100 protein-coding genes and 3 pseudogenes (1 of these 103 cut by a window edge) are annotated in these 113632 nt (G+C 72.3%); 60 read left to right on the top strand and 43 right to left on the bottom strand.

Annotation, left to right across the window (positions count from 1 at the left end; all coding sequences use genetic code 11):
* The 9 genes in view from ACZ5ON_RS17480 to ACZ5ON_RS17440 are tightly spaced (at most 2 nt apart) and all read left to right on the top strand, a layout consistent with a single transcriptional unit that may run on beyond the window.
* On the top strand, positions 1 to 271 hold the 3' portion of the coding sequence (locus tag ACZ5ON_RS17480; protein ID WP_465592663.1) for a hypothetical protein. It extends 167 nt beyond the left edge of the window; only the last 271 of its 438 coding nucleotides appear in the window; its start codon lies beyond the left edge, outside the window; it ends in the stop codon at positions 269 to 271.
* Positions 268 to 1191, top strand: coding sequence for a V-type ATPase subunit (locus ACZ5ON_RS17475; protein ID WP_465592660.1), 924 nt, complete (start codon positions 268 to 270; stop codon positions 1189 to 1191). The genes ACZ5ON_RS17480 and ACZ5ON_RS17475 overlap by 4 nt, the downstream gene beginning before the upstream one ends.
* Entirely contained in the window at positions 1178 to 2578 is a 1401-nt protein-coding gene (locus tag ACZ5ON_RS17470) for a V-type ATPase 116kDa subunit family protein (RefSeq protein WP_465592657.1), read from the top strand. The genes ACZ5ON_RS17475 and ACZ5ON_RS17470 overlap by 14 nt, the downstream gene beginning before the upstream one ends.
* Complete coding sequence (locus ACZ5ON_RS17465; protein WP_465592654.1) at positions 2575 to 2994, top strand: ATP synthase subunit C; 420 nt, start codon at positions 2575 to 2577, stop codon at positions 2992 to 2994. The genes ACZ5ON_RS17470 and ACZ5ON_RS17465 overlap by 4 nt, the downstream gene beginning before the upstream one ends.
* Before the next feature lie 2 nt (positions 2995 to 2996).
* Positions 2997 to 3218 (top strand): hypothetical protein, encoded by a 222-nt coding sequence (locus ACZ5ON_RS17460; protein ID WP_465592651.1) that lies wholly within the window; start codon positions 2997 to 2999, stop codon positions 3216 to 3218.
* On the top strand, positions 3215 to 3727 hold the full coding sequence (locus ACZ5ON_RS17455) for a hypothetical protein (protein WP_465592648.1): 513 nt from the start codon (positions 3215 to 3217) through the stop codon (positions 3725 to 3727). Before ACZ5ON_RS17460 ends, ACZ5ON_RS17455 begins: the two co-directional genes overlap by 4 nt.
* Complete coding sequence (locus tag ACZ5ON_RS17450) at positions 3715 to 5430, top strand: V-type ATP synthase subunit A (RefSeq protein WP_465592645.1); 1716 nt, start codon at positions 3715 to 3717, stop codon at positions 5428 to 5430. Before ACZ5ON_RS17455 ends, ACZ5ON_RS17450 begins: the two co-directional genes overlap by 13 nt.
* Positions 5427 to 6803: a V-type ATP synthase subunit B gene (locus ACZ5ON_RS17445; RefSeq protein ID WP_465592642.1), complete on the top strand. Its 1377-nt coding sequence runs from the start codon at positions 5427 to 5429 to the stop codon at positions 6801 to 6803. The genes ACZ5ON_RS17450 and ACZ5ON_RS17445 overlap by 4 nt, the downstream gene beginning before the upstream one ends.
* Complete coding sequence (locus tag ACZ5ON_RS17440; protein WP_465592639.1) at positions 6800 to 7426, top strand: V-type ATP synthase subunit D; 627 nt, start codon at positions 6800 to 6802, stop codon at positions 7424 to 7426. Before ACZ5ON_RS17445 ends, ACZ5ON_RS17440 begins: the two co-directional genes overlap by 4 nt.
* A gap of 71 nt (positions 7427 to 7497) precedes the next feature.
* Here ACZ5ON_RS17440 and ACZ5ON_RS17435 read toward each other — a convergent pair whose 3' ends face one another.
* Positions 7498 to 8853, bottom strand: a complete 1356-nt coding sequence (locus ACZ5ON_RS17435; RefSeq protein WP_465592636.1) for a nicotinate phosphoribosyltransferase — start codon at positions 8851 to 8853, stop codon at positions 7498 to 7500.
* 383 nt (positions 8854 to 9236) lie between these two features.
* Here ACZ5ON_RS17435 and ACZ5ON_RS17430 point away from each other — a divergent pair, with 383 nt between their 5' ends.
* A complete protein-coding gene (locus ACZ5ON_RS17430) occupies positions 9237 to 9872 on the top strand; it encodes a CBS domain-containing protein (protein ID WP_465592633.1) in 636 nt (211 codons plus the stop codon).
* Positions 9873 to 9965: 93 nt separating this feature from the next.
* On the opposite strand, the gene ACZ5ON_RS17425 is transcribed toward ACZ5ON_RS17430, so the two are convergent.
* The 4 genes from ACZ5ON_RS17425 to ACZ5ON_RS17410 form a co-directional block, all read right to left on the bottom strand.
* Entirely contained in the window at positions 9966 to 10214 is a 249-nt protein-coding gene (locus tag ACZ5ON_RS17425) for a DUF1918 domain-containing protein (protein ID WP_465592630.1), read from the bottom strand.
* Positions 10215 to 10447: 233 nt separating this feature from the next.
* A complete protein-coding gene (locus ACZ5ON_RS17420; protein ID WP_465592879.1) occupies positions 10448 to 12826 on the bottom strand; it encodes a glycoside hydrolase family 65 protein in 2379 nt (792 codons plus the stop codon).
* Between the two features lie 133 nt (positions 12827 to 12959).
* Positions 12960 to 13667 (bottom strand): helix-turn-helix domain-containing protein, encoded by a 708-nt coding sequence (locus tag ACZ5ON_RS17415; protein WP_465592627.1) that lies wholly within the window; start codon positions 13665 to 13667, stop codon positions 12960 to 12962.
* Between the two features lie 15 nt (positions 13668 to 13682).
* Positions 13683 to 14579: a universal stress protein gene (locus tag ACZ5ON_RS17410; RefSeq protein WP_465592624.1), complete on the bottom strand. Its 897-nt coding sequence runs from the start codon at positions 14577 to 14579 to the stop codon at positions 13683 to 13685.
* 225 nt (positions 14580 to 14804) lie between these two features.
* Between ACZ5ON_RS17410 and ACZ5ON_RS17405 the strand changes: the two genes are divergently transcribed.
* The 9 genes from ACZ5ON_RS17405 to ACZ5ON_RS17365 all read left to right on the top strand — a co-directional run bounded on the left by ACZ5ON_RS17405 (position 14805) and on the right by ACZ5ON_RS17365 (position 24434).
* Positions 14805 to 17543 (top strand): bifunctional acetate--CoA ligase family protein/GNAT family N-acetyltransferase, encoded by a 2739-nt coding sequence (locus tag ACZ5ON_RS17405; protein WP_465592621.1) that lies wholly within the window; start codon positions 14805 to 14807, stop codon positions 17541 to 17543.
* Positions 17544 to 17548: 5 nt separating this feature from the next.
* Positions 17549 to 18232: a CBS domain-containing protein gene (locus tag ACZ5ON_RS17400; RefSeq protein WP_465592618.1), complete on the top strand. Its 684-nt coding sequence runs from the start codon at positions 17549 to 17551 to the stop codon at positions 18230 to 18232.
* On the top strand, positions 18229 to 19020 hold the full coding sequence (locus tag ACZ5ON_RS17395) for an HAD family hydrolase (protein WP_465592615.1): 792 nt from the start codon (positions 18229 to 18231) through the stop codon (positions 19018 to 19020). The genes ACZ5ON_RS17400 and ACZ5ON_RS17395 overlap by 4 nt, the downstream gene beginning before the upstream one ends.
* Positions 19021 to 19295: 275 nt before the next feature.
* Complete coding sequence (locus ACZ5ON_RS17390) at positions 19296 to 20462, top strand: 4Fe-4S dicluster domain-containing protein (RefSeq protein WP_465592612.1); 1167 nt, start codon at positions 19296 to 19298, stop codon at positions 20460 to 20462.
* Positions 20459 to 20911 (top strand): Crp/Fnr family transcriptional regulator, encoded by a 453-nt coding sequence (locus tag ACZ5ON_RS17385; protein ID WP_465592609.1) that lies wholly within the window; start codon positions 20459 to 20461, stop codon positions 20909 to 20911. Before ACZ5ON_RS17390 ends, ACZ5ON_RS17385 begins: the two co-directional genes overlap by 4 nt.
* Positions 20908 to 21726: an FAD/NAD(P)-binding protein gene (locus ACZ5ON_RS17380; RefSeq protein ID WP_465592606.1), complete on the top strand. Its 819-nt coding sequence runs from the start codon at positions 20908 to 20910 to the stop codon at positions 21724 to 21726. Before ACZ5ON_RS17385 ends, ACZ5ON_RS17380 begins: the two co-directional genes overlap by 4 nt.
* Position 21727: 1 nt before the next feature.
* Positions 21728 to 22567, top strand: coding sequence for an NADH-quinone oxidoreductase subunit B family protein (locus ACZ5ON_RS17375; protein WP_465592603.1), 840 nt, complete (start codon positions 21728 to 21730; stop codon positions 22565 to 22567).
* A complete protein-coding gene (locus ACZ5ON_RS17370) occupies positions 22564 to 23925 on the top strand; it encodes a Ni/Fe hydrogenase subunit alpha (RefSeq protein ID WP_465592600.1) in 1362 nt (453 codons plus the stop codon). The genes ACZ5ON_RS17375 and ACZ5ON_RS17370 overlap by 4 nt, the downstream gene beginning before the upstream one ends.
* A 23-nt stretch (positions 23926 to 23948) precedes the next feature.
* Positions 23949 to 24434 carry a hydrogenase maturation protease gene (locus ACZ5ON_RS17365; RefSeq protein ID WP_465592597.1) on the top strand — a complete coding sequence of 162 codons (486 nt, stop codon included), beginning with the start codon at positions 23949 to 23951 and terminating at the stop codon, positions 24432 to 24434.
* A gap of 35 nt (positions 24435 to 24469) precedes the next feature.
* On the opposite strand, the gene ACZ5ON_RS17360 is transcribed toward ACZ5ON_RS17365, so the two are convergent.
* Positions 24470 to 24910: a universal stress protein gene (locus tag ACZ5ON_RS17360; RefSeq protein ID WP_465592594.1), complete on the bottom strand. Its 441-nt coding sequence runs from the start codon at positions 24908 to 24910 to the stop codon at positions 24470 to 24472.
* A 317-nt stretch (positions 24911 to 25227) separates the two neighbouring features.
* Between ACZ5ON_RS17360 and ACZ5ON_RS17355 the strand changes: the two genes are divergently transcribed.
* Positions 25228 to 25929, top strand: a complete 702-nt coding sequence (locus ACZ5ON_RS17355) for a CBS domain-containing protein (protein WP_465592591.1) — start codon at positions 25228 to 25230, stop codon at positions 25927 to 25929.
* Between the two features lie 209 nt (positions 25930 to 26138).
* Here ACZ5ON_RS17355 and ACZ5ON_RS17350 read toward each other — a convergent pair whose 3' ends face one another.
* From ACZ5ON_RS17350 to ACZ5ON_RS17340, 3 genes are all read right to left on the bottom strand, one after another.
* Positions 26139 to 27077: a ribose-phosphate diphosphokinase gene (locus tag ACZ5ON_RS17350; protein ID WP_465592588.1), complete on the bottom strand. Its 939-nt coding sequence runs from the start codon at positions 27075 to 27077 to the stop codon at positions 26139 to 26141.
* Positions 27078 to 27122: 45 nt separating this feature from the next.
* The gene (locus ACZ5ON_RS17345) at positions 27123 to 27416 is read right to left on the bottom strand and encodes a hypothetical protein (protein ID WP_465592585.1); all 294 of its coding nucleotides are present in this window, start codon (positions 27414 to 27416) and stop codon (positions 27123 to 27125) included.
* A gap of 142 nt (positions 27417 to 27558) precedes the next feature.
* Complete coding sequence (locus ACZ5ON_RS17340; protein ID WP_465592582.1) at positions 27559 to 27852, bottom strand: universal stress protein; 294 nt, start codon at positions 27850 to 27852, stop codon at positions 27559 to 27561.
* Between ACZ5ON_RS17340 and ACZ5ON_RS17335 the strand changes: the two genes are divergently transcribed.
* Both ACZ5ON_RS17335 and ACZ5ON_RS17330 read left to right on the top strand, forming a co-directional pair.
* The gene (locus ACZ5ON_RS17335; RefSeq protein ID WP_465592579.1) at positions 27749 to 27976 is read left to right on the top strand and encodes a DUF4193 family protein; all 228 of its coding nucleotides are present in this window, start codon (positions 27749 to 27751) and stop codon (positions 27974 to 27976) included. The genes ACZ5ON_RS17340 and ACZ5ON_RS17335 overlap by 104 nt on opposite strands.
* 212 nt (positions 27977 to 28188) lie before the next feature.
* Positions 28189 to 29613, top strand: a complete 1425-nt coding sequence (locus ACZ5ON_RS17330; RefSeq protein WP_465592576.1) for an MBL fold metallo-hydrolase RNA specificity domain-containing protein — start codon at positions 28189 to 28191, stop codon at positions 29611 to 29613.
* A gap of 175 nt (positions 29614 to 29788) precedes the next feature.
* Here the strand turns inward: ACZ5ON_RS17330 and ACZ5ON_RS17325 are convergent, their stop codons facing one another.
* On the bottom strand, positions 29789 to 30778 hold the full coding sequence (locus ACZ5ON_RS17325; protein ID WP_465592573.1) for a lysylphosphatidylglycerol synthase transmembrane domain-containing protein: 990 nt from the start codon (positions 30776 to 30778) through the stop codon (positions 29789 to 29791).
* 186 nt (positions 30779 to 30964) lie between these two features.
* Here ACZ5ON_RS17325 and ACZ5ON_RS17320 point away from each other — a divergent pair.
* A pseudogene (locus ACZ5ON_RS17320) lies at positions 30965 to 31339 on the top strand (hypothetical protein); the annotation flags it as partial.
* Positions 31340 to 31535: 196 nt separating this feature from the next.
* Here ACZ5ON_RS17320 and ACZ5ON_RS17315 read toward each other — a convergent pair.
* From ACZ5ON_RS17315 to ACZ5ON_RS17300, 4 genes are all read right to left on the bottom strand, one after another.
* Positions 31536 to 32366, bottom strand: coding sequence for an AMP-binding protein (locus ACZ5ON_RS17315; RefSeq protein WP_465592570.1), 831 nt, complete (start codon positions 32364 to 32366; stop codon positions 31536 to 31538).
* Positions 32367 to 32429: 63 nt separating this feature from the next.
* Positions 32430 to 33227: a sigma 54 modulation/S30EA ribosomal C-terminal domain-containing protein gene (locus ACZ5ON_RS17310; protein WP_465592567.1), complete on the bottom strand. Its 798-nt coding sequence runs from the start codon at positions 33225 to 33227 to the stop codon at positions 32430 to 32432.
* A 516-nt stretch (positions 33228 to 33743) separates the two neighbouring features.
* Positions 33744 to 34175 carry an Hsp20/alpha crystallin family protein gene (locus ACZ5ON_RS17305; protein ID WP_465592564.1) on the bottom strand — a complete coding sequence of 144 codons (432 nt, stop codon included), beginning with the start codon at positions 34173 to 34175 and terminating at the stop codon, positions 33744 to 33746.
* Positions 34176 to 34413: 238 nt separating this feature from the next.
* Complete coding sequence (locus tag ACZ5ON_RS17300) at positions 34414 to 35310, bottom strand: universal stress protein (RefSeq protein WP_465592561.1); 897 nt, start codon at positions 35308 to 35310, stop codon at positions 34414 to 34416.
* 170 nt (positions 35311 to 35480) lie between these two features.
* Between ACZ5ON_RS17300 and ACZ5ON_RS17295 the strand changes: the two genes are divergently transcribed.
* The 5 genes from ACZ5ON_RS17295 (at position 35481) to ACZ5ON_RS17275 (ending at position 39076) form a co-directional block, all read left to right on the top strand.
* Positions 35481 to 36182 carry a CBS domain-containing protein gene (locus ACZ5ON_RS17295; RefSeq protein ID WP_465592558.1) on the top strand — a complete coding sequence of 234 codons (702 nt, stop codon included), beginning with the start codon at positions 35481 to 35483 and terminating at the stop codon, positions 36180 to 36182.
* A 120-nt stretch (positions 36183 to 36302) separates the two neighbouring features.
* A complete protein-coding gene (locus ACZ5ON_RS17290; RefSeq protein WP_465592555.1) occupies positions 36303 to 36830 on the top strand; it encodes a hydrogenase maturation protease in 528 nt (175 codons plus the stop codon).
* 317 nt (positions 36831 to 37147) lie between these two features.
* Positions 37148 to 37603 (top strand): CBS domain-containing protein, encoded by a 456-nt coding sequence (locus tag ACZ5ON_RS17285; RefSeq protein WP_465592552.1) that lies wholly within the window; start codon positions 37148 to 37150, stop codon positions 37601 to 37603.
* A 10-nt stretch (positions 37604 to 37613) separates the two neighbouring features.
* The gene (locus tag ACZ5ON_RS17280; protein ID WP_465592549.1) at positions 37614 to 38240 is read left to right on the top strand and encodes a CBS domain-containing protein; all 627 of its coding nucleotides are present in this window, start codon (positions 37614 to 37616) and stop codon (positions 38238 to 38240) included.
* On the top strand, positions 38237 to 39076 hold the full coding sequence (locus tag ACZ5ON_RS17275; protein WP_465592546.1) for a universal stress protein: 840 nt from the start codon (positions 38237 to 38239) through the stop codon (positions 39074 to 39076). Before ACZ5ON_RS17280 ends, ACZ5ON_RS17275 begins: the two co-directional genes overlap by 4 nt.
* A gap of 204 nt (positions 39077 to 39280) precedes the next feature.
* Here the strand turns inward: ACZ5ON_RS17275 and ACZ5ON_RS17270 are convergent, their stop codons facing one another.
* The gene (locus tag ACZ5ON_RS17270) at positions 39281 to 40042 is read right to left on the bottom strand and encodes an MIP/aquaporin family protein (RefSeq protein ID WP_465592543.1); all 762 of its coding nucleotides are present in this window, start codon (positions 40040 to 40042) and stop codon (positions 39281 to 39283) included.
* Positions 40043 to 40218: 176 nt separating this feature from the next.
* On the opposite strand from ACZ5ON_RS17270, the gene ACZ5ON_RS17265 reads away from it, so the two are divergent.
* The 4 genes from ACZ5ON_RS17265 to ACZ5ON_RS17250 all read left to right on the top strand — a co-directional run bounded on the left by ACZ5ON_RS17265 (position 40219) and on the right by ACZ5ON_RS17250 (position 43485).
* The gene (locus ACZ5ON_RS17265; protein ID WP_465592540.1) at positions 40219 to 40980 is read left to right on the top strand and encodes a response regulator; all 762 of its coding nucleotides are present in this window, start codon (positions 40219 to 40221) and stop codon (positions 40978 to 40980) included.
* A 39-nt stretch (positions 40981 to 41019) separates the two neighbouring features.
* Entirely contained in the window at positions 41020 to 41313 is a 294-nt protein-coding gene (locus ACZ5ON_RS17260) for an SHOCT domain-containing protein (protein WP_465592537.1), read from the top strand.
* 22 nt (positions 41314 to 41335) lie between these two features.
* Entirely contained in the window at positions 41336 to 42322 is a 987-nt protein-coding gene (locus ACZ5ON_RS17255; protein WP_465592534.1) for an Acg family FMN-binding oxidoreductase, read from the top strand.
* Between the two features lie 482 nt (positions 42323 to 42804).
* The gene (locus ACZ5ON_RS17250; RefSeq protein WP_465592531.1) at positions 42805 to 43485 is read left to right on the top strand and encodes a helix-turn-helix domain-containing protein; all 681 of its coding nucleotides are present in this window, start codon (positions 42805 to 42807) and stop codon (positions 43483 to 43485) included.
* A 4-nt stretch (positions 43486 to 43489) separates the two neighbouring features.
* On the opposite strand, the gene ACZ5ON_RS17245 is transcribed toward ACZ5ON_RS17250, so the two are convergent.
* The 4 genes from ACZ5ON_RS17245 to ACZ5ON_RS17230 all read right to left on the bottom strand — a co-directional run bounded on the left by ACZ5ON_RS17245 (position 43490) and on the right by ACZ5ON_RS17230 (position 49352).
* Positions 43490 to 43615, bottom strand: coding sequence for a hypothetical protein (locus tag ACZ5ON_RS17245; protein ID WP_465592528.1), 126 nt, complete (start codon positions 43613 to 43615; stop codon positions 43490 to 43492).
* Positions 43616 to 43715: 100 nt separating this feature from the next.
* Positions 43716 to 44747, bottom strand: coding sequence for a 2-hydroxyacid dehydrogenase (locus ACZ5ON_RS17240; RefSeq protein ID WP_465592525.1), 1032 nt, complete (start codon positions 44745 to 44747; stop codon positions 43716 to 43718).
* Positions 44748 to 44762: 15 nt separating this feature from the next.
* Positions 44763 to 47123 (bottom strand): phosphoenolpyruvate synthase, encoded by a 2361-nt coding sequence (gene ppsA / locus ACZ5ON_RS17235; RefSeq protein WP_465592522.1) that lies wholly within the window; start codon positions 47121 to 47123, stop codon positions 44763 to 44765.
* Between the two features lie 468 nt (positions 47124 to 47591).
* Positions 47592 to 49352, bottom strand: coding sequence for a multicopper oxidase family protein (locus ACZ5ON_RS17230; protein WP_465592519.1), 1761 nt, complete (start codon positions 49350 to 49352; stop codon positions 47592 to 47594).
* A gap of 910 nt (positions 49353 to 50262) precedes the next feature.
* Here ACZ5ON_RS17230 and ACZ5ON_RS17225 point away from each other — a divergent pair.
* The gene (locus ACZ5ON_RS17225) at positions 50263 to 51045 is read left to right on the top strand and encodes a PspA/IM30 family protein (RefSeq protein WP_465592516.1); all 783 of its coding nucleotides are present in this window, start codon (positions 50263 to 50265) and stop codon (positions 51043 to 51045) included.
* Between the two features lie 76 nt (positions 51046 to 51121).
* A complete protein-coding gene (gene htpX / locus ACZ5ON_RS17220; protein WP_465592513.1) occupies positions 51122 to 52027 on the top strand; it encodes a zinc metalloprotease HtpX in 906 nt (301 codons plus the stop codon).
* 171 nt (positions 52028 to 52198) lie between these two features.
* On the opposite strand, the gene ACZ5ON_RS17215 is transcribed toward htpX, so the two are convergent.
* The 5 genes from ACZ5ON_RS17215 to ACZ5ON_RS17195 all read right to left on the bottom strand — a co-directional run bounded on the left by ACZ5ON_RS17215 (position 52199) and on the right by ACZ5ON_RS17195 (position 56598).
* The gene (locus ACZ5ON_RS17215; protein WP_465592510.1) at positions 52199 to 53206 is read right to left on the bottom strand and encodes an Acg family FMN-binding oxidoreductase; all 1008 of its coding nucleotides are present in this window, start codon (positions 53204 to 53206) and stop codon (positions 52199 to 52201) included.
* A gap of 406 nt (positions 53207 to 53612) precedes the next feature.
* Positions 53613 to 54545 (bottom strand): hypothetical protein, encoded by a 933-nt coding sequence (locus tag ACZ5ON_RS17210; RefSeq protein WP_465592507.1) that lies wholly within the window; start codon positions 54543 to 54545, stop codon positions 53613 to 53615.
* Positions 54542 to 55156 (bottom strand): cytochrome b N-terminal domain-containing protein, encoded by a 615-nt coding sequence (locus ACZ5ON_RS17205; RefSeq protein WP_465592504.1) that lies wholly within the window; start codon positions 55154 to 55156, stop codon positions 54542 to 54544. Before ACZ5ON_RS17205 ends, ACZ5ON_RS17210 begins: the two co-directional genes overlap by 4 nt.
* Positions 55146 to 55331, bottom strand: coding sequence for a hypothetical protein (locus ACZ5ON_RS17200; RefSeq protein ID WP_465592501.1), 186 nt, complete (start codon positions 55329 to 55331; stop codon positions 55146 to 55148). Before ACZ5ON_RS17200 ends, ACZ5ON_RS17205 begins: the two co-directional genes overlap by 11 nt.
* Before the next feature lie 310 nt (positions 55332 to 55641).
* On the bottom strand, positions 55642 to 56598 hold the full coding sequence (locus ACZ5ON_RS17195) for a ferritin family protein (RefSeq protein WP_465592498.1): 957 nt from the start codon (positions 56596 to 56598) through the stop codon (positions 55642 to 55644).
* Positions 56599 to 56895: 297 nt separating this feature from the next.
* On the opposite strand from ACZ5ON_RS17195, the gene ACZ5ON_RS17190 reads away from it, so the two are divergent.
* A complete protein-coding gene (locus tag ACZ5ON_RS17190; protein ID WP_465592495.1) occupies positions 56896 to 57063 on the top strand; it encodes a hypothetical protein in 168 nt (55 codons plus the stop codon).
* 298 nt (positions 57064 to 57361) lie between these two features.
* Here ACZ5ON_RS17190 and ACZ5ON_RS17185 read toward each other — a convergent pair whose 3' ends face one another.
* Complete coding sequence (locus tag ACZ5ON_RS17185; protein WP_465592492.1) at positions 57362 to 59077, bottom strand: sensor histidine kinase; 1716 nt, start codon at positions 59075 to 59077, stop codon at positions 57362 to 57364.
* Between the two features lie 434 nt (positions 59078 to 59511).
* On the bottom strand, positions 59512 to 60225 hold the full coding sequence (locus ACZ5ON_RS17180) for a VIT1/CCC1 transporter family protein (protein WP_465592490.1): 714 nt from the start codon (positions 60223 to 60225) through the stop codon (positions 59512 to 59514).
* A gap of 387 nt (positions 60226 to 60612) precedes the next feature.
* Between ACZ5ON_RS17180 and ACZ5ON_RS17175 the strand changes: the two genes are divergently transcribed.
* Entirely contained in the window at positions 60613 to 63387 is a 2775-nt protein-coding gene (locus tag ACZ5ON_RS17175) for a SpoIIE family protein phosphatase (RefSeq protein ID WP_465592487.1), read from the top strand.
* Positions 63388 to 63439: 52 nt separating this feature from the next.
* On the opposite strand, the pseudogene ACZ5ON_RS17170 reads toward ACZ5ON_RS17175, so the two are convergent.
* Positions 63440 to 63790, bottom strand: a pseudogene (locus tag ACZ5ON_RS17170) (short-chain dehydrogenase); the annotation flags it as partial.
* A 257-nt stretch (positions 63791 to 64047) separates the two neighbouring features.
* Between ACZ5ON_RS17170 and ACZ5ON_RS17165 the strand changes: the two are divergent.
* The gene (locus ACZ5ON_RS17165; RefSeq protein ID WP_465592484.1) at positions 64048 to 64617 is read left to right on the top strand and encodes a TetR/AcrR family transcriptional regulator; all 570 of its coding nucleotides are present in this window, start codon (positions 64048 to 64050) and stop codon (positions 64615 to 64617) included.
* Positions 64618 to 64711: 94 nt separating this feature from the next.
* On the opposite strand, the pseudogene ACZ5ON_RS17160 reads toward ACZ5ON_RS17165, so the two are convergent.
* Positions 64712 to 64807, bottom strand: a pseudogene (locus tag ACZ5ON_RS17160) (transposase); the annotation flags it as partial.
* Positions 64808 to 65505: 698 nt separating this feature from the next.
* The gene (locus ACZ5ON_RS17155; RefSeq protein ID WP_465592481.1) at positions 65506 to 66603 is read right to left on the bottom strand and encodes a hypothetical protein; all 1098 of its coding nucleotides are present in this window, start codon (positions 66601 to 66603) and stop codon (positions 65506 to 65508) included.
* A gap of 902 nt (positions 66604 to 67505) precedes the next feature.
* Here ACZ5ON_RS17155 and ACZ5ON_RS17150 point away from each other — a divergent pair.
* From ACZ5ON_RS17150 to ACZ5ON_RS17125, 6 genes are all read left to right on the top strand, one after another.
* Complete coding sequence (locus ACZ5ON_RS17150) at positions 67506 to 69314, top strand: alkaline phosphatase family protein (protein ID WP_465592478.1); 1809 nt, start codon at positions 67506 to 67508, stop codon at positions 69312 to 69314.
* Between the two features lie 683 nt (positions 69315 to 69997).
* Positions 69998 to 70957, top strand: coding sequence for a LysR family transcriptional regulator (locus tag ACZ5ON_RS17145; RefSeq protein ID WP_465592475.1), 960 nt, complete (start codon positions 69998 to 70000; stop codon positions 70955 to 70957).
* 244 nt (positions 70958 to 71201) lie between these two features.
* Positions 71202 to 73769: a collagenase gene (locus ACZ5ON_RS17140; protein WP_465592472.1), complete on the top strand. Its 2568-nt coding sequence runs from the start codon at positions 71202 to 71204 to the stop codon at positions 73767 to 73769.
* Positions 73770 to 74021: 252 nt separating this feature from the next.
* Positions 74022 to 75077, top strand: coding sequence for a magnesium and cobalt transport protein CorA (locus ACZ5ON_RS17135; protein WP_465592469.1), 1056 nt, complete (start codon positions 74022 to 74024; stop codon positions 75075 to 75077).
* Between the two features lie 267 nt (positions 75078 to 75344).
* On the top strand, positions 75345 to 75881 hold the full coding sequence (locus ACZ5ON_RS17130; protein WP_465592466.1) for a GNAT family N-acetyltransferase: 537 nt from the start codon (positions 75345 to 75347) through the stop codon (positions 75879 to 75881).
* 107 nt (positions 75882 to 75988) lie between these two features.
* Positions 75989 to 76828: a nucleotidyltransferase gene (locus ACZ5ON_RS17125; RefSeq protein WP_465592463.1), complete on the top strand. Its 840-nt coding sequence runs from the start codon at positions 75989 to 75991 to the stop codon at positions 76826 to 76828.
* A gap of 103 nt (positions 76829 to 76931) precedes the next feature.
* Here ACZ5ON_RS17125 and ACZ5ON_RS17120 read toward each other — a convergent pair whose 3' ends face one another.
* Positions 76932 to 77714 carry a hypothetical protein gene (locus ACZ5ON_RS17120; RefSeq protein ID WP_465592460.1) on the bottom strand — a complete coding sequence of 261 codons (783 nt, stop codon included), beginning with the start codon at positions 77712 to 77714 and terminating at the stop codon, positions 76932 to 76934.
* Positions 77715 to 77976: 262 nt separating this feature from the next.
* On the opposite strand from ACZ5ON_RS17120, the gene ACZ5ON_RS17115 reads away from it, so the two are divergent.
* The 6 genes from ACZ5ON_RS17115 to ACZ5ON_RS17090 all read left to right on the top strand — a co-directional run bounded on the left by ACZ5ON_RS17115 (position 77977) and on the right by ACZ5ON_RS17090 (position 86654).
* Complete coding sequence (locus ACZ5ON_RS17115) at positions 77977 to 78222, top strand: hypothetical protein (RefSeq protein WP_465592457.1); 246 nt, start codon at positions 77977 to 77979, stop codon at positions 78220 to 78222.
* A gap of 74 nt (positions 78223 to 78296) precedes the next feature.
* Positions 78297 to 79670 (top strand): ATP-grasp domain-containing protein, encoded by a 1374-nt coding sequence (locus ACZ5ON_RS17110; RefSeq protein WP_465592454.1) that lies wholly within the window; start codon positions 78297 to 78299, stop codon positions 79668 to 79670.
* A gap of 262 nt (positions 79671 to 79932) precedes the next feature.
* Complete coding sequence (locus tag ACZ5ON_RS17105; protein ID WP_465592451.1) at positions 79933 to 81093, top strand: macro domain-containing protein; 1161 nt, start codon at positions 79933 to 79935, stop codon at positions 81091 to 81093.
* Entirely contained in the window at positions 81090 to 81752 is a 663-nt protein-coding gene (locus ACZ5ON_RS17100; RefSeq protein WP_465592448.1) for a hypothetical protein, read from the top strand. The genes ACZ5ON_RS17105 and ACZ5ON_RS17100 overlap by 4 nt, the downstream gene beginning before the upstream one ends.
* 4 nt (positions 81753 to 81756) lie before the next feature.
* Entirely contained in the window at positions 81757 to 82410 is a 654-nt protein-coding gene (locus ACZ5ON_RS17095; RefSeq protein WP_465592445.1) for an RES family NAD+ phosphorylase, read from the top strand.
* Entirely contained in the window at positions 82407 to 86654 is a 4248-nt protein-coding gene (locus ACZ5ON_RS17090; RefSeq protein ID WP_465592442.1) for a CHAT domain-containing protein, read from the top strand. Before ACZ5ON_RS17095 ends, ACZ5ON_RS17090 begins: the two co-directional genes overlap by 4 nt.
* 122 nt (positions 86655 to 86776) lie before the next feature.
* Here ACZ5ON_RS17090 and ACZ5ON_RS17085 read toward each other — a convergent pair whose 3' ends face one another.
* Positions 86777 to 88747, bottom strand: coding sequence for a caspase family protein (locus ACZ5ON_RS17085; RefSeq protein WP_465592439.1), 1971 nt, complete (start codon positions 88745 to 88747; stop codon positions 86777 to 86779).
* Between the two features lie 434 nt (positions 88748 to 89181).
* Between ACZ5ON_RS17085 and ACZ5ON_RS17080 the strand changes: the two genes are divergently transcribed.
* From ACZ5ON_RS17080 to ACZ5ON_RS17055, 6 genes are all read left to right on the top strand, one after another.
* The gene (locus tag ACZ5ON_RS17080) at positions 89182 to 89676 is read left to right on the top strand and encodes a hypothetical protein (protein WP_465592436.1); all 495 of its coding nucleotides are present in this window, start codon (positions 89182 to 89184) and stop codon (positions 89674 to 89676) included.
* A gap of 151 nt (positions 89677 to 89827) precedes the next feature.
* A complete protein-coding gene (locus ACZ5ON_RS17075) occupies positions 89828 to 91618 on the top strand; it encodes a hypothetical protein (RefSeq protein WP_465592433.1) in 1791 nt (596 codons plus the stop codon).
* Positions 91615 to 91803 carry a hypothetical protein gene (locus tag ACZ5ON_RS17070; protein WP_465592430.1) on the top strand — a complete coding sequence of 63 codons (189 nt, stop codon included), beginning with the start codon at positions 91615 to 91617 and terminating at the stop codon, positions 91801 to 91803. The genes ACZ5ON_RS17075 and ACZ5ON_RS17070 overlap by 4 nt, the downstream gene beginning before the upstream one ends.
* On the top strand, positions 91800 to 92357 hold the full coding sequence (locus ACZ5ON_RS17065) for a hypothetical protein (RefSeq protein WP_465592427.1): 558 nt from the start codon (positions 91800 to 91802) through the stop codon (positions 92355 to 92357). The genes ACZ5ON_RS17070 and ACZ5ON_RS17065 overlap by 4 nt, the downstream gene beginning before the upstream one ends.
* Positions 92358 to 92393: 36 nt before the next feature.
* Positions 92394 to 93959, top strand: coding sequence for an AAA family ATPase (locus tag ACZ5ON_RS17060; protein WP_465592424.1), 1566 nt, complete (start codon positions 92394 to 92396; stop codon positions 93957 to 93959).
* Positions 93960 to 94169: 210 nt separating this feature from the next.
* Entirely contained in the window at positions 94170 to 94823 is a 654-nt protein-coding gene (locus ACZ5ON_RS17055; protein ID WP_465592421.1) for a DUF4232 domain-containing protein, read from the top strand.
* Between the two features lie 125 nt (positions 94824 to 94948).
* Here ACZ5ON_RS17055 and ACZ5ON_RS17050 read toward each other — a convergent pair whose 3' ends face one another.
* Positions 94949 to 95395, bottom strand: coding sequence for a universal stress protein (locus ACZ5ON_RS17050; RefSeq protein ID WP_465592418.1), 447 nt, complete (start codon positions 95393 to 95395; stop codon positions 94949 to 94951).
* Between the two features lie 214 nt (positions 95396 to 95609).
* Entirely contained in the window at positions 95610 to 96374 is a 765-nt protein-coding gene (locus ACZ5ON_RS17045) for a class I SAM-dependent methyltransferase (RefSeq protein WP_465592415.1), read from the bottom strand.
* A gap of 156 nt (positions 96375 to 96530) precedes the next feature.
* Here ACZ5ON_RS17045 and ACZ5ON_RS17040 point away from each other — a divergent pair, with 156 nt between their 5' ends.
* Positions 96531 to 97571 carry an aminoglycoside phosphotransferase family protein gene (locus tag ACZ5ON_RS17040; protein WP_465592412.1) on the top strand — a complete coding sequence of 347 codons (1041 nt, stop codon included), beginning with the start codon at positions 96531 to 96533 and terminating at the stop codon, positions 97569 to 97571.
* Positions 97572 to 97644: 73 nt separating this feature from the next.
* On the opposite strand, the gene ACZ5ON_RS17035 is transcribed toward ACZ5ON_RS17040, so the two are convergent.
* From ACZ5ON_RS17035 to ACZ5ON_RS17015, 5 genes are all read right to left on the bottom strand, one after another.
* Complete coding sequence (locus tag ACZ5ON_RS17035) at positions 97645 to 99873, bottom strand: amino acid adenylation domain-containing protein (RefSeq protein ID WP_465592409.1); 2229 nt, start codon at positions 99871 to 99873, stop codon at positions 97645 to 97647.
* Between the two features lie 527 nt (positions 99874 to 100400).
* Positions 100401 to 101198, bottom strand: a complete 798-nt coding sequence (locus ACZ5ON_RS17030; protein ID WP_465592406.1) for a putative protein N(5)-glutamine methyltransferase — start codon at positions 101196 to 101198, stop codon at positions 100401 to 100403.
* Positions 101199 to 101415: 217 nt separating this feature from the next.
* Positions 101416 to 101904, bottom strand: a complete 489-nt coding sequence (locus ACZ5ON_RS17025) for a glutathione peroxidase (RefSeq protein ID WP_465592403.1) — start codon at positions 101902 to 101904, stop codon at positions 101416 to 101418.
* A 264-nt stretch (positions 101905 to 102168) separates the two neighbouring features.
* Positions 102169 to 102948, bottom strand: a complete 780-nt coding sequence (locus tag ACZ5ON_RS17020) for a thioesterase II family protein (RefSeq protein WP_465592400.1) — start codon at positions 102946 to 102948, stop codon at positions 102169 to 102171.
* A gap of 189 nt (positions 102949 to 103137) precedes the next feature.
* Complete coding sequence (locus tag ACZ5ON_RS17015; protein WP_465592397.1) at positions 103138 to 104067, bottom strand: ketopantoate reductase family protein; 930 nt, start codon at positions 104065 to 104067, stop codon at positions 103138 to 103140.
* 315 nt (positions 104068 to 104382) lie between these two features.
* Between ACZ5ON_RS17015 and ACZ5ON_RS17010 the strand changes: the two genes are divergently transcribed.
* Positions 104383 to 105276 (top strand): LysR family transcriptional regulator, encoded by an 894-nt coding sequence (locus ACZ5ON_RS17010; RefSeq protein ID WP_465592394.1) that lies wholly within the window; start codon positions 104383 to 104385, stop codon positions 105274 to 105276.
* Between the two features lie 116 nt (positions 105277 to 105392).
* On the opposite strand, the gene snpA is transcribed toward ACZ5ON_RS17010, so the two are convergent.
* Positions 105393 to 106034, bottom strand: coding sequence for a snapalysin (gene snpA / locus ACZ5ON_RS17005; RefSeq protein ID WP_465592391.1), 642 nt, complete (start codon positions 106032 to 106034; stop codon positions 105393 to 105395).
* 234 nt (positions 106035 to 106268) lie between these two features.
* Between snpA and ACZ5ON_RS17000 the strand changes: the two genes are divergently transcribed.
* Together ACZ5ON_RS17000 and ACZ5ON_RS16995 are read left to right on the top strand one after the other, a co-directional pair.
* On the top strand, positions 106269 to 107285 hold the full coding sequence (locus ACZ5ON_RS17000) for a LysR family transcriptional regulator (protein ID WP_465592876.1): 1017 nt from the start codon (positions 106269 to 106271) through the stop codon (positions 107283 to 107285).
* 37 nt (positions 107286 to 107322) lie between these two features.
* Complete coding sequence (locus tag ACZ5ON_RS16995; protein WP_465592388.1) at positions 107323 to 107496, top strand: hypothetical protein; 174 nt, start codon at positions 107323 to 107325, stop codon at positions 107494 to 107496.
* A 75-nt stretch (positions 107497 to 107571) separates the two neighbouring features.
* Here ACZ5ON_RS16995 and ACZ5ON_RS16990 read toward each other — a convergent pair whose 3' ends face one another.
* The 3 genes from ACZ5ON_RS16990 to ACZ5ON_RS16980 all read right to left on the bottom strand — a co-directional run bounded on the left by ACZ5ON_RS16990 (position 107572) and on the right by ACZ5ON_RS16980 (position 110856).
* Complete coding sequence (locus ACZ5ON_RS16990) at positions 107572 to 108108, bottom strand: GNAT family N-acetyltransferase (protein WP_465592386.1); 537 nt, start codon at positions 108106 to 108108, stop codon at positions 107572 to 107574.
* Positions 108109 to 108185: 77 nt separating this feature from the next.
* On the bottom strand, positions 108186 to 109871 hold the full coding sequence (locus ACZ5ON_RS16985) for a sigma-70 family RNA polymerase sigma factor (RefSeq protein ID WP_465592383.1): 1686 nt from the start codon (positions 109869 to 109871) through the stop codon (positions 108186 to 108188).
* Positions 109872 to 110154: 283 nt separating this feature from the next.
* Positions 110155 to 110856, bottom strand: coding sequence for a pyridoxine/pyridoxamine 5'-phosphate oxidase (locus ACZ5ON_RS16980; RefSeq protein WP_465592380.1), 702 nt, complete (start codon positions 110854 to 110856; stop codon positions 110155 to 110157).
* 523 nt (positions 110857 to 111379) lie between these two features.
* Here ACZ5ON_RS16980 and ACZ5ON_RS16975 point away from each other — a divergent pair.
* Positions 111380 to 112714 carry an outer membrane protein assembly factor BamB family protein gene (locus tag ACZ5ON_RS16975; RefSeq protein WP_465592377.1) on the top strand — a complete coding sequence of 445 codons (1335 nt, stop codon included), beginning with the start codon at positions 111380 to 111382 and terminating at the stop codon, positions 112712 to 112714.
* 70 nt (positions 112715 to 112784) lie between these two features.
* On the opposite strand, the gene ACZ5ON_RS16970 is transcribed toward ACZ5ON_RS16975, so the two are convergent.
* Positions 112785 to 113081 carry a hypothetical protein gene (locus ACZ5ON_RS16970; RefSeq protein WP_465592374.1) on the bottom strand — a complete coding sequence of 99 codons (297 nt, stop codon included), beginning with the start codon at positions 113079 to 113081 and terminating at the stop codon, positions 112785 to 112787.
* Between the last annotated feature and the right edge of the window lie 551 nt (positions 113082 to 113632).

Raw genomic sequence — 113632 nt, 5'->3', positions numbered from 1 at the left:
CGCCGGGCAGGCCGAGCGGATGCGCCGGGACGGCGCCGAGCAGGCGGCGGAGCTGATCGCGCAGGCCCGGGCGCGGGCACCGAAGGTGCGGGAGGAGGCGGCCGCAGCGGCTCGGCGAACGGCTGATGCGGAGGTGGAGCAGTTGTCGAGCGCGGCCGAACGCGGGGCCGAGCAGACGCGCCGACGGGCCCGGGAGCGGATGCCCGCTCTGGTCGAGCGGATCGTGGAGGAGGCGTTCCGGATGCCGGCGGAGACGGAGGGACCCCGGTGAGCGCCGGGTGGGTCGGCGGCGCGACCCGGGCGAGAGGTCTGCTGTCCCGCTGCCTCGGGACCCAGGCAGCAGGACACCTCGCCGCCTGCGCGTCACTCGGTGAGGCCCTGCGGCAGCTGACGGCCACCCCGTACCGCCGGTTCCTGGCGGCCGACGCCACGGTGGCCGAGGCACAGCGGGCCGTCTCCGCGACGCTGCTGTGGCACCTGCGGGTGCTCGCCGGTTGGCTGCCGCGGTCCGGGGCGAACGCGGTGCGCGTGCTGGCGGCAGGGTTCGAGATCGCGAACACCGAGGACCGTCTGCGAGCCCTTGAGGGGATGCCGACGCCGCAGCCGTACCGGCTCGGCGCTCTGGCCACGACGTGGAACCGGTTGACGCGGGCCGGTAGCCCGGGTGAGGTCCGGGCCGTGCTGGCAGCCTCGGCCTGGGGTGACCCGGGTGGCGAGGACCTGGCGACCACGGGCACGGCGATGCGGATCGCGGCCACCGTCCGGGCCGCCGAAGCGGCACCTCCCGCGCAGCGGTGGGCGGCGGGCCGGGCCGCCCTGCTGGCGGCCCGTGGGCGGTTCGTCACCGGCCGGCCGCTGACGGGTCCGGCCGCCCGGCACGCGGCCCGGCTGCTCGGCCGCAGGGCCGTCGAGGCGGCCTCCTTCGAGGAGTTCCGGCGACAGCTGGCGCCGGCGGCACGCCGGGCGGTGGACGGCATCGAGAGCCCGGACGAACTGTGGCAGGCCGAGGCCCGCTGGTGGACGGCACTCGACCGGGACGGCCGGGAGCTGTTGCGCGGTGCCCGGTACGGCCTCGAACCGGTGGTGGGCGCCGTCGCCGTACTGTCCGCGGACGCATGGCGGGTACGCGCCGCCCTGGAACTGGCCGAGCGTGGCGGAGGCTCCCCGGAGGTACTCGATGCGCTGGTCTGAGACCGTGGCTCCGGTACGCATGCAGCGGGTGGCGATCGTCGCCCCGCAGGCGGTGCTGCGCGAGGTACTGGTACGGATCGCCGATGCCGGATGCGTGGAGATCGACCGGATCGAGGAGGCCGCCCCGGGGCCGGCGGGGCGGCGGCTCCAGCGGATGGCGGCCACCCGGTCCGGGCCGGCTGTCGTGGCCGGGGCGCCGCCGGATCTCGACGAGTTGGAGCGGGAAGGGCGTCTGGACCTGCTGGCGGGAGAGGCCCAGGTCGAGGAGCGCTCCGCGAGTGCGGTCCGCAACGGCGAGGCAGTAGCGCTCGGCGGCTGGTGCCCGGCGGCCGAAGTGCCGCGTGTGGCCGGGCGACTGGCCGCCGCCGGGGGAAGCCTGGTGCCGCTGCGGAGGCCGCGCGGCACCGATCCGCCGACGCTGCTGCGCAGCCGGGGCCCGGTGCGCCGGGCGTTCGCCCCGCTGGTGACGACCTACGGCACGGTGCCGTACGCGGACCTGGACCCCACCTGGCCGACCGGGATCGCGTACGTGGTGATGTTCGGCCTGATGTTCGGCGACGCCGGGCACGGGGCGCTGCTGCTCCTGGCCGCTCTGCTGCTTCGGCTGGGCCGCCCGCGTCGGCTGGCGTCGCTGCACGGCCTCTGGCCCTTCGTGGCGGGGGCCGGACTGGCGAGCACACTGGCCGGGACGGCCTACGGGGAGTTCTTCGGGCCGACGGGTGTGCTGCCGGTGCTGTGGCTGAACCCGCTGGATCAGCCCGAGCGGCTGCTCGCCGCAGCGGTGGGCCTCGGCGGAGTGCTCCTCTCGCTCGCCTACGCGGCCGGGACGGTGAACCGGTGGCGCGAGGGCGGTCCGGCCAGAGCCCTGTGCGCGACCTCCGGAGCCGCCGGGTTCGCGCTCTTCCTCGGCCTCGGTGTCACCGGCGCCGGGCTGTACCTGCACCAGCCACCGTGCACGATCGCGGGGCTGGTGCTCGCCCTGGGCGGACTGGCGCTCGCGGGCGCGGGTCTGTACGGAGACAGCGCAGGCGGCGCGGGCGGTGTGATGCAGACCGGGGTCGAGCTGCTCGACACGGTGGTACGGATCTTCGCGAACACCGTCTCGTTCGCCCGGATCGCGGCCTTCGGTCTCACCCATGCGGCTCTCGGCCAGGTGGTCTGGCGCGGTACGTCCGCCCTGGCCGGGCGAGGGGCGGGCGGGCTGGCCGGGGCGGTGCTGGTGTTCACCGTGGGCAACGCGCTCACCTTCGCGTTGGAGGCTCTGGTGGCCGGGGTCCAGGCACTGCGACTGGAGTTCTACGAGCTGTTCTCCCGGGTCTTCGAGAGTCTGGGCCGTCCCTTCCGTCCCTGGCACCCGCCCGTTCGGCACACGGAGGTCAACCGGTGATCACCTGGCTGATCGCGCTCCCGGCCCTGGTCGCCGCGCTCGGCGGCGCGCACCTGCTGACCCGTCGGCGCGGGTGGGCGGCGGTGCGCTGGTTGATCGGAGTGAACGCCGTGCTCCTGGCCGGCGCACTGGTGCTGCTGGTGGCAGCGCTCGACGGCCCCGCGCGGGCCGCTGCCACTCCCGTGGCCGCCGCGAGCACCGGGCTGGGTTCGGCCGCGCTGATCGGCGCCAGCATCGCGGTCGCCGGAGCGTCGATCGGTGCGGCGCTCGCCGTGGCGTACACCGGAGCTGCGGCCATCGCCGCGCTCAGCGAACGACCCGAGCTGTTCGGTCGGGCGATGGTCATCGTCGGCCTCGCCGAGGGCATCGCGGTCTACGGGCTGGTGGTGGCGATCCTGCTGATCGGGAAGGCCTGACGGTGGGCGCGGTCGTCGCCCTCGGGGAACGGACCAGGGTGGCCGGGTGGTCCCTGGCCGGAGTGACCGTGCTTGTCGCCGATCACCCGGAGGCGGTGCGGCGGGCCTGGGCGGACCTGCCCGAAGGAGTCGAGTTGGTGATCCTCACTCCGGCGGCGGGCCGGGCTCTCGGCTCCGCGCTGTCGGAGAGCGGTCGGCCGCTCTCCGTGGTGATGCCGTCGTGAGCGCCGCACCGGGCACGGATGCCCTGGAGCCGGTCCGGGCCGAGCTGCTACGGGCAGCCCGCGCGGACGCCGAAGCACTGCTCGCCTCGGCACGCCGGGACGCCGCCGAGGCCGTGGCGGCCGCTCGGGCGAAGGCTGAAGCGATCGTCGAATCCGCCCGGAGCGAGGGCACGGCGGACGGGGAGAAGGCCAGGTCCGAACAGCTCGCCCGGGCTCGCCGCCAGGTCGGAGCCGACGAACTCACCGCCCGGGGTGAGGCATACGCACAGCTGCGGCGCCGCGTCACCGAGCGCCTGCGCGAACTCTACGAGGCGGACCAGGCGATCGGTGAGGGACTGCGGGCGCGGGCCCGCCGACTGCTCGGACCGGACGCGCAGCTGAAGGAGCACCCGGAGGGCGGGGTGGTGGCCTCGGTTCCCGGCCGGCGCGTCGATCTCGGCCTGCCGGCGCTGGCCGCGCGGGCACTGGACCGGGTCGGCGTGGAGGCGGAGACGCTGTGGGTGCCGTGAGCCGGATCCTGCGGGTGGCCGGGCCCCTGGTCGAAGTCGTGTACGCCGGTGACACCGCGATGCACGACGTGGTGCTGCTCGGCCCGGACCGGCTGCCGGGGGAGGTGGTGGCGATCGGCGGCGAGGTGGCGACGGTGCAGGCGTACGAGTACACGGGCGGTCTGGCTCCGGGACACCCCGCCCTCCCGCAGGGCGGCCCGCTGCGGGCGGTGATGGGGCCCTGGCTGCTGGGCGGGGTCTTCGACGGTCTGCTGCGCCCGCTCGGCGGTGGTGGCGACTGGCTCGTTCCGGGCGGGGGCGTCCGCGGTGACGGCTGCACCTGGCGGTTCGTCCCGGGGGTGACGGTGGGCGAACACGTGGGGGAGGGAGGTGTGCTGGGTGAGGTCAGTACCGGTCCGGTGCCGTTCCGTCTCATGACACCACCGGGGCACGCCGGAACGGTGGAGCGGATCGCCCCCGAAGGCCGGTACTCCGCAACGGCGGTGCTCGGCGTGGTGGGCGGTACCGAGGCCCGGATGGCGGTCGAGTGGTCGGTCCGCCGCCCGCGTCCCGCCAGGGAACGGATCGAGGCCCGGGTACCCCTGAACACCGGTCAGCGCGCCATCGACCTGCTCTTCCCGGTCGCCCGGGGCAGCACCGTAGCGGTCCCGGGCGGCTTCGGCACCGGCAAGACCATGCTGCTGCAGCAGATCGCCAAGTGGTGCGACGCGGACGTCATCGTCTACGTCGGCTGCGGGGAGCGCGGCAACGAAATGGCGGACGTCATCGCGGAGTTCGCGGAGCTCGACGACCCCCGCACCGGCGGGAGGCTCGCCGACCGGACCGTGGTGATCGCCAACACCTCCAACATGCCGATGATGGCCCGCGAGGCGAGCGTGCACACCGGCGCGACCGTGGCCGAGTACTTCCGCGACATGGGCCTCGACGTGGTGGTGATCGCCGACTCGACCTCGCGCTGGGCCGAGGCGCTGCGCGAATTCGCCTCCCGGATGGGCGAGTTGCCCGCCGAGGAGGGCTATCCTGCCGGTCTCGCCTCGGAGCTCGCGGCCTTCTACGAACGTGCCGGCGCCGTCCGCACCCTGGGCGGCGCAGCAGGGTCCGTGACGATCCTGGGCGCGGTCTCGCCGCCGGGCGGGGACCTGGCGGAACCGGTCACCGCGCACACCGAGCGCTTCGTCCGCTGCCTGTGGACGCTCGACCGGGAACTCGCCTACGCCAGGCACTACCCCGCCGTCTCCTGGTCAGGCTCGTTCTCCCGGGACGTCGCCTCACTCGCAGCCTCGCACACACGCTCCGGCGACCCGGCCTGGCCGGAGCGCCGCGAGCAGATCACGGCACTGCTCGCCGAAGCGGACCGGCTGGCCGACCTGGTGGACCTGGTCGGCATCACCGCACTGCCCGCGCGGGAGCGGATCAGCGTGCTCGGCGGCCGGCTGGTCAGGGAAGGAGTGCTCCAGCAGAGCGCCCTGTCGCCGAAGGACGCGTACTGCCCGCCGGAGAAGACCGCCGCACTGGCCGAGGCCGTACTCGCGGTCGTCGCCGAATGCCGCGAACTGATCGACTCCGGCACCCCCGTGGACACGGTGGAGGAAGCGGACTTCACCCCGCTGCTGCGCGCCCGCGAGGAGGTGGACCCGCAGGACGCCGCCGCCGTGGCGGTCCGCCGGGACGCCGTGCTCGCCGCGCTCCGGGGGCTGCCGTGACGGCGTGGGGCGAGGTCGAGTACACCGATGTCCGCGAGCTGCGCGGGCCGCTCCTGATGGTGGGCCAGGTGACCGGAGTCGGCTGGGACGAGTTCGTCCGGATCACCCTCGACTCCGGCGAGCAGCGCCACGGCCTCGTCCTGGAAGTGGACCGCGACCTCGCCGTGGTGCAGGTCCTGGAGGACACCACGGGCATGGACCCGGCCGCCACCAGGGTCGCCTTCGCAGGCGCCCCGCTGCGCATCCCGGTCGGCACCGGCTGGCTCGGCCGGGTCTGCAACGGCCGGGGCGAACCCGTCGACGGCGGCCCGCCCGTCTTCGGAGCCGTCGACGCGGCGGTCGGTGGCGCCCCGATCAACCCGGTGCGCCGTAGGCCGCCCGCCGAGCCGGTGCTGACCGGGGTCGCAGCGATCGACGTGCTCACCACCCTGGTGCGGGGCCAGAAGCTGCCGGTCTTCTCCGCAGCCGGCCTGCCGCACCTCGAACTGGCCGTCCAGATCGCGGCCCAGGCGAACTGCGGCGGCGAGACGTTCAGCGTGGTGTTCGCCGGGATGGGCCTCACCCACGCCGACGCGTCCTTCGTCCGCGACGCGCTCGCCGAACGCGCCGGAGCCGGCGAGCTGGTGCTGCTGCTCAACACCGCCGACGACCCGGTGATCGAACGGCTGCTCACCCCTCGCCTCGCGCTCACCGTCGCCGAACACCTGGCCTTCGACCAGGGTCGCCACGTCCTGGTGGTGATGACCGACATGACCGCGTACGCGGAGGCCCTACGGGAGGTGTCCGCCGCACGCGGGGAGATCCCCGCCCGACGGGCCTATCCCGGCTACCTCTACAGCGACCTCGCCTCGCTGTACGAACGCTGCGGACGGATCCTGGACCGCCCGGGATCGGTCACCGTCCTGCCGGTGCTCACCATGCCGGCGGGCGACATCACCCATCCGGTACCCGACCTGACCGGGTACATCACCGAGGGGCAGATCGTCCTGTCCCAACCGGCCCACGCCCGCGGGGTCTACCCGCCGGTGGACGCGCTGTCCTCGCTCTCCCGCTTGATGCGCAAGGGCGCGGGGCCGGGCCGCACCAGGGACGACCACCTCGACGTCGCCGCCCAGCTGCTCGCCGCGCTCGCCCGGACCCGTCAGGTGCGCGAACTGGCAGACCTGATCGGCGAGTCCGCGCTCAGCCCCACCGACCACCGGTACCTGGCGTTGGAGGAGGCCTACCAGCACCGCTTCCTGGCCCAGCGGGCCGACGAGAACCTGCTCCTGGATGCGGCCCTCGACCGGGCCTGGGACGTGCTGCTCACCCTGCCGAGAGCCCAACTCTCGATGATCCCAGCAGAGTTGCTCGACCTTCACGGTGCGGCATGACAGCGCCGCGTCGCACCCCGCCTGGTCGGGCAGGACGACTGCGCCTGCACCACGGCCTTCAGGTCGCGCTGCGCGGCGCGGACCTGCTGGAGCGCAAACTGCGGATCCTGAGCGACCGGCACCGACAGCTGCGGGAGGCCGAGGAGGCGGCGGAGCGGCTCTGGCGCCGCAGGGTGGGCGAGGCCGAGACCTGGCTGCTGCGAGGGCTGGTGCTGGGCGGCGAACGGGCTCTGGAGACAGCGGCCGTGGCCGACCGGGCGGACGTCGCCGTCGAATGGGTCACCGCGATGGGCGTGCACCACCCGTCCGTCGCTCTGCGCACCGATGCCGTCCGGTCCGCTGATGAGCCCGCCCCGGGCAACACCGCCCTGGCGCACGCCGAGACCGCCTACCGTGCGGCGGTACGGGTCGCCGCCGAGTACGCGGTCGCCCGTACCGCCGCGTACCTGGTCGGAGCGGAGAAGGAGCGGACCCGGCAGCGGGTCCGCGCGCTGCGCCGCCACTGGATCCCACGCCTGACCGCAGAGTTGGCCGCCGTGGACCTGGCCCTGGAGCAGGCCGAGCAGGAGGACTCGGTGCGGCGGCGCTGGGCGGCGGGAGCCGGAGAAGGCAGGGCCGAGTGAGGGCGGGACCGGGTGAGGGTGAGATGACTGCCCGTCGTTCGGGCCGGGGGCTCTCGGCCCGCCGTGCCCGGTCAGTGTGGCAGGGTGGGTACGTCCCGTCCGGAGCACAGCCCTGCTTCGAGCCGCCGCCGCACCTCGGCGCTGAACCGGCGCAGTCGGTCGGAGACGGCGACCTCGGGCGGGGTGGGGCCGGCGATCAGGCGTGCGGCGGGCGGGAGCAGGGCGAGGTCGGCTTCGAAGGCGGAGCGGGCCTCGGCGAGCGGACACGGCGGCCGGATGCGCTGCCCGTGGGCCATCACCGTCTCCAGCAGCGGCCGGGCACCGGGCGGCACCGGCTCGTCCCGCAGCGCGATGGTGTCCGTGAAACCCGGGCCGCGGAAGACCTGCTTCGCGCCTGGAGCGGTGGCCTTGGCCGTGGACAGCTTCATCATCGGCCGACCGTCGTACTCGACCAGTTTGTACGCCGCGTCCAGGTACGGCGCGTCCGCCGACACGCCCACCAGCGTGCCGACGGCGAACAGGTCGATCGGCGCCCGCTCGCGGACCAGCCGTTCGACGGCGAACTCGTCCAGGCCGCCGCTCGCCGTGATCCGCACCCCGGGCAGCCCGGCCGCGTCCAGGATCCGCCGCGCCGCCATCGCGAGTGCTCCGAGATCCCCGCTGTCCAGCCGCACCCCGCAGCCCTGGTGCAGCCCGAGCTCGCGCAGCACCCGGGCCGCCACCGCCACCCCGGCCCCGGTGTCGTAGGTGTCCACCAGGAAGGTCACCGGCCCCGGGTGGGCGCGCGCGTATGCCCGGAACGCCTCCGCCTCGTCGCCGAACGCCTCGATGTACGAGTGCGCCATCGTGCCCACGGCGCGCAGCCCGTAGCGGTGGGCGGCGGCGACATTGCTGGTCCCCGCAAAGCCGACCAGCGCGCCCAACCGGGCGGCCTGGTCACCGGCGTCGACGCCGTGGGTACGCCGCAGCGAGAAGTCCACCACCGGCCGCCCGGCCGCCGCGATCACGCAGCGCGCGGCCTTGGACGCCACCACCGTCTGGTGGCACACCTGGTTGAGCAGGTACGACTCGACCAGCTGCGCCTCGGCGATCGGCGCCGTCACCTCCAGCAGCGGCTCCCCGGCGAGGACGATCCGCCCCTCCGGCACGGCCCGTACCTCGCCGGTGAAGCCGAGCCCCCGCAGGGGCGCGAGCTCCGGCGCCGGGCGGCCGAGCGCGGCGGCGAACGCCGCGACGTCCTCCTCGTCGACCCGCACCTCGGCCAGGTGGTCCAGGACCGGTTCCAGTCCGGCCGCGACCAGGAAACCGCGGTCCGGAGGCAGTTTCCGGACGAAGAGGCTGAACGTCGCCGGGGCGGTCATCCCCTCCAGCAGGTACGAGTGCGCCATCGTCACCTCGTACAGGTCGGTGATGCGGGCGTTCGACATGGCACTGACTCCGGTTGTGGCGGGACGGCTCTCCGGGCGTCGCGGGACGGCCGGCGGGTCCGCAGCCGGTACACCGTCGGAGGGTCCGGCGGACCGGTCGGGCGACCACCTCCAGGGGGCTCCTACCCGGCCACTTTTCCACTCCGGCGTCCTTGTGCCATCCGCCTCACGGCCTGTGTCCGGTGGGTCCACCGGCCCTCTCACAGCTGCCTGCTCCGATCGCACCGGCCGACGGGCTGGGGGTGTCGCCCCCGCCGATGGGCCGTTGGACCCCCGGACCGAGGCCCTGGAGCCCCTCGTGACGTGTCCCGGGCCCAGGGCATCGTGGAACCGGCGCACCGTCGCGAGTGTGCCGGGGCAGGTCGTGGGAGAGGTGACGGTTGATGCAGCACCGCAGCGTTGCGGACGTGATGACCCGCGAGGTCGTCCGGGTGGCGCCCGAGACGGGCTTCCGGGGGATCCTGGCCCTGCTCACCGAGTTCGACATCACCGCCGTGCCGGTGGTCGACGGTGACGACCGCCCGATCGGCATCGTCTCGGAGGCGGACCTGATGCGGGTCCAGGCCGCCCAGGACGACCCGTCCGCTCTGCTCGCCGCGCCCGCAGCCGGCAGCGGACGGGAAGCCCCCACCGCAAGGGACTTGATGACCAGCCCGGCCATCTGCACCTCGCCCGGCACGAGCGTGGTGGCCGCCGCCAGGCTGATGAACCGGTTCCAGGTCAAACGACTGCCGGTGGTCGACGACAGCGGCCGCCTGGTGGGCATGGCCAGCCGGAGCGATCTGCTGCGGGTATTCCTCCGTGACGATCAGGCCATCCGCAGCGAGATCGTGGAGGACGTTCTCGCCCAGGTGGCGGGCGTCAGCCCGGCGGAGGTCGGTGTCGAGGTCGACCAGGGCAGGGTGACGCTCAGCGGCACGATCGCGGCACCCTACCTGGTGCCGATCGTGCTGCGTCTGTGCCGCTCGGTGGACGGCGTGGTGTCGGTCACCGACCGTCTGGAGTGGTCCACCGGCTGAGAACGGGCGCGGAACCCCTGCTTTGAGGCGGTGACACCGGTGCTTTGAGGCGGTGACACCGGTGGAGGCGGTGACACCGGTCCCTCGGCGCGGTCAGTCCGCGAAGAGGTGCGGGACCCCGGGTTCCACGGCGCGCGCCTCCTCGGGGCCAGGCTGCGGGTAGTGGTGGACCCTGGCGTCCGGGCCGGGGAAGAACTCCGACACCCGGCCGGTGTCCGACCAGCGAACGTCGTAGGGCGGGCTGCCGTCGGCGTGGTGCAACGCCACGACCTCGCCGTCGCGGCGCGCGACGCCGGGCCGGGTGCCCTCCACGATGATCCGGTCTCCGACTGCGGCTTTCATCTGATACCTCCGAGGAAGCCCCGGCTCCAGCCGGGGGTGGGGGTGCCCCCGCTTGCGGGGGAAGGATCGGACCTCCTGCGCAGCAGGTCGGGAAGCGGCGTTTCGCGACTCATGCTCCTTGACTCACCGGGGCTCCGCCATGTGCCCGGGGCGGGCCGCTGCCTCCATGGCACCGCACCGCGGCACCGCCGGCAAGGGGCCGATCGCCCCTTCGGGTGGGGCCACCGGGCCGGTCAGAGGGTGAAGCGGTGGCTCTCGCCGGGACGGACGGTGACCGGGGAGCCCCGGAAGCGGACCTGGACCGGCTCCTGGCGGCTCTCGCGCAGGCTGACCGTGATCTGCCGGTGGTCGAGTGCGAGCTCCACGCCCCAGTGGCCCCGGTAGCGTAGGTCAAGCTCCAAGTGGCGTAGCGCGGAAGGCAGGCGGGGGTCGAGCCACACGGCGTCCTCGCGGATCTCCAGGCCCGTGTAGCAGCGCTGGAGCAGGTCCACGGCTCCTGCCATGGCGCCCAGGTGGACACCCTCGCGGGTGGTGCCGCCCTGGGCGTCCCGCAGGTCGGCGGTCAGCGCGTCGCGGAAGTAGCGCCACGAGGCCCGGCGGTCGGAGCGGGTCAGCACCCAGGCGTGCACCACCGAACTGAGGGTCGAGCCGTGCACGGTGCGGCGCAGGTAGTAGCCGGTGGTGCGGCGCAGCAACTCGTGCCCGGCCGGGTAGCCGAGGCGGCGCAGCAGGTCGCGCACCTCGCGGGCGGAGAACAGGTACCAGAGCATCAGGACGTCGGCCTGTTTGGACGCCTTGTAGCGGTTGACGCTGTCCCCCTCGGCCTCCAGGATCCGGTCCAGCCTCCTCAGATCGGGGTGCCGCCGCCGGTACGCCGCCCAGTCGAACTCCGCCAGCCGCTCGTAGCCGTCGAACTGGCTGAGCACGCCTTCGTGGAAGGGGATGTGCAGCCGGCGGCTGACCTCCTGCCAGCGGTCCAGCTCCTCCGGGCCGAGGGCGAGCCGTTCCAGGAGCTCCTCGCGCCGGTAGCCGGGCAGCGCTTCGACGGTGTCGAGTGCCCGGGCCAGCACCCAGGAGGCCAGGACGTTGGTGTACGCGTTGTCGTCCACCCCCGGCCGCTCGGCCCAGGGGTAGGCGTCGTGGTACTCGTCGGGGCCGAGGATGCCGCGGATCGAGTACCGCCCGCGCCCGGGGTCGTAGGTGGCGGAGGAGGACCAGAAGCGGGCGATCTCCAGGAGCATCTCGGCGCCAGCGGTGGCGAGGAAGTCGAGGTCGCCGGTGGCCTGGTAGTACTGCCAGACGTTGTAGGCGACGGCGGATCCGACGTGCCGCTGCAGGTGGCTGTGGTCGGGGAGCCAGTGGCCGGAGAGCGGGTTCAGGTGCAGCCGCTGGGACTCCTCGTGGCCGTCGCTCGCGCTCTGCCAGGGGTACATCGCGCCGCGCAGGCCCACCTGGCGGGCGGCCTGGCGGGCGGTGTCCAGACGGCGGTGGCGGTAGCGCAGGACGGCCCGGGTGAGTTCGGGGAAGCGCAGGTTGAGGAGCCTCAGGACGAAGAGTTCGTCCCAGAAGACGTGGCCGCGGTAGGCCTCGCCGTGCAGGCCGCGGGCGGGAACACCGACGTCGAGGTCCACGGAGTGCTCGGAGTACGTCTGGAGCAGGTGGAACAGGTTCAGGTGGAGCGCGCCGATGCCGTCGAAGTCCGCCTCGATCCGGCAGCGGCGCCACAACTCGGCCCAGTGCAGGGCGTGTTCGGTCAGTAGCCGGTCGAATCCCGGGGCCTGGGCGACGAGCAGCCGGGCGGCCCGCAGCGGAGCGCCGATCGCCGGGTCGCGGGAGGTGTACACCGCGACGGTCTTCTCCACGGTGACCGGCCGGCCCGTGAGGGCGTCCAGGGTGAGGAGTTGGGCGGCCCAACCGTCCTCGACCTCCCCGGTGCGCTCGACCGGGACCAGCGTGTTCGCGTGGTGTGCCCGGGTGCGCGCGGCGAGTGCGATGTGCAGCGGTGATCCGGCGGCGGTGACCTCCAGCCGGAGCAGGCCGTCGTCGTCCGAACCTTGGCTGACCGGGACCAGATGGCGGTCGGCCAGGCCGAGGTAGCGGGCGACGCCGGTATTGGCCACCGTCCCGTCGAGCGCGGAGCGGACCTCCAGCCGGCCGGACCAGTTCTCCGGCACCAGTGTGGTCTCCAGCGCGACCAGGTGCGGCTGGGCCTGGCTGGCGATCCTGCGCTGGACCACCCGGGTGCGCAGGCCCCGCGGGTCCGCCACCAGTGCGTGCCGGGTGAGCACACCGCGGCGCAGGTCCAGCTCCAGGCGCTGCCGTACGGGTGGGCCGGTGAACCACTCGCCGCCCTCGGGGCGGAAGGTCAGCGGCAGCCAGTTGGGGCAGTTGACCAGGTCCTCGTTGTCGACGAGGTGCCCGTCGACGGCAGACGTGGCGCGGTCGTAGCACCCGGCGAGGTAGGTGCCGGGGTAGTGGACGCCGTCGGCCCGGGACTCGGGGGCGGCGCCCCGGGTGACCAGGTAGCCGTTCCCCACGGCGCACAGGACCTCGCGCAGGCCCTCCTGGACGGGATCGAAACCCTCGTAGCGCAGCGTCCAGGGGTCGGGCATCGCCGGCTCCGGGGCCGAGCGCGGCGTCCTCCGCGCCGTGGGCGCGGGGGAGTGCGCGCGGGTGTCTGCGTCCACCTGGCTGGCCTCCTCCGCTCGGCCTGCCTCCAGTGTGAGCGGCGCGCCGTCACCCCGCTCAGCGATCGGAGGCCGACGGTGGTGGCGTCTGCTCGGTCCGGATGATCCGGCCGGTCACGGCGGCGGGCTCGATCCGGACCCAGACGTCGCGCTCTCCTCCCGCCCAGGGACTCGGGAAGCCGCGGTCCGTGAGGTGCCCGATGGTCTCCTGGTCCTCCAGGAGCGTGGCGGTGCCGGTGGCGAGGACGCTCCAGCCGGTGCTCAGCGCCTCGTCCAGCCGGTCGACCTCGAAGGCGACGTTCGTGCCCACGGCGGAGGCCAGCATCCCGGTCGCGGTGGTGCGGAAGACCAGGGTGCCGTCCAGCACCCGGTAGTTCACCGGAAGGACGACGGGCCCCTCGGAGGTGCTCAGGGCCACGCGGCCGACGCCGCCCGGAGCCAGCCTGGCCCAGCACTCCGCCGCACCGAGCTCGGCCAGCACCGGACGGGCGCTCGCCCGTTCGCGGCCCGGCGGCAGGTCGAGACCGCCGCCGAGCAACTGTTGGGGGGTGGTGCCGAGCGTTCCGGCCAGCCTGGTGAGCGCGGCGATGTCGACGGCGGCGGGCGAGGACTCCACGTACTCCAGGTACGTCTCGGCCATGCCCGCCCGGGCGGCCGTCTCCCGGCGGCTGAGCCCGAGCTGCTGCCTGCGCAGGGCGATGCGCCGGCCGAGGTCGCCGGCGCCGGTCGGGTGCTTCCCGGCCGAGTCCGCGTGCTGCATGAACATGGCTGCTCCCTGTCATTACCGGTTTCGGGATCCGCTCGGGACCACCACGAGCGGGCGGTGGCAGCGGTTGACCAGGACGCGTCCGGTCGACCCGAGCACCAGGCCCTGGAAGCCGCCGAGTCCCCGGTTGCCGATCACCAGGCAGCGGGCGTGCCGGGCGGCGGTGGCGAGCATCTGGGCGGGGTCGCCGGTGAGCACCTCGTGCCTGACCCGGACGTCCGGGTACTTCTCGCGCCAGCCGGCGAGCGACTCCGAGAGGTCGAGGAGCGACTCCTCCACGAGGTCGGGGCGGTCCGCCTCGCGCGGGCGGCGGACCTCGACCGCCTGCAGGTCGACCTGTCCGAGCGAGGCCTCCTCGAAGGCGAAGCCGATCGCGGCCTCGCAGGCGGCGGAGCCGTCGATGCCGACCACGACCGGGCCGGGGCCGGAGGTGTCCGGTTCGGGTTCGGGGACGAGTACCACCGGGCACGGGGGATGGCCCACCAGGGACGCGCCTTTGGAAGCGATCATCAGGGTGGCCTGCGGCTCGGTCAGGTGCCGGCCGCCCAGGACCAGCTCAGCCGCTTCTTCGGCGGCCTCGCGCAGCACGCGCACCGGTCGCCCCTCGACGAGCCGGGCGGTGATCTCCAGCCCGGGGTGGCGTTCGTCGGCGAGCAGTCGGGCGGTCTCGAGCAGCTCCTCGCCGCGGGCCCGCAGCGTGACCAGCCGGTGGTGCTCGGGCTGTCCGGCCTCGGCCTGCGGGGAGATGCCGGTGGGCCAGTCCTGGGCGTGCAACAGGTGCAGCGGCAGGCCGCGCCAGGCGGCGTCGTCGGAGGCCCAGCGCACGGCCCAGTGGCTGGCCTCGGAGCGGGAGACGCCCACGACCACGGGGCGGCGGCTTCCGGTGCCGGTCGGGGCTGTGGAGCCGTTCATCGGGAGCTCCCTTCGGTTCGGAGCCGGCACTTCACCGGTCTGCTTCAAGCCTCGGCGGCCCAGGCCGCCGCCGGGGAGGGCCGTTCGGGCCGCCGGGCGGGACCGCGCGGCCCCTTCGCGCGGGGCGGCCGGGGAAGTCCCGGGGCCGGTCGGCCCTGTCGGCGACGCGCGGCGGGGACGGATGGTGGAGGTGTACCGGGGAGCGCCATGGACCGAGGAGGTGCCATGTCCACCGCTCAGCACCCGCCGCGTACCGTCGAGGCGCTGCTCGCCGACGGGACCACCGTCTCGATCCGGCCGCTCGGCCCGTCCGATCGAGCGGCCGTACTGGACCTGCACGCGGCGCGGATGTCGGACGACAGCCGCAGGCTGCGCTTCTTCGGCGCGAGCCGGCGTGCCCCGCAACTGGCGGCCGAGCGGCTGTCCGGGCCGTCGAGACCCGAGCTCCTGGCACTGGGGGCCTGGGCGGGCGGGGAGCTGGTAGGGGAGGCCGACTGCGAGACGGTCCCGGGGCACCCCGAGGCGGCCGAACTCGCCCTCGCGGTCGCCGACGACTGGCATCACCGGGGCGTTGCCACCCTGCTGCTGGAACACCTGGTCCACGCGGCACGGCAGAACGGCATCCGTACCTTCGAGGCCGACACCCTCGCGGACAACCGCGCCGTGCACCGGGTCTTCTCCGACCTGGGCCTGCCGGTCCGGCGGCGCTTCGAGCGGGGCGAGGTACGGGTCCACGTCCCGCTCGACGAGGCGGACGAGCACTACCGCGAGGCCGTGGACGAGCGGGGCCGCAGCGCCGACGTCGCCAGCCTGACCGCCCTGCTGCGCCCGGCGTCCGTCGCGGTGGTGGGCGCCTCCCGGCGGCCGGGCTCGGTCGGGCAGTCCGTGCTGCTGAAGATCCGGCAGGCCGGTTTCACCGGCGAGCTGTGGGCGGTGAACCCGTACGCCGCCGAGATCGCGGGCGAGCGGGCCCACCCCTCGCCGAGCACCCTGCCCGGCATCCCGGACCTCGCCGTGCTGGCGGTGCCGCCGGCCGCGGTGGCGAGCGCCGCCGAGGAGTGCGGCCGGGCCGGCGTACGGGCGCTGGTGGTACTCACCTCCGGTCTGGACGCGGATGCCGCACGGCGGTTGATGCACACCTGCCGCCGCCACTCGATGCGGCTGGTCGGCCCGAACAGCCTGGGCATCGCCCAGACCGACCCCGCGATCCGGCTGGACGCCGAGTTCGGCGGCGCCTTCCCGGTGTGCGGTACGGCCGGGGTGGCGGTGCAGTCCGGCGGAGTCGGGATCGCGCTGCTGGAGCGGCTGGCCTGGCTGGGCATCGGGGTCTCCAGCTTCGTCTCGCTCGGTGACAAGTACGACGTCAGCGGCAACGACCTGCTGCAGTGGTGGGAGAGCGACGGCCGCACCGACCTCGCGCTGCTGCACCTGGAGTCCTTCGGCAACCCGCGCGCCTTCTCCCGCACCGCCCGCCGGGTCACCCGCAGGTTCCCGATCCTCACCGTCGACGCCGGACGCTCGCCCGCAGGCCGCCGGGGCGCCGCCTCGCACACCGCCGCGGCCGCCACCCCGACCGTCACCCGGGAGACCCTGTTCCGCCAGGCCGGGATCACCGCGACCCGAAGCATCGCCGAACTCGTCGACACCGCCGCCCTGTTGCACAGCCAGCCGCTGCCCCCGGCACGCTGCGCGGTCGCCGTGCTCTCGAACGCGGGCGGTGTCGGCATCCTGGCCGCCGACGCCTGCGCGGACACCGGCCTGACCCAGCTCGAACTGCCCTCCGCCCTGGTCGCCGAGCTGCGCGACCTGCTCCCCGGCGGCGCCTCGGCCGTGAACCCGGTGGACACCACCGCAGCCGTGACCCCCGGCCAACTCGCCGCCTGTCTGGACACCTTGGCGCGCAGCCGGGCGGTGGACGCCCTGCTGGTCTGCCTGGTCCCCACCGCACTGACCGCCGCAGCGCGGGACGATCCCGTTCGCGCCCTGCTCGACGGCCCCGCGCACCGCCGCATCCCCCTCGCCGCCGTACTGCTCAGCCAGGAGGTACCGGTCCGCCTGCTGACCTGCGCCGACGGCGGGCACATCCCCTCGTACGCCGACCCGCAGGACGCCGCGCGGGCGCTCGCCCACGCCCGCGACCGGGCCCGCCGACTTGCCGAGCCGCCCAGCCCCGAGGTCGCGGCCCCGCCCGGCTGCGACCCGGCCGCCGCCCGGCGCCTGGTCGAGTCCTTCCTCACCGCGAACCCGGACGGCGGCTGGCTCGACCCGGCCCTGACCGTCGAGCTCTTCGACTGCTACGGCCTGCCGCTGACCATCTCGATCTGGACCCCGGACGAACACGGAACCGTCGTCGCCGCCCAGTCGCTGCGACAGCTCGGACACCGGCGCGAGGTCGTACTCAAGGCGTACTGGCCGGGCCAGGTCCACAAGAGCGCGGCCGGTGCGGTCCGCACCGGCCTGGCCACGGACGCCCAAGTCCGCCGGACTTTCCGGGAGTTCACCGAACGGTTCGGCAGTCGACTCACCGGTGTGGTGGTCCAGCCGATGGCCGCACCCGGGCTGGAACTGCTCGCCGGAGCCGTCCAGGACCGGGTCTTCGGACCACTGGTCCTCCTCGGCCTCGGGGGCACCGCCACCGAGGTGCTGGACGACCGGGCCGCCAGGCTCGCCCCGCTGACCGAACGGGACCTGGCCACCATGCCCGCCGAACTGCGCGGCTCCGCACTGCTGTCGGGCCACCAGGGCGCACCGGCCGTCGACCTGGCCGCCGTCCAGGACGTCCTCACCAGGCTCTCCCACCTGGCCACCGACCTCCCACAGCTCGCCGAACTCGACCTCAACCCGCTGATCGCCCGGCCCGACGGAGTGCTCTGCGTGGACGCCCGGGCCCGGCTGGAACCCAGGCCGTCCTTCGACCCCTACCTGCGACGGCTCCGCCGCCCGGCGGCCGCCGAAGAGGACTGAGCACGATGAACCACAGCATCCTCGACGGCACTTCGACCGTGGGCTTCGCCGACCCGGGCCACGCGCGCACCCCCGGCCGGGCCGTCGTCCGGACCTGCATGAGCCGCCCTGCCGTCGCCGTCACCCCCGACACCGACTTCGCCACCATGGTCGCCGCCATCACCGCGTCCCGGCGCGGCGTCCTGCCCGTCGTCTCCCCGGACGGCACCGTCACCGGCGTCGTCGCCGCCTCCGACCTGCTGGCCGCCTACGCCGAGCCGAACACGGCGGAGCTCCTCGCCCGCGACCTGATGACCGCGCCGGCCGTCACCGTGGCGGAGGACCGGACCGTCGCCGGGGCAGTGGCCACCGTCCACCAGAGGTCGATCCACCACCTGCCGGTGGTCGACGGCAAGGGCCGGCTGACCGGCATGGTCTCGACACACGACCTCCTGGACGCCCTGCGGCGTGACGACGAGCAAATGCGCAACGAGGCACTGACCCTCGCCCTCACCCCGGGCACCGGCGTCGTCCCGAGCTCACTGCACATCAGATGCGAGCGCGGCCGGCTGACCGTCGCCGGCCGCACCCGTACCCGCAGCGACGCCGCCGCTCTCTGCCTCCAACTCGCCCGGATCGAAGGGATCGCAGGCCTCACCGACCGGCTCCGCTGGGACCTCGACGACATCGAAGGGCGGGCCGAGGCATGACCGGCTCCGCCGCCACGGTGCTCCTGGACCCGCGCCGCATCAACGCCGCGGTGTTCGACGTCGACGGAGTGCTCACCGACTCCCTGCCGCTGCGCACCGCCGCCTGGCGCGACACCCTGCACGCCTTCACCGCCCAGTACGCCCGCGCCACCGGCGACGTGCGGCCCCCACTGGACACCTCGACCGACCTGCCCGCCCACCTGGCCGGCCTGCTCGACGAGGACATCGCGGCCGCGCTGCTCCACCCGCCCACCCGTCGGGTCGACCTCGCCGGCAACCATCTCGGCCCGGCCGAGGCGGAGCTGCGCCGGATCCTGGCCGACCACGAGGACCAGCGCTTCACGGAACTGCTGGACGCCGAAGGGCTGCACGCCCGTCCCGGCGCCCACCGGCTCCTGCTCGACCTGCAGGCGGTGGGCGTCGCGGTGGGAGCGTTCTCCAGCGGGAGGCACTGCCCGGCGATGCTGCACCGGGCCGGCCTCGACCACCTGGTGGCGGTCAGCGTGGACGCCGAGGACACCGAGCACTACGGGCTCGCCGGACCGCCCAACCCGGCGCTGCTCCAACTCGCGCTGCGCCTGCTGCACACCCGGCCCGAACACGCGGCGGTGTTCGCGGACACGCCCGCCGCCCTGGAAGCGGGGGAGCGGAGCGGGTTCGCCCTGGTCGTCGCCGTCGACCACCGGAACGAGGAACGGGCCCGGGTGCTGGGCGGCCGGGAACCGGTGGTCCACGACCTGGGCCAGGCCGAGGTGCCGGCCGGCCGTCCGATGCCGCTCGGGCTGTGAGCGGGCCATGGCCGGGCCATGACTGGGCCGTGGCCGGGCGACACCTGCCCGTACGGCCCTATCGGCGCTGTGTCGGGCCCGAAATCCTGCCCATCCGAGCGGTTCTGTGCAACAGATGGGCCGGTGGCGGCCAGGGCCGGCGGCAGAGGTCCGCGGCACCGGAAGAACCGGAGAGGGAGGTACCCCGCAGTGAAGTGGCTCGGATCGGAAACGGCTGGTGGAACCCCGGCACCCGCGGGCGGGCGCGGGTCCATGACTGACGAGCGGACGCCCTGATGAGCGCCCCGGCCACTCCGGCAGCCGACGAGGCCGTGATCGACCGAGAAGGCCTGGCAGCCCTGGTCGACGTCCTGCGCTCCCGAGGTTTCACCGTGATCGGTCCGACCGTACGGGGCGGTGCCATCGTGCTCGACGAGCTGGAGTCCGCCGAGAGCCTGCCGTACGGCTGGGGCGTCGAACTCGAGGCAGGGCAGTACCGGCTGCGGGAACGCACGGACCCGGCGGCCTTCGCCAACGCGGCCGGACCGCAGTCGTGGAAGACCTTCCTGCACCCCGCCCGGGTCCGGCAGTGGCGGGCCGAACGAACCGACGGACAGCTCACCTTCGAGGCGGACGACACCCCGGTGCCCCGCTACGCCTTCCTCGGTGTCCGACCGTGCGACCTGCGGGCCATCGCGATCCAGGACCGGGTGCTCACCGGAGGCCGGCACGCCGATTCGACCTACCAGGGCCGGCGCTCGGGCGCGTTCCTGGTCTCGGTGGAGTGCACCGAGCCCGGAGGCACCTGCTTCTGCGTCTCCATGGGCACCGGGCCGGCGGCCGGCCCCGGCTACGACCTGGTGCTCACCGAACTGGTCGACGACGAGGGCGGCCACCGGTTCTGGATCCGAAGCGGCAGCCCGGAGGGCGCCGACGTCCTCGCCGAACTCCCCGGCAGGAGCGCCGACGCCGCCACCCGCGCGGCCGCCCGCGCGCAGGTCTCGGCCGCCGCCGACCGGATGGGCCGCACCATGCCCGAGGCCGACCTGCACCAGCTGATGGCGGGCACACTCGACGCCCCGCGCTGGGACGACGTCGCGTCCCGCTGCCTGACCTGCGGCAACTGCACGATGGTCTGCCCGACCTGCTTCTGCACCACCACCCAGGACGTCACCGACCTGACCGGCGACCACGCCGAACGCTGGCGGCTGTGGGACTCCTGCTTCGACCTCGACCACTCCTACCTGCACGGCGGGACGGTGCGCGCCTCCTCGCGCAGCCGCTACCGGCAGTGGCTCACCCACAAACTGGGCACCTGGTACGACCAGTTCGGCTCCTCGGGGTGCGTCGGCTGCGGCCGGTGCATCGTCTGGTGCCCCGTCGCGATCGACATCACCGAGGAGGCGGCCGCCCTGCACGACTGGGCCGGCCGGCCGGCGGACGACGGCGAGGAACCGGCATGACGGAGCTGCCGTTCCTGCTCGACGCGCTGCCGCAGGCACACCGGGACCGGCTGCTCGCCCTCGCCCGCGACAGCTCCTTCCCCCCGGGCAAGCGGCTGTTCGACGAGGGCGAGCAGGCCGACCGCTTCTGGCTGATCCGCTCCGGTGAGGTCGCCCTCGACCTGTACGTCCCCGGCCGCCCAGCGCCGGTCGTGCAGACCGTCGGGCCGGGCCAACTCCTCGGCTGGTCCTGGCTCTTCCCACCGTACCGCTGGCACCTGGGCGCCCAGGCCCTCGGGCCGGTGGACGCCTGGGAGTTCCCCGCCGACGAGGTCCGCGCGCTCTGCACGGCGGACCCGGTTCTCGGGTACCAGCTGACCCTGCGCTGCGCCGAGGTGATCGGCGAACGGCTCCGGGCCACCCGGATCCGCCTGCTGGACCTCTACGCACCTCGCACGGGCGCGCCATGAGTACCGTCACGCCACCGCACCCGTACCGGGTGACCGCCTTCCGAGCGGAGACGGCGGACGCCGTGTCGCTCGAACTGCGGCCCGTCGAAACGGCGCTGCCGGTCTTCCTGCCGGGGCAGTTCGCCATGGTCCATGCCTTCGGCGTCGGCGAGGTGCCGATCTCGGTCAGCGCGATCCGAGGCCGCGACGGCGCCCTGGTGCACACCGTGCGCGAGGTCGGCGCCGTCTCCGGAGCACTGTGCCGACTGCGCCCCGGCGAGGTCGTCGGCCTGCGCGGACCGTACGGCACCGGCTGGGACCTGGACTCGGAGACCGGAACGGACGTCGTGGTGATCGCCGGTGGCATCGGACTGGCTCCACTGCGCCCGGCGGTGCACCAGGTGCTGGACCACCCGGAGCGGTACGGCAGTCTCCGCGTCCTGGTGGGCGCCCGCACCGCCGAGGACCTCCTCTACCGGGACGAGCTGGAAAGCTGGCGGACCTCGGCCCAGGTCGAGGTGACGGTCGACCGCCCCACCCCCGGCTGGCAGGGCGCGGTCGGCGTCGTCACCGGACTGCTCGACCGGGCCGGACCGCTCGACGCCGACACCCGCGCACTGCTCTGCGGACCTGAGGTGATGATCCGCCACACCGCGCAGGCACTGCTCGCCCGGGGTGTGCCCGCACGGCACATCCAGGTGTCGCTGGAGCGGAACATGAAGTGCGGCACGGGCCATTGCGGCCACTGCCAGCTAGGACCGCTCCTGCTCTGCCTGGACGGACCGGTGGTCGACTACGCCCGATCCGGGCCACTGCTCGCCGTGCGGGAGTTGTGAGATGACCGACGACACCCTCCCCACCCTCGCGGTCTGGAAGTTCGCCTCCTGTGACGGCTGCCAGCTGACCCTGCTCGACTGCGAGGACGAACTGCTCGGCCTGGCAGACCGGGTGCGGATCTCGCACTTCTTGGAGATGTCCGGCGCCGAGGGCACGGGTGATGGCGGGCCGGCCGGCCTGGAGGGCGTCGGACCGTACGACCTCTCCCTGGTCGAAGGGTCAGTCACCACGGCCGAGGACGCCCGGCGGATCCGCCGAATCCGGCAGATCTCCCGCCGCCTGGTCACCATCGGCGCCTGCGCCACCGCCGGCGGCGTCCAGGCCCTGCGCAACTTCGCGGACGTGACGGAGTTCCGCGCCGCCGTCTACGCCCACCCCGAGTACATCGCCACGCTGGCCACCTCCACCCCCATCTCGGCCCACGTACCGGTCGACTTCGAGCTGCGCGGCTGCCCGATCGACCGCCGCCAGCTCCTGGAGGTGATCACCGCCTACCTGGCCGAACGCAAGCCGAACATCCCGGCGCACAGCGTCTGCTACGAGTGCAAACGCCGCGGCACCACCTGCATCACCGTCGCCCACGGCACCCCGTGCCTCGGCCCCGTCACCCACGCCGGCTGCGGCGCCATCTGCCCGGCCTACGACCGAGGCTGCTACGGCTGCTTCGGACCGTCCAACACCCTGAACATTCCGGCGATGGTGCGCCAGCTCCAGCACGACGGCATGAGCGAACGGGACGTCATGCGGGTCTTCCGGACCTTCAACGCGGCCTCCCCCGAGTACGCCGAGCTACCCGACCTCGTCAACCAGGACACCCCCACCGACAGGGAGACCCGATGAGCCACCGGGGAGAGCGGATCCTGCGCCTGGACGCACTCGCCCGAGTGGAGGGCGAAGGCGCCCTGCACCTGGTGATCAGTGACGGCGAGGTAACCGACACCCGCCTGCGGATCTACGAACCGCCGCGCTTCTTCGAGGCATTCCTGATCGGCCGAGGACACACCGAACCACCCGACATCACCTCCCGGATCTGTGGAATCTGCCCCGTCGCCTACCAGATGACCGCCTGCCAGGCCATCGAGGCCGCCTGCGGTGTGACCGTCGACGGCCAACTCGCCGAGCTGCGCCGCCTGCTCTACTACGGTGAGTGGATCGAGAGCCAGTCCCTGCACGTCCACCTCCTCCACGCCCCCGACTTCCACGGCCACCCCAGCGCCGTCGAACTCGCCCGCGAGCAACGCGAACCCGTTGAGCGGGGACTGCGGATCAAACAGGCCGGCAACGCCGTCATGGAACTGCTCGGCGGCCGCGCCATCCACCCGGTCAACGTCCGGCTCGGCGGCTTCTACCGGGTACCGACGCGAAGCGAACTCGCGCCGCTGGCTGAGCAGTTGCGCCGAGTGCGGGACGACGCACTGGAGACGGTGCGCTGGGTGGCGGGTTTCGACTTCCCCGACGCGGAAACCGACTGCGAACTGCTGGCCATGCAGGAAAGCGGCCGGTACGCCATCGACTCCGGCACACCCACCGTTCTGAGTCTGCCCGGCGACACCGCCCCGAACCAGGTGGGCTCACAACGCCGGTTCCCCGTCGGTGAGTTCGAACAGCACGTGGTCGAGGAACACGTCCCCCACTCCACCGCCCTCAGATCGAGCCTGGACGGCAAACGCCACCTCACAGGCTCACTCGCCCGCTACGCCATCAGCGGCCGCTGGCTGCACCTGGCCGCCGCCGAAGCCGCACGGGCGGCCGGACTCGGCGACCCGTCCACCGGCGCGGTCTGCCGCAACCCCTTCCGCAGCATCATCGTCCGCGCCGTCGAAGTGGTGCACGCGGTCGAGGAGGCGTTGCAGATCATCGGCACCTACGAACCGCCACCCCGACCGCATGTCGACGTGCCGCCGCGCGCGGCCGAGGGCTGCGCCGCCACCGAGGCGCCGCGCGGCCTGCTCTACCACCACTACGCCATGGACGCGGACGGCACCCTCACCTCCGCCCGGATCGTCCCGCCGACGGCCCAGAACCAGGCGGCGATCGAAGAGGACCTGCGGCGGCTGGTACAGGCGCGCCTGGACCGGCCCGGCGATCCCCCCACCGACGAGGAGCTGACCGGTCTGTGCGAACGGGCCGTCCGCAACCACGACCCGTGCATCTCCTGCTCCGCCCACTTCCTCGACCTGACCGTGGACCGGGCATGACGGGACCTGGCCGTGGACCGGGTGTGACGGGCCGCGTGGTCGTGATCGGCGTCGGGAACCCCTACCGCCGGGACGACGGAGCAGGACCGGCCGTCGTCGAAGCGCTGAGCAGCACGGTGCCCGAGGGCACGGTGCTCACCGTCAGCGACGGCGAGCCTGGGCGGATGCTCGGCCTCTGGAACGGCCGTGACAGCGTGATCGTGGTCGAGACCGTACACGGGCACCCGGGCGACCCGGGGCGGCTGCACACCCTGGACGCCGAGGCGACCGCCAGGTGCGCGAGCGGCCCGGCCAGCAGCCACGGTCTGGGCCTCGGCGAGGCCGTTGCCCTGGCAGCCGCGCTCGACCGGATGCCCTTCGAACTCGTGGTCCACGCAGTGGAGGGCGAGGACTTCGGCCTCGGCCCCGGACTCAGTGCCCCGGTCCGAGCGGCGCTCGCGGAACTGGTCGACCGGGTGGCCGCGGCCGTCCGGGACGCGCACCGGCGCCAGCGCTCCCGGTCAGGCTGAGCCGGAGTCTCCGGGCCCGCCCCAGGTACATCGACTCAGTCCTCCGGACCACGCAGGACCACCACCGGACAGTGCGCGTGCTGAGTGCAGTGCTGTCCGACGGATCCCAGCAGCGCGCCGGTGAACCCGCCGTGCCCGCGGTTGCCGACGACGAGGAGGGAGGCTCCGTCGGCGGCCTCGAGCAGCACTTCCGCTGCCGGGCCCTGGCTGACCTGGGACTGGATCTCCACGGGCCGCTCGGGCCCGACGACCTCGGCGATGGTGGCGCTCAGCACCGAGCGGGCGACGCCCTCGGGAGTGGGCTTCTCAGGGGTGGGCGCCCACGAGGACAAACCGTAGAGCTGCGGATACTCCCAAGCGATCACGGCCTGAACCACACCGTCGACCAACCGGGCTTGCCGCACCGCCCACCGAAGGGCCTCCTGGGACGGCTTGGACCCGTCCACCCCGACGACGATCCGCTCCTTCTCGGCCATGGTCTCTCCTCACGTGGAACGCTGCGCCCAGCGTGCCCCGCAAGTGCGGTGTTCGCATCAGGGTCGCCCGCTGCCGATCGGCCCGTACCCGCCGCTTCAGCGCGCCAGGACCCGAGGAAGGCAAGGCGCACCCCGGCCGGGCCGTCGAGTACGGCGCCGCGTCCTCCGCCGCCGAGACCCACCAGTGGTCCCGCCCGGAGCGGTCGCTGTCTCCCGGACCGGACCGGTCCCGGCAGTGGGACCGAACGGCCCTGTGCCGACCCTCGGCCCGGGGCGGAGAGTGTGAGGTAGGGGACACTCGTGGAGGAGTGAGGACCATGCAGCACCGCACTGTTCACGACGTGATGACCCAGGAGGTCGTCACCGCTCGGCCGGACACGCCGTTCAAGGAGATCGTGGCGTTGTTCCATCGGAACGACATCACCGCGATCCCGGTCATCGACGACCAGGAACGCCCGCTTGGCATGGTCTCCGAGGCCGACCTGATCCGCAAGGAAGCCGTCCTCCCCGATCCCGAGGGCCGTGCCCCCGGCCGCTGGCTGGATCCGCAGGACCGGGCCCGCGCGGAGGCCGAGACCGCCGGCGGCCTGATGACCAGCCCCGCCGTCACCGCCCGGGCCAGCTGGTCCGTACCCGAGGCGGCACGCGCCATGGACAAGCACAAGGTCAAGCGGCTCCCGGTGGTGGACGAGGTCGGCCGGCTGGTGGGTATCGTCAGCCGCCGTGATCTGCTCCAGGTCTTCCTGCGGCACGACGCGGCGATCCGCGAGGAGATCACCCACGACGTGTTCGGCCAGACCCTGTGGGTCGCGCCCGGTTCCGTCCAGGTCGCCGTGCACGATGGCGTGGTCACTCTCGCCGGACGGCTCCCGCGCAAGAGCCTGGTCCCGATCGCCGAGCAGCTGTGCCGGGCCGTGGACGGTGTGGTGGCGGTCCACCAGAATCTCGACTGGACCGAGGACGACACCGAGGTCCAGCTCGAACACCCCCACCCCTATGAGGCTGGCCGGCGCCAGTGACGCCCGGGACGGTCGTCGTCACGCAATGGTCGCGATCAGGGTCTCGACGCTGCGGGTGAAGCTCCCCCCTGATCCTGGAGACCGGGTGCTATGCGGCCGTGGTGGTACAGCAACGGACGCAGCGGCGGTCATCGCGTTCGTGTCCGGCCATCAGGACTCCTTCCCGCCGTGGAGAGTGGTGCGGCGTGGAGAGTGGAGCGGATCGCCGGTCAGACGCGCATCCGCAGGGTGTCCAGCGGCTCGTCGCCGTGCAGCAGGCTGATGGCGTCGGCGAGCAGCGTGGCAATGGAACACACCTTCAGCGGGAGGACACTGTCCGGGTCCGGGGCGAGGGTGTCGGTGACGTACAGGCGGCGGACCGGGATTTGCACCAGTCGGTCCTCCGCCGGGCCCGCGAACAGGCCATGGGTCGCGGCGACGGCGACGCCGGGCACGGCGTCGTGAGCGAGCAGTACCCGTACGGCGGCCTCGATCGTGCCACCGGTGCTGATCATGTCATCGACCACCACCGCGGGACGGCCGGCGACCTCGCCGACCAGTTCCTCGGCCTGCACACTCGCGCCCGAGACACGGGTCTTGCGGACCACGGCGACCGGCCGGTGGAGCAGTGCGGCGAAGTGTTCGGCCAGTTTCACCGCGCCGAGGTCAGGCGAGACCAGTACCGCGTTGTCGGGTGTCAGCTCGGCCAGCGACTCGGCGAGCAGCGGTACGGCGGTGAGCATCTCGACCGGGATGGCGCTCATCGCCTCCAACGAGGCGGTGTGCGGGTCGACGACGACCAGCCGGTCGGCTCCGGCCGCCGCGAGCGCGTCGAGCACGACCCGGGCGCCCACGGCCTGCCCGGCCCGGGTACGGCGGTCCTGGCGGGCGTAGCCGAAGTACGGCACGACCGCGGTGAGTCTGCGGGCCCCTTCCCGCCGGCAGGCGTCCAGCAGCAGGAGCAGTTCGGCCAGGTGCTCGTTCACCGGCGGCCCGGTGGGCTGGAGCACGTACACGTCGTCGCCGCGTACGGCACCGACCACCGGTTGCAACTCTCCGTCGGGGAACTGCTCCACCTCGCACTGCGCCAGCTCGATGTCGAGTGCTTCCGCCACGGCGTCGGCCAGTGCGCGGTGGGCTGTCCCGGAGATGATCCGCAGGTGCGTCATCGCTTCCTCCGCAGGGTGTGGGCGAACGTCGTTCCGGTGTCCGGGCTACAGCTGCGGTACCTGGAGGGGGCGCCGGGTGTCGTCCGCGCGGGCCAGTGCCGCCAGGGAGTTCTGGTATTCCGGCGGCCCGATCAGGCCGGTCAGGAGGGCATGGACGAGAAGTTTCTCGGCCCCCTCGCAGGTGATCGCGACTACGCGTGCGGCGGTCTGCGAGCGATGGTCGAGGTCGGGTCGGTCTGCCGTGGCCTGTCGGCGTCTTGGGTGCAGAAGCCGCCCGGCGATGGCTCTGGCCGATCTTGCCACGAATCGGCCCAGACGCCTGATCAGTGTTGCGATCATGGCTGCTACCTCCCGGTAGGTCCTTCTGTTCACCAGCCTGGCACTTGGTCGAGCCGGTGGCGCCAGCCGGACGCCCCGCTCTGCGGGGCCGGGCGGCCCAGCCGGACGGCACCAGGGGCCCTTTGCGCGCCCGGCCTGCCGCTCAGCCGTACGGGATGACGGCGAGCGGGCAGGCGGCGTGGTGGACGGCGGACTGCGTCACGGGCCCGATCCGGGGCGCCAGACCGGCACGGTACCCGCCGCGTCCCACCACCAGGAGTTGCGCGCCGGTGGCGGCGTCCACGACGGCTCGGGCGGGGCTCTCGTGGTTGAGGTGTTCGACCACCTGGACGGTGGGGAACTTCTCCCGCCATGGGAGGAGAGCCGAGCTCAGGGCCCGTCGGTCGGCTTGCTCGACGAAGTACGGCAGCCACCCGTGCAGCGAGGAGCTCGCCATCCCGATCGTCCCCAGGCAGCCGGACGAGTTCGTCTGCGCCCGCTGCTTCACGGTTCACCACCGCAGCCAGCTCGTCGGCCAGACCGCGGACGGCCAGACCGTCTGCCGCGACTGCCTGCCCTGACCGTGCGATTTCCCGTGATTCGTCTCCTCCGGAAACCGCAGGCGTGGGCTGCCTCGCATTGGGGCTGCAAACGTTAGGAATGCGTGCCGTCGGGTCGACGCGGTTCCGGACGGAGCTGAAACTGAGAACCCACTCCGTTCCCACCAGCGTGGAGGGCGGACTCCACGGCGAGCCCGCATTGTGGGACCCGAGGACGCCCTTCGGAGGTCGCCATGACGACAGACGCCGCCACACCCCATCCGCGGCCCCGGCCGGGGCTGTTGACCTTCCTCGGCGGTGTGGGCACCGTCACGGGCAGCAAGTTCCTGGTGGAGACCGACCACGCCCGGGTGATGGTCGACTGCGGCCTGTTCCAGGGCCTCGCCGAGCTGCGGCGGCGCAACTGGCGACCGCTGCCGCTGGACCCGGCCGATGTCCACTGCGTGGTACTCACCCATGCCCATCTGGACCACTGCGGCTATCTGCCGCGCCTGGTCCGGGACGGCTTCCGCGGCCCGGTGTTCTGCACCCCCGACACCGCTCGCCTCGCCGAGCTGATCCTGCGCGACAGCGCCCACCTGCTCGCCGAGGACGCCGACCACGCCAACCGACACGGGTGGTCCAAACACCGGCCGGCCCGGCCGCTTTACGACGAGCATGACGTCGGCACGGCCCTGGAGCGGTTCGATCCCCTGCCGACCGGCACCGACGTGGAGATCACGACCGGCACGGTGCTCCGCCTGCACCGCGCCGGACACATCCTCGGCTCCACCTGGGCGCACCTGACCCTGGAGGACGGGCACACCCTGGCCGTCAGCGGCGACCTCGGCCGCCCGGTCCACCCGCTGCTCCGCCCGCCCGAGCCCTTCACCGGAGCCGACGCCCTGCTGATGGAGTCCACCTACGGCAGCCGCTACCACGAGGAGCCCGCCGCTCGAGAGTGGTTCGCCCGCGCGGTTACCCGCACACTCGCACGCGGCGGCACCGTGGTCATCCCATCGTTCGCCGTCGACCGGACCGAGGTCGTCCTGCACCAGCTCGCCGAGCTGCGCCGCACCGGGCGGCTTCCGTCCGACACGCCCGTGTACGTGGACAGCCCGATGGCGCTGGCCGCGCTGCAGATCTACCGCGAAGCCTTCGCCGCCCACTCACCCGAACTCCGCCCGGACGTCCTGCGCGAGGGCGAAGCGGCCCTCGACCCGGAGCCCTTCTCGGTGATCCACTCACTCCAGGAATCCCTGGAGCTGGAGCGTTCCGAGGGCCCGTCGGTCCTGGTCTCGGCTGCGGGGATGGCCACCGGCGGCCGTGTCGTCCACCACCTCCGCCGGCTGCTCCCCGACTCGCGCAACACCGTGATCATCGTCGGCTACGCCGCCGAGGGCACCCGGGCTCGCGACCTGGTCGACGGCGCGCGAGTGCTGAAGATGTACGGCACCTACGTCCCGGTACGGGCAGAGGTGGTCAACGTCCCCGCGTTCTCTGCCCATGCCGACGCCGCCGAGATCATCGAATGGCTCCGCCACGGCCCGCCTCCCGCCGTTACCTACCTGGTCCACGGGGAACCCGAGAGTTCACACGCGCTGCGCGACCGGATCGACCGCGAACTCGGCTGGACCGCCGTCGTCCCGCGCTCGGGCGAGCGGGTCCTGGTTCGGTGACTGGGCGCTCTGCGGCTTCCACGTGCGACGGCAACGGATCGGTGTGACATCTACCCTTCCGCGAGTGGGCTGAGAGCGAGCGCGGGGAGGAAGCCGAGTGTGGTGAGCCGTGGACGTCGTCCGTCAAGGCGGCAGCCGGAGCGGTCGGAGAGCGGCGGGCGAGCGGTAACGGGGTTCAAGGTGCGGGAGGCCGGGCGGGGCGGCCAGGGCGGAAGGTGGCGACGAGCCAGCTCGCCCAGCCGATCGGCTGGAGAGCCCAGTAGCTGATCGCGCGGTACAGCAGTGTCCCGGCGATCGCGGGTCCTGGGGGCAGCCCGTACAGGACGAGCAGCGCGGACAGGCTTGCCTCGGCCACCCCCAGGCTGCCGGGCGTCAGTCGCAAGGAGCCCGGGATCTGCGTCAGCCCGTAGGCGAGCAGCAGGCCGTGCCACGGTACGCCGCTGCCCAGCGCCCACAGGCAGGCGGCCAGGCAGGCCGCGTCGAAGACCCAGTTCAGCAGCGCGAGTGCGCCCGGGAGCAGCCACGGCCGGACGCCGGGCTGCAGGATCCTGGCCTGTTCCATCACGTGTGCCAGTCCACGCTGGGCCTGCCGCACCCGGGCGGACCGCCGGCCTGCGCCCTCCCAAACCCGCCGCACCGCATCACGGAAGCCGGCGAAGCGGGACAGGCCGACGGCCAGCAGACCGACTGCCGACGCCAGGAACAGCACGCCGGCGACCGGGCGCAGCACGGTGGCGGCACCGGCCGCGCCAACGGCGAGAAGGCCGATCACGATCAGGATGCCCACGCCGAGTGCCGACAGCGCGCCGCCGACCACCAGCACGGCCGCCGCCAGGGCCGGTGCCACACCCCGACGGCTCAGTTGCCGGAACAGCCAGGCGCTGGCGAAGGCCGCCCCGCCGGGCAGCGCACCGGCCACGGCGTTGGCAGCCACCGCGATCACCGTCACCCGCCGCAGGTCCCACCGCACCCCGCCCGCCCGCAGCAGCCGCCATGGCACGGCGGCGAAGCACAGCATCGACAACGCCTCGCAAGCGACGCCCACCCCCAGTTGGGGCAGCCGTACCCGGGCGATCAAGGTCAATGCCTGCGCCAGCTGATGCCGCCGCCAGACGGCAGCCAGCACCGCAGCCGCCACCAACAGGACCGCGCCCAGCCACCGCACCCAACCCAGCCAACGGGGATGACCGGTTCGCCGACCCACGCGGGAGCCGGCTGCGGGCTCCGACCGCTCGGACACCGGCCGTCACCACCGGTAGGCGACGCGGCGCACGGGCCGGACGTGGGCGGCCGACCCGCCGCTCGTGCCAGGCCGGCCTCGCCGGGCGTACGGCCCTGCTGGCGGTGAAGCATGGGAGCGGATGGCTTTCACGACCCTCCTCCTGACCGGATGTTCTGGTCAGCCCATCATCAGCGCGTACCAACGGCACGACGCCACGCATGGCCGTCCGGGAAGCTGCGGCATGCCGAGAGAGGCGGCGACCTGGAGGAGGAGGGAGGCAGTGCTGCCGCTCACGACCTCGACATCGCCCGCGATCGGGTACTGCTCGGGGATAGGGGGCCCTCCAACGCCCTGCTCTCGGAGGAGTGCCGTGCGGTCACCGTGCACGAGTCCGGACACGCCCTCGTGGCCGCCCTGTGCGAGCACGCGAACCCGGTCGCCAAGGCGACCATCCTGTCGGCCGGCATGTCCCTCGGATCGACCGAGGAACTCACCGATGCTGAGCGGAACTCGTGCGTCCACGCCGCCGTCGACGACCACACGCGGGAGCCGGGGGTGGCGGCTCGTGACGGCGGACTGCAGCGCGCCATCGTTGAGGGCACGTGCCGCTTGCCGGACGGAGTGGCCGCCGTCCGCCGGATGCTCGGTTACGGGTTCGACGACAGCCGCATCGACCCGGGGAAGCCGGTGACGCGCGGCGTTATCGGCCCGCGCTCGGCGCCCGATACTGCTTGCGGAGGCCGGCCAATTGCTCCTCCACCTCCCGCCGTTGTCCGGCCTCGATCTCCTCCGGAACGGGCTCTCGTTCCGGAGCCTCAGCCGGCACCGGCATCTGCCACGCGCGCAGCACCTGCAGCCGGGCGCCGCGCAGGGACGCCTCGTCGAACGCGAACTCCATGGCGCTGAGTGCGGTGACCCGTCGGTCCCGACCACGACCCGGTGATGACCGGTGGTCAGCTGGCCGACCACCACCACCGGGCCTGCGGCGTGGCCGGCGACCTGCAGACCGACGGATCCGAACAGAAGGTTTCCCAAGCCCCCCTCGCCCCGTGCCCCGAGAACAGCGGATCTCGGTCCCGGCGAAGTTCGCGATCATGATGCAGCCGGTCTCGGTCTGCCACCAGTTGTCGTGGATCGGCAGGCCGAGGATCTCCTGCCCCCACCGCACCGCCTCCGGATTGAGGGGCTCGCCGACGCTGGCGATGAACCGGAGCGCGGACAGGTCGAAGGACTTGGGAAGGTCGGGCGGCCTTCCGCGCGGGCTCACCCGCATCAGCATCCGGATCGCGGTCGGCGCCGTGTACCAGACCGTGACCCGTTCCGAGGCGAGGATGCCGTACCAGCGTCGGGCGTCGTACTCGCCCGCGTCGACGACGAGGGTGACGCCGTGGGTGAGCGGGGCGATGACGCCGTACGAGGTGCCGGTGACCCAGCCCGGGTCGGCGGTGCACCAGAAGCCTGCCGGTACGGCCCGGCTCCAGGTGACTCCGGCCTGTTCCGGGGCAGTCGGTCTGTTCGAGCGTGAGGTCACCCTACGGTCGTGGAGCGAGGAGATCGGTCCTCTCTGGGCTGGCCGGATCCTCAGAGGCAGGGGTCACTCGGCGGGTGTGATCAGGCCGTAGTGCCCGTCGTACCGGCGGTAGAGGACGTTGCCCCGCCCGGTGGCGTCGTCGGCGAAGAACACGAACGGCTGCCCGAGTGTGTCCATCCGGCGCTTCGCGTTGACGAGGTTCAGCCGGGGTGCGGGGGCCGGGCTGACGGTGATCGGGATGGCGGCGGTGCCGAGTGGCTGCGGGTGCACCTGGGCGAGCCGGTAGCCGGTCGGCGCCGCGCGGTAGAGGACGCTGTCCTCGCCGGTGGCGAGGTCGGTGAACAGGCGGAAGCCGTAGTCCATGGTGTCCATTTCGAAGGCGGCCTGGTCGGGTGTCTCGCGCGGCAGCGAGACGGACTTGTGCCGGACCACCTTGCGCAGCTCCGCCGGGCGCGGACAGTGGTGGGGGCGATGCGGGGGCTCCGTCCGGAGCAGCCGTTCGTACTCTCCGGCCTGCGCCACACCTTCCCGTCGGGCCTCCAAGTGCCGACTCACTCGGGAGAGTTGAAGAACGATTCGCTCGCGCAGCAGGGCGATGGCCTCACTCATGGTTTCAGCGGCGACCTGGGCGCGGGCGCGGCGGCCGTTGACGTCGAGGTTGGCCTGGGCGAGGCAGGGCCGCTCGGCCGCGGGGTCGTCCATCCGGGTGAGCCGGATCCGGGCGGACAGTACGGGCTCGCGCGTCTCCTCGAGCAGGGCGAGCACGGTACTGCGGGCGAGCTCCGCCGTTCCGGGCGGCAGGTCGCCATGGATCTCGACCTGGACCTCGGGCGTCTGCCCCGTCATGGACTTGTTCACCATCGGATCTCCTAGCTTCGCTCCGCCCACTCGATCAGGACCGGCCGACCGGGCGCCGGCGAGCGGTTGCCTGGCCTGTGCCCAGGGCGGCAGCCGTACGGTGGCCGACCGGCCGTCGAGGGAGAGTCCCGTCCCTTCACCAGCCTGGCAGGCGAGCGAGGCGGAGGCATCGGCTGAACGCCTCTGTTCGTTGGGAGCCCGACGGAGCTGACGGACAGCGCGATTTCAACGAGGCCGGGTGGGACAATGGAATTGGGAAGGACTCCGGGTCGAGACGCGGAGTAGCGGCGAGCTAGCTAAGCCGCGCACCGCGCAATCGTGTTCCGCGAGAAGCGGACAGAGTCCTTCTCCTTCGTGTCTCTCCCGTCTTGTAGCCGGCGGGTGCTAACACGACACAAGGCATCGCCCGGGCCCGTGACCGGGTAGATGAGTGGCCGGTCGCCGACTCAGGTGGCAGAGACGGTGCCGACGGACGCACCGCGTCCGTCGGCGTCCGTTCCGATGGGGTGTGTCGCGGCCTCAAGTACCGCTGGTGATCTCGACCCGCCGTGGCTGCTTCTTCTCCGCCTTGGCCTTGGGCATGGGCGCTTTCACGGTCAGCACGCCCTTGTCGTAGCTGGCGGTGATGTCCTCCTCCTCACATCCTTCCGGGAGCCGGATGCTGCGCGTGAAGGAGCCGTAGTGGAACTCCGAGCGGTGCTTCCCCGTCTTCTCCTCGCGGCGTTCGGCGTGGACGGTCAGCACGCCCCCTTCAACGGTGATCTCGACGTCCTTGGCCGGGTCGATCCCCGGCAGCTCGGCCTTGATGACGTACGCGCCCTCCTCCTCGCTCTCCTCGACACGGATGATGTGCTCTTCCGGGGAGATACGCAGGTCGAAGGGGAAGTCCTCGAGCAGTTCCGGGAACGAGGGCCACCAGTGGCCCCGCCTGCGAAGCAGTTCACCGGCCATCGTCGTCCTCCTTACGCGATTGACCACTTCCTTCATCCTGCGGCACATCCCTGGGCATCCGCGATGCGAGTGGCCTGAGTGCGTCGGCTGGCCCGGACAGGCCTCGCCACAGCCAATACACGGGATGCCGCCGAGCAGCGAAGCCGGAGGCCTCGTCGCCGAGCCCCCGCCCGGCCTTCCGATGCGCGGCGCCGTCGAAGCCGCGCAGGCCGTGGCGGACCCGCGGCTCCGCGTCGTGTCAGCTGCACGGAACGATCGCGACCGGGCAGTGCGCGTGATGGATCGCAGCGTGCGCGACCGGGCCGAGACGCGGTCCGATGGGTGTCCGGCGGGTGCGGCGGCCGATCACCAGAAGCCCGGCCTGTGGTGTCTCCTCCAGCAGCGTGATCGCGGCGCTGCCGAGCGCCACGGTCGTCACGACCTCCACCTTCGGATACCGCTTGCGCCAGGGCGACAGCTGCCGCTCGACCGTATCCCGTTCGATCCTCGCCATGTCCTTCTCCAGACCGCCGATGGAGCCGAACGCCATGTATTCGGTGCCGCTCGGCGGGCCCCAGGCGCGGACCACCCGCAGCGGCGCCGAGCGAGCCGAGGCGGTCTCGAAGACGAAGGCCAGTACCTCGTCGCACGGGTGCCTGGTGTCGAGACCGAGCGCGATCTCGCGGTAAGGGATGTCGGCTGGAGGTCCCGCTTCCGGTGACGCCGGGTGCTCGTCGGCCGCGGTGGTGCCCGCACGGACGAGCACCACGGGGCAGGCGGCCTGGGCCAGGACCTCCTGGCTCACCGAACCGACCAGGAATCCCCGGATCGCGCCGAGGCCGCGCGAGCCGAGTACGAGCATCGTGGCGTTCTTCCCAGCCGCCTCCAGGACATCGGCGGGCACTCCACCGGGGATATGAGCAGCGGTCACCTCCAGGTCGGAGTGCAGTGCCCGGAGTTCCACCTCCTTCCGGGCCAGCTGCTGCTTGCCCCATCGCTTCGCCTCGTCGCTGCCCAGCGGCTGGCCGTGCTGCCAGGGCCAGGCCTGCAGCAGCTCCAGCGGCAACCTGCGCCGCAGCGCCTCCCGGGCCGCCCAGTCGGCGGCGGCCTCACTCTCCGGCGAGCCGTCGAAGCCGACGACGATGGGTCCGTTCATGGCGACCTCCGGAGGAAAGCCCTGAGATCCACCCATCGTCCCGCCCGGAGCGGTCGCTGTCTCCCGGACCGGACCGGACCGGCCCCGGCAGTGGGACCGAACGGCCCTGTGCCGACCCTCGGCCCGGGCGGAGAGTGTGAGGTGGAGCACATCGTGGAGGAGTGAGGACCATGCAGCACCGCACTGTTCACGACGTGATGACCCAGGAGGTCGTCACCGCTCGGCCGAACACGCCGTTCAAGGAGATCGTGGCGTTGTTCCATCGGAACGACATCACCGCGATCCCGGTCATCGACGACCAGGAACGCCCGCTTGGCATGGTCTCCGAGGCCGACCTGATCCGCAAGGAAGCCGTCCTCCCCGATCCCGAGGGCCGTGCCCCCGGCCGCTGGCTGGATCCGCAGGACCGGGCCCGCGCGGAGGCCGAGACCGCCGGCGGCCTGATGACCAGCCCCGCCGTCACCGCCCGGGCCAGCTGGTCCGTACCCGAGGCGGCACGCGCCATGGACAAGCACAAGGTCAAGCGGCTCCCGGTGGTGGACGAGGTCGGCCGCCTGGTGGGTATCGTCAGCCGCCGTGATCTGCTCCAGGTCTTCCTGCGGCACGACGCGGCGATCCGCGAGGAGATCACCCACGACGTGTTCGGCCAGACCCTGTGGGTCGCGCCCGGTTCCGTCCAGGTCGCCGTGCACGATGGCGTGGTCACTCTCGCCGGACGGCTCCCGCGCAAGAGCCTGGTCCCGATCGCCGAGCAGCTGTGCCGGGCCGTGGACGGTGTGGTGGCGGTCCACCAGAATCTCGACTGGACCGAGGACGACACCGAGGTCCAGCTCGAACACCCCCACCCCTATGAGGCTGGCCGGCGCTGGTGACGCCCGGGACGGTCCGGACGGAGTCCAGCGGGGTGCCGCTGGGGTCCCGACCGCCGGCCATGACCGGATCCCCTTGCCGGTGCTGCGCCGCGCACTTGCGGACCTCACCGTGGAGCGAAGATGAGCCTCATGCCCGAGCGGGCCACTGAGTGGTCCCACGACCGGATCGTGCTGATCGGCGTCGGCGACGAGTACCGCCACGACGAGGGAGCGGCGGTGGCCGTCATGGCCGAACTGGCCGCCGATCAGCTCGCCGTCGACCGGATGGCCCTGAGCGACGGCGAGCCGTCCCACCTGATCGAACTCTGGGAGGGTGCCGATCTGGCCGTGGTGGTCGATGCCGTGCACGCGGGCCCCGGCCGGCCCGGCCGACTCCACCGGGTACGGGTGAGCCCGGACGACCCCGGCGGCGCGGTGGCCGAGAGCCACGCCGCCGGTTCGCACGGCCTCGGCTTGGGTGAGACGGTCGGACTGGCCGCGGTCCTGGGCCGACTACCCCGTGAACTGCTGATCGTCGGCGTGGAGGGCGCGGACTTCACCACGGGCGAGGGCCTTAGCCCGGCCGTGGCCGAGGCGGTGCCACGCGCGGCGGACCTGGTCCGAGAAGCCGTCGCCGCCCACCGAGCGGAGCAGGACGGACAGGCCTGATCGCCGGGCACCGTACGGCGGGCCGACGCCGCTCGGCGGCGGCCATGTGCAGCTTCATGGCGGCGAAGCTGTCCGGAGCGGCCGAGAGGGCGGCGATCCGGGCCACTCCCGGCGCAGGAAGGTCGACCTCCGGACCCACGATCACTGTGGCTCCGGCCGCAGCCCGGAGGCCGGACATGTTGCGTGGCCCACGTGGACGCCCCACAGCTGCCGCCCGAACGCACCGAGGCGCTGCCCGCGGTGGTGTCCCACCGCACGGTCCACAACTCGCTCGTCCGGCGGCCCGAGGTGACCATCGGATTGAAGGAGCTCGAGAGATGCGCGTCGCCGACCTCATGACCGCACCGCCGGTCACCGTCACACCCCGCACCACCGCCACGGATGCCGCCCGGCGGATGGACGAGGAGGCTGTGGGATGCGTGCTGGTGGCCGAGGGCGGCGCCCTGCACGGCGTCCTCACCGACCGGGACCTGGTGGTCCGGGCACTGGCACGCAACGCGGACCCCGAGACGCGGGTGTCCGAGCTGATGTCCGCCCCCGCCGTCACCCTCGACACCACCGACGACCTTGCCGCCGCCTACCAGGCCTTCCGCCGTACGGGTGTGCGCCGCCTGCCCGTCCTGGACGGCCACCGCCTGGCCGGTGTCCTGACCATCGACGACCTCTTCCTGGACGTCCTGCAAAACCTCGCCGACCTGCTCGGTCCGGTCTCCTGGAGCGCCCTGCGCGAGGGCAGTCCCGGCCCGGGACCGGCGCCCAGCCCGCAACTGTAAGGAGCACACTGTGGAACAGCGCTGGGACACCGTCGGCGAGGTGATGACCCACGCCGTCGTCGCCGTCGGACGCGACAGGAGCTTCCAGGAGGTCGCCGAGACCCTGCGACGCTGGCGGATCAGTGCGATGCCGGTCCTCACCGGCGACGGCAGGGTGATCGGCGTGGTCTCCGAGGCCGACCTGCTGAGTGCTCAGGACCGCTCCCCGGAGGCCGCCGCCGACCTGACGGCGGGACAGCTGATGTCGGTCCCGGCCGTCACCGTGCACGCCGACAGCCCGACCGCCGAGGCCGCCCGGGCGATGGCCCGTGGCCACCTCAAACGCCTGCCCGTGGTCGATGCCGAGGACCGCCTGGTCGGCATCGTCAGCCGCGGTGACCTGCTCAAGGTCCACCTCCGAACCGACGATGACCTCGCCCAGCAGGTCCGTTTCGAACTGCTCGCAGCCCTCGGGCCCACCTACGCGTCGGGGATCGACGTCCGAGCCGAGGAAGGCGGGATCACCCTCGTGGGCACCCTGCCCGAAACCGCGTCGGCAGTGCTGCTGGAACGCCTGATCCGCACCGTGCCGGGCGTGGTGGACGTCGAAGCCCGGCTCGACGCCCCGAGCGGGAACCAGACGCCGGTGACCCCGTGAACCGGCCGGTCCTGGCCGCCGTCGACGGCTCGCCCGAGAGCCTGGCCGCCGCCCGCTGGGCCGCCGACGAAGCGGCCCGGCGGGGCGTACCACTGCGCCTGGTCCACGCCTGGCCCTGGCCGCAGCGCGCGGCCCCGGGACTGCCGGGCGTCAGCGAGGTACGGGGACAGGCACTTGGGATGCTGGCCGACACGGCGGCGGAACTCCGCTCCGGCCACCCGGGTCTGGAGGTGGGCACCGCGCTGTTGGAGGACTCCGCGCGCCGGGGGATCGTGGCCGAGAGCCGGGACGTCGGCCTCGTGGCGCTCGGCTCACGCGGACTCGGTGGCTTCGCCGGATTCCTCCTTGGCTCGGTGGGCCTGGCGGTGGCCGCAGGCGCGGACTGCCCGGTCGTCCTGGTCCGGGGCCATGCCGTCGACACCCCGGCGGCGGAGGAGGTGGTGGTCGGCCTCGACGCCCACCACCCTTCCGGCGCGGCCCTGGAGTTCGCCCTGGGTACGGCCCGGGCCCGGACCGCGGGCCTGCGCGTCGTACACGCTTGGACTCCGCCACTCTGGCGGAGCGACCCCTCCGAGGAGGAGCAGGCCCACTGGGCTAGCCGGGAAATGCGAGAACTCCGTCAAGTGCTGCACGACCACCCACTTGCCGGTGTGCGGGTCGTGGAGGACGTACGCCCGGGTGGCGCTGCCGGGGTACTGCTCGACGCGGCCGAGCACGCTGCCCTGCTCGTGGTAGGCCGGAGCGGCGATGGCGGCTTGGGCCACCGCCTCGGATCGGTCGCCCACGCGGTGATCCATCACGCGCGGTGTCCGGTCGCCGTGGTGCCGCACGGCTGACCTCGCCCCGTGCGGACGGCCGGGTCCGTCGCGCCGGGATCGGGGGGACCCCGGATTCGAACAGCTGCAATCAGGTCGGGCGGCAGTGCCCGGTGCCTCGGCTGCGGAGAGCCAGCCAGGACGGCCTCCTTCCGGACGGTGGCGCACCGCCCACCTGGTCAGGCTGCCCCCTTCGGCCCACCGCCGACGCCTCGGTTTCGCGGGTCACTCGGCCTCGGTAGCGCCGTCCAACGGATCCGTCTCGTCCGGGCCCATCCGGTCGGCTCCCTGGGCGGCGCGGGTGGCCTCGGAGCTCGGCGGCCCGCGCAGGATCCAGGCGAGAGGCACCGCGAGGGCTGCCCCGAGGAGCGGCCCGAGCAGGTAGACCCACCATGGACCGCCGTGTCCGCCGACCAGGACGGGAGCCAGGCTACGGGCGGGATTCATGGACGCACCGCTCGCCGGGCCGGCCCACAAGCCCGCCAGGGAGATGTAGCCGCCGATGGCGATGGCCGCGTTGTGGCCGATGTTCCGTGCGCCGGAGGAGGTGCCGAGGATGACCGTCATCAGCCCGAGACTCAACAGGACCTCCACCACGAACGCGGTACTGGAGCCGACACCGGGTCCGGGCCGGCTCGCCCCCACACGGCCCACCGTCCCGAAGAGCCCGCGCAGTACGCCCGCCGCCGTCAGCGCTCCGGTCAACTGAGCGGCCACGTATGCCGGCACGCGGCACCACGGGAAGTGCCCGCGGGCCGCGAACGCCATGGTCACCACCGGATTGAGATGGGCACCGGAGGTTTCGCCCAAGGTGTAGATGAGTGCCAACACCATCACGCCCGGTGCGATCGCGGCTGCCGCCCGCCCGACCTGACCGCCGGTGACGGCGTCGACGACCTGCGCCCCGGCCGCTACCAGGACCAGGAAGAACGTTCCCACCCCCTCGGCGGCCAGCCGCCGCCACCCGGATCGCCGGACTGTGGCCATCTCGCTTACCTCCCGGGTCGCTGTGTCTACTCTCGACGGTGAGGGTGGTCGTCGACCAGGGCCGTCCAGGCCATCCCACCGCGCGGCGAGGCCGTGGTAAGCCCCAGCGTCCGGTGCGTCCCACCCGGCGCGCGCGCAGACTCGAAGGAGAGCCGCAGCCCGGTCAGGAGACAGCAATGGATGCCACCGACCCCAGCGAATCCGGACAGCCCGTGCGCGTCTTCCTGCTGGACGACCACGAGGTGGTCCGGCGCGGAGTCCGCGACCTGCTGGAGGCGGAGCCGGACATCGAGGTGGTAGGCGAGGCCGGCACCTGTGCCCAGGCGCTGGCTCGGGTGCCGGCGCTGCGTCCGCGGGTGGCCGTGCTCGACGTGCGGCTGCCGGACGGCGACGGGGTGACCGTCTGCCGCGAACTGCGCGACCGGATGCCCGAACTGGCCTGCCTGATGCTCACCTCCTTCGATGACGACGACGCTCTGCTGGACGCTGTCATGGCCGGGGCCGCCGGGTACGTGCTGAAGCAGGTCAAGGGTGCTGATCTGGTCAGCGCGGTACGGACGGTCGCCTCCGGCCAGTCGACGCTGGACCCGGCCACCACCCGCAGACTGATGGAGAGCCTGCGCCACCACGACGAGTCGGACACGGACGCCGCCCTCGCCCAGCTGACCCCGCGGGAGCGGGAGATCCTGGCACTGGTCGGTGAGGGCAAGACCAACCGGCAGATCGGTCAGGAGCTCTACCTCGCCGAGAAGACCGTCAAGAACCACGTCTCGCGGATGCTCGCCAAGCTCGGCGTCGAGCGGCGTCTCCAGGCGGCCGTCCTTGCCGCCCACGCCGAGCCCGGGCACCCCGGGCACCCACATGAGCCGGGCGGCCCGGTACATGGATCCGAACGGCCCAAGCGCCGCCGACCGGACCGGTCGCACGATGGGTCATGAGGGCAGCAACCTCACCGCGCCGTAGCGAGGAGGCCCGCGATGTACTGGCACGACCATGGCATGAACGGGTGGGGTTTCGGCCTGATGGCCGTCATCATGCTGCTCTTCTGGGTGCTCATCGTCCTCGGCATCGTCGCCTTGGTCCGCTACCTCGGCCGCGCGTCGCAGCAGCACACCGCCGCCTGGCCCCCGACTCCGCCGCCCGCCCGGCCCTCGCCGGAGCAACTGCTCGCCGAACGCTTCGCCAGGGGCGAGATCGACGCCGACGAGTACTACCACCGCCTGGAGGCCTTGCGTTCCGGACAGGGGCCGACGGGGCCGACCCCAGGTTGACCGAACCTTCCAGGAGGCCGCCATGGCCACCTTGGCTCTGGATGGCGCCGCAGTGGAGGAGCTCGTCTCCGCTGCGGTGGCCGCCCCTTCGATCCACAACACCCAGCCGTGGCACTACCGTCTGCACCCGGAGACCAGCACCCTTGAAGTCCGCTCCGCGCCCGAGCGGTCGCTGCCGGCCACCGATCCGCAGGGCCGGGCGATGTACATCTCGGTCGGTGCGGCGGTGCTGAATCTGCGCACCGCTGCCCGCCACCTCGGCTGGGCACCGGAGGTGTGTCTGCTGCCCGATTCGGCCGAGCCAGATCTGCTGGCCGCCGTCCGTCTGGAGGAGCCGTCCCGGGCACAGCTGCCGCGGACGGCCGAGCTGTACGACGCGATCTGGCACCGGCACACCGTCCGCACCCCGTTCACCGGCCCGCCGATTCCACCAGCCGTACGGAACGAACTGGTCGAGGCCGCGCACACGGAGGAGGCGGTGCTCTACTTCCCCGAGCAGGAGGAGATGGCCAGACTGCTCCACCTCACAGCCGAGGCCGAGCGCCGCAACGTCACCGATCCGGAGCACCGCAGCGAGAGCCGCAGCTGGATCCAGGGGCCGGGCGGGGGACCGTACGGCATCCCGGCCACCGCCCTCGGTCCGCAGGACGCCGCCGAACACCTGCCGATGCGGGACTTCTCCGCCATCCACCCCGCCGAGCACCGGGCCCCCGAGGCGTTCGAGGCCGAGCCGTGCATCGCGGTGCTCGCCACCGAGCACGACCACCCGGTGGACTGGCTGCGCGCCGGACTGGCCCTGGAGCACGTCCTGCTGACCGCCACAGTCCATCAGGTGCGCGCTTCGCTGCTGCACCAGGCGATGGAGTGGCCCAACCTGCGTTGGGAGACCCGCAGCCCGCATCGGGGACCGGGCTTCGTCCATATGCTGATCCGGCTCGGCTACGGACCGGAGGGGGCGCCCACACCCCGGTTGCCGGCCTCGGAGGTGCTGGTGGTCGACGGTAGCTGAGGCCGTCGGGCTCACTGGGGCGGTAGTGGGACCCGCCAGAGGAGCTCGGTGCCTCCGTGGGGGAGTGTGTGTACCTCGAAGGTGCCGCCGAGTGCGGCCGCCCGCTCGGCGAGGTTCGCTCGCCGGACACCACCACCCAGCCTAGAAGGACCGAACCGGGCACGCCCCGCGTGACCACGGCGCCTTGGGTCCTCAGGCCCAGTCCGGGGACCACCCGGCCCATGGCACATCTCGGCTTCCTGAAGAACCCTGGACTGGAGGGGCGATGACCTACTTCGCACCGCCCGACCGACGTCTGACGGAAGTGATCAAGACATGAAGGCGCTGACCCGTGGTGGACCGGGCCGCCGCACCTGGGGCGACGTTCCGGACTCGGGGATCCGGCGCCCCGAGGATGCCGTCGTCCGGGTGGACGCGGTCGCAGTCTGCGGCACAGGTCCTTCCGGACCTGGCCGAACTCCATCGGGAGAAGAGGAGTCACCGTGAGCGAGAACGCCCAGTCCATGGACGCGGCTGCACAGTCGGCCGAGCCGGGCCTCATCGCCCAGCGCATTGCCGAGCGGCGTGCACAACTCGGCATGAATGAGCAGGAGTTGGCGAAGCAGGCCGCCATGTCCACCCGCTACCTCTGGCATCTGGCCGACGCGGGGCCCGAGTTCGACCCCGGCGGCTTCCTCCGCATCGCCGCAGCTCTGCACATGACGTACCAGGAGCTGCTCGAAGGGCGGAGCGACGCCCCGCCCGGGCAGCCCGGGGCAGCCCCGCGTCCTGCCCTGTTCCGCCTCACCGAGCCCGAGTGCTGGGAGAAGCTCGGCGCCCACGGCATCGGCCGGATCGCCCTGCCCTGCGAACCGGGCCCGGAGGTCTTCCCCGTCAACTATGTGATCGACGCCCGAACGGTCGTCTACCGCACCGATCCCCGGGGCGCAGCCGCCGCCGCGGCCGGCGCCTCGGTGTCCTTCCAGGTGGACCACATCGACGATCGCCTGAGCCAGGGCTGGAGTGTGCTCATCGTCGGCATGGCACAGCACGTCGATGACGCCGACACCATTGAGCGCCTTGCCCGGCTGCCCGGTACACAGCCGTGGGCCGGCGGGAACCGTCCGCTGTGGGTCCGCATCCCGCCGGAGCGGATCACCGGCCGACGCATCGGCACCATTTGAGCTGTCAATGCGCCTGGCTGGGGTTTCGGTTGAACGCCTTGCGCAGACCGTAGGCGGCAGCTCCGAGCGCGAGCACGGCCGCGCCGGAAAGCACCGACGCCAGGGACGGCGCCACGGCGCCGACCGCCACAGCGGGTGATCCTCGAACCCGACCACGATCGGCTCCCCATGAGTGCGCCGGCCCTGCGTCCTCACCGCTCACACCGCGGTGAGGTGCTCGACGACCTCGGTCACGTTGTCATCACCGGGCCGCTCGTCAGAGGCGCGACAAGGGTGTTGTCGCCGGTTCGGCCCGTCAGGTGGTCCCGCACGTTCGCCACGGTCGCGGCGATGATCTGGTCCAATGCGTCCCGGGTGAAGTACGCCTGGTGCGAGGTGATCACGACGTTGCGGAAGGTCATCAGGCGGGCGAGCGTGTCGTCCGTCATCACCTCCAGCGACTTGTCGAGATGGAAGAGCCCGGCCTCCTCCTCGTAAACGTCGAGGCCGACACCGTCGAGCCTGCCCGCACGCAGGGTCGCCACCAGTGCGTCGGTGTCGATCAGGCCGCCGCGGCTGGAGTTGATGAGGATGGCGTCGTCCTTCATGAGGTCGAGCGCGGCTGCGTCCACGATGTGACGGGTTTCCGGGAGGAGCGGCAGGTGCAGACTGATCAGATCGGCCTCGGAGAAGATCCTCTCCCGGTCGGCGTAGGTCATCCCGAGTCCCAGGCACTCGGGGTTCCCGGCCACGTCGCAGCCCAGCAGTCGCATCCCGAAGCCGTGGGCGATCCGCGTGAAGGCGGTACCGATCTTGCCGGTGCCCAGCACGCCGACCGTGCGGCCGTGGAAGTCGCGACCCAGCAGTCCGTCGAGGCGGAAGTCGAACTCGCGGGCCCGGACGGTGGCGCGGACGATCCGGCGGTTCACGGCGAGCGCGAGCGCCCACGCGAACTCGGCGACGGCGTACGGCGAGTAGTACGACACCCGGGCCACCGTCAGGCCCAGCCGGCCCGCTGTGCGCAGGTCGACGTTGTTGTAGCCGGTCGAACGCTGGGCGATCATCCGGGTTCCGCCGTCGGCGAGTTGCCGCAGGACCTCGGCGTCGAGGGTGTCGTTCACACTGCTGAGGACGATTTCGGAGCCGGCCGCCGTGGGCGCGGTATCGCGATCGAGGTCCAGATCCAGGCACCGCAGCCGGCAGCTGACGGAGAACGCTTCGTCGAAGGCCGCCTCCAGCAGTGGCCGCTCGTCGGCCAGGACGCCGTACGCGATGATCTCCATGGATCCCTCCGCAGCTCAGGACCGCTCGGCGGCGGCGACGTGCTGCTTGACGGTGGCGAAGCTGTCCGGGGTGACCGAGACCGAGTCGATGCCGGCCTGGACCAGGAAGCGGGTGAACCCGGGGTCGTTGCTGGGGCGTTGGCCACACAGGCCGACCGGGCGGCCGGCCGCGTGGGCGGTGGCGATCAGGCTTTCGATCGAGCGGGTGACGGCGTGGTCGGTCTCGTCGAAGAGGTGGGCGAGCAGGTCGGAATCGCGGTCCACGCCGAGGGTGAGCTGGGTGAGGTCGTTGCTGCCGATCGAGAAGCCGTCGAAGCGCATCGAGAACTGCTCGGCGAGCAGGACGTTGGACGGGATTTCGGCCATCACGTAGACCAGTAGACCGTTCCGGCCGCGCGCCAGTTCGTTGGCGGCCATCTCGGAGAGCACGCGGTCGCCCTCCTGCGGTGTGCGGCAGAAGGGGATCATCACGACGACGTTGGTGAGCCCGAGTTCGTCGCGGACCTTGCGCAGCGCCTGGCATTCGAGCGCGAAGCCCTCGCGGTAGCGATCGTCGTAGTAGCGGCTGGCGCCGCGCCAACCGATCATCGGATTGGCCTCGACCGGTTCGAAGGGTGTACCACCGACGAGCCGGGCGTACTCGTTGGTCTTGAAGTCGCTGGTCCGGACGATCACCGGGTCCGGCCAGCGGGAGGCGGCGATCAGGGCGACTCCCTGTGCGAGGCGGTCGACGAAGTAGTCGGTCCGGTCGCGGTAGCCCTCGGTGAGGGCGTCGACCTGGCGGCGGTCCTCGGGGGAGAGCCGTTCGGGGTGCACCAGTGCCATCGGGTGGACCCGGACCTGGTGGGCCACGATGAACTCCATCCGAGCCAGGCCCACGCCGTCCGCCGGGAGCCGCCACCAGCGGAAGGCGGCGGCCGGGTCGGCGAGGTTGAGCATCACCCGGGTCCGGGTCTTCGGCAGTGAGCCGAGGTCGGTTTCCGACTCCTCGAAGTCGACCTGCCCGGCGTAGACATGGCCCTCGGCGCCCTCCGCGCAGGAGACCGTCACTTGTTGCCAGTCCGTGAGCACGGTGGTGGCGCGGCCGGTGCCCACCACGGCGGGTACGCCGAGTTCACGACTGACGATCGCCGCGTGCGAGGTACGGCCCCCGTGGTCGGTGACGATCGCCGAGGCACGCTTCATCAGCGGCTCCCAGTCCGGGTCGGTGATCGCCGTGACCAGCACCGCTCCGGCCGGGAAACGCTCCAGGTCGACCGGGTCGGCCAGCGCGCACACCGGGCCCACCCCGACCGCCTCGCCCACCGCGATCCCGTCGACCAGCCGCTCACCGGTGCCGGTCAGCCGGTAGCGTCGCAGCACCGCGCCGCGCCGCCGGGACTGCACCGTCTCGGGGCGGGCCTGGACGACGAACAGCTCACCGCGCGGGCCGTCCTTGGCCCATTCGATGTCCATCGGGCACCCGTAGTGTTCCTCGACGGCCACGGCCCACTGCGCGAGCGTCCGGATCTCCGTGCCGTTCAGCACCAGGCGCGACCGCTCCTCGGGCGTGGTGTCCACCGTGCGGGTGAGGCCCTGCTCGGCGTACACCGCCTTGCGGCGCTTGGGACCGACCGAGGCCTGCAGCACCGGGTTCAGCAACGGGTCCTTGAGCAGCGGCTTGAAGACCACGTACTCGTCGGGATCGACCTGTCCGCTGACCACCGTTTCGCCCAGCCCCCAGGCCGCGCTGATCAGCACCACCTCGGGGAAGCCGGTCTCGGTGTCCAGGGTGAACACCACCCCGGCCCCGCCCAGATCCGAACGGACCATCAGCTGCACCCCGACCGACAGCGCGACCGAGAGCTGGCCGAAGCCCATCCGCTGCCGGTAGTCGATCGCCCGGTCGGTGAACAACGAGGCGTAGCAGCGCCGACAGGCATCCAACAGCGCGTCGCGGCCCCGGACGTTGAGGAAGGTCTCCTGCTGCCCGGCGAAGCTCGCCTGCGGCAGATCCTCGGCCGTGGCGCTGGAGCGCACGGCGACATCGGGGTCGGTCCGCCAGACGTTCCCGCCGAGCCGCTCGTACGCCTCACCCAGCTCGCGCTCCAGCGCCTGCGGCAGGGGAGCGGACAGGACGGCGGCGCGTATCGCGGAGCCGACCTCGGCAAGCGGCTCGCCCTCATGCAGCCGGTCAAGCTGCGTCGCGATCCTCTCCCGCAGACCCGGAGTGTCGAGGAACTCGCGATAGGCCTCGGCGGTGGTGGCGAAGCCGTCGGGCACCCGTACGCCTGCCGGGCCGAGTCGAGTGATCAGCTCGCCGAGCGAGGCGTTTTTGCCTCCGACCAGGCTGACGTCCTCGCGGCCCAGGTCGGTGAACCAGATCACACGGCGCATTGCTACTCCCAGCAGTCAGTACGGCGGCAGGTGGCCGGAGATCCACAGAGCGGCGACTGCAGCTGCAGACGGAGCGGGGGCCTGCCGGCCCTCACTCTCCGACCCGATCGGGGCCCGCATCGACCGGCCGGGCGGCTTACGACACGGTGGGGCGGTGAGGGGGCACCCGCTTCTCGCGTTCCTCCGTTCGAGGTCTCCCCGTTGCTTCCAGGAGAACCCTGGCGACCTGCACCCGAAAGGGCCGGTCGGCCCCATCCCCGGGCTCGGCCGGTCCATTCCCCCCTGGGGGCGCTGTGCTGGAAGCCGAGGACCGCCGTCCGGCAGGGCGGCCCACGACAAGAGCGGGCCGGCGTGAGCGCGCGCAGGGAGCAAAGCCCGGGTGCAGCCCTGCAGCCTCAACTACGGGGTCGCACCCGGGCTATTGACGACACAGGCCGAGGCCCGGTCGGGGGTCGTCTGTACCAGTGGCTACGGCTGGCGCACCAGGCGGTCGAGTCGTTTCAGCGTGGATACCGGGGGCAGCTGGTGTTGCGGCGTGGAGCCGACGACCAGGGGGCGCATCATCTCGATGGCACCCCCTGTCGAGGCGCCGTCCTCATGGGAGAGGATGTGGCAGTGCCAGACCGAGGTTCCCGGGATGGTGTACGTGCCGACCCAGGCGGTGATGTGGTTCGGAGGGGACACAAAGGTGTCCTTGGGTCCGGACTCATAGGCGTTTGCCGGTTCGAAGGGTCCGATAGTGCCAGGTACGGGCCTGCCGTTGGCATCGAACTGCCCGACGTGCCATCGTCCGACCAGTCGGAGTTCGACGATGTGTTCATGGAAGGGATGCGCGTCCGGGCTGTGGTTGCGCATGGCCCAGACTTCCGTGGAGTTGAGCTGAGGCGTCTCGGTGGGCTGGTCGAAATAGTTGAGCAACTGGTTCTTGTGCCCGAGCTGGGGCACACCAGGCGTGTTCTCGCCGGCCTGAACCGTTCGGAGACGGGCAGTCTTCAGCTTGTGATCGAGTGGCTCGGAGTTGTTGGTCTCACGGATTTCCTTTGGTACGCATGAATGGTCCGGAGACGTCACATCGGGGCCCACGTCGAATCGCATCAGCTGAGGAACCAGCGGCGCTGAGTTCGGCCCCGGGTAGGGCGCGGGGGCGTCGTTAGCCAGCACCCAGTTCTGCGAGTGGTGGCCGGTGAAGTCGACGACCACCCTGTAGCGCTCTCCGGGTGCGATGAGCAGATCGCTGACCGGCGCGGGATGCCGCAGGTAGCCCTCGTCATTGCCGACGACGGTCATCGCCGGGGCGGCCGATGGGGATCCGGCGGCCTGTTGGAGACTCAGGTGGTAGAAGCGGGCGTCGGAGCCGTTGACCAGGGTGAAGGTGTAGCGCCTCGGCTCCACGTCCTGCTTGGGCGCGATGGTCCCGTTGATCACCGGGAGGTCGCCGAAGAATTCCGGGTCGGTGTGCGTGTAGCACAGCGAATAGTCGGCGTTGAACGACTTGTCCTGGAGCACGTAGGATTTGGCGAAATCGCCCCGAGGCAGCCCGAACGACGGCTCACGCTTATCGGTGTTGGGCGCCAGCCCCGCCAAGCCCTCGTAGACGTGGTACGAGTCCATCGCATCGGCGTGGTCGTGGTACCACAACGGCGCCGCAGCCTGGTCGTTCGGATAGTGATTCGTCTGCGACCCACCTGGTGGGACTTCTACCCCGTTGGGTGCAGGGACGCCGTCGCTTTCCACGGCCTGGAGACCGCCGTGGCGGTGTGTGGTGATGGTGTTGTTGTTGGGCTGGTCGAAGGGAAAGACAGGTGTGCCCGCTGCGGGCAGGTTGTTGACGACCCGCACCTTGATGGGGCGGTCCTCCCGGGTGACGATGGTTGGTCCGAGGTAGTCCACGGTGGCATTGGCCGCGCTGTAGCCCAGCGTCTTGGTCGGCCCCCACTTGCTGCTGAATCTATGGGTGTCATGCACGTCCACTGTGAGCGTGTAGTGGTCGTTCCCGTCTGGGGCGGCAACCGGTGGCTGCTGCACATTATCGATGAACGGCGTCACCGTGGGCGAGGGGCCGCATGGCGTACTTGCAACAGCAGCCGGCGAGGTTGTCGTGAACGGTCCGCCCGTCATCAGCGAACCGGCGCCGACCACAGCCGCGCTGGTAAGGCCTGCCAGGATGCGCTGCGGTACCAGGTGCTTGGGAGACCACCCGTGCTGCCGATGGAATGTCGTTCTGAGCAAGAAAGACCTCCCGCAAAAGCGTTACCGGCGTTCGGGCGCCGTCAACGAATTGAACCGGTCGTCATCAATCCGGTGCGAATGGTGGGCGCCGACGCGCCTATGAACCATTCAGAGAGATTTCTGCGACCGGTGCGCAATTCGTCGGATCAGGGACGCATGCCGTGCACGTAACCCCTGCGGCGCGCGTCGGCTTGAGTGCCGAGTTCGCGGTAAGACCACTCGATCAGGGTAAGGCTGGTGACGGCCTAGGGCATGCGATCGGTCGTGGTCGCGGCTCCGCCTGGGTCGACGACAGACGGAGGGCGGTACCTCCTCAGCCAAGAACGCGACTGGTGGACGCAGAACCGACTCCATCCATTCCGGAGCCTGAGTGCCCCCACCGTAGGCATGTCCGGAAACCTCGCCGGTCGAGTGGAGTGCTGCCCTGGCTCGATGACGTTGACGGCGCACTACTCCGCGGCATCACCGGATCCGGCGTGACTTGTGCCGAACTTCCACTGCAGTCACATCAGCCGGTGGCCGTTGTCGTATCCGGTACGCAGTCCTTCCCGGCCTGCTGGGCGAGGCCCATCGGCGCATGCTGAAGCCAGGTACGCACGCCCGCCGGGAAGGTGATCGTCATGATGTGGTACGAGGGCGGCTGGCTCCCGATGGCCGTGATGATGGTGTTGTTCCGGGCCTTGGCGATCGCAGGGATCGTCGCGCTCGTCCACTACGTCACGAGCACCCACCGCAGTCACCGGCCCACCCTGCCTCCGCCTCCGGGTGAGCCTCGTCGTCGGCGACATGGGCCCGGGCATGATGAGCAGCGGATCTGGCCCGTACGGCAGAAGGATGATGCGCCTGGCGGTCCGTCCGGCCACCGTTCCGAGCGGGGCGGTGTCGCTGCCCGGGAAGGACGTGACCAGGAATGAGCCTCATCCGTCGCATCGCGGCACTGTTCAAGATCAAGGTGGGGAAGGTGCTCGACCGCGCCGAGGACCCGAGGGAGGTCCTCGACTACTCCTACCAGCGCCAGGTGGAACTGCTCCAGACGGTTCGCCGCGGGGTGGCGGACGTCGCCACGAGCCGCAAGCGCGTCGAGCTCCAACGGGAGCAGCTGAAGCAGTCGGCCGCCAAACTGCAGAGCCAGGCAGAACAGGCACTCGCCGCCGGCCGGGAGGACCTGGCCCGCGAGGCACTGACCCGCCGCACCGCCGTACTGGCCCAGGACCACGACCTGCAAGGACAGGAGGCCTCGATCCAGGCCGAAGAGGAGAAACTGACCCTCGCCGCGCAGCGGCTGCAAGCCAAGGTCGACGCCTTCCGCACCCGCAAGGAGACCATCAAGGCCTCCTACACCGCCGCCGAAGCCGAGACCCACATCCGCGAGGCGGTCACCGGCATCTCCGAGGAGATGGGCGACATCGGCACGGCCATCCAGCGCGCACAGGACAGGACCGAACAACTCCAGGCCCGCGCGGGAGCGTTGGACGAACTGATGGCTTCCGGTGCCCTCGAGGACGCCACCTCGCCCATCGCCCACGACGACCTGCAGTCCCAGCTCGACGCGATCACCGCAGGCGGCGACGTCGAGGCCCAACTCACAGCGATGAAAACCCAAATCCCCACTGCGGCACCGGCAACCCTCGAAGCCCGTTCCGCGCCGGAGACCACCGTCCACGGGGCACCCGGCAAGGAGACCGAACCGTGACCGTCCGAACCCTTCGCAAGCGGCCGGGCACCAACGGCGGACGGGCACCCGACCCCAGGCTGAACGGGTGAGATCCATGCGCTCCCGCTTCGTGCCCGACCGGCAGCTGACGGCCCGGATGCTGACCGTGCTGTTCCTGCTCGGGCTGCTGTATGTGGTGTTCGTCACCGCGCTGATCGCCCTGCTGAAATCCGCGGCACCGGTCGCGGTCATCGCCGCAGGCATGCTGGCCGCCCAGTACTGGTTCTCCGACAGGCTCGCCCTGTTCGCCATGCACGCCCGCGAGGTCACCGAAGACGAACAACCACACCTGCACGGGACCGTGGACCGCCTCTGCGCGCTCGCCGACATGCCCAAACCCCGCGTGGCCGTCGCGATGACGGACCTGCCCAACGCCTTCGCCACCGGGCGCAGCGCCGACCACGCCGCCCTGTGCGTCACCGCGGGGCTGCTGCGCCGCTTGGACGGCGAGGAACTCGACGGGGTCCTCGCGCATGAGCTCTCACACATCGCCCACAGGGACGTCGCCGTCATCACCATCGCCTCGTTCCTCGGCGTGCTCGCAGGACTGCTGATGCGCTTCGCCTTCTACTCCGGGCTGTTCGGCGGCCGTGGCCGACGCGATCAGAACACGGCCATACTCGTTCTCGGGGTGCTGACCGTCTCGGCGGCCGTGTATGCGCTGAGCTTCCTGCTGATCAGGGCGCTGTCCCGCTACCGGGAACTGGCCGCCGACCGCTCCGCCGCCCAACTCACCGGCCACCCTTCCGCGCTGGCCTCCGCCCTGGTCAAGGTCAGCGGCGAGATGGCCCGCATCCCCACCAGAGACCTGCGCACCGCCCAGGCTTTCAACGCCTTCCTCTTCACCCCCGCCCTCGCCGAAGGAACCGCCCTGGCCGCACTCTTCTCCACCCACCCCAGCCTCCAACGCCGCCTGGACGCCCTGGCCAGACTCTCCACCGAGTTGGACGAATCCGCCTGAGAGTCGGGGCACACGCCACCGGCCAGTTCGCGGTCGCATGCGCACCCGCACACCACTGCAGAGCGGGTCGAAGGAGGCGATACCGAAAAGGATGCGGTTCAGGGACGGTGACCATCACCCTGTGCCGCGACCCCTCGGACGGGGGAGGTGCCCGCCGCGGACGCTCCTCCGTCACGCTGAGCGCTGATCCACCTGATGGCCGCTGAGGTCGAGGATCTCCTCGACAGGCCGGCGTGGCGTGGGGTGTCCGGGCGGTCCGAAGCCGAGCCGCATGACGAGTTGGACGTGGCCGGGGCCCTCGGCCGGATCGCGCAGCCGCCACCGCGTTTCGGGCCATTCGACCGCCTGGTGCAGGATGTTGGCGCGAAGCCCGTGGGTTGTCGCCAGCAGCCAGACCCGTTCCATGGCCTGACCGGTGCGCAGCCAATCGATCGGGTGGTCACCGTGTGTCTTGATGACGGCGACCTGCGGTAGGGCTTCGAACCTTTCGGCCGGCATGGCGGGGCGGGGCGGGTGGCCGGTGAAGCTGCGCATCGGCACCCGGGCGTCGAGGTCCAGCGGGCCGAGTGCCTCGAGGGGGATGCCGTCGCTGGCGGGCTCCTCCGGGCGAAGCCAGCTTCGGGTCTCGGCCTGCCGTGTGACATCCTCGGCGATCCGCTGCTCGGCCTCGGTGGTGAGAGCCAGGACCCGGCGCGCGCCGTCCTCCTCCAGAACCTCCAGGGTCGTTCCCTCGTCGGCGGCGGCCTCGATCAGCTCACCGATGACGGCTTCGGGGACGTCGCGGTTGGTGAACGGCTGGCGGCTGGAGTGGCGGCGGGCGATCGCGTCGTACAGGTCCGGGACGTTCTCGCCACCTGCGGGGAGTGGCTCGGACAGATCGATGATCGCGGCCAGGTCCGGTCGGGGAGGCTCGGGGCTCAGCCGAACGGCGGCCTGGCGTCCGAGGTGGCGGGCCGCGGTGCGGAGGTTGAACACGGCCGCGCCGACGGAGATGAGCATGGCCCGGCCGTCCGGGTCCGAGACGGGTACCGCCCTTTCGGGGTCCGAGTACACCAGCATGCCGTACGGGTCGGAGGTCGGGCGCAGGCGCCAGGGCTGGCTGTTGTGCACCGAGGGCGCGGCGCCGGCCGCGGTCGCGAGTAGTCGCAGTTCGGTGAGGGTGAGAGGGAACTCGGTCATCGTGGTCACTCCTTCGACCCGTAGGAGTCGCCGTTGCCCCGTTGTCGATGTGTCCGTCGCGCAGTGACCGGGGATGGACGGCGCCGGCACCCCAGCCGTGTGCTGTGACCGGCCGGGACCTTCGACCAACGCGGTCTGGACGAATGGGGTACGCGCGGTGACCCCGGACCTGGTCGTCTCCATGGAGTTCCGCCGTCTTCGGCACGATCACCGCACGCACCCCGCCGTGGTGCTTTCATCATGTGCCGCACACTCCGGTCCGGCGACCTATAAGACCGAGGCTGGGACGTCCCCTGGACTCGGCCGTTGATCAGGCGCCGCGAGCCGACGCATCGCTGGTGACCATGCCGACGAGGCCGTCCGGTCGGGAGGAGGCAACGGTGGTGGTGATCGCCGGCTGAGCCAGTCAGCGCCGCGTGCGGTAGTAGTCGCGCCAGATGAGGCGGTAGACCCTGGTCCAGCGGGGGATGGACCGGATGCCGGGGATGAACGGCACCAGGGTCAGGGCGAGGCTGAGCACGGCCATGATGGCCCAGATTTCGGCGTCCGCGTTCTTCGAGGTCGTGAACGGGTCGATCTGGTACCAGAAGGTGTAGAGCCACAGCCAGGCCTGTCCGGGGTAGTCCCCGGTCTCGTTCATCATCCCCCACTGGCTGGCGGTCAGGTGCTCTTCGGTGGCCCGGTCCGACAGGTGCGAGCCGTCGGCGAGGAAGAGCATCGGCTTGGTGTAGTCGGTCTGGTAGAAGCGCCCCCGGCCCAGTAACCGGCCGTCGAGTGAGCCAGCCCGGCCAAGCGTCAGCAGGCGGGCGGTCAGTACCGGTACCGGGCCGTAGTCGCCGGGGGCGACCTTCGCCGGATCGCCGTCCGGTGCCTTGCTCAGAGCGTCCGCGTAGGTCGAGCTCCAGGACTGCCGCTGGTCGGCGGACGCGGCGTTCCACTGGGCCAGCGCAGCGGTGACCTCCGGCGGCTCTGCGGAGTGGCGCAGGGGTTGCAGTACGAAGTCCTCGGCCGGGTCGACGGGGATGCGGACACCGGCGGCCTGCTGCAGGCTGACCGGGCCGATCTTCTGGCCGGCGCCCGGGGTGTGGTTGTAGGGCGGGCCGTACTGCGCAGAGGTGCTGGTGCCGGCGAGTTCGGCGACGGCCGTCGCGGTGAAGTCGTTCGGCGCAGCGGTGGACCAGGAGGCCAGAGTGATCGGTGTCTCGTCCGGGGAGGAGAACAGACCGGCCAGCCCCGCGCTGAGCAGGGCCGTGATCACCAACGCGATCGTGAACTCCTTGACCAGGTCGTAGCGGCGGACGGGGAAGGCGTCCGACCCGGGCACCTGGGCGGGCTTCACCGCTCGTCCCCGGGCGCGGTGGCGCCGATCGGCGGGACGATGCCGCGCACGCGCACCAGCAGGACGTGCCAGGCGGTCAGCAGCCCGATCGCGAGCGGGAGCAGGGTGATGTGCCACATCAGCATCTGGCCGAAGTCGAGGACGTTGAACCAGGCACCGATGCCGACCGCGTTGAGCGCGTCCTTGGCCTGCCCGGAGATCCACTGGGAGTCGAAGTTCTGCTGGACCAGGTAGCCGGTGAACGCGGTGCCGATCGAGACCAGGAAGGTGACCGCGCCGGTCGCCCACGTCAGCGCCCGTCGCCCGCGCCAGGCGGCCATGAAGAACTTGCCCCACAGGTGGATCACCATGAACGCCATGAACAGCTCCACGCTCCACAGGTGGACGCTGTTGACGTACCTGCCGACAGTCGAGCTGTGCCACCAGGCGGGGCCCATCAGCGCGAGCACACCACCGGAGACCAGGACCACCACGAGCGCCGACACGGTGAGCACACCGAAGACGTAGATCCATGACGCCATGTAAGCCGGCTGGGTCTCCGGGAGGAGCTTCTCCGGCGGCAGCCTCCGCAGGGCGTAGCGCCGCACCGCCCCGGTCCAGCTACTCGCCATCACGCCGCCCGCGCGGGAAGGGCAGCAGCAGCGCGGCCACGAAGACCAGGACCATCAGGCAGATGACCGCCAGATTCGCCACCGAGATCTGAACCACGCCCCAGTGCACGTAGTGGCCCGGGTGATTGAGGTCGACGGGCGCCGCGAGGACGCTCGTCGTCGGCGCTGCTGTCATCGCCGCTCCCTTCCGACCGCCGAACAGGATCTGGTGCCAGCCTGACGCGGCGGGTGCGCGCCGGCACGTGCAGTGGTCCGAACGCGCGGGGATTGGCGCCACGCGAGGGAAGTGGTCGGGCGAGGTCCGCCCCCCACAGCGTGCTGCGCCTGCACTTCGCCTAGGAAGAGGGGAACTACTTCTCCCTCGCACACTGGTCGAACAGAGAAGTCGGGGGCGGTCGAGTCGACCACCCCCGACTTCTCCGACACCGTCCGGGTGGGCTTTCGGCGGGGAACCCGCCCAGTATCGGGGGCGGTCACCGTTCGGTTCAGCCGAGGCCCTTGCGGGCGGCCTGGAACGCCTGGGCGTGGCCGGCCTCGTCGGTGGCGTTGTGCTGGAAGAGGGTGGCCGCGGCGGTGTCGCCGGCGGCCTTGGCCTGTCGGGCGAAGGTCGGGTACATCGTCTTGGACTCGTAGGTCTCGCCGGTGATGGCCGTGGCCAGGTTCCGGCTCGTGGTGCCGACCGTTCCGGCCAGCGCCGCTTCGCCGGAGAGGTGCTCCTGCAGCTCCACGTTGGAGACGGCGGTGAACAGGCGCGCCAGGGCGGTGTTGCCGCTCTGCTGGGCGCGCTGGGCGTAGAGGCCGTACTTGGCGTGTGCCAGAGCCTCACCGTGCATGGCGGTGTCGAGGTTGGCCTTGGTCGGCGCCGAAGTGACCTTGGGCTGCCCGGCCGGTACCGTCACGGGGCTGACGGCCGGGGGTGCCGGGATGGCGCCCTTGCCGGTGCGGATTGCGGTGAGCGCGGCCTGGTACGCGGCCCGGTGGGCTGCCTCGTCCTTGGCGATCTCGGTGAAGAGGTCGGCAGCGGCGGTGTCGCCGGCCGCCTTGGCCTGGCGGGCGAACGTCGGGTACATGGTGGTGGACTCGTACCCCTCGCCGTTGACGGCGTCGGTCAGGTTGGCCTCGTTGCTTCCCACGAGAGCGCTCAGCGAGGCTTCCTCGGTGAAGTGCTCACCCAGCTCCACCCCGGCCGTTTCCCGGAAGAGGTCGGCCACGGCCGAGCGGCCCTCGCGTTGGGCCTGGGCGGCGAAGAGCGTGTAGGAGGCGTTGGCGAACGCCTCGCCCCGCATGGACTGCTCGAGGTTGGTGCGCGTCTGTTGCAGCACAGCCGGGGTCGCGGTCCCGCCAGCCGTAGCGGCGGACGCGGTGGCGGTGGCGACGGCACACATCGCGACGCTCACGGCCAACGTACGGGAGATCAGAGCACGTATCGGGTAGACGGTCATCTCAACCTCCTCAGCGGACACCCGATCGGGCGCCCCCGCCCAATCACAGCAAGGCACCCTGGACGCAGCGACTCGACATCGCCCGTCCGGGCGAATACCGCAAGGTGACGACCGGCTTGCAGGCCGACCCGGCAGCTTTGGGCGTCGCACTGTGCACTGGCCGCACCGTGGCCAATTTTGGAGTGCTGCGGGTCGCAATCGGGCCCTGAGGGTCGACCCCCTTTCGAAAATACCCTACGGGGTATATTGAGACGGGCCCGACCGCGGGCCGCCCACCGCCTGAGAGGAAACCTCACGATGTGCCGACCGGTCACCTGCAGCACCTGCAACAAGATCACCTATGCCGGATGCGGCCAGCACGTCGACCAGGTGCTGGCCGGAGTGCCCAAGTTCAACCGCTGCGACTGCGCGAGAGGGAAGCGAAAGCTCGGCCTGGGCTTCTGGAGGCTGTTCGGCCGCGGCTGACCACCGGAATCGGTCGCCCATGCGGTTATCCACCACGCCCGGTGCCCGGTCTCGGTGGTCCCGCACGGCTGACCGCGGTCGCATCGTGGACCGGGCCCGTGGAGAGCCCGGCCCACGGCTTCGGTCCGTCGAGCCTGGCCAGGCCGCATGGGCCGCATGGGCCGCCCGGCCCCTGTCCAGGGCCGGGCGACGGCGGTGTCGGCGTCCCTAGCGGTGCGAGCGTCCCGGGAACGCAGAATCAACCCCGGTTGCCGGCCTCGGAGGTGCTGGTGGTCGACGGTGGCTGAGGCCGTCGGGCTCACTGGGGCGGTAGTGGGACCCGCCAGAGGAGCTCGGTGCCTCCGTGGGGGAGTGTGTGTACCTCGAAGGTGCCGCCGAGTGCCGCCGCCCGCTCGGCGAGGTTCGCCAACCCGCTGCGCCGTCCGCCCTGGGGGAGCCCGACACCGTTGTCCGTCACGGTGACCGTCAGCTCTGCGTCCGCTGCCAGCGAGACCTCCACCGAGGTCGCATCGGCGTGCCGGGCGGCGTTGGACAATGCCTCCTGCAGGACGGCGACGGCTTCGTCCGCGATCTGCGGTGGCACGGTGACGTCCAGCAGGCCGGACATCCGCAGGCCGGGAGTGAAGCCGAGCACGGCCGCCGCCCGTTCGACGACCTCCACCACCCTGGCGCGCAGCCCCTTGGTGGCAGGTCCCGCTTCCCGGGCCCGAAGGCCGAAGATCGTGGATCGGATGGTCTTCGCGGTCTCGTCGAGGTCGTCGATGGCGCGCAGCACCCGGTTTCCGGCTTCCGGGTGGTCGATGAAGCGGATCGCGCCTTGGAGGGTCATGCCGGTGGCGAACAGCCGCTGGATCGCCAGGTCGTGCAGGTCGCGGGCGATCCGGTCCCGTTCTTGGAGTAGGGCGATCTGTTCGGAGTCCCGGCGCCGCTGCGCCAGCTCCATCGCCAGCGCAGCGTGCCCGGCGAAGCTCAGTAGCGGCCCTGACTCATCGGCCTCGAACAGTGGATCACCTTCTGCGCGGGCCAGCATCAGCACGCCGCGTACGCCGTGTTCCGGGGTACCGATCGGGACTGCCACGGCGGGCCCCAGGCCCTGCCAGCGCGGTGGCCCGGCGGTGATCCGCGGGTCCTGCTGCACGTTCGTGCTCACCACCAGTTCACCGGTGCGCGCCGCAGTTCCCATGAACGAGCCGTCCAGGGGCAGCACCAGAGCGCGGTGCTCCCGCTCACACAGCCCGACGGCGATTTGGACCTCCAATTCCTCGGAGTCGGGCACGGGCAGGGCGACCACTGCGAGGTTGGCTCCCGCGATCTCACTTGCTCTGGTGACCAGTAGGTCCAGGACCTCTTTCTCGGAGTTTCCGGACAGCAGACTGCCGGTGATCTCCGCACTGGCCGCCAGCCACCGCTCGCGCAGCCGGCCCTGTGCGTACAGGCGGGCGTTGTCGATCGCCACCCCTGCTGCCACCGCGAGCGTGGACAGTACGGCTTCGTCCTCGGCGTCGAACTCGCCGCCGCCGCGTTTCTCGGTCAGGTACAGGTTGCCGAACACCTTGTCCCGGACCCGGACCGGCACCCCCAGGAAGCTGTGCATGGGTGGGTGGTTGGCGGGGAAGCCGTAGGAGGACGGATGCTCGGAGATCTTGCCGAGCCGCAACGGCACGGGGTGCCGGATCAGCTCGCCCAGCAGACCGTGGCCCGACGGCAGTGTGCCGATCCGCTTCACCTGTTCCTCGGTCACTCCGACCGGGATGAACTGCGACAGCCGGTGGTCCTCGCCGATCACCCCGAGAGCGCCGTACTCGGCGTCGACGAGGCTCACCGCCGCCTCGACGATGTGTTGTAGTGCCTGGGCCAGCTCCAGATCCCGGCCGACCGCGAGCACCGCCTCCAGCAGGCTGTGGATCCGGTCGCGCGTAGTCCGGGCGGCGTTCAGTCTGGCCTGCAGCTCGTCCAGCAGATCGTCCAGACGCAGCTGCGGCAGCGGTACCGAACTCTCCGATGCGCTCCCCACCGGTACCTCCGAGGCTCGCCGGACACCACCACCCAGCCTAGAAGGACCGAACCGGGCACGCCCCGCGTGACCACGGCGCCTTGGGTCCTCAGGCCCAGTCCGGGGACCACCCGGCCCATGGCACGCAGTCCCACCCTGGACAACCCTGGCAACACGCCGGGCAAGGAGACCGGAGCCGATCGGCTGCGCAGCCGCGTCGGCCGACCCCGACACCGTCGAGCGCCTGGCACAACTGCCCGGTACACAGCCGTGGGCCGGTGGACACCGTCTGCCGTGGGTGCGCATCCGGCCGGAGCGGATCACCGGCCGGCGCATCGGCACGTTTTGAGCGGTCGACGGCTCCGGCTCTGAACCAGGGTTGTCCCGGTACCCCGCTGACTCGGCGCCGGCCGCGCGCTCGGGCGACACCGGTCGGTGGTTCGGGACGAGGGACGTCAGATGCCCGAGGCGTGGGCGAGTTGGCCGACGGCCGCGGTGACGGCCATGGCGAGCCCGCCGCCGAGAACCACCCGTAGAGCCGGGCGCAGCACGCCTGCGCCTGCTGTACGGGCGGCCAGCACGCCGGCAGCGGCCAGACCGCAGAGGGTGACGACGACGATCAGCCACAGGCGTGCGGTGGTGGTGGGGGCGAGGAGGCCGAGGAGGGGGACGGTTCCGCCGGTGAGGAAACTGGCGGCGGAGGCGAGGGCGGCCTGCATCGGGTTGGCCGCGGTGTGTTCGCTGTGGCCGAGTTCGTCGCGCAGATGGGCCTGGAGCGGGTCGGCCTCGTGCAGGGCCTCGGCGACCTGTCGGGCCAATGCCGGCGGGACGCCGCGGTTCTCGTAGATGGCGGTGAGTTCGGCGAGCTCGGCTTCCGGGGCCTCGGCGAGTTCCCGGGCCTCCTTGGCGCGGTCGGCCTTCTCGACGTCGACCTGCGAGCTGACGGAGACGTACTCGCCGGCGGCCATCGCCATCGCACCCGCGGACAGCCCGGCGAGACCGCCGGTGACCACTGCGGAGGTACTCGCTCCGCTGGCCGCGATGCCGACCATGATGCTGGCAACGGAGACCAGCCCGTCGTTGGCGCCGAGGACGGCGGCACGCAGCCAGCCGGCCCGGCCCGCGGCGTGGCCTTCCGGGTGGGGAACGCGCTGGTCCGGGAGAGTCATCGGATGTGATGCTCCCGTAGGGGTCTCATGGTCACAGTCTCGGCAGGACCCGCCGGGGTGTCGTACCCAGTGAGCCGTTCGTGGCCGATGCGGGCGCCCTCTCGGCTACCGCCTGCGCGCGGCCGGCGCTGCCGATCGGGCCGCGAACACGAGCCGAACGCCCTGGAGCCACTCGAGACCGGCCGTCTGTCCGTCGTCCGCGGTTGGTGCATCCGGAGATCACCGCTGCCCGGCCGACTCGGAATGCCGACCGCCACCGGCCCGGCCACGCCCAGCGGTCAGCCGATCTCCCGTGCCCAGGGCAGAAGGACGGCTTCGCGCATGCACATCTTCGGGCGGGGTGGCAGCGTGGAGGCGTTGAGACCCGGATGCGCGGGGACGGCCTGGATGCACGGAATGGACAGCCACGCCCCTGGGGGCACGGAACCGAGCGGACCGGGGGAACACCGGTCCGCTCGGGGTCGGCTGCGCTCGCGGCTGGAGGTGCACAGTGTCGCCGGGCAGGTGTTCCTGTGGCTACTGATCGTCGTGGTGCTGCTGGTCGCCGCGGCGCTGACGACGTTCATCCTGCAGGCCCGGAACTACGCCACGAGTGACGCCGAGCACCGCACGCGCGCCGCAGCCATCACCTTGGCGCAGACCCCCACGGTGGTGAACGCTCTGGGCAGTGCCCATCCGACCGCGGTGCTGCAGCCGCTGGCCCTGGACATCATGAAAAATGGCGGCTTCGACTATGTCGTGATCGCCAGCCCCGAGGGGATCCGCTACACGTCCGACAACCCCGCGCTGATCGGGAAGCACCTCATCGGCCCGTACCAGCCGGCCCTCAAGGGGCCGATCACCATCAGCTTCACCGCGCCCATCGGACAGGTCGTGGAAAGCAGTGCGCCGGTCACCAGGCCGGACGGTTCGGTCGCCGGCCTGGTCCAGGTCGGCTACACCGTCGCGCACACGGCCAGTGCGGTGAGTCGGCAGTTGCCGGTCCTGTTCGGTGGTGCGGCGGCCGCGCTCGCTGTGGGTACGGGCGGGGCGGTGCTGGTGCGGCGACGGTTGCGCCGCCAGACGCACGGCCTGGGCCCGGCCGAGATGACGCGGATGTACGAGCACCACGACGCGGTGCTGCACGCGGTCCGCGAGGGAGTGCTGATCGTCGGCGGGGACGGACGGGTACTGCTGGCGAACGACGAAGCCCGGCGGCTGCTGGAGCTGCCGCCCGATGTCGAGGGGCGGCCGGTCACCGAACTCGGGCTCGATCCCGGGCTGGCCGACCTGCTGGCATCCGGGCGGGCCGCCACCGACGAGGTGCACCCGGCCGAAGACCGGCTGCTCGCCGTCAACAACCGGCCCACCGCGCCGTTCGGCGGAGGGCCCGGCAGCGTCGCAACCATCCGGGACACCACCGAGCTGCGGGCACTGGCCGGTCAGGCCGAGGCGGCCCGGGCCCGGCTGCGGCTGCTCTACGACGCGGGGGTGCGGATCGGCACCACCCTGGACGTGATGCACACCGCCCAGGAGCTCGCCGACGTGGCGGTTCCGCGGTTCGCGGACTTCGCCACGGTCGAGCTGGCCGAGCCGGTGCTGCGCGGTGACGAGCCGCTTGCGGACCCGCTGGGCACCGCGCAGCACCCCCAGATCCGCCGCGCGGCGGCCAGCGGTATCCGGGACGACTGGCCGTTCTACCCGGTGGGCTCGCAGATCAGCCCGCTGCCCGGCACCCCGGACGCCACCGCCCTGGCGAGCGGGCGCGCCACGCTGGCCGCCGACCTGCACCAGGCGCACGCCTGGCGGGCGCGCGACCCGCAGACCGCCGACCGGCTGCTCACGTACGGGGTCCACTCGCTGCTCTCCGCGCCGCTCAAGGCGCGCGGTCTGACCCTGGGCACGGTCAGCTTCTGGCGCGCGGGAAAGTCCGAGCCGTTCGGGGAGGAGGACGTCTCCTTCGCCGAGGAACTGGTGGCCCGCGCGGCGATCTGCATCGACAACGCCCGCCGCTACACCCGCGAACACCGGATGGCCGAGACACTGCAGCGCAGCCTGCTGCCCCGCGGCCTTCCCCGGCAGAGCGCCCTGGACGTCGCCCACCGCTACCTGCCGGCACTGCACAGGGTCGGCGGGGACTGGTTCGACGTCATTCCGCTGCCCGGCTTCCGTGTGGCACTCGTCGTCGGCGACGTCGTCGGCCACGGCTTGCACGCCGCCGCCACCATGGGCCGGCTGCGCACCGCCGTACTCAACTTCTCCACCCTCGACCTGCCCCCGGACGAACTGATCGCCCGCCTCGACGAACTGGTCGCCCGGCTCGACCAGGACGAGGCGGCCGCAGGAGAAGGCGACATCGAGGGCGAGCAGGCCGCCGTCACGGGCGCCACCTGCCTGTACGCGATCTACGATCCGGTCTCCGGACACTGCACGATGGCACGGGCGGGCCACCCACCGCCGGCGCTGGTCCGCACCGACGGCAGCGTGGAGTTCGTCGCCCTGCCCGCCGGGCTGCCGCTCGGTGTCGGCGGCCTGCCCTTCGAAACCACCGAGCTGCGGCTGGCACCCGGCACCGCTCTGGTGCTCTACACCGACGGGCTCGTCACTGACCGCGACCGCGACCTGGACAACGGACTCACCGCACTGCAGGCCGCTCTGGCCGACCACCATGCCGACGGATCCCCGCAGAACACCTGCCGGGCCGTGTTCGACGCGCTGGTCCCACCACGCCCGAGCGACGACATCGCACTCCTCATCGCCCGCACACGCCTCTTCGAGCCCGATCAGGTGGCCACCTGGAACGTACCCGACGACTTCGCCGCCGTCTCCCGCATCCGCAACGCATGCACCGACCAACTGACCGCCTGGGGCCTGGAGGAGCTGACCTTCACCACCGAACTGATCCTCAGCGAACTGATCACCAACGCCATCCGCTACGGCACCGAGCCGATCCGCGTCCGCATGCTGCGCGACACCAGCCTGGTCTGCGAGGTCTCCGACGGCAGCAGCACCGCCCCACACCTGCGCTACGCCACCACCACGGACGAGGGCGGCCGGGGCCTGTTCCTGGTGGCCCAGATGGCCGAGCGGTGGGGAACCAGGTACACGGCCCGCGGCAAGGTCATCTGGTCCGAGCAACCACTGACCGCACCCGAGTTCCAGTTCGAGGCGATGCTGCTGTAACCCCCTGCGGCACCGCGACCCCGACGGTGCGCTCACCGAGTTATGGGGTTGTTCAGCGGACCCAGGTGCTGGTGAGGGTCTGGACTGCGGAGCCGTCGAGGTCGGCGAGCGTGGTGGCGACGAAGTCGCGGGCCCACTCGGAGGTCTGGATCCGGAAGGCCGGGCGGTCGGCGGTCAGCGCGTCGATGATCGGGGCGGCGGCCTCGGCCGGGGTCTGGGCGTTGCCGTAGGAGCCCCGGGTGCGGGCGATGTACGCCTCAAGGGCCGGGGCATAGGGCCCGGCCTCGGCGAGCAGGGCGGGGATGTCCAGGCTGATGTTGGCGACGAACTCGCTCGCGACCGCGCCCGGTTCGACGACGGTGACGTCGACGCCGACGGTGGCGGCGACGGGGGCGAGGTCATCGCCGAGCACGGCCGCCTCGACGCACTGGTCAACAACGCCGGCGCCGCCCAGGTCGGCACCGATGGCGATGGCCACGCCGATGCCGGAGGACGTGCCGGTGATCAGAACCGTCTTCTCGCTGGTCATCAAGGGTTCTCCCCGTCAAGAGTAACTGGCGTGTGCCATTAAACGGGGAACTCCCCGGTTAATACTGCAACGGTAACCGGAGAACTCCCCGATTGTCCAAGTAGACTGAGCTCCTGACGAAGGGAGAAGCCTTGACCACCCAGCCGAGCCCGTTGCGCGCGGATGCCCGCCGCAACCGGGAGCGCATCCTCGAAGCGGCCGTGCGCGCCTTCTCCGAGAAGGGCGCGGATGTTCCGATCGACACGATCGCCAAGGCCGCGGGTGTCGGCTCGGCCACGCTCTACCGGCACTTCCCCACGCGCGAGGCGCTGGTCGAGGCGGCCTACCGCAACGAGCTGGCCCGGGTCTGCGACAGCGCCGCCGAGTTGCTGGCCGATCTCCCGCCGGACCGGGCGATGCGCCTGTGGATGGACAGGTTCATCGACTACCTGGCCGCCAAGCACGGCATGGCGGACGCCCTACGGGCCGCGGTCGCCTCCGGTGCGGACCCCTTCGCCGAGACCCTCGACAAGCTCCGCACCGCGATCGACATCCTGCTGCGCGCCGGCGCCGAAGCCGGTCTCCTGCGCTCGGACATCGACCCCATCGACGTCGGCCTCAGCCTCAGCGGCGTTTCACTGATCACCAGCACTCCCACCCAGCGCGAACGGGCCGGCCGCCTACTCGATCTGCTCCTCGACGGGCTCCGCTACCGGAATTAATCGCAGTGCGCCGGGCTTCAGCCCGGTGGTGAAGCGATTCTGAACGCTGGTCTGAGCTGGGTCCGGCGCGCCCTCCCGCGCTGTGGACCTCGGCTCAGGCGGGCCGGTTTTGCTGCTCGATGTACTGCCGGACGATGCTCAGGGCTGCGCCGCCGACCGATCCGGCGAAGTACGACCCGGACCAGAGCCGCGTGCTCGCCAGTAGTGCCGGACCAGGTCGGGGAACTCCTGGCTCTCGCTGTCCGCCGCCTCAACGATCATCCTTGGCTTGCAAAGCCTGAACTTCTGGGCTGGCTTGGCCTTCGCCCTCGTGGCACTGGTTACCCTGCTGGGGCCGTTGAGTCGTTCTTCAACTGGAGATCGCGCTGGGTGTTGATGTCAGAGTGTATGGGCGCATCTGAGCGAGGGCTGGCTGCAGGAGCGCCGCGCGCTCAACTCCTCCTCTGGGAGCCAATGAGCCTTCGCCGTCGGCTCCCTAAGATCACCTGACGCAGGAGGCGATGGCCACCCCCGACGAGGGGTTGCCGCTAGGGTCCGTCTGATGATTGATCTTGTAGGCCCATCCGACAGGGCTTTGCGCCGCCTGTCAGGATTGAACGCGCCGTTCGGCGCCGCCCGGACGGTCCGTGAACTCGGTGGTGCATCGGCGTCATGGCCTTCCTGGAGGAGGGCCGCCGACTGGCCATCAGCGACTGACGGACCCGAAGGGCGCCGAGCCGTCCGAGAGTTCGGTCGCCCGGGCGTCCGCCGGCGCCCCCTCGTGCCGGCCGCCGGGCAGCACGACGACCTCGACGCCGGCGGCGTCCTGGGCCAGGGCGGAACGCGCGTGCGCTGGGGCGGGCCGGGCGGCCCCCCCCGGCGCTCACCGTCCGGGGACCGTCAGGATGCTCAGGGGACGGTCGGGTGCGAGATCTCGCAGCCGCCCGCGCCGTTGTTGTAGTCGTTCGCCCAGGTGCCCTGCATGGCGAAGGAGCCGGTCGCGAAGGTCACGTTCTGCGCGCCGCCGACACCGCCGGTGCCCTTCCAGGCGCACTTGTCGGCGTTCTCGGAACCGGACGAGTCGGTCCAACCGCCGGCCGGGTTCTGGTCGGTGATGGTCTCCGCGTACTCGTGGCCGAACACCATGGTGACGCCGTCCAGGGTGCCCGCGCTGCCGGAGTTGACGTAGTTCTGGCCGCACGAGGTGCCCATGTCGGTGACGTACGGGTCGTTGGTGAACGCGATGTCACCGTACGGGGAGCTGGCGGCACCGCCGGAGAGCGTGGTGTCGCCGTTCCAGTCGTGCCAGGCGCAGAACTGGCCGGTGGAGGTGTTGAAGCCGTCCGGGTGGGTGCCGGTGGGGGAGAGGACCACGTACTGCACGTTGCGGTTCGAGGCGGCGGTGGTGTTGCCGAAGTGGCCGGCGGCCTTGATGGCCTCGGCGGCCAGCTGGTTGCCGGTGGCCTGGTTCGGCGCGGCGGCCGACTCGTCGACCCAGACGCCGGCCAGCGCACCGCCGGTCGGGTAGCCGACGTGGGCGGCGGTGGAGGAGCAGCTGGTCGAGCCGGTGGCGACACCCTGGCAGTACTGCGTCATGACGCCGGACCAGGTCTCGCTGTTGGTGCCCAGGCCCTTGAAGAGCTGCTGTGCGCGGACGGCCTCGCCCATCGGGTCGCCGGAGAGGGTGGTGTAGCCGTTCGCGTCGGTACCCTGAGTGCCCCACTGGGAGCCCATGAAGACCAGGTAGACCTGAGGAGCGCCGGTGGTGACGCCGATGCCGTCCACACCGCCGCCGAACTTCAGGTTCGAGGTCCGGTGCACTGCGGCGCCGGCAGCGTCCTTCGCCATGACGACGCCGTGCCGGTAGGGGTGGCTGGGGCCGGCGAACTCGCCGCCGGGCTGGCTCGCCTGGGCGGGGGCGGCGAAGCCCGCACCGGTGATCATCAGCGAGGCGACGCCGGTCAGGACCGCGATTCTCTTCTGGCGGGGTGCACGGGAATTACCCATGATGAGGGTTCCTCTTTCATGCCGACCGCACGCCGGTCGGGCGGCGGCGGACCGTGTGGGGGTATGGGGGAAGTCGACTGCCTGCGTCCGGCACCAGAATCTCTGCACGCCGGAGATCCGTCCGGCTTACGCAGGGCCATGAGTGACGGTCGTTCAGCGCTGGCTAGGGGGGGCTGCCAGCAGCCGTTCCGAAGCAAAGCAGCACCGCTGGAAGTAAGTCAATAAGGCTGACGAGCAACAGGATCGACGTGACCGAGCGCGGATCAGGAAACAGCAGGTGATCGCGCATTGATGCGCGTAGCGCGCTCTTTTAAAAACTGTAAAAAGGGCTCCCTGAACTGTATTCATCCCGGACTTCGGCCCGGCGGGTGCCGGAAGAGCGGGTGTTCCGGTCAAGGGGGCGGCGCGAGCGGTCGCAGTGGTTGTCGAACTCGCCCGACGCGCGATGAGATGACGTCGGGCCCGGGGACGATGCAAGTTGGATGTACGTACTTCGGCCTCCCCCCGTTGTCGGGGCCGGCATCCGCGACGGGCACGACGGGAAACACGCCGTGCCCGTCGCGGGGGTGGGGACTGCTCTCGACCGGGCCGCGGCGGCGGTGGTCGGGGCCCGGAGGCCGTCACCTGCACTCGCCCTGAACCGCCAGGGCGTGGTGCCCCGGTGGTTCGGGGCAGGGGCCTGGATGCCCGGGGATGCGGTGATGTCCCGTCCGATCCGAGTCGGCAGTCGGTCGAGGTCGGTCGAACCGAGAGCCGGGCGTACGGGCCTGCGTGCCGTGGCCCGAACTTGTCTGATCAAGTTCGACTGGCATTCTTCCGCCGGACAGCACCGGCCGGTACCTATGTCCCGTCCATGGCGCACGCCATGGCGATCACCCTCACCAACGGGACGAGGTATCCCTATGCGACTGCGCTCGAACTCCCTCGGCGGGCTGCTCGCCGCCCTACCCCTCCTCGGCGCGCTGGTCATCGCCGCCCCCGCCCAGGCGGCGGGGAGCAGTGGCAACCTGATCGTCAACGGTGACGCGGAGGCCGGCGGCTACTGCACCAACGACTGGAGCGCGGCCACCACCGTCCCCGGCTGGACGGTCCAGGCCGGCGGCGTCGACGTCATGTGCTACACGGCAGGCTCCTTCGGCCAGCCGAACGACGGCAACACGCCCGGAAAGGCCTTCTTCGGCCCCGGCAACTTCGGGGACGGCTCGATGGCGCAGACCGTCGACGTCTCTTCGGCCGCCACGGCGATCGACGGCGGCGGGGTGCACTACAACCTCGCGGGCTGGCTGGGCGGTTGGACGACCTACGGCGGCTACGCCGCCGTCAGCCTGCACTTCCAGGACGCGAACGGCCACCCGGTCGGCGCGACCGCCAAACTGCCGACCGTCTCCGCGACCGACCGCGGCCTGTCCACCAAGTTCCTCTCCCGCAGCGCCACCGGCTCCGTCCCGGCCAGGACGAGGTCGATCCAGGTCGAGGTGCAGTTCCTGTCCACCTCCAGCGAGACCGGCTACCTGGACGACCTCTCGCTCACTCTCGACACCCCGGTCACCGCACCGGCACCGGTGGCCCCGCCCGCGTCCAGCGTGCCGGGCTACGATCACGTGTTCACGGTCATGATGGAGAACACCGACTACTCCGAGATCATGAACGACCCGGCGGACACGCCGTTCATGCACAGCCTGATGTCCCAGGGCGCCACCCTCACGGACGCCCACGGCGTCTACCACCCGAGCGACGAGAACTACCTCGCCATAGCGGGCGGCGACACCTACACCAAGGGCGCCACCTACTGGCCCAACATCAACTCCCCGCAGCGAAACCTCGGTGACACGATCGAGGAGGCCGGCAAGAGCTGGAAGGCCTACGAGCAGGGCATGGGCACGCCCTGCAACACCACCACCCAGTACGACGCCAAGTACGAGCCGGACGACGCGCCGTTCATCAACTACACGGACATCAGCGGCAATGCGGCCCGCTGCGCGGCGCACCTGTTCGACACCTCGCAGCTGACCACCGACCTGCAGTCGGCGGCCACCACCCCGAACTTCTCCTGGATCGCCGCCGACGACTACTACGACGGCGAGGCATCCGGCAACGGAAACGCCACCAGCCTGCAGGTGCAGGACGGCTGGCTGAAGCAGACCCTCGCCCCGGTGCTGTCCTCGCCCGCGTGGACCCAGCAGCGCTCGCTGCTCATCCTGACCTGGGACGAGAGCGCGGGCGAGGGCTACAACCACGTCGCCACCCTCGTCCTCGGCTCGCAGGGCACCGTCCCGGCCGGGACCAGCAGCCCGCTGCACTACGACCACTACAGCATCGGCCGCACCATCGAGTCGGCTCTCGGCCTGCCCGGGCTGACCGCCAACGACACCTACGCGACGCCGCTGGGCGCCGCGTTCGCACCGTCCACGGCGACCACGGCGACGCTGGCCGGCGACCTGAACGCGGTGGCGAACGGCGGTAACGTCACCTTCCGCTACGCCGTGCCGAACGCCTCGCAGGTCAGCGCGAAGAACTGGGTCGGCATCTACCCGGCGGGCGTGACCCCGGGCTCGCAGTCCTCGCTGACCTGGGCCTACGCGCCGAACCAGAGCGGCACGGTCACTTTGGCCACGGGCAAGCTGAACGGCGCGGGCAGGTACGACGTGTACTACCTGGCCAACGACGGCTACTCGGTGCTGGCCGGACCGTTCTCACTGACGGTCGGCTGACACCCTCCCGACGACGCTCGCCCGGCAAGGCGCCAGTAGCCGAGCACGCAGGCGACTGCGTGCCACGAGACCGGAAAGGGCGGCGCGAGATGCGCACGAGGCGGGCCCAACCCTCGTGGGTGCGGTTTCCGGACCCAGCGGACGGGCCGTCAATCCTCCTCGCACGCTGGGGGTGAAGGGGGGCGCAGGTTCAAACACTGTTGTCCAGACGTGGGTCGAAGAGGCCGCTGGCCGGGAGAGATCCCAGGTCAGCGGCCTTTTGCAGGACGCCCCGGCAGTGAAACGGCGGGCCTCGAGAACCCACGATCTTGTTGGAGATCGGATGGGGACCGTACCTGAACGCACCGGGCCCGTGCGCCTGCTCCCGGACGACATCGGACCGCGGGCCCGCCTTCTGGCACCACCTCAGCTGATCGGCGTACTGCGCCGGTCCTGGACGGCGGCCCGTTCTCGTGGTGCGGCCGTGGCCGTCGACGGCTCGTCGGGCGGCGAGGCTGGTGAAGCGCGCGTGGCCGTCCGCGGCGGTGGAGAGCGCGCGGCGGGACGGGCTTGACGCGAAATGGAGGCGGCGCGATCGTGAACACGGTCTGACATGTCACATGTGCCATGACGGAGCGGAAGTGGTGAGCCAAGCGCGCCATCGGGGGGCGCGACCGGCTCCCCGGGCGAGGGAGGGGCACCCTGTGGAGTTGGAGCTTCGGCATCTTCGGGTGTTGTGCACGATCGCCGACACCGGCAGCGTGGGCCGGGCTGCCGCGGCGCTCGGGGCCTCGCAGCCCGCCACCAGTACCCAGCTGCGCCGGATCGAGCGGCATCTCGGCGCACCGCTGTTCGAGCGCACGGCCTCCGGTGTGGCGCCGACCGGCTTCGGTACCGAGGTGCTGGCGGCCGCGCGCGAGGTGCTGGCGCGGGCCGACTGCCTCGGGCGCCGGTCGTCCGAGGAGACCGCGCAGAGCCGCCGGGAGCTGCGGCTGGCGGCCACCAACTCGCCGATCCTGCCCGGTCTTCTGTCCCGGTCCAGGGCGCAGATGCCCGACCTGCTGTTCACGGTGAGCAGCGTCTACCGCTCCTCGGAGATCGTCGAGCTCCTGGAGCAGGGCAGCCTGGACGTGGCCATCGCCGTCGACTACCCGGGCATGGAGCTGCGGCACTCCGAAGCGGTCGCGCACCGGGGCATCGTCACCGAACCGAGCTTCGTGGCCCTGGCCGCCGGTCACCGGCTCCGGCACCGCACCGAGATCGCGCTGGCCGACCTGGCAGAGGAGGCCTGGTTCCTGACCCCCGATGACGGCGCCGGATGGCCCGGGGTCTTCTTCACCGCGTGCGCCTCGGCCGGCTTCGCCCCGGCGACGGTGCACGAGTTCCTCGGCGACCGGCTGGAGCTCCAGGACATGATTGCCGACGGCCTCGGCGTCTCCGTCGTCCAGGCCACCACCCGGCCGCTGGCGGACGTGGTCGTCAAACCCCTGATGGGCACGCCGCTCTGGGCCCGGTACCTGCTCGCCTGGCGGCCCGCGGCGATGACCGGGACGGTGGTCGAGGCCCTGTTCGGCGCCGCGACGGCGGCCTACCGGGAACTGATCGCCGGCTCGCCGCACTTCCAGGCCTGGGCCTCGAGAACCTACCGCGCGCCGCGCTCGTGACCACTTGCTCGTGAGCACCGAGCTCGTGAGCACCGCGCCCGGGGTTGTATGCGCGCCCGCCAACTCGCCGTGCCGGCCGGTGTTATGGCGGATCCACACACTCTGATATCCCCTTCACGCATTGTCCGCTCCGGCAGCCCGGTGACAGGATTCCGTCAACCCTCACACCCCTCACCCCCCTGCCTGACGCTCAATGAGCTCCCCCCACCCAGGAAATGGACCAGCAGTGCGTTTACGAACACCCATGTCCAGGTTGGTGGCCGGCGTCGTCGCCGGCTGCGCGTCCGCCGTCGGCCTGCTGCCGGCACCCGCCCTCGCCGCGTCCACCCCGGCGCCCGCCAAGCCGGCTGCCGCGGCGCCCGCCAAGCCGGCTGCCGCGGCGTCAGCCGCCCTCCCGAAGCCGCTGGGCGCCACCATCCCCGGCGGCTCGGAGGACTTCGCCCCGGTCGCCACCCCGCTCCCGCCGGCCCTGCTCGGCCAGGCGGTGATGGGGCATCCGGCCGGTGCCGCCGTGCAGACGGCACAGGGCGGGCCTGCGGCCAAGCCGGCCGCGGCCAGGCCGAACACCCTTGCCGCCCCGCGGGCGCAGAGCTGCACCCCGGCCGACTTCGGCAGCCGGTCCGGCGAGGCGCTGGTCTCGTACGTGGAGTCCTCGACCACCGACTGCGTCAACACCCTCTTCAACGTCACCGGCAGCAGCGCGGGCAGCATCTTCCGGGAACCGCAGATGCTCAGCGTCGCCGACGCCTTCCAGGAACTGGCGACGGGCTACGGCGGTGACGACTCCGCCGGCATCTGGCAGCTGGTGCTGTTCCTCCGTGCCGGCTACTTCGTCCAGTCCAACAACGCCTCCTCCGTCGGCGGTTACGACGCGAAGCTGTCGGCGGCGAGCAAGGCCGGACTGGACGCCTTCTTCGCCAACCCGCACGCGGCGGACGTCACCGCGAGCAACGGCGACGTGCTGTACGACGTGCTGGTGCTCACCGACAGCGCGAACCTGCAGGGCGACTACCTCAACGTCTACAAGCAGGAGCTGAACGGCTACAACAGCTCCTACGACGCGATCCCCAGCATGGTGAAGGCGGTCAACGCGGTGCTCCTCGCGCCGCTGTGGCGCGCCAACTGGAACCCGGACTTCGTCGCCGCCGTCACCGCCGACCCGAGCATCCTCGACACCCTGAGCACCTTCGCGATCAACAACAAGGGCCTGCTCAGCGGCGCGAACGCCTTCCTCGACGTCAACGCGGGCAACGACCTCGCCCGGATGACCGGTGACGGCCCCGCGGTCGAGGCCATCGCGAAGCCGCTGGTGAAGTCGGTGCTCGGCGCCTCCGCGATCACCGGTCCGACCGGCCCGCTGTGGGTGCACACCGCCTACCAGGCCAACGCCTTCGACGGCTCGCAGTGCTCGTACTACGGCGTCTGCGACCTGCCCGCGCAGTTGACCGCGGCGGTGCTGCCGGACACCTACGCGTGCGCGCCGAACCGCACCATCGTGGCGGAGTCGCTCTCGGCGTCCGACCTGGCCGCGGTCTGCTCCAGCCTGCAGGGCGAGGACCCGTTCTTCCACAACCTGGTCAAGGACAACGGCCCGGTCCCGGGACAGTACGACCAGACCATCACGCTCGCGGTCTTCGCCGACAAGGCCGACTACACCACGTACTCCTGGGCCATCTACGGCAATTCGACCGACAACGGCGGCGAGACGCTGATGGACCCCACCGACCCGGACAACCAGGCCGTCTCGGTGATGTACCAGAAGTCGTGGAACGACGGCTTCGTCGCCAACGTGTGGAACCTCAACCACGAGTACACGCACTACCTGGACGGTCGCTACGACATGAAGGGCACGTTCGGCACCGAGATCTCCGTGCCGGACGTCTGGTGGATCGAGGGCGTCGCCGAGTACGAGTCCTACGCCTACCGCGGCACCACCGACACCCAGGCGATGCAGGAGGCGGCGAAGCACACCTACAAGCTCAGCACGATCTTCCAGAACACGTACGACAACTCGGACTCGACCCGGGTCTACCCGTGGGGCTACCTCGCGGTCCGGTACATGTTCGAGAAGCACCCGACCGACATCCACACCATGCTCGGCCACTTCCGCACCGGCGACTACCAGGGCGGCTACGCGGTCTACAACAGCCTCGGCACCGCCTACGACGCCGACTTCGACAGCTGGCTCACGAGCTGTGCGGCGGGCGCCTGCTACGCCCCCGGCCCGACGGCGCTGTTCGGCCAGTCGGTCAACGGCAGCACGGTCAGCCTGACCGACCAGTCCGTCGAGACCGGCAGCGGCAGCCTCACCTCGTGGTCCTGGACCTTCGGCGACGGCACCTCGTCGACCGAGCGGAACCCGAGCCACACCTACGCGGCGGCCGGCACCTACACCGTCGCGCTGACCGTCACCGACAGCTCGGGCAGGACCGCCAGCACGCCCGCCTCGGTCACCGTCACCAGCGGCGGCGGCACCGTCCTGCCGGCCTGCACGGACCCCCGCACGGACGCGATGGGCCAGAACTGCTCGCGCGCCGACCGGGCAGAGCGCGCCGGGAACCTGGACTACCTGTACATCTACCTGCCGGCCGGCACCACGACCCTGAAGGTCTCCACCGCCGGCGGCTCCGGTACCGCCTATCTGTACTACGACCCGAACACCTGGGCCTCGCCGGAGTCGTACACGGCCTCGTCCACCAACCCGGGCGCCACCCAGAGCCTCACCGTCACCAACACGACGGCCGGCTACCGGTACCTCAGCCTCTACGCCGACACCGACTTCAGCGGCGTCACCGTCAGCACGGAGTACTGACCGACCGAGCCCCGAGCAGGGCAGTCACGCATGGAGCACCGTCCGCCGTGCGTGACTGCCCTGCGGCCTGCCCGGGGACCGGTGGCGGTGGGGGCCGGAACCGCAGCAGTACGGGAGGAACAGCCGCTGGGCCTCGGCCCGCGGGGAAATTCCGGCCGAGTCGGAGGAGCATCTTGCTGGAGGCGTATACGGCACGCTACGCCGCCGGCGGGCGACAGGCGGCGCAGTCGGCCCGAGGTGAGGAGGACGGCCGTGATCGTCGACTGCGCGTACTACCGAGACGGGCGCCGGCAGCACGAGGGCGCGATGTCACTGGAACAGGCCGCCGCGTGCCGTGCACAGGGCGGCTTCGTATGGCTTGGAATGTTCGAACCGGGCCCCGACGAACTGGCCAGGGTGCGTGAGACCTTCGGACTGCACGAACTCGCCGTCGAGGACGCCCAGGCCTTCCATCTGCGTCCGAAGGCCGAGCAGTACGAGGACGGCACAGAGTTGATCATCCTGCGCACCGCGCGCTACGACGACGAGCGCGAGGAGGTCGACACCGGCGAGATCAGCATCTTCCTCGGCGAGCAGTTCGTGATCACAGTCCGCCAGGGCATCGCCAGCGAGCTGGCCAGCGCCCGCAGCCGACTCGAACGCCGCCCCGAGCTGCTGCGGACCGGAACCGCCTCGACGCTCTGGGCGATCCTCGACCAGGTGGTCGACAGCTACGCGCCCGTCGTCTCGGAGCTCGAACGCGACATCGAGCAGATCGAGGCCACGGTCTTCTCCGGGGCGGTGGCCCCGACCGAACGCATCTACTTCCTCCGCCGTGAGGCCACCGACTTCTACCGCGCCGTGCACCCGCTGCTCGCCGTGCTCAACCGGCGGTTGCAGCCCGGCAAGTCACCGACCGAACTACTGCCGTACTTCCGCGACGTGCACGACCACCTGCTGCTGGTCAACGAGGAGGTCGCCGCCCAACGCGACCTGCTGGCCACCGTTCTGGAGGCGAACATCGCGGTGATCTCCGTCGAGCAGAACAAGATCAACCTTCGGCAGAGCGACACGATGGAGCGGCTCACGATCCTCGCGACCGTATTCCTCCCGCTGTCCTTCGTGGTCGGTTTCTTCGGGCAGAACTTCGGATGGCTGATCGGGCACATCGCCGGCTTCACGGCGTTCCTCGCCCTCACCGTCAGCGGCCTGCTGGTGCCGTGCGTGGTCCTGTACGTCTGGCTGCGCCGACGCCGCCGCCACCCCGGACCGGGGATGCCGGAGGTGCGCACCGCCGTTCCGCACGCTCCGGCAGGCTCCACGAAATGATCTTTCACCCGCCGTGGCCGGCCACTGAGGCGGCCGTACGCCGTCGTCAGCGACCGCGTTCTCCGCCTGTCCGGGCGGTACGGGAGGTGCGGGAGGTGCGGCGGTCCTCGGCGTCGGACGCGCAGCTGCACCGACCTGTGAGGCCGGGCCTGGACAGGACGGGAGCGAGCAGGTGCCGAGGCCGGGAGCACGTCGGCCGGTGTGGCACGATGCAGGGGGCCGTTCGAAACCGGCGGCCCGCAGGCAGTCGTGAGGTAGGAGGGACGAGTGTCGTCCAGGGGTGCTGAGCTGACGTTCCGTCCGGCCGTGGCGGGGGACGTGCCCGCGCTGGTCGCGCTGGTCGAGTCCGCGTACCGGGGCGAGGCCAGCCGGGCCGGGTGGACCACCGAGGCCGATCTGCTGGACGGTCGCCGCACCGACGCCACGGGCGTCACCGAGGCGATCGAGCACCCGCACGGCCTGGTCCTGGTCGCCGAACGGGACGGCGAGCTGCTGGCCTGCTGCCAGCTCGAACGGCGCGGCCACACCGCCTACTTCGGCATGTTCTCGGTCCGTCCGGAGCGCCAGGGCGGCGGACTCGGCCGAGCCGTGCTCGCACATGCCGAGCACGTCGCACGCGAGCAGTGGGGCGCGGCCGAGCTCGAGATGACCGTGATCGAGCAACGGGCCGAGCTGATCGCCTGGTACGAGCGCAGGGGCTACCGCCGCACCGGCGTCTACCTGCCGTTCCCCTACGGCGACGAGCGCTTCGGGACACCGCGCCGGCCCGACCTGCGATTCGAGCGGCTGGTCAAGGATCTCTGAGCGGGTGTTGACGACCGGGGCGCCGATGGCCGGCCTGCGACATTCGCCCGGCCGGCCCGCCTGCGGCAGAGTGCTGCCGTGAGCGACAACACCGGGAGGGGCGAGCAGTGACGGCGGCTGGGATCGAGACGACGGCCCGGGGGCTGGACGCTGACGGGTACATCGCCCGGGAGGGCGCGCTGAGCCGGGTGCCGGACGCCTTCGCGCCGGTGGTGGAGGCGGCCCGTACCCGGATCGCCGAGAGCTTCGGCCCGTCGCTGCTGCACAGCGCCTACCTGTACGGCAGCATTCCGCGCGGCACCGCCGTTCCCGGAGTCTCCGACCTGGACCTGCTGCTGGCGCTGCGCCGGGAGCCGACCGCCGACGACCGGGCGGCGGCCGCGGACCTCCTGGCGGCGCTCGACGCGGAGTTCCCGCAGATGGTGGGCGGCGGAGTGCTGCTGTTCAGCGAGCCTGTCCTGCTGAGCGAACTCGAACGGTACGACCTCGGCTGGTTCCTCGCCTGTCTGTGCACCCCGCTGCTCGGCGAGGACCTGGCCGCCCGGCTGCCCCGCTACCGGCCGTCCTCGCTGCTGGCCCGGGAGACCAACGGCGACCTGGCAGCGGCGATCCCGCGCTGGTGCGAGCGGCTGGCGGAGGCCGTGGCGACGGAGGGCTCCGAGGACGAGCTCAGGGCACTCGGCCGCAGCGTCTCGCGCCGCCTGGTCCGTACCGGATTCACGCTGGTGATGCCCCGCTGGGGCGGGTGGACCAGCGACCTCGCCGTCTCCGTCGAGATCTTCGCGCGCTACTACCCCGAGCGGGCCGAGCAGATGCGTACCGCCTTGACGGTCGCCCGGACGCGGAGCGGCGACGCGGCGCTGCTCACGGTGCTGGTCGAGGAGCTGGCGCCGTGGCTGGCCGCCGAGTACACCGCCGTCCACGGGGAGAAGGCGCCGCGCGGGTAGGCCGTGGCCTCCGGCCGGTGCCCCACCGGGACGTGCGGGGCGGTGCACTGCCGGGACGTGGTGCCGCGGCAGGGCCGGCCGGTGGCCGGGAACGGGTGCTCGCTCAGTTGCCGTAGAGGCTGCGGCAGAGACCGGCCTGTTCCGAACCCGGTGCCCACTGGCCGAGCCGCTCGGCCTCGGCGCACATCCTGAGCGAGGGGAACAGGCCGGTCGGGGCGGTCGGCGGGGATCCGGCGTGGGAGTCGTGGCGGTGCGGGGCGGTCGGTCTGGACCGGCTGTGCTGACGAGGCTTCCGCGGCTGCTCGGGCTGAGGGTCGGAGTCGTCCTCCGACGTCGCGACGTCGGCCGACGGGCTCTCGGCCGGGGCCGCCGACGGTGTGGGCGAGGTCGAGTCGGAGGGCGAGGCCGAGGGGCTCGCGGAGCTCGTGCGAGGAGCGGCCGAGCGGAGGACCGAGGTTCCTTCGGGGGACGGTTCGGCGGACGGACTGCCGGACACCGGTGAGGTGACCAGCGCGTCGGTGTGTCCGTCGGACGGCCCGCAGGTGGCCAGCAGACCGCCCAGCAGCGCGCACCCGGCCAGGCCGCCCGCCACCATCACCGCCCGCCGGGCCCGGCGGCCCGGGGGCGGTGGGAAGGTGACCGGCGGCTCCCACGGGGCCGACGGCGGTGCCAGCGTTACGGCCGGTGTGCGCAGTGTCGCCGGTGCTGGTGGTGTGGCCGGCGGGGGTGGTGTCGCCGACACCGGTGGTGCGGCCGGTGTGGGCGGTGCGGCCGGTGCCGGTGGTGTGGCCGGCGGGGGCGGGGGCGGGGCGTCCGGTGGAGGCGGGGCGTCCGGGGGCGGCTGCTCCCACTCGTACGTCCACGGTGGCTGCCACTTCTCTTCCACTCGTCCTCCCGCGCGTTCGTGCCCGCGCCGAGCGGCGGGCCGCCGTGTTCAACGAGCCAGGGCCGCAGGGCGGAACGCCCGTTTGGGAGGAGCTTGGGGCCGGTGTCAGGCCCGTGGAGTGCTGCCCGGTGCGTTCCGGGCCGCGGCATGAGGTGAGGCACGATCTGCGGCTCGGGCCGCGGCATCGGGGGATGGCGGGGTACGGCATCCGCACGGCGGTCGTGCGGGTGCGTGAAGCCGCCGCCCCGTCGATGCTGAGTCCATGAGCAGCCACAAGGATGACGTCGCGGCCGAGCAGGAGCCGCTGGTGAAGATCGCCGAGTTCCGTACGGACAGTCGCTACCGGCTGGTGCACTTCCACGGTGTCGGGTGGGAGCCGCTCGCACCCGAGGAGTTCGAGCCCCGGATCAAGCAGCTCTTCCCGGACCTCGACCCGCACGACCCGGTACGGGTGCAGTGGGAGGACCGCCCCTGGGAGTGGCCGGCCTGGCATCCCGGCGAGGCGTGACGCGCGGCGCCGCCGAGCAGATCGGGTGTGACGATCCGGCCCCGGCGGGGCCGGCCGGGCCGTAGTCTCGGACGGTGCGAGCCGCAACGTGGCAGGACGCCTGGACGGGGGGCCGACGGGCCGTCCACCTCGGCAACGTGGCCGACTTCAACGCGCAGTTCCTGCCGCAGAGCGCGGAACTGCGGCGGCTGGGTCACCACTACTCCTGCCTGGCCGCCTTCTACACTCCGCACCCCGCCGTGCTGGTCCTCCCGCTCCAGATCGAGGAGGGCTGGCTGCGCGGGCTGACCGGCGCCCTCGACTGGGAGCCGGTGGAGCTGCACAGCGGGATCGCCGGCGAGGACTCCACGTTCGCCGAGGGGCTCGCGGCCCGTCCCGCACTATGGCAGCGGATCGGTGAGCTCGGGCTGCCCGTCCGGCCGTGGGGAGCGACCCCCGCACCGGCCGCGAAGCCGGGCGACGGCGGCGGCCCGTGGGGCCGGGGCGGCCTGCGGAGCGGGGTGCTGGAAGCCGTACGGCGCTTCGAGTCCAAGGCCGAGTCGCACGCGCTGTTCGCCCGGTTCGCCGCGCAGCACCCCGCCGTCCGGGTGCCCGAGCAGCGGCCGACGGGTTCGCCGCGCGAGCTGGCCAGGCTGGTACGGGAGCACGCCGCCCTCGGACGGACCGTCGTGCTCAAGGCGGAGCACGGCGTGGGCGGTTACGGCACCGCGGTACTGACGGCCGACCGGGTCGCAGCGGCGGGCGGTCCCCGGGCGGCGCTGCGCGAGCTGACGGCAGCGGGCGTCCTGCCGCCGGGCGGCGGGATCCTGGTCGAGGAGTACGTGGCCGCTCACCGCAGCTTCCCCGACCTCACCTTCGACGGGGTGATCGCCGAGGACGGCGGCGTCCATGCCGTGGGCGTGGCGGTGATGGACGTCGAGGGCGTCCACTACCGGGGGGCGACGGTCGGGCCGGGCGTGGTGCCGGAAGTGCTCGCCGGTCCGGCCCGCGCCTTCGGCGAGACGGTGGGCCGGGCGCTCGCCGAGGAGGGCCACCGGGGCTGGTACGACATCGACTTCGTGGTGGACCGGGCCGGCCGGCTCGCCCCGACCGAGACCAACCTCCGGCTCACCGGCCCGGCCGTGGCCTTCATGCTGCGGGCCCGGCTCGACGCCGTACGCGGCCCGGCCGGTCACTGCGTACGCACCATCGACCAGGTGCCGCTCGGGGTCCGGCTGTCGCAGCCCGCGCTGCTCGACCAGCTGGACCGGGTCGCCGCCCGGCTCACCAGGTTCGGGGCGACGCTGCTACCCACCATCCCGAGCGCCGGCTTCGAGGAACTCCCCACCGTGGGCGTCGCGTTGGCCGCCCGGTCGGTCGACGAGCTCACCGCGGCGGAGGCGGTGCTGCGTACCGCACTGCTCGAACCGGCCGATCTGTGGGGCGACTTGGAGAGCGCGGCCGGCTGACCCGGCGGGTGTTGCCCGGGCATCGGGCGGTCCGCGCGGAGCCGTGGGGCGCTCGCGTTCCCAGGCCCGGGACTTCGATCCCGCACGGACGAACCGGAACGGTGGGGAACTTCCTCGTGCGCTGCGCGGCCCGGGGCCGGAGGTCCGTCGTGGCGACCGGACTTCGACCAGGAACCGCCCGGCGGCCGGCCGGCCGGGACGGTTGGATGGATGGGCGGGAACCGACTTGTCGTAGCCGTCGCGGCGGTGCGATCCTTCGGGCATGCCGCAGACAGACCTTCCTGACCATGTGTCAGTCCTGAGGGAGGTGCGGGAGGTGCGGCGAGCGGGCCTGGTGCGGCTGCGCGAGCTGGAGCTGCCGTCGCTGACCAGCGCCGCGAGTACGGTCGAGCCGTCCGCCGGGCCGGAGTACCGCGCCGCCTCGGTCGAGCGGCTGCTGCGGCTGGCGCTCGCCGGGATCGACTCCGGCACGCTCCGGTCGGCCGCCGAGTACAGCCTGGGCCTGGCCCAGGGCACCCGGGACTGGCCCCCGGCCGACCGGCGCAAGCGCGCGGCCGGGGTGTACGGGGTGAGTGTCGAGCGGTTCCGCAAGCACCACGAGGTGATGGTGCTCGGGGAGCTCGCGGAGCAGGTGGTACGGCTCACCGCGCAGGCGGCGGTCGAGGTGGCGCCCGGTACGGACCAGCCGTCGGCCGTCCCGCTCATCGGCGGGCACCGCGAGCTGCGGGTGCGGGTGGGCGGCCGGACGGTGGTGGTCACGCTGCACGTCCACCCGGTCGACCTGCTGCGTGACGTGGACGTGGTGGTCTCGCCGACCAACACCTACCTCGCCCTGCCGGAACCGTACAAATCCTCGGTCTCCGCCTCGCTCCGGCGGGCGGGTGCGCTCCGCGGACCGACGGGGGAGCTCGTCGAGGACCTGGTCCACGACGAGTTGCGGAGGTGGACCGCCCGGTACGGAGCGCCGGGCCGGGCGGTCCTTCCCGGCGCGGTGGCGGCGGTCGGCTCCGGCGCGCTGGCGGAGCAGGGGATCCGCCGGATCTACCACGCCGCGGTCGCCGTACCCAGACCGGGGACCAATGACTACGACGTCCTGCCGGCCGACGTGACCCGGGCGGTCGCCAGGGTCTTCACCCTACTGGCCGAGGAACGAGCCCGGTTCGACCCGCCGCTGCGGTCGGTCTGCCTCCCGCTGCTCGGCTCCGGGCGCGGCGGGCTGCGCCACGAGGTGAGCGTCGCCGCGCTCTGGGCGGCCGTGGACGCGGAACTGGCGCGCGGCGCCGACTGGGAGGTGCACCTGGTGGCGCGCCGGACGGCTGTGGCGGACCTGGCGGAACGGCTGCTCACCGGGGCGGATCCGGTGGCCTCGGTGGGCCCGGTGGCCTCGGTGGCCTCGGTGGGCCCGGTTGGAAGGATGCGATGAACCCGTACCGCGTGCTGTCGGCCGCCGCGGCCGACTGGGAGCGGCTGTCGCGGCTGCTCCCCCCGGAGTCCGTACGGCAACTCGCCGGACTGCTCGAGACCTTGAGGTCGCTCGGCCAGGACGACACGGGCCATGCGGACCTCTCGGCGCGGGCGGCCCGGCTGCTGCTGGACTCGCTGCCCGGGCCGGAGGCCGAGCTGCTCGACCCTGGCGCGGGAGCCCGGTTCGACGGCGCCGCGCAGGAGTGCACGCACCTGGGCTTCAAGCCGGAGGATCTGGCCGTGCTGGTGCTCGACGGCCACCGCATGGTCGGTCCGGTACTCGGCCCGGTGCGTCAACGGCTGCTGTCCGCACCGGCGTTGGACGACGTGGAGCTGCGGCTACTGGGCGGCGACCCGGCGACGCCGGGGCTGCTGCGGCTGCCGGGCCCGGGCGGCACGGAGCGGCTGCCGGAGTTCCAGTTCGGGGCGGGCGGCCGGCCCCGGCCCGCCGTGCTGGAGGTGAACCTCCTGCTGGACGCCGAGCAGGACCCCTGGGCGGTCGCGGACTGGTGGCTCTCGGCCAACGCCTGGCTGGGATCCGGCCCGGCCGAACTGCTCGGCACCGTCCGGGAGGGCCAAGTGGTGGACGCCGCACGGTATCTGGCGGAGGGGGAGTAGCCCGATGGCGAACACGAGGCCGCCCCGGGCGCTGCCGGGTACGCCGACCAAGGTCACCCTGGCACCGGGAACCCCGCTCTACCGGCTGCACTCGGCACGCCGCTCCGGTACGGAGTTCAACCCCGTTCCGGCGCACTGCCTGTACGGCGGCGGCCGGTTCGACGCCACCCGGTGCGACCCGTACGGCTATCTGTACGCGGGCCTGACGGCGGAGGCGGCGGTCTGCGAGTCGCTGCTGCGGTCGGTGCCGTTCGACGTGGACGGTTCGCCGCGGCTGGTGCCGCGGGCCGCGGTGCGCGGGCGGCGGCTGTCGTACCTGCGGCTGGCCGCCGAAGTGGAGTTGGTGTCGCTGGTGACCGGGCGGGACCTGGCAGGCGTCGCGCAGGACTCCTGGCTGGTCCAGGCGGAGGCCGCCGAGTACCCGTTCACCCGGGACTGGGGCCACTGGATCCGCGAGCACACCGACCCCTGGGCGCAGGGCTTCCTCTGGCCCTCCAAACGCGAGCCCGGTGACCGGGCCTTGGTGCTCTTCGGTGACCGCTGCCTGCCGGAGGTGATCGAGGAGGCGCCGGCCGCGCCGGTCGACCTCGACACCGCCGAGGGCCGGCGGTGGCTGGACGCGCTGCTGGAGCCCTACCGCGCGAGGCTCGCCCCGTGACGGCGACGGAAACGGGCGCGGCGGAGAACGGCCGGCGCCCCGACGGGATGTCGGAGCAGGAGATCCGCCGGGAGCGGGACGAGCTGCTCGACGGCCTCGCCGGTGGATCGTTCGACGAGCCGGACGGCTCCGCGCTCTGGGCCCTGGCCGGGGACCTCAGCTACGAGCTGTTCCTCCGGCAGGAGCGGGCGGATGACCTGCGGCTGGCAGCCGAGGCCTTCGAGCGGGCCTTCGCCAGGCCGGACGACGACGATGAGGTCTGGGACGCCTGGCGGATCGTCTACGGACACGTCCTGGTCTTCAGGTACGACGAGCACCCCGATCAGCAACTTCTGGACCAAGCAGAGGAGTTGATCGCCCGCGGCCTGGCGGCTCCGGCGTCGGACTCGCCGTACGAGCACGTCAGGGTGCTCGGCCGCTACCTGCTCTCCCGGTTCGCCCGGCTGCGCTGGCAGCAGGCCGCCGACCAAGACGTGGCCGTTCGCCGGGAATTGCTGGACCGGGCGCTGGAGCTGCACTACGCCGCACTGGCGGACCAGGCGCCCGGCAGCCGGCAGTCCGCCGAACTGCACGAGGAGATCGGCGGACTGCGCCACGAGCGGTACCGGATCGGCGGCGGCGTCCCGGACGCCGAGAGCGCGGCCGAGCACTACCGCGGGGCGATCGCCGCCGCACCGCCGGACAGCGACCTCGGGCTGCTGCACTACGGACTCGCCAGCGCGCTGATGGCGCACGGCCACCTCACCGCGGACCGGGACCTGCTGGAGCAGGCGAGGGTCGAGTTCGGCCTGGCCCTGGTCGAGGCCGGCCGGGCCCCGGCCGAGCGGCCGTGGTGGGGGCGGGAGGCCGCGGCCAGGCAGGTGTACATCCGGGCCCTGCTCTGGAGCAACTGGGACGACCGGAGCCAGGTCGGCGCCGCACTGGCCGAGTTGGAGCCGCTGCTGGCCGAGCCCGGCGCCACGGACGAGCTGCCGCCGCCCCATCTGGCGGCCTTCGGCCAGTTGCTCTACGACCGGGCGGCCGAGAGGGACGACGCCGGCGGCCGCGACCGGGCGCTGGAGCTGGCCCAACTCGCCTTCGAACGCTGGGAACCCGAACGCGATGGACCGGGCTGGCGGGTGGCGGGGCTGGTGGCGATGCTCCAGCAGAGCCGCTACCGGGTGGACGAGGACCCGGAGCGCCTGCTGACGGTGGCCCGGGCTTGCGCCGCGGCACTGGCGGACGACGACTGCGATCCGAACGTCCGCCGGATGATCACGGCGGTGCACGTCTGGTGCCGGCACGAACTGGTGGAGAGGGGCCTCGCGGTCAGGGACGACTCGCTCGGGCAGCAGTACCAGGAGGTGTACCAGAGCTATCTGGAAATGCTGGGGAGCATCGAACGCGGCGAGAACTTCCTCAACCTCAGCGTCCAGGACTTCACCAACCTGGCCAACGACGTCGGTGGGCACGACCAGCTGCTGCAGGAGTTCGACCGCCAGTACGCGCAGTGGCTCACCATGGACCCGACCGGACCGGAGTACGGGTACTTCGCCGGGATGCTGCACCGGCAGATCCCGATGGTCGATCCGCACGGGAACCGGGTCACGGTCGAGCGGCGGACGGCCCTCTTCGAGGCGGCGGCCGAGGCGCACCGGGACGACCCCGTCCTGCTGGGTGCGCTGCACGGTGCCGAGGGCGCCATCCGGCTCAACGCCGAAACGGCGGGGGACGGTTCGGGCCTGGCAGAGGCGCTGCGGCACCTGGAGACGGCCTACGGTCTCGCCGACGAGAACGAGGACCTGCGCCGGAGCATCGAGATGATCCGGTCCTTCGCCACCGGGCACCGCGGTCAGTTGCACGGCGCCGCGGACGACATGGTCGCGGCCGCACAGGTGATGGACCGGGTCCGCAACCAGCAGGTCTACTCGCCCTATTTGAACCGGCTGTTGGAGGGCCAGCTCGCGGGTTCCGAGGCGGTCCGCGCGGCACGCCGCGGTGACCTGGCCGGAGCCGACCGCTGTATCGCCACCCTCGCCGAGGTGTACCGCGAGCTCAACCCCGAGGATCCCTCCCGCGGAGAGGTCTGGACGATGCTGGAGAACTCCAGGGTCGCCCGCGACCACCTGGCCCGCGCCATCGGCGCACCGCTCTCCGTCCGGCCGCCCGGCGGCCCGAGCACGGCCGAACTGCGGCGCCAGGCCGCCCGGTTGCCGCGCGACCGGCGCGCCTGGGTACTGGGGGACGTCGGTCTGGCCCGCACCGGGGAAGGGAGCGAGAAGTCCGATCCGCGCATCCTGGACGAAGGCATGGCCCTGCTCCAGGAGGCGCTGAGCCTGTCCGACGAGGGGAGCGACGACTGGCTGCGCTACGCGGCCTGCCTGGGCGGCGCCCGGTGCGCCAAGGCCGGTGAGCGGCTCGATCGCCCCGGCCTGGAGCCGGGGATCGGCCTGTTGGAGCGGGCCGCACGGCTGGCCGGGGGGCCCGAGCACCGGCTCTGGGCCTCCATCGGCCTCACCCTGGGCCGGGCCCTGCGGTTCCGGGCGGATCCGGCCCGCGACGACCGGCTGCGCGGGCGGCGCCTCGGCCTGGACGCGCTGCGCGGGTACTCCTGGGCGGCGCTGCTGCAGTCCGGCACCGAGCACTCGGCGCAGGCCGCCACCGAGGCCACCACGACCGCGCTGGAGGCGGCCGCCTGGTGCCTGGAGGACGGGGTGCCCGAGGAGGCCGTCCAGGCGCTGGACGCCTGCCGGGGACTGGTGCTGCACGCCGCGACCACCTCGCAGTCGGTGCCCGAGATGCTGGCCGCCGCCGGGCGGACCGACCTGGCACAGGAGTGGCTGGCCGCGGCCGATGCGTCGGCCGCACCGGCCGTGACGGCGACCGGGGCCGGCGACGGGGCCGAGCCCGGCGCGGGCGTCCCCAGCGAACTCCGGCGCCGCGTGCTCACCGCGCTGACCGGACCGGAGCACGGCGGCCCGGAGCAGGGCGGAACGGAACACGGCGGCGCGGAACTCGGCGGCGCGGACCAGGGCGGCCCGGCGCCGGCCCGGCTGCTAGACCCGCCCACCCCGGCCGAGATCGGCACCGCCCTGCGCGCCCTGCGGGCCGACGCCCTGGTGTACCTGATGCCCGCCTCGGACGACCACGGCGGCGCGGCCGTGCTGGTGACCGCCGACGGCGGGGTGCACTCGCTGCCGCTGCCGCTGCTCAAGGAGGACGCCGGACCGCTGCGCGAGTACGGACCCGGCGGCCTTGCCGCCCGCGACCTGGGACCGGCACCGTCGGCCGGCGGCTGGCAGGCCGACCCGCCGCCGCTGCGCCGCCGGCTGGACCGGCTCTGCTCCTGGGCCTGGTACGCGGCGGTCAAGCCGCTGCTGGAGCTGCTGGTGCCGCCGCCAGGACGCACCCGCCCGCCGTCGCTGATCCTGGTGCCGATGGGCGCGCTCGGGGTGGTGCCTTGGCACGCGGCCTGGTGGGAGCCCGAGGCCCCGGGAGTGCGCCGCTACGCGGTCGAGCGGGCCGAGATCTCGTACGCGGCCTCGGCCCGGCTGCTGTGCGACGTGGCCGCGCGGCCGCCGGTACCGCACACCGGCAGCGCGCTGATCGTCGGCAATCCGACCGGCGACCTACGGTACGCGGGCGAGGAGGCCGACGCCGTGCAGCGCGCCTTCTACCCGCAGGGCAGCTACCTCGGGCGGCGCGGCGCCGGGGAGACGGAGGGGGCGGGGACGCCGGCGGAGGTCCTCGGCTGGCTGCGCGGAGCGGGCGACCAGGGGCGCAGCGGCGGTGTACTGCACCTGGCCTGCCATGCGGCGGTCGCCGCCAACCAGCGCTACAGCTCCTACCTCTCCTTCAGCGGAGGGGAGTTGGCGGCCGAGGAGCTGACCGAGGCGGTCGGCCGGCGGGACGCGCGGCTGGAGCTGGTGGTCCTGGCGGCCTGCCGCAGCCATGTCTCCGGGCGAGGCCACAACGAGGCGTACAGCCTGGCGACGGCCTTCCTGGTGGCCGGGGCCCGTTCGGTGATCGGTTCGCTCTGGCCGGTGCCCGACGACGCCACCTCGGTGCTGATGTTCATGACCCACCACTACCTGCGGCGTGAGCAGGAACCGCCCGGGCGGGCGCTGCGCCGGGCCCAGCTGTGGATGCTGGATCCGGGGAGACGGCTACCGCCCGGGATGCCGCCCGCGCTGGCCGCCCGGGCGGGGGAGGTCGAGCCCGACGACCTCTCGGCCTGGGCCGGGTTCACGCACCTGGGCCAGTAGTCCTAGCCAGGGGGAGTGGTGGGCCGGTTCGCAGTCCCGGGACCGGCCCGGACTGCTCCGGCGGCACGGGGAGTCGGTGTGCGGTCGGCCGTGTCGGGCTCCCTCGTGGCGCTGACGGTTGATCAGTCAGGGACGACGGTGCGGAGGGGGAGGGTGAGCGTCGCCCACCGGCCGGGAGCGGCCGGGCAGGCTCCCGCGCCCATGTCCCGGCTGCCGTCCGGAGCGGTCGGGCGGAAGACCCCGTCCGCCCGGCGGGCCGGGTCCCGGCCCGCCGGCGCGTTCGGGTCCCAGGGGCCGAACTGGAACGGTACGGTGTTCAACTCGCCTTCGGCCACGATGAGCTTGAGCCAGTCCCGGACGTGGGCGCCGGGCCGCGGTGTGCGTCCGGCGGGCAGGCTGAGGTACACCGGATCGCCGTCAAAGGCGTGGCCGACACCGCCGGGTGCGATGAAGTGCCCGGGAAAGAGCACCGAGTGGCTGGCGTAGCTCTCGGTGAGGTTGAGCAGGACGCACCAAAGCTTCCGGCTCGCCGAGCGGTTGCGGATCCGGATGGCGACCCGGGGCTCGCGCCAGTCGCCCGGGCCGCCGCCGTAGCTGCACAGCAGCTCGCCGGAGCCGTCGGGCAGCATCGGCTCGTCGCCGTCCCAGGGCGTCACCTCCACCCGGACGAGCGAGCCGAGGACCGGGTCGGGGTTGGTGAGATCCCGCAGGTGGTGCCAGGAGGCCAGGTGGGCCAGGCAGTCGGCGACCCGCCAGGCGTCGGTTGGGCCGGCGAGCGGGAGCGGCTCCACGGCCGCCGAGCCGTCGCGCAGCAGCACCCGCGCCTGGCCGCCGTGCACCACGACCCGCAGGAGCAGGCCGGACGCGTCCTCGGGCCCGGCGGCCGACCGCAGCAGCGGCGAAGGCCCGCCGCCCGGCCCGGCGCTGCCGATGGCCTCGGCCAACTCCCGCGCCGCGGAGGGATCGCCGGGTGCCTCGATCAGGACGGATACCGGCGGCAGGGCGAGTGCGGAGAGCGTCACCGGGTAGCTTCGGCCCGGATCGGGGATCCAGCCCGACGGTTCGACCAGGGTGCGCCCGGCGCGGACGCTCGTGGCCCGCAGGACCGCCCGGTCCGCGTCCGGACCCTCCTGCCTCCTTGTGCCCGGGCCCTCCGGGGCCGCGGCGGAAGCATCCCGGTCGGCGGGGAGCACGGTGAACTCCGTGCCCCGGGCGCCGTCCTCGCCGCCGCCGCGCAGGCCGTGGACGGTGCCGCAGTCCACCTCCCAGCCCTGGGCGCCGTGCCGCAGCAGGTACGGGCTGGGCTCCCGGACGGCCCCGCCGAGGAACGGCCGGTCGGCCGGGCCGCCGGCCTGCTGCGGCAGCAGCACCGGGTGCTGGCGGTCTCCCGAGCCCTGCATCCGGCAGTGCACGGCGGCCAGCAGCCGGCGGTAGGTCAGCTCCCGGCCGCCGACCTCGCCGAGGGCGCCCAGCAGCGCGTGCGTGAAGACCCCGTGTCGGCGGCCGTCGAACCAGTCCTCGTAGGAGCGTTGGTCCAGTCGGCTGGCGGCGAGCAGCACATGGCCGGGGCCGGCCGGTGCACCCTCGGCGTCGCGGGCGAGGGCGGACGTGCGCCAGGACGGGTCCGGCGGGAGGAAGCGGACCGTGCCCGTCGCGTCCCGGGTGGCGCCGCCCGCGTAGCAGCAGTCCAGCACGGCGGCGACATGGGTGCCGCGAGCGGCGAGCCGGTCCAGCAGTACCCGCAGGCGCTTGTCCAGCAGCGGGCCGTCGGCGCAGACCAGTGCCTGGGAGCGGCCGGTGGGTTCGATCGCCGACTCCTCCGGCAGGGCCGGGAACTCGGTGCCGTGGCCGGAGAACCAGAACAGTGCCGTGTCCTCGGGACCGGCCTGCCCGAGGTGGGTCTCGATGCCCTCGACCACCGCGTCCACGGTGGCCTCCGCGTCGAGCAAAGTCCGGACCACCAGACTCGGCCGCACCTGCTGTTCGAGCCAACCACGCGCCGCCGAAACGTCGTTGAGGCATCCGGCGAGCGAACTGCGGCCGCTTCGCGCGTAGTCGTCGATACCCACCAGGAGTGCAAACACGGTCCTCATGGGGAGAAGTCTTCCAGCTGACGGGAGTTGTGATCACCTGTCAGGTGGTCGGATTCCGGGCGGGACGAGGTCGTCTTCCGGTCGAGCCGTACTGCCGAACCGCGTGATGGGGCATCATGAAAACGCTGCCACCGGGGGGTTATGGATCAGAGGCAGGTCTCCCCGTACGGCGGGGTACGGAAACCCGGTTCGCCGACCGGCGGATGGGCGTCCCCGGCCTGGTAGGGTGCTGGTCGCGTTGCGGGAGCCGAGCACGCGCCCTCCTCCGCACGCCCTTCCGTCCGGGCTGTTCCCAACCCGGCGGGCGCCGATCGCGGAGCACCCGGCTGCCCGAAGGGCGGTCAGGCGGCGTGAGGTAGGAATTCCCCGGTCACAACCGGGCAGGAGCCAATATCCTTCTCGACCACGCGCCGGGAACGCGGCGCGGTCGCACCATGACCAGCGGGGGACTCATGGGTTTCATCGAGCAGCCACGCCGTGTCGTCCGCCCGGGGGTGGACGACGCAACCGGGCAGCGGGCCGCGAGCGGTCCGGTCACCGGAGCAGGTCCGGCCCGAACCAGGGTCGGCGCCGAGCGGCTCAGGGCGCGGCCCGAGCAGCTCCTGGGCGCCGTGCGCCGCCTGGACGCCGGGCTGGACCCGGCCGCCTGCCGCGGACTGGCCGACTGGCTCAAGGAGCAGTACGCCACCGCGTTCGGGGACATTCCACTCGGCTTCCTCGCCACCTGTTACCTCGGACCCCCGTACGTCGACCACCAGTTGGACCTCACCCACGCCATCGTGCAGCACTTCGCGCCCGCCGACCCGATGCCGAGTCCCTTCGCGGCGGCCCGGATGCTGGTGCGCACCGGCGCCTACGCCTACGTCGAGGTCTACGACAGCGGGCTGGTCCTGCCGGTGCTCCCCGACGGCTCGGTGGTGCGCCCATGACCTCCGCCCGCCGAACACACCGCCCTGGAACCCGGCAAGGGCGCAAGGCCCCGCGACCGCACCGCAAGGCCTTTCAGTACCGCAGTGCCGTGCAGCACCGCGAAACCCCGCAGTACCGCGAAGACGCGCAGCACCCCGAACGGAGACTCGTATGACCGAGGTCGACCACGTCCTGCGCAACCAGGTGGCACAGGTCAACAGGCTGGTAACCCGGCTCGGTGAGCAGGTCGGCCAGGTGTCGGGCCAGGTCTCCGCGGTCGGCGCGGCCCAGCAGCAGACCCAGAGCGAACTCCAGCAGCTGCGCGCGGACTTCCTGGCCTTCGCCCGACAGGCCGAGCTGACCGCGAACGTCCAGCGGGCCGAGACCCGGATCGGTGTCATCCAGGACCAGGTGGACCACGAGTTCGGCCACCACAAGACCATCCGGCGGACGGCGGTGGGCCTGCTCCAGGCCTTCGACGTGGGCCTGGTGTCCGAGGACACGGTGCGGACGGTGAGCGAGCAGCTCATGATCCAGACTCCGCGCTACTGGCTCGCCCCGACCCTGGTGGCTCTCGCCGCCTGGTCGGCGGACGAGCCGACGCTGTGCGAACGGGCCGTCGAGGAGGCGTTCCGGCGCTCCCCGGAGCGCACCTCGCTCTTCTTCGCCCTGGTGCTGCGCCGGCAGGGCCGTCAGCACAGTGCGGTCCGCTGGCTGCGGCACTACCTGCTCGCCCAGGACCCGGCCGCACTCGGCCGCGAGTTCGCTGTCATCCTGGAGTCCATCTCCCAGGGGGCGTTCGGCCCGGTCGGCCGGGAGCTGCTGAGCGAGACGCTCGACCGCTGGCGCGAGATCCTGCTGCAGGACGACCAGGCGCGGGCGGCTCAAGTTGCGCGCTGGCGCGCGGAGATCGAGAGTCTGCGCACACCCTCGGCGGCCGGCCGGTTCCCCCGGCTGGCGGCCCTCTCGCCGCAGTGGGCGCAGCTGGACTCCGTGCTGTCCTCGGCTGGTGCCCAGCAGGCGGTCCTGACCAAGTACACCGCGCTACTGGCCCAGGAACCGAAGCCGTCGGAGCGGCTGGAGGACGCGATCGACGACATCCTGGACCGGCTGGTCTCCGAGTACGACAACGAGGAACTGCCGCTCAGGCGCGACCTGGCGTTCAACCGGGCCGTGGTGGAGCACCACGGCGACGTCCAGGTGGCCCGGCACGCCGTCGACGTGGACTCGGCCTCGCTCGAGGAGACCCTGGACGTCCTGACGGTGCAGTCCACCGCCGCCCTCAACCCCGCCGCGATCGGAGCCTCCGCGGCGACCCAGCGGCTGGCGGTCGCGGCCTGCCAGGAGTGGTTCGCCGACGCCCACGCCGGGTTCAGCCGGGACTACCGGATGGCCCAGCCGCCGGACGTCCAGGCGGCGTTCACCGCCACCCACACCGCCGGTGCCAAGGCGTTCAACCTGCCGCCGTGGTACGGGTCGTTCAACACCCCGCTGGAGACCCTGGAGCAGTCCCTGTCCCAGCACTGGGACCAGCACGTGCAGCCCTTCCTGGCCGCCCTCGCCTACCCGTGGAGGCGGCAGGCGATCCTGCTCGGCGGGGCGTTCCTGTTGATCCTGCTCGTCATCGGCCAGGCCTCCATCGGTGTCGCGCTGTTCGGTGCGGTACTGATCGCCCTGATCTGGGGCGGCATGATCTACCTGCGCTCGGAGGCCGCCCGCAAGGCGGAGGAGTCCGCCCGGCAGCTGCTGGAGCGCGCCAAGAACGACTCCCTGCACCAACTGCGCGGCGCGGCGGCCGAACTGACCGACTGGCAGCGCGCCTACCGGGACGCCGACCAGGTGGAGCCCGCCGCCCGGGAGTTCATCGCCTCGCTGGCGACGGCCGTACACGCCCAGAGCCCGTTCGACGGGCGTGCCGTCCGCCCCGGACCGGACGGCACGCCGCAAGGAGACGCCAAGTGACCACACCGCCCTACCCCGACACACCGCCGGTGCGCCGCCCGGCCGCCTCCCCGTGGGCGGCCGCACCCAAGCCCGCCGACGAGCGGGTCACCAACCGGCTGCGCCGCATCGTCGACAGCCTGCCCGAGTGGGAGCCGCTGCCTCCGGGAGAGGTCACCGTACGCCGTCCCGGCAGCGGTCGGTGAGCGGCCCGGCCCAACTGGGCGGCCCCTACCAGGCCTGGGCGGACCACCTAGAACGGTGGTCGAAGGGCGAGCCGGTGGACGGCGCAGGCCTGCCGCCGCTCGCGCCCGCGGACTTCCCCGCCGACACCCTCGAACGCCTCCAGGTGCGGATCACCGACGCGCTGGACCGGCGGCTGCAGCGCTGGGCGGACGCGCTGGTCGCCGCGATGAACGCGGCCGACGACGAGTTCGCCGCCGGCCGGGCCCTCGCCCAGGCCCGTGGCGGACTGCACCAGGCCCGCTCATTGGCCGCACACCCGGGACTGCCCGCGGAACTGCGGGAGCGGCTGACCGGGATCCTCGACGACACCGCCCGGCGCATCCAGCAGGACCTGGAGAACGACCTGGCCCGGCTGGCCGCCCAGGGAGCGGACCCGCGATTCGTCGAGGTCCGCCGCCGCACCCTGCGCGACAACCCGCTCACCGCAGTGATCGCCCAGACACCCCCGGCCGACCCGGGCGGCTGGTCCTACGACCCGACGGCCGCGCCCCGCCGCCGCATCATCACCGACTGAGACCATCACCGGCCGAACCGAGACCCGAGGCCCCCCATGCCGAACTACGCCGACAGCCGTGCCGACCTCGACAGCTACCTCACCGCACGGGTACCGGTCATCGGACTGCGCACCATCGAGCAGCAGCGGGCGCTGCGCCTGGTCAAGGAGGTGGCCACCCAGCCGCGCCGGACCAGCCAGCCGTTCTGGATCTACACCCGGGCCACCGGGCTGCGCGACCTGAGGTCCAACGCCACCGTCCAGGACGACCGTTCGCTCACCGGGGCGATGGACTTCGCCGCCGCCCAGTTCACCAGCCGGCCGACGGCCACCCTGATCCTGGTCGACCCGGACGGCCTGGAGGGCGACACCCACTTCACCCGGCACGTCGCCGAACTCGCCCGGCTGGCCGACGCCAACGCCGGCAGCATCGTCCTGATCACCGACAACCCGATCTGGAGCGGACTCCAGCGCCTGGGCATGAGCCTGCGCCTGGACCTGCCGGACGCCGAGGAGATGTTCCGGACCGTCCGGAGCTTCCTGGACGACCACCACGGCGTGGTCCCGATCGAGTGGAGCGAGGACGACGCCCGCCGCGCCTCGGAGTTCCTGCTCGGGGTGACCGAGGCCGAGGCGGTCAACCTGATGGCCACCATCGTCGCCCGGGGCGCGGTACGGCGCGAGGACGTGCTCGCGCTGGCCCAGGCCAAGGACCGGATCTTCAGCGACCTGGCCGGTCTGGAGCGGGTCCAGCTCAAGTCCTCGGACTACTCCGTCGGCGGGCTGAGCAACCTGCGCGACTGGCTGAAGCGCAAGAACGAGCTGATGCACGCCGACCTGCGCGGCACCGACCTGCGGCCGCCGCGCGGGGTGCTGCTGGTCGGCGTGCCCGGCTGCGGCAAGTCGCTGTCCGCCAAGGCGATCGCCTCCCAGTGGCAACTGCCGCTCTACCGGCTGGACATGGCGAGCATCCACGGCAAGTACCTCGGCGAGTCCGAGGGGCGGATGCGGGAGGCGCTGGAGACCGCAGACCGGGTGGCGCCGTGCATCCTGTGGATCGACGAGATCGAGAAGGGACTGGCCGGCAGCCACGACCTGTCCGGCGCGGCACAGCGCATCATCGGCCAGTTCCTCTTCTGGCTCCAGGAGTCGGAGTCCCGGGCCTTCGTGGTCGCCACCGCCAACGACGTCCGCAGCCTGCCGCCGGAGCTGCTGCGCAAGGGCCGCTTCGACGAACTCTTCTTCGTGGACCTGCCCGACCCACAGGACCGCAAGGAGATCATCGAGCTCTACTACCGCCGCTACGTCAAGGCCGAACCCGATCCGGACCAGGTGGAGCGCCTGGTGGACCTCTCCGAGGGCTTCGCCGGCTCCGACATCGAGGCCGCGCTGCACGAGGTCGGCGCCGAGGTCCACCTGGGCGGCGGCGCCAACCGGCTGCGCCCGTCCTTCGTACTGGACACCTTCGTCAACACCACCCCGCTCAGCCGCACCAACCCCGAGCAGATCGAGGAGATCCGCACCTGGGGCCGGGAGCGTGCCGTCCCGGCCGGGCGCACCTCGGTGACGGCGGCGCCCGGGGCCTCGGGCTCGACCCGGCGGGTCGTCTTCATGGGCGAGTGAGTCCCCGTCCGGGCCGGCTGTCCCGGGACGGTCCGGAGTGTGCAACGGCACTGTCACGCATGGGTATCCGGAGTTTGAACGGGCAGGTTCCCAGTGTCAGGAGTTGGCAGGTCAGCGCCGTTGCAAGGGGTGTGGCAGATGCGAGTCGGGTCGGTTCGAGGGACAGGAGCGGTCAGTGCGAGGGTACGTACGATCGCAGCGCCGGTCGCGGTGATCGCCGCGGTGGTGCTGGCGGCCACGGCCTGCTCGTCGTCGGGTGGGACGGCGGGCTCGGCGCCGCCGGCCGCCGCGGCGTCGGGCAGCGGCTCCGCGGGCGGTGGCGGCTCCACGGGGGCGAGTGGCGGTGCGAGCGCGGGAGCGAGCGCCGGGCCGGGCACGGACGGGGGCTCGGGCGGGCAGTCGGCGTCGTCCGGCGCGTCCGTGGTGATGGTGGGGACCGGGTCGGCCCAGGCGTGCACCAGCAGCCGGCTCTCGGTGGCGCAGAAGGACGCCAGTGTCGGTGCCGGGCAGTACTACTCGACCCTGGTGTTCACCAACACCTCCGCCACCCCCTGCACGATGGCCGGCTATCCGGGCGTCTCCTACGTCGGCGCGGACGGTGTGCAGTCCGGAAACGCCGCCGCGCGCGCCGGGGGCACGGTCACCACCGTGACGCTGGGGCCGGGCCAGACGGCGAAGGCGCCCCTGCACGACAGCAACGGCGTCGGCGGCTACGACCCGAACGAGTGCCGGCTCTCGCCCGCCAAGGGCTTGCGGATCTACCCGCCGAACGAGAAGGCGGCGATGTTCCTGCCGTGGGCGACCGAGCACTGTGCCGGACCGACCGTCCACGCACTGGCCATCGGTCCGGTCGAACGGGGCTGACCGCCGGGCGAACGGCAGGGGAGTTGACGATCAGGCCGGCGCGGGACGGGGCGCCACGCCCCGGGTCGGCACTGATCGGGGCAGTGCGAGGGACACTGCAAGCCGGGGCGGGCGCGCGGCCCGGGCTACGGCACCACCGTGACCGGCCAGCGGGCGGCCTTCACCAGGCGGACGGCAAGCGAGCCCATCACCCGGTGCCCGGCCTGCTCGGAGGCGCCGACCACCACGGCGTCGGCGCGCAGCTCGTCCGCCGTCTTGGCGAGTCCGGTGAACGGGTCGCCGACCAGGGTGTGGAACTGCCAGTTGACGCTGGCCGTCTCGCCGAAGCGGTCCGCGGCCTCGTGTATCTGCCTCACGATCTCGTCGGCGACGCTCTCGGTGGTCTCGCCGAGTTCGCCGCCGAAACCGGTCAGCGCCAGCATGCCGGACACCGGCTGGACGTACACCAGCGCGAGTTGCGAGCCCTGCCGGCGGGCGAGGCCGGCGGCGTAGGCGGCGGCCCGCCAGGAGGAGTCCGAGTCGTCGACTCCGACGACGATCACCTTGGGGCCGTCCGTGCCGCGTTCGAACATCGCTGCGCCTTCCCTGGGAGCGTTCGATCCCAGTCTACGTACGGTCGCCTGCGCCGATCGGGGCGGGTGACGGCGTAGCGGAGGGGTCGGATCAGTAGCCGACGGTGAACCCGGCCCGCCGGAGTGCCCGGGCCGGGACGCCTCGGAGTAGCGGCCCGGGGCTTGCCGCGGTTCGCCGTGCCCGCTGCGGTGCGGTGGGCGCAGCGGCCGTCGCTCAGGCCAGGGCCAGGACCAGCAGGTCGTAGCGCTCGTGGACCGGCCAGGGCGCGGTGGGCGGCTCCGATTCGGCGTCAGTTCCCAGGCTGCGCAGGCCGGCCTCGAACTCCGCCTCCGTCAGGTACGCGAACTTCGACAGCGGTCGGTTCCTCATCCGCCGGTGGAAGGCGCGAAGTCCCGTGGTGACCGGCTGGGAGAACGAGCAGGCCTCCCGAATGGTGAAGCCGGCCGGGGTGAAGTCGGCGAGGACCTCCTCCTCACCGGGGAATCGCTGTTCGTCGATGGCCCGCAGCCGCGGCCAGTAGTCGTAGACGAGCGCGTCCAGCCGCTCCCGGAAGGTCGTACGGATCACCACCACTCCGCCCGGCCGCAGCACCCGGGCCAACTCCCGTGCGCAGGAGGGGCGGTCGGGCAGGTGGTGCACCACCCGGGAGAGCAGGGCGAGGTCGAGGCTCCGCGTGCGGACGGGCAGCGCCTCCGCATCGCCGACCAGGTAGTGCACGCCGGGCAGTGCGTTGTGCCGCCGGGCCTGTTCGAGCATCGGTACGGAGGGATCGATCCCCACCACCGGTGACGCCTGCTGCCAGCGGGCCAGCGCCGCGCAGAACATGCCCGTGCCCGCGCCGACCTCCACCACGGCGGGAGCCGGGCAGGGGGCGAACGATCCGATCAGCTCCGCCCACGCGCGGAGCGAGGACTCCGGCATCGCGTTGCCCGATTGGTAGGCGCCGGCCAGGTGTACGTCGTCGTGAAGTCGCGTCACCAAGCGATGTTCTCCGGTAACCCCGGTGTGCGGCAAGAGCGTTGGGCATGCGCCGGTGGCCGGTTCCGCAGGCGACCGGCACCGGAAAGCCGTTGGACAGCGCTGCCCGGCCGTCGTCTACTAGGACCGACCGGCAATAGGGGAGGGGACGGGCGGATGAAGTCGCCGGTGCCGTTGGGGGAGGGGCTGCGAGCCGAGCTGGGCGCGCCCGGCAGGTCTCGGCGGCTGGAGAGCAGCCCGCGCTCGAAGGTCTGGCAAGTGGAGCTCGGCGGTCGGCCGGTGGTGGTGAAGCAGCTGGTGGAGGGCCCGGGGGCGGACGAGCGGTACGCCCGGGAGGTGGCCGGGCTGCGGCTCGCCGCCCGGGCCCGGACACCCGTGGTGCCCGAGCTGCTCGCCACCGATCCCGCCGAGCGCGTGCTGGTCCTGGAGCAGCTGGAGCACCGGAGCCCGTCCGGCGACTGGATCGTCGGCTACGCCGAAGCCCTGGCCCGGCTGCACGCCACCACGGGCCCGCAGGACGCCGGAACGCTGCCGCGCCGGCAGGGGCCGGGCCAGGCCGACGTGGACGCCTTCCTCCGGCTGGCCGAGACGCTGGAGATGCCGGTGCCAACCGAAGTGCCGGGCGAGCTCGATGACTTGGTGCACCGGCTCGGCCGGGCACCGGGCCATGCCCTGCTGCACGGTGACCCCTGCCCCGGCAACGACCTGCACACCGGCGACGGGGTCAGGTTCATCGACTTCGAGCAGGCCTCGCTGGGCAGCGGACTGACCGAACTCGCCTACCTGCGCATCGGCTTCCCGACCTGCTGGTGCGTCACCGCGTCGGACGAGCCGCTGCTGACCCGGGCGGAGGAGGCGTACCGCGCGGTGTGGCGCACCGAGACCGGCACCGAACCCGACGACAGCCTCGGTCACGGACTCGCCGACGCCTGCGCAGGCTGGTTGCTCCAGGGCGACGCACTGGTGCCCAGGGCCGAGCGCGGGACGGCCGACCAGCTGGCCCGGCTCCCGGTCCGGGACTGGACCTGGGGCACCGCTACCGCCCGGGAGCGGCTCGCCCACCGCCTCGGCGTGGTCGGCCGGCTGGCCGCCGGGCACCCCGGGATGGGCGGGCTCGGCCGGCTCAGCACGGACCTACGCCGGCGGGTGCTCATCCGCTGGCCCGGGCTGCGGCCGGTGCCGGAGCAGCGGCCGTAGGCCCGCCCGGCGGGCCCCGGCGGGTGGCGGAGCCGGTGCGCCGCCGTCACCCGCGTCGGACGGGCCCGGGCGGTCAGCGGGCGGCCGAGGCGGGTTTCCACGCGAGGAAGCGGACGACCACCAGCGCGGCGATGATCAGGGTGACGTTGAAGCCGTAGACCAGGGCGGCCTCGCGGGGCCAGTCGGTGGCGCGGGTGGTGCGGTACCAGTTGTCCTGTGGCCACCAGGCGAGCAGCAACCAGGCGATCGCGGCCACCGACCAGGCCGTGAGCTGTGGCGGGCGGGCCGGCTGGATGCGTTCCAGCACCGGGCCGCCGAGGAACAGGAAGGCCATGCCCACGCCGAAGCCAGCCCACTCGAAGACGTACAGCAGTCGGAAGAGCACCGCCCAGGGCGAGGGCACGCCCGTGACGTCCGTGGAGCCGGGCCAGAAGAGATCGGTCAGGGCGAAGGCGGCGATCCCGAACGCCAGGGCGGTCAGGACGGCGGCCGTCCCGCGCGGGGAGGGGGCCGTGCCGCCCGCGGTACGGGCCGGGCGGTACCCGGCCTTGGCGGAGCCGCGCGACCGCACCCCGGCCTTGGCGGAGCCCGCCCGGGCGGGCGCGCCGGCGCGGGCGGTCGGCTGGGCGGTGTGCTCGCGCGGGGCGGGCAGTGGCAGGGCGCGGCGGTCCAGCTTGCCCGCCCGGGTGCGGGGCAGCGTGGTCAGCGGCACCACGACGTCCGGGATCAGCCGCTCGGGCAGCCGCTCGGCGAGGTACGCGCGCAGGGCCCAGCCCTCGGCCACACCGTCCGCGGCCGGGTGGCCCCCGAGCGGGCCGTCCTCCGCCGCCGGGCCGTTTCCGGCGGAGCCGCGCTCCGGCGCCGGGCCGCCGGTCACCACGTAGGCCACCGGCCGGAGTTCGCCCGAGGCCGTCCTGATCCGACTGACCGCGCTCTCCCGGACGGCCGGGTGGCCGCGCAGCACCGCCTCGACCTCGGCCAGCTCGGCGGCGGCCGCGGACTCGTCGGCGCCGACGGAGTCGGGAGCGTCGGCACCGGCGCGGCCCAGGTACTCCAGCATCCCGTCGGCGCGCAGCCGTCCGATGTCACCCGTGCGGTAGATCCGGCCGTCCCGGTCCAGCTCGGTGGAGACGAAGCGGGCGGCGGTGAGCTCGGGCCGGTTGAGGTAGCCGCGCCCGACACCGGGGCCGGCGAGGCAGATCTCGCCGGGCCGGCCCTGCGGCACCGGCCGGCCGGCCGCGTCCAGCAGATGCACCAGGGTGCCCGGGAACGGCCGCCCGATCAGCGAGATCAGCTCGGCGTGCTCGGGCGCCTCGGCCAGGGACGAGCTGTCGAAGTACGTACTGTCCACCGCGGCCTCGGCCACGCCGTACACGTTGATGTGGCGCACCCCGGGCCCGAGGTAGCGCTGCAGGCGCAGCTGCTCGTCCAGGTACCACTTCTCCGCGCCCACCGACAGCAGCCTGACCCGGCCCAACTCCAGTCCGCGCGGCAGCAGATGGGCGAACAGTCGGCGCAGTGTGTGGACGTTGGTCTCCATCACCGTCACCGACTCGCGCAGGATCAGCTCGTGCAGTTCGGAGATCTCGGCGGTGCGGTCCAGGGTGAAGTTCCGCCGGGCCATCACCAGGGTGCCGCCGGTGCCGAGCGCGCGGATCCAGTCCGCGGTGAAGACGTCGAACTCCAGCGTTGCCGTCTGCAGGAAGCGGTCGGTGGCGGAGAGCCGGTAGACCGACTGCCAGCCGCGGTACGCGTGCAGCAGGTTGCGATGCTCGATCAGCGCGCCCTTGGGCACCCCGGTGGAGCCCGAGGTGTAGAACACGCAGGCCAGATCGGTCCCTTGGAACCGGATGCCGAGCGGGGCCGCCGGATGGGCGGCGACCGCCTGGGCCGAGGTGTCCACGCACAGCACCGTGCGGCTGCTGGCGTCCGTGAGCCGTACCCGGTACGCCTCCTCGGTGAGCAGCAGCAGCGGATCCGCCTCGGTGAGGACGTGGCGGACGGTCGGATCGGGACCGGTCGGCTCCAACGGCACGTACGCGGCACCGGACTTGAGCACCGCGAGCAGCGCCGTGAGCAACTCGGGGCCGCGGCCCAGCGCGACCGCCGCCAGGTGGCCGGGGCCGAGGCCCAGCTCGGCCAGGTGCCGGGCCAGCCGATTGGCCCTGGCGTCCAGCTGCGCGTAGCTGAGCCGCTCCTGGCCGCAGACCACGGCGAGTGCCTCCGGCGTCCGGCGGGCGTGTTCCTCGAACAGCTGGTGGACGGCCTGCGCCTCCCCGAACGCCGTTGCCTCACTGTCCATCGCTAGCTCCCTCCCATCTCGACGGAACCGGTGCCGATGGCAACCGGATCCTCCCCACCCCACTGACAGTGTGCGGCCAGATCGGCTGAGTGATCCTCCTCGGGTACGGACTAGTTGCACAGCTGTCACCACTTCGGAACGGTTCGTGGCCGAGTGTCGCGAGATCACGGCCGATCGGCGCCGTTCGGACAGGGCGGCGGGAGCGGTGACCGAGGGCCGGACAGCCGGGCGGCCGGCAGGTGAGCGATGTCAGGGGCTGCTGCCAGACCGCCCGTGTCACGTTCGCGGCGTCGACGCTGGGAGGATCCGGTAGAGGACGAGCGCGGAAGTAGCGTCCCGGGGAACGCTGCTGCGCACCCTCGGGGTCGACGTGGTACGCGACGGCCGCTACCTGCTGCGGTCGATCTCGCTGACCGTCGAGCCCGGTCAGCACTGCGCCCTGCCCGGTGCCAATGGCGCGGGCAGGGGCTCGACCTCACCGCCCGGTGGAGGTCTGAGCGGCCTCCACCGGGACGGCCGGGCACCGGTCAGGCGTCGGAGGGCCTGGTGCCGATGACGACGGTGGCGTCCAGCTCGTCGCAGGAGGCCACCCGGGTGGTCAGGCCGCCGGCGGTGAAGGCCGCGGCGGTCCGCTCGGCCTGGCGCTCACTCGTCTCCATCAGCAGGCTGCCGCCCGGGGCCAGCCAGCCGGCGGCCTGCGCGGCCACCCTGCGCTGGACGTCGAGCCCGTCCGCGCCACCGTCGAGCGTCACCAGCGGCTCGTGGTCGCGGGCCTCCGGCGGCAGGAACCGGATCTCCTCGGTGGGGACGTACGGCGCGTTGGCGACCAGGACGTCGACCCGGCCGCGGAGGTCGCCGGGCAGCGGTTCGTAGAGATCGCCCTGGTACACATGGCTGTTGGCACCGGTGAGATTGCGCCGGGCGCACCGCACCGCGGCGGGCTCGACGTCGGCGGCGTGCAGCTCGATCCCGTCCAGCCACGAGAGCAGTGCGACGCCCACCGCGCCCGAACCGCAGCAGAGGTCGACCACCACGGCACCGGCCCGGGCGAGCGCGGCGGCCTGCTCGGCCAGGAACTCGGTCCGGCGGCGCGGCACGAAGACCCCGGCGTCGACGGAGATCCGCAGACCGCGGAACTCGGCCCAGCCCAGGACGTGTTCGAGGGGAAGGCCCACCACCCGGCGGTCCACCATGGTGGCGAGCTCGACCGGGGTGCGGGCGGTGGAGATGATCAGCCGCGCCTCGTCCTCGGCGAAGACACAGCCGGCGGCGCGCAGCCTGGTGGTGATGGTGGAGCGGAGCGGAACTGACGAGAAAACCGACACGGAAACCCTTCGGGAAGCCTTCTGGGCGCTCCCGCGGTCCGCTAGCTCTGCTTCGGATCGACCGCGCGGCCGTGAGATGGGAGCACCCGACCTGACACAGCGGTAATTGGTCCCACCTCCTCGGGTCGTCAAATGCGTCCAGTGCTGGACGAAGAGAAACAGTACAGGACCGCCACCCCTGCCGTGGACCCGGTCCACGGCAGGGGTGTGCGCCGGGTCAGGCCGGCAGCTGGGCCTCGATGGCGGCGACCAACTCGGCCGACTCGGGCTCGGTGCGCGGACGGAAGCGGCCCACCACGGTGCCGATCGGGCTGATGACGAACTTCTCGAAGTTCCAGGTGATGTCACCGGCCTCGCCCTCGGCGTCGGCCGCCTCGGTGAGTTCGGCGTACAGCGGGTGCCGGCCGTCCCCGTTCACCTCGACCTTCTCGAAGAGCGGGAAGGAGACGCCGTAGGTGGTGGAGCAGAAGGTCTGGATCTCCTCGGCGCTCCCCGGCTCCTGGCCCATGAACTGGTTGCACGGGAACCCGAGCACGGTGAACCCGCGCTCGGCGTAGCGCTGCTGCAGTCGCTCCAGGCCCGCGTACTGCGGCGTCAGGCCGCACTTGGACGCCACGTTGACCAAGAGCAACGCCTTACCCTTGTGGTCGGCCAGCGAGGCGGGCTGCCCGTCCAGGGTGCGCAGCGGGATGTCGTACAGGCTCACGGGTGTTCCCTTCGGTAGGTGTTCGCCGGAGCGGACAACCGCCCGTCCGGCCCGGGTGTTCCCGCCCGGCCCGCCGCTTGGGGGCCGGCGGCGGACGGTCCGGGCGCCGCGTTCCCCGCGAGCGACGGCGAGCGGACCCGCCCGCTCCGCCGAGGCCGCGGGAAACGGCATCCAGGATGCCGTACGGGCGTCGGAGCGGGGCGCCCGGGCGGCTGCCGCGGACCGTGACGCGGGTCGCGACGGGCCGGGGGCGCGCGGGGAGGCTCAGTCGGTGTCGGCCAGGTCCGCCTTGACGGCGGCCAGCAGGGGGTCGGCCGACTCCTCGCTGAGATAGAAGTGGCCGCCGGGGAAGGTGCGGACGGAAGTGGTCGAGCGGGTCACGGCGGACCACAGCCGGAGATCGTCGACCGAGTAGATGTCGTCCTCCCCGCCGAGCACGCTGACCGGGCAGTCCAGCAGCGGGCCCTCGGGCCGGCGGAAGGAGTCGCAGATCGCGTAGTCGGCGCGCAGCACCGGCAGGATGACGTCCAACAGGTCGGGGTCGGTGAGCACGGCCTCGGGCGTGCCGCCCATCTGCCTGAGGTCGGCCACGAGCTCCTGGTCGGACCAGTCGGACCGGCCCGGCTTCGCGGGCGCGGTACCCGGCCCGCCGCAGCCGCTCACCAGCAGCCGCGCGGGCGCACGGTCGCCGTGCCGCCGGGCGGCCGCAGCCAGTCCGTATGCGAGCAGGCCGCCCATGCTGTGCCCGAACAGCGCGTACGGGCGGTCGAGGTACGGCCGCAGACCGCCGTACAGCTGCTCCACCGCGTGCCGGTAGTCCGTCAGGTGGGGCTCGGCGAACCGTGCTTCACGCCCTGGCAGCTGGACCGACAGGATCTCGATGTCCCCGGGGAGGAGCGTGGGCCAGTCCCGGAAGAAGGACGGGCCGCTGCCCGCCGGGTGGAAGCACAGCAGGCGGAGCCGGGTCGCTGGGCGTGCGGTGTGGCTGCGGACCCAGGCGCCGTTGCGTGCGGAGGTGGTTGCGGTGGCGGAATAAGTCGACATCGGTGGTGTGTTCCGGTCTCGTGCGGAAGTGGAGTACCCGGGCGGGTGGCCCGGGACTCGGAGACTACGGGATCACCGGGCCCGTGCCATGACCTCGGCCGGGCCGGCGGGACGCATGTCGGTCAAGTCGGTCCAGTCGGTCCCGATGCGGTCGAGACGGGCGCGCCGGGTGACGGGGCGTCCGTCACCTCAACGGGCCGTCAGTTCGGCCATCAGCCGGGCGGCGACCGGCACGGGGACGCCGTGCCGCTCGGCCGCTCGCAGCAACGCCCCGCCGATCGCGTCGAGTTCCAGCGGGCGGCCCGCCTCGGCGTCGCGCTGCATCGACGACTTGCTGCCGGCCGGGAACGCGTCGTAGAGCGCCAGGGCTTTCGCAGGGTCGGCCGGCGCACCGCACGCCTCACTCACCGCGGCGGCCTCGGCAACCAGGGCCGCCAGCTCCTCGCGGTGCCCGGTCCGCACGTCGCCGACGGTCAGCCCGTACCTGGTGGTGAGCAGGGCGAAGGGCGCGAGGAAGGCGAGCTTGGCCCAGAGCACGGCGGTCTCGTCCTCGACCACTCGGGTACGTACACCCGCGCCCTCCAGTACCGCGGTCAGCGGGCGGAGGAGCTCGGGCGCCCCGGCCAGGTCGATCTCCGCGAACGGGCTGCCGTGCTCGATGACACCGGGTGCGGTGCGGGTCGATTCGACCCGGATCACACCCGGGGCCACCCGGCGCACGCCGTAGCGCTCGCGCAGCGCGTCCGGATGCTCGATGCCGTTGAGCAGCGGCACCACCAGGCCGTCGCCCAGCACCCCGGCCGGAATCCGCTCCAGCGCCACGTCAAGGACGGTGTGCTTGACGGCGATCAGGCACAGGTCCACCGGCTCGCGCAGCTCGGTCTCCGCCTCGACGCGGGCGGTGAAGTCGCCGAACTGCCCGCTGCGGACCCGGAATCCGTCCTGCCGAAGGGCCTGAGCGGTCGTCTCCCCGGCCACGCAGACCACCCGGTGTCCGGCCCGGGAGAGCAGGGCCGCCAGCAGGCCACCGACACCTCCCGGGCCGAGTACCGCGACGGTCCACGGGCGCGGCGAGAGGCCGTCGGAGCGGGAGGTTGAAATGGAGAGCGGAGCAGGCACTGTGCCGAAGTCCTTCCAGACCGGGTCGACTCGCGAGTGTGGAGCGGGTGTCGGGCGGGGGAGTCCAGCCGGGCGCCCGCCTCGTCGAGCACCGCGCCGGCCCTGAACGGTGGCCATCGGACGTACGGACGACGGGCGGGGCTCCCGCGGAGCCCGGCGGGTCGACACCCGTCCGACTCCCCGTCGCGGTCCGGACCGACGAGGGAGAGCGGGACGGGTTGCCGCCCTGGGCCCTGCGGCGATCATCCGGGACAGCCTGAATCCAAGTCAATCCTAGGGTTTCCTATGTCTGATCCAAGGGCTAACTTGGGGTGAGTGACCCTTGATGACCTGCGTGTCCTTGTGGCGGTGTGCCAGAGCGGAAGCCTGAGTGCCGTCGCCCGGGAGCTTTCCTGCACCCAGTCCGCGGTGAGCCAGCATGTGAAACGGCTGGAGCGGGAGACCGGTACCCGCCTGCTGGAGCGTCAGCCGCGCGGTGTCGTCCCCACCCCGGCGGGCCGCCTCCTGCAGGCGGCGGCCGCGGAGGGCATCGCCGGCCTCGACCTCGCGCTGCGCCGCATCGACGAACTGGTGCGCGGCGAGGTCGGATCGGTACGGGTGGCGACGGGAGCGACCACCGTGCGGCACTTCATGTCGGAGGCCGTCGTCGCCTTCCGCAGGCGCTATCCCGAGGCGAGCCTGGAGTTCCAGACGGAGACCTCGAGCCGCAGGTGCTTCACCGCCCTCGCGGCCAACGACATCGACCTCGCCTGGATCACCATCGGTGCTCCGCTCCGGGGCATCGAACAGCACCCGGTGGTCGAACTGCCCTGGGTGCTGGCCGTACCGGCCGGTGATCCGCTCGCCGGCCGGTCCCGGGTCGAGGCCGCCGACCTCGCCGACATCCGGCACATCAGGTTGCCGGAGAACTCCTCCGCCAGGGCCCATCTGGACACGGCCTTCGCGGAGCTTGGCATCCGGATCAGCCCCGAACCGAGCGTCGCCGACTGGGACACCGCGGTCCTGCTGACCGAGCTCGGCCTCGGACACGCCATCGTCCCGGCGCTGCCCGACCAGAAGCTCCAGGACGCCGGAACCGGCCCGCTGCGTTTCATCCCCATCCCCGACCTGCCGCGCCTGGCGGTGGGCTGGGCGGTACGCCGTTGGGAGGCCCTCACCCCGCTCGCCCGGAGCTTCGCTGACACCGTCAGCAACACGCACCGGCCGTGAGCGTGGCCTTCGGTAGCGCGAACACGTCGGCAGGCAGGGTGAGTTGACGAGTTGCTGGCGGCAGGCCGAACGGCCCGACCCCGCGCGGGGTCGGGCTGCTCAGACAGGCCGTGGCGTCAGTGGGTCGCCGCCGCCAGGCCGTTGGCCCACAGCGAGTCCACCCGGCGCTTCTCGGTGGCGTTCGGGTACGGGTTGGTGCAGGAGGGGCCGGGGCCGCCGCCGGACATCAGCTCGCTGCACGGGCCCGAGTAGTGGTCCGGCAGGCCGAGCACGTGCCCGGTCTCGTGCGCGACGATCCGGGTGGGGTTGAACTGCCGGGCCTGGCTGTAGTCGAGGAAGACGTAGCCCTGGCCGTGGCCGTCGGTGTCGGCGTACGAGCCGCGCGAGTCGTTGCCCTCGTAGTAGCTGAAGTCGGCGTTGCTGCCCGCCCGGAGCTGGATGTTGCGCTCCGAGCTGTTCCAGATCTGCGCGCTGGCAGCTATCTGGCTTGCGAAGGACGGTGCGTTGCTGGGGTCGTAGGTGACGACGACCGCCTTGAGGGAGGGGTGCGCCGCCTGCTTGGCCAGCGCGGACTTCATCACCGCCTGGTAGAAGGCCTTGTTGGCGGCCGCCTCCGCGGCCGAGCCGGTGTACGAGGAGGCGGTGTATCCCTGGCGTGCCGTGGTGTCGGCACTCGCCGCGGAGGCGGGGGCGGCAGCCAGGCCGCCCGCCAGCGCGAGTCCGAGCGCGGCGGACAGGGCAAGCTTGGAGAGTTTCATGTGGGGGACTCCATTCGCGAGTTCCACGATCGCTGTGGGGCAACGCCGTGGTCATCGGGTGAACCAGTGCTGCAGAGAGCTTGGTTCAGCCCGTCGAACTCGCGGATGATGTCAATGGGCGATAGCTCGGACCAATACCCCGGCTTGGGAACCCCATGGTGAACCGTTTCACTATCTGGCATGTCCCTGGCGGATAATCTGACTGGTAGTTATGCTCTCGTCGTGGAACTGGACGTGAGGCATTTGAGAGTGGTGTGCGCGATCGCGGACACCGGCAGTGTGCGAAAGGCTGCACTGCAGCTCGGCATGACCCAGCCGTCCCTCACCACTCAGCTGCACCGGATCGAACGGACCATCGGCGGCGCCCTGTTCACCCGTGAGCAGACCGGCAGCCAGCCCACCGCACTCGGCCACTCGGTGCTCTCCCGTGCCAGGCCCATCCTCACCGAGATGGCCGCCCTGGTCTCCTCCGCCCGGCAGGAAGCCGCCGGCGGGGAACGGAAGCGGCTGCGGATCGGCAGCGTGGGAAGCCGCGCCGTCCCGGGGTGGCTGCGCCGGGTCCGCGAGCGCTGCGCCGACGTCGACCCCGCCATCCACATCGACATCTCGGCCATCGCCCTGCTGCGCATGGTCGCCGACGACGAGCTCGACCTCGCCTTCGTGCACGAGAGTGAGGGCTTCCCGCTCCGCCTCCCGCCGGGCGTCGAACACCGCGTACTGGTCGGCCGGGAACCGCGGTTCGTCGCGCTCTCCGATCGGCACCCGGCCGCCGCCCGGCCCGTGGTGCACCTCGCCGACCTCGCCCAGGACACCTGGATGGTGGACCCGGCGGCCGACCACGAGTACGCGGCGCTGCGCCGGATCTTCCGCGAGGCCGGCCTGGACCCGCGCGTGGTGCAGGTCCGGGACCACGCCACCGCCGCCGAACTGGTCGCCTCCGGCGAGGCCGTACGCCCCTGTCAGCCCACCTCGGCCGCCGCTCCGGGCACCGCCGTCCGCCCGCTGCACGGCGACCCGCTCGCCGTCCGGCTGCTGCTCATCTGGCGGCCCGGCGCGCTGGCCACCGGCGCACTCGACACCCTGCACGCCGACCTGCGCGCCGCCTACATCGACCTGGCCCGGGTCAACCCCGCTTATCTCTCCTGGCTGCTCCAGCACAACCGCAGCCTGCTGCACCTGCTCGGGCCACCGCTGGAACTGAGTGCCGCACCAACGCGATCCGGAACACCGCGAAGTGACGAAAGGCTGTAACGGAATGGCGAACGACCGCATTCGGCGGGTTAGGTTCGTGAGCGGAGTGGTCGTCGGAATTCTCGGACTGCTGCTGAACTTTTCGGCCACCATCCACCGGCTCCCGCTGAACGAGCACCTGCCCGTGAGGTACGCGGCCCAACTGGCCGGCATCCTCCTGATCGGCCAGGGCGCCTACCTGGTGGTCAAGTCGCGTCCCTCCTCCCGGTGACACCGGCCGCCGGCCCGGCGGCGGGAGGAGGACGGTGTCCCCAGGAGGAGGAGGAGGAGGAGCTTCCGCCGGCCGTCAGCGGCGCAGCTCCCAGATCACATCGACACCGTCCCGCGCGGGAGCGCACGGTCCTCCCGGCGACGGCCTGCGCGAGATCTCGGTGAAGCCCAGCCGCCGGGCCACCGCGATGCTGGCGGTGTTGGCGCTGTCGGTGTGGATCTCCAGCCGCTCAACCTCCGGCAGCGCGAACGCCTCCCGGACCAGTGCGGCGGCGGCCATCGTGACCAGTCCCCGGCCCGTCCAGCCCTGGTGGATCCAGTAGCCGATCTCCAGTGCCCCGGGGCCGATCCGCCGCATCAGCGCGCAACTGCCGACCAACTCACCATCCGTGGTGATCGCGAAGTTGTACGCCTCGCCGTCCAGCCACCACTGCTCGCTGCGGGCGGTGTAGTCGGCCACCGCGGCGAAGTCGTGCTCGGCGGCCCAGGGCATCCACGGGAGCAGGTGCGGCAGGGCGTCGATGACCAGGCGGTCCATGGCCGCGGCGTCGTCGGCGCGCCAGCGGCGCAGCTCGACCCGGTCGTGTCTGATGATCTCGGCGGGGCGTTCCATGGCCACGATCCTCGGCCTTCCCCGGTCCCGCGACAACTCCTTTTGCCCTGGGACCGGGGGGAGTTCCCGCGTCGGTCTCAGCTCGGGGCGCCGAAGTCCTGGGTCCACCAGGGGCCGCCGCTGCTCTGGTGGACGCCGACACCGAGCTCGGTGAACGCGCAGTTGAGGATGTTCGCCCGGTGGCCCGGGCTGTGCATCCAGGTGTCCATCACGTCGGCAGGCGTGCTCTGCCCGCGGGCGATGTTCTCGCCCCAGGTGCTCCAGCGGTAGCCGGCCGCCTCGATCCTGGGCTGCGGACCCTCACCGTCGGGGTTGGTGTGGTCGAAGAAGTTGCGGGCCGACATGTCGTCGGAGTGCCCCTGCGCGGCGGTCTGAAGCTTGGAGTTGTTCTTGACCGGCTTGCAACCGGCCTTCGCACGCTCGGCGTTGACCAGGTCGATGACCTGCTGCTGTATCGAGGAGGTGGTCGGCGCCACGCGGACGGTCGGGCTGCCGGCCGGGCTCGACGGGGCCCGGGTCGCCGTCGGGGTCGGCGAGGGCGTCGCGGAGGCGCTGGGCGAGGGGGTGGCCGAGGCGGACGGGGAGGGCGCCGCGGAGGACGGAGCAGTCGAGGGGGACGGTGCGGCCGGTGACGAGGGCGCGGCGGCCGGCGTCGGGTCGGTGCCCAGCGAGAGCGCCGAGACGCTCTCCGGCGGGGCGGCGACCGGGTCGGCCGTCACCGTGCTCGACGGCCCCTGTGCGGCGGCGACCACACCGGCGGCGGCGGCCGTGACCGCCGCCGTACCCAGCGCGGTCACCAGCAGCTTGTGGGAGGACGCCGCCTTCGGCAGCCCCCGGCGTCCCCGTCCGGCGGCGTGCCGGTGCGCCCTGCGGGCACCGGACGCGGCGTGCGAGGCTCCGGAGCCATGGGCGGATCCGGCCGCGACCGGGTGCGCGGAGCCGGCCGCGTGCGCGTGCGCCGAGAGGGCGTTCGCGAGCGCACCCGACATCAGGTGCCCGTGCGGGACCGGGACCAGGGCGAGGCCGGCCAGCAGCCCCTCGGCGGGGAACAGCCCGTCCCGTTGCCGCGCGCAGAAGCCGCAGTCCCGTACGTGCCGGGCGATCCGCTTGCGCCACAAGGTCCCCGGCGTCCCGTCCCAGCCCGCCGTGATCTCGGAGAGCTGCCCGCAGACCGGTACGGCGGACAGTGCCCGGACCACCACCCGGGCGTTCTCCAGCTGGTTCTTCATCCGCTGCACCCGGACCGCCGCGTGCTGCGGCGCAAGCTCCAGCGAGGCGGCCAGCTCGGTCCGGGTGAGCTGGCCGGCTGCCTCCTGCCACCACAGCGACAGCAGCTCGCGGTCGTCCTTGTCTAGCCAGCGGGTGGCCTCCGCGACCTCGCGGCGCTGGCCCGAGAGACCGAGCCGGACGATGGTCAGCTCCACGAAGTCCGCGCTGGGATCGGCCGGTTCACAGCCACCCGGCTCGTACCCGCCCGGAGCGGCAGGCTGCGCCTGGGCGCTCTGGTGGCGGCGGCGGATCTGGTTCATCGCGATGGCCACCAGCCAGGACCGGAAGCTTGCCGGCTCGCGCAGCGAGGGCAGGCCGTGCACGGCGTGCAGCATGGTCTCCTGCACCACGTCATCGGTGTCCGGGTGTCCGGAGAGCGCCCGGCCGACGATGTTGTACACCAGCGGGAGGTGGCTGCCGATCAGCTCGTCCGTGGCGCGCCGGTCACCGGCCTGCGCCTGTACCACCGTTGCCGTGCCGCAGTCCCTGTCCATCCTGTGGTCCACCTTCTCCGTCGGCCTGTCCGTACTGCCCTGTCGCATTGGAGATCCGGTGGCCGGCGTCCGATAACGGAAATCCGGGACGGACTTCAGGTGATCGTGGTCACAGTGCGGTCCCGGTGAGCGTGGTCGATCACGCTCTGGCGGCACGGTATCCACGGGAGCCGGTGTGAGAGGCCCCGGTGCGCCAAGTCATCACCAGGGCCTCACACTTGTGCGCACGGTGGCGGGCCGTCGCGGCGCCGCGGCGCCGCCGCCGGCGCCGTTCGTGGGCTCCTCAGGGCCAGAGCAGCGTACGCGACCAGACGCCGGCGACGGCGCCCACCTCGTTGCGGGTGTAGTGGACCCGGACGTGGCGGCGGGCGGCGTCGCCCTGCCAGAACTCGACCTCCGAGGCCCGCAGGGTGTAGATCGTGTGGCCCGGGGCGACCGCCTTCGGGTCGGCCTCGAGCAGCAGCTCGGCCTCCCGGGTGGCGCTGTCGTACGCCTCGAAGGAGCTGAGCGGCTCGCTCTGGTGCCCGACCAGGCAGGCCAGCCGGGACCACGGCGAGCGGCCCAGGAAGTCGAGTGCCGAATCCTCCGGTGACGCGGCCTCCACCATGCCGCGAACCCGGACCTGACGGCCCAGCAGCGGCCAGTACGCCGTGAGCGCGGCCCGGGGGCGGGCGGCCAGCTGGCGCCCCTTCGGACTGTCCGCGTCGGCCGCGTACACCCAGCCCGCGCCTGTCACGTCGACGTCCCGCAGCACCAGTACCCGGGCGTCCGGGCAGCCGTCGGTGTCCACCGTGGAGAGCGTGACCACCTGCGGGTCCGGCACCCCGGCCTCGAACGCCCCGGTCAGCCACTCGCCGAAGAGCTCGGCCGGGTTGGCGGGCAGCCCGTCGACCGCGAAGCCGGGAAGCTCGCGGGCCATCGGCGGATGCTCCAGCAGCAGCTGTGCCAGTGCGCTGCGATCCTTGGCCTTCGCCTGCTCCGTCACCGTGACTCCCGTCCAGAAATCGTGCCGGCCTCGCGCCGACCGGCGCCAGGCTGCTCGGTCACACCCGGTCATGCCCCGTCAGGCCCGATCGCGCCGGGCCGACCGGAAGGTCAATCCCAGGTATGTACCAGGTCAAGGCTCACCCTACCCGCCGCCGGCCGTGCGCAGGGCCGCGGCCGGGAAGTCGTGCGGCGCGGGTGCGAAGGCGGCGCGGTGGGGTCGGTCTGAGCCGCGCTGCCGAAGGGTCGATCGCGTGCGGACCGGACCCCGCCCGGACCCCGCCCGGACCTCGGACGGGCCGGGTCGGGCCCGGTGCGGCCGCGTCGGCGGCTCGTGGCGCTGGGGCCGGTCGCCCATCCCGGAGCGGGGGTTGAGGTGTTCGTGTGGGCCGAGGCCGGCGAAGGTGGCTTGCCGGCTGTCGGCGAACAGTCGGGCCCGTGCATCCGGGCCGACCGGCCGTTCGTGTCCCACGGGACGTGGGCTATCCTCCGTGCGGGGTGTCACGGGGGGAGCGTGCGGGGGTATGGGGAAGAAACGGCCGGAGGAGCCCGGGGAGCTGGTCGGCGAGATCATGCTTGACGTGGAGCCGGGCAGGGACCCGAGCTCGGACGTGCTGGCGGGTTCCGGTCCGGGCTCCGCGGGCCAGGAGGACGAACCCGCGCCCTACCGCACTGGGCTGACGCGACGTCAGTTAGTTCTCGGAGCGGGTGCGCTGGCCCTGGTGGGCGGAGCGTGGTGGCTGAACGAGGGCTCCCCGGCCGCCCCGGTGAAGTCCGCCGACCCCACCGCCCCGGCCGTCCCTCCGGGGCCCCGCCCACTCTGGGTGCACCGCGGTGCCGCCGTGCGGAAGGTCGACCGGATCCCCGGCTCCGCCTCGCTGCCGCTCTTCGTGGCCGATGACGAACTGCTGGCGCTGGACCCGGCCACCGGGGCGGAGCGTCGCCGGATCGACCTGTCGGAGGGCGAACCCACCCCGACGCCCGGGGAGCCGTCGCCACCGCCCGGCCTGAACCCGCCCATGGTGGTGGGCGAGCGGATCTTCGATGTCCGCAGCGGCCGGATCAGGAGCTTCCACCTCACCGACCCGGCCGCCGACTGGCGGCTGCCCTGCCCGCCGGAGCTCGGCGACCCCGGGACGGTGCGGTTGGAGGACTGCGTCGACGGAGTGCTGTACGGGATGGCCTGGCAGCGGCGGCAGGTCGACGGAACGGCCCTGTTCGCGCTGTCCGCGGACACCGGCCGGACGCTCTGGAGCCACCGGCTTCCCCCGGGGACCTGGTACGAGTGGTTCACGCCGATCGCCGGAGGCCGGCTGCTGGCCCACGGCGGGCAGGGCGAACTGTCGGTGCTGAAGTCCGAGGACACCTCGCGGCTGTGGTCGGTCCAGACCGGTGCGGAAGCCTACGAGGTGGGGGGCGGGCCCGAACACGTCTACGTGTCCAGCCGGTTGGGCGGAATCCAGGCGATCCGGCTGGCGGACGGTGGTGCGGCCTGGACGATCATGCCCGAGCAGAGCGACTCCTGGCGCTACCTCAGGGCGGTCCCCGCCGACGGCGACGTTCTGCTGCTGCGCGACGACGGCCGGATCGACCGCCACGACCCGGCCGACGGCAAGCGGAAGTGGTCCGCCAGGGTGCCGTTCCGCCTCGACCCGCGCAGCGGCCCGCTCCAGGTGGACGACACCCTCTACGTCCCCGGTCCGGTCGACGGCGGCGTCTGCGCACTGGACGTCCGCACCGGACGACTGCGCTGGCAGTTCCGTGACTCCGGCCCGGGCGTACAGGTCTGGCACCTGGGTACCGACGGCAGCCGCCTCTTCGCCGGCCACGACGCCCAGTTGTTCGGGCTGCCGCTCTGAGGTGGCGTCAGCTCCGCGAGGGGGCGGCCGCCTTGGGGGAGGGCCGGGCGAACCGGCCCTCCTACCCGATCTACGGGAGGTACACGCTCTTGCCGGCCGACTCGGTCGTCGTGCCGCCTGGTGGGACCACGGCAAGAACATTTCCGCTGCATTTGGCGCCGGAGTAGACGAGGGCGTACTCGGTCGTCCGGTTCTCCAGAGGCTGTGGCCCGAGCGGCTGATTGACGCAGACGGTCGGATTGTCGACGACTCGATCGGTACTGAAGAAGATGAGCTGCCCGTGGGCGGCGTAGGCGGAGGCGGGTACGGCGAGGGCCAGCGCGCTGGTGGTGGCGAGAGTGGCGAGCAGGGTTGCGACGCGTCGCACGGTGTGACTCCCGGGGGGTGGGGTGCGTGTGGGTGGGCTCCCTGGCAAAGTAACCAAATGATCACTTTGTGTAACTAGTTGCTATGTGTGGTTCACCCGGAATGTCCAGCACCGGCCGCGGGGCCCTGCCCGCTCGCCGCTCAGTCGCCCGGAAGGGCTTATCGGACCCCATGCAGCCGCACCCCTGGCAGAAGCGCTGGCCAACTTCCTCTCGGATCCGGTGTACGTCGGCCCCGCGCTGGGGGGGCGGGCCGGATCGCGAGGCAGCCGTCAGGTGTGCTGGTCCAGTCGCCGTGGACGATGTCGTGGTGCCAGTTGCTGTCGTGGGGTGGCAGGTTGCAGATGACGGCGATGGGTTCGCCGTTGGGAATGATGGTGCCGGTGGCGGTGTAGTCGGTCATGCGGTGCATCATCTCGTGGGCGTTGAGCTTGATTGCTCAACGCACGGAGGATTAGCCCTGGATATTCAGCGGATCTGGGCCGCCTGATGCTCCGATAGCAGAAAGGTGCCGCTGACCTGCAAGGATGCGAGTGTCTAGGTCGTATCCGCT

This window comes from Kitasatospora sp. NPDC032150 (assembly GCF_055579945.1).
The sequence above is the reverse complement of the archived record's forward strand: the minus strand, read 5'-3'. Positions and strand labels throughout refer to the sequence as shown.

Coding starts and splice junctions, on each gene's coding strand:
- ACZ5ON_RS16975 (WP_465592377.1), top strand. CDS start 111,380: ATGGGGAAGAAACGGCCGGAGGAGCCCGGGGAGCTGGTCGGCGAGATC.
- ACZ5ON_RS17255 (WP_465592534.1), top strand. CDS start 41,336: ATGGCCACCTTGGCTCTGGATGGCGCCGCAGTGGAGGAGCTCGTCTCC.
- ACZ5ON_RS17075 (WP_465592433.1), top strand. CDS start 89,828: ATGACCGAGGTCGACCACGTCCTGCGCAACCAGGTGGCACAGGTCAAC.
- ACZ5ON_RS17470 (WP_465592657.1), top strand. CDS start 1,178: ATGCGCTGGTCTGAGACCGTGGCTCCGGTACGCATGCAGCGGGTGGCG.
- ACZ5ON_RS17425 (WP_465592630.1), bottom strand. CDS start 10,214: ATGAAAGCCGCAGTCGGAGACCGGATCATCGTGGAGGGCACCCGGCCC.
- ppsA (WP_465592522.1), bottom strand. CDS start 47,123: ATGCGCCGTGTGATCTGGTTCACCGACCTGGGCCGCGAGGACGTCAGC.
- ACZ5ON_RS17240 (WP_465592525.1), bottom strand. CDS start 44,747: ATGGAGATCATCGCGTACGGCGTCCTGGCCGACGAGCGGCCACTGCTG.
- ACZ5ON_RS17195 (WP_465592498.1), bottom strand. CDS start 56,598: ATGACCGTCTACCCGATACGTGCTCTGATCTCCCGTACGTTGGCCGTG.
- ACZ5ON_RS17290 (WP_465592555.1), top strand. CDS start 36,303: ATGAGCCTCATGCCCGAGCGGGCCACTGAGTGGTCCCACGACCGGATC.
- ACZ5ON_RS17420 (WP_465592879.1), bottom strand. CDS start 12,826: ATGCCCGACCCCTGGACGCTGCGCTACGAGGGTTTCGATCCCGTCCAG.
- ACZ5ON_RS17430 (WP_465592633.1), top strand. CDS start 9,237: ATGCAGCACCGCAGCGTTGCGGACGTGATGACCCGCGAGGTCGTCCGG.
- ACZ5ON_RS17410 (WP_465592624.1), bottom strand. CDS start 14,579: ATGAACGGCTCCACAGCCCCGACCGGCACCGGAAGCCGCCGCCCCGTG.
- ACZ5ON_RS17035 (WP_465592409.1), bottom strand. CDS start 99,873: ATGGACAGTGAGGCAACGGCGTTCGGGGAGGCGCAGGCCGTCCACCAG.
- ACZ5ON_RS17040 (WP_465592412.1), top strand. CDS start 96,531: ATGAAGTCGCCGGTGCCGTTGGGGGAGGGGCTGCGAGCCGAGCTGGGC.
- ACZ5ON_RS17415 (WP_465592627.1), bottom strand. CDS start 13,667: ATGTTCATGCAGCACGCGGACTCGGCCGGGAAGCACCCGACCGGCGCC.
- ACZ5ON_RS17395 (WP_465592615.1), top strand. CDS start 18,229: ATGACCGGCTCCGCCGCCACGGTGCTCCTGGACCCGCGCCGCATCAAC.
- ACZ5ON_RS17200 (WP_465592501.1), bottom strand. CDS start 55,331: ATGACAGCAGCGCCGACGACGAGCGTCCTCGCGGCGCCCGTCGACCTC.
- ACZ5ON_RS17050 (WP_465592418.1), bottom strand. CDS start 95,395: ATGTTCGAACGCGGCACGGACGGCCCCAAGGTGATCGTCGTCGGAGTC.
- ACZ5ON_RS17205 (WP_465592504.1), bottom strand. CDS start 55,156: ATGGCGAGTAGCTGGACCGGGGCGGTGCGGCGCTACGCCCTGCGGAGG.
- ACZ5ON_RS17190 (WP_465592495.1), top strand. CDS start 56,896: ATGTGCCGACCGGTCACCTGCAGCACCTGCAACAAGATCACCTATGCC.
- ACZ5ON_RS17355 (WP_465592591.1), top strand. CDS start 25,228: ATGCAGCACCGCACTGTTCACGACGTGATGACCCAGGAGGTCGTCACC.
- ACZ5ON_RS17350 (WP_465592588.1), bottom strand. CDS start 27,077: ATGACGCACCTGCGGATCATCTCCGGGACAGCCCACCGCGCACTGGCC.
- ACZ5ON_RS17435 (WP_465592636.1), bottom strand. CDS start 8,853: ATGTCGAACGCCCGCATCACCGACCTGTACGAGGTGACGATGGCGCAC.
- ACZ5ON_RS17060 (WP_465592424.1), top strand. CDS start 92,394: ATGCCGAACTACGCCGACAGCCGTGCCGACCTCGACAGCTACCTCACC.
- ACZ5ON_RS16990 (WP_465592386.1), bottom strand. CDS start 108,108: ATGGAACGCCCCGCCGAGATCATCAGACACGACCGGGTCGAGCTGCGC.
- ACZ5ON_RS17225 (WP_465592516.1), top strand. CDS start 50,263: ATGAGCCTCATCCGTCGCATCGCGGCACTGTTCAAGATCAAGGTGGGG.
- ACZ5ON_RS17140 (WP_465592472.1), top strand. CDS start 71,202: ATGTCCAGGTTGGTGGCCGGCGTCGTCGCCGGCTGCGCGTCCGCCGTC.
- ACZ5ON_RS17360 (WP_465592594.1), bottom strand. CDS start 24,910: ATGGCCGAGAAGGAGCGGATCGTCGTCGGGGTGGACGGGTCCAAGCCG.
- snpA (WP_465592391.1), bottom strand. CDS start 106,034: ATGAAACTCTCCAAGCTTGCCCTGTCCGCCGCGCTCGGACTCGCGCTG.
- ACZ5ON_RS17155 (WP_465592481.1), bottom strand. CDS start 66,603: ATGGGTAATTCCCGTGCACCCCGCCAGAAGAGAATCGCGGTCCTGACC.
- ACZ5ON_RS17260 (WP_465592537.1), top strand. CDS start 41,020: ATGTACTGGCACGACCATGGCATGAACGGGTGGGGTTTCGGCCTGATG.
- ACZ5ON_RS17080 (WP_465592436.1), top strand. CDS start 89,182: ATGACCAGCGGGGGACTCATGGGTTTCATCGAGCAGCCACGCCGTGTC.
- ACZ5ON_RS17085 (WP_465592439.1), bottom strand. CDS start 88,747: ATGAGGACCGTGTTTGCACTCCTGGTGGGTATCGACGACTACGCGCGA.
- ACZ5ON_RS17285 (WP_465592552.1), top strand. CDS start 37,148: ATGCGCGTCGCCGACCTCATGACCGCACCGCCGGTCACCGTCACACCC.
- ACZ5ON_RS17300 (WP_465592561.1), bottom strand. CDS start 35,310: ATGAACGGACCCATCGTCGTCGGCTTCGACGGCTCGCCGGAGAGTGAG.
- ACZ5ON_RS17215 (WP_465592510.1), bottom strand. CDS start 53,206: ATGACCGAGTTCCCTCTCACCCTCACCGAACTGCGACTACTCGCGACC.
- ACZ5ON_RS17305 (WP_465592564.1), bottom strand. CDS start 34,175: ATGGCCGGTGAACTGCTTCGCAGGCGGGGCCACTGGTGGCCCTCGTTC.
- ACZ5ON_RS17390 (WP_465592612.1), top strand. CDS start 19,296: ATGAGCGCCCCGGCCACTCCGGCAGCCGACGAGGCCGTGATCGACCGA.
- ACZ5ON_RS17180 (WP_465592490.1), bottom strand. CDS start 60,225: ATGACTCTCCCGGACCAGCGCGTTCCCCACCCGGAAGGCCACGCCGCG.
- ACZ5ON_RS17345 (WP_465592585.1), bottom strand. CDS start 27,416: ATGATCGCAACACTGATCAGGCGTCTGGGCCGATTCGTGGCAAGATCG.
- ACZ5ON_RS17405 (WP_465592621.1), top strand. CDS start 14,805: ATGTCCACCGCTCAGCACCCGCCGCGTACCGTCGAGGCGCTGCTCGCC.
- ACZ5ON_RS17440 (WP_465592639.1), top strand. CDS start 6,800: ATGACAGCGCCGCGTCGCACCCCGCCTGGTCGGGCAGGACGACTGCGC.
- ACZ5ON_RS17020 (WP_465592400.1), bottom strand. CDS start 102,948: ATGTCGACTTATTCCGCCACCGCAACCACCTCCGCACGCAACGGCGCC.
- ACZ5ON_RS17270 (WP_465592543.1), bottom strand. CDS start 40,042: ATGGCCACAGTCCGGCGATCCGGGTGGCGGCGGCTGGCCGCCGAGGGG.
- ACZ5ON_RS17115 (WP_465592457.1), top strand. CDS start 77,977: ATGAGCAGCCACAAGGATGACGTCGCGGCCGAGCAGGAGCCGCTGGTG.
- ACZ5ON_RS17310 (WP_465592567.1), bottom strand. CDS start 33,227: ATGGTGAACAAGTCCATGACGGGGCAGACGCCCGAGGTCCAGGTCGAG.
- ACZ5ON_RS17150 (WP_465592478.1), top strand. CDS start 67,506: ATGCGACTGCGCTCGAACTCCCTCGGCGGGCTGCTCGCCGCCCTACCC.
- ACZ5ON_RS17095 (WP_465592445.1), top strand. CDS start 81,757: ATGGCGAACACGAGGCCGCCCCGGGCGCTGCCGGGTACGCCGACCAAG.
- ACZ5ON_RS17330 (WP_465592576.1), top strand. CDS start 28,189: ATGACGACAGACGCCGCCACACCCCATCCGCGGCCCCGGCCGGGGCTG.
- ACZ5ON_RS17105 (WP_465592451.1), top strand. CDS start 79,933: ATGCCGCAGACAGACCTTCCTGACCATGTGTCAGTCCTGAGGGAGGTG.
- ACZ5ON_RS17295 (WP_465592558.1), top strand. CDS start 35,481: ATGCAGCACCGCACTGTTCACGACGTGATGACCCAGGAGGTCGTCACC.
- ACZ5ON_RS17100 (WP_465592448.1), top strand. CDS start 81,090: ATGAACCCGTACCGCGTGCTGTCGGCCGCCGCGGCCGACTGGGAGCGG.
- ACZ5ON_RS16985 (WP_465592383.1), bottom strand. CDS start 109,871: ATGGACAGGGACTGCGGCACGGCAACGGTGGTACAGGCGCAGGCCGGT.
- ACZ5ON_RS17340 (WP_465592582.1), bottom strand. CDS start 27,852: ATGGCGAGCTCCTCGCTGCACGGGTGGCTGCCGTACTTCGTCGAGCAA.
- ACZ5ON_RS17370 (WP_465592600.1), top strand. CDS start 22,564: ATGAGCCACCGGGGAGAGCGGATCCTGCGCCTGGACGCACTCGCCCGA.
- ACZ5ON_RS17400 (WP_465592618.1), top strand. CDS start 17,549: ATGAACCACAGCATCCTCGACGGCACTTCGACCGTGGGCTTCGCCGAC.
- ACZ5ON_RS17380 (WP_465592606.1), top strand. CDS start 20,908: ATGAGTACCGTCACGCCACCGCACCCGTACCGGGTGACCGCCTTCCGA.
- ACZ5ON_RS17175 (WP_465592487.1), top strand. CDS start 60,613: ATGCACGGAATGGACAGCCACGCCCCTGGGGGCACGGAACCGAGCGGA.
- ACZ5ON_RS17375 (WP_465592603.1), top strand. CDS start 21,728: ATGACCGACGACACCCTCCCCACCCTCGCGGTCTGGAAGTTCGCCTCC.
- ACZ5ON_RS17385 (WP_465592609.1), top strand. CDS start 20,459: ATGACGGAGCTGCCGTTCCTGCTCGACGCGCTGCCGCAGGCACACCGG.
- ACZ5ON_RS17265 (WP_465592540.1), top strand. CDS start 40,219: ATGGATGCCACCGACCCCAGCGAATCCGGACAGCCCGTGCGCGTCTTC.
- htpX (WP_465592513.1), top strand. CDS start 51,122: ATGCGCTCCCGCTTCGTGCCCGACCGGCAGCTGACGGCCCGGATGCTG.